The following is a 115,343-nucleotide window of genomic DNA, read 5'->3' as shown; positions in this document are numbered from 1 at the left end:
CAAGAAATTTTACTGCCGCTTATACCCCTGACGTATTTCACCCTCATTATGGCAACGTCCTAACAGTCAAGGACTCGCAGCTTACTTGCCGAAGATGCCCTTGAGCAAGTCAATTGCACCGGGCGCCTGCTTGGTGTCCTCCGCCTCCTGCTTGGCGGCATCCTTCATCATCTTGCCCATATCCATGCCCGGCATGCTGGTCGCAACCGATTTCAGCCGCACTTTCACCGCCCAGATCGGCTGCCACGGTGCTTTCACATCCTTGGGCCGAGGTGGGTGGACGAGGTTCAATTCCTCGCCGAAGGCAATCATCCGCAGCATACCAGCCTCACCCATGGCCTCCTTGGGCACACTGCATGCAGTGGTGGCCGGTTTTAGCAACACCTTGTCCTTCAACCAGCGCTGCACAGCCGCATTGGGCTGGTAGTCCAGCAGACCGAATCCCATGTCCGCCTGCTCGCTTGAGGTCCAGACCACCATCTCATCCTCGCCCCGCATGCTCATGCTGGCCAGAAACCACGCCTGCGCCTGCGCCATGGGCTGCCAACTCAAGTCCCAGGCGTTGCCTTGGTCTTGCTGCTTTAAGACGATGGCCGGCATCAAATCGTGAGCAGCACCCAGCGTAAAGCGGAATCCTTCCGGCACGCCATCGCCACTGAAACCATGCTCCCCCACCAGCGATGCACCCTCGGGTATCAGCCGGTTGTCCGGCTTGCTGGGCCAGATCGGCCTGCCCGGCGTGCTATGGGCACCACGCGTGGTCGCTCGCCGGCTCTGGAAGAACTTTGCCAGCTCGGCCGGGTTCGCTTTGGCCATATCCAGTACCCTGGGCTGGCCCTTGCGTACCTCGGTGCCACACCCCCAATACAGCAAAATCTTGCCCTTGGGCTTGTGATACTCAGGTTGTTCGGTCACTTCGTCCGGCGTGTCCAAAGGCACCGGCTTGCCTTCCACCGGGCTGAGCAGCTTGAGCACAGGCGCCAGCCGGCTGCCGTCCGGCACCTGCTGCGTGGCCTCGCGCATGTCGGGCTTGCTACGGCTGTAGAGGGTCACATCCATCCAACGCCCTGCCGGCCCCGTCTGGGTATTGCCAAACACGTTACCGCCCTTGCCACCGCCAAACAGTGAGCCCAGCATGCCACCACCGCCCGGCATGCCGGGCATACCGCCGCTATAGGTAGCCAGATCCATCCAGGCTTGCGCCTGTGGTGCCGGGCTGGCCGCCCATGCTGGCATTGCTGCTAGTCCTAGTAGCATCGAAATGGGGAGCAAGGCATGCTTCATGGTGTTGTTTCTCCAGGCAGGCAATGCTTGATCATAGGTAGAATCCTGCGCACTTGCCTGTACAGGTCAGGCAAGCCATCATGCCGCGATAATATTCATTGAGCCACCCCATGCCCAGCCTAAGCCAAGTTACCCTGCCCCTGACACTGACCCTCATGCTTGCTGCCTGTGGTGGCGGTGGCGACAGCGGCGGCGGCGGCACCAATCCCGAGCCAGTCGACCCGGTACCGGTCTACCCCGCCCCGCCAGCTGCAGCCAACTGGTGGAAGCCCGCCCGGGGCGTCAGCTTCCAGATTCAGTTCGATGGCACGATCGATACCAACGTCAATGCCGAGGTCTACGATCTGGACTTATACGATACGGACGCCGCCACCATCGCAAACTTGAAGGCCAAAGGCCGACGCTTGCTGTGTTACATCAACGTGGGTGCCTGGGAAAACTGGCGCAGCGACAAGGATGCCTTCCCGGCCGCCGTGCTGGGTAAGAACTATGCGGGCTGGGCCGGCGAAAAGTGGCTGGACATACGCCAGTACGCCACCCTGGCCCCCATCATGCGCGCCCGCATGGATCTCTGCAAAAGCAAGGGCTTTGACGGCATAGACCCCGACAACCTGGACAACTACCTGCAGGACACTGGCTTCCCCATCACCCAGACCGACCAGTTGGCCTATAACCGCTGGATTGCCCGCGAAGCCCATGCCCGTGGCCTGGCCGTGGGCCAGAAGAATGTGCAGGCGCTTACCCCCCAGTTGCAAGGCTATTACGATTTCGCCATTGTCGAACAATGCGTCAAGCAGGGCTGGTGCCGCGATATGAATGCCTACCTGCAGAGCAATCGACCGGTGTTTGCACTGGAGTATGTCGAAGAAGGCCAAACCCCCGAAAAGGTCTGCCCCACGGCCCAATCGCTGGGCCTGACGGCCGTCATCAAGCGGCTGGAGCTGGGCGCGTTCCGCCAAGGCTGTTAAGCGCCGTTACGCTAAATATCGAGTCAGCTCTACCGGTGTCAATGTAGAACAGCCCCCGTTTCACGGGGGCTGTTCTCATTCATCTTTGACAGCGTAAACCCAACGATCTCATGCTGCAGCGCTCACCAGCAAATGGCACCTACTCACCATCGTGGCGAGCCAGGTCTTCTTCCATATCCGCCAGCAGGATATTCAAGGCCTCGCTGGACATGCCTATCTCGGTAATGGACAGCCCCAGCGAAATCAGCAGGCAGATCAGGCTGATACCGAACACGGTATGGGCGGCCGTTGCCAGGCCGAAGAAAATCAGGAACATGCACAGCACGCAAAGGAAAAGGCTACCCACCCCCACTACCTGCATGCGCCGTATCAGGGTTACCCGCTTACGCAGGTTGGCAATCTGCCGCACGATCTTGGGATCAGGCGCGGTCTTGTAATCCTCGTAGAGCTTGCGTATGACGCTGGAGATGCCGAGAAAGCGGTTGGTGTACGCCAGCAGCAGCAAGGATATGGCAGGGAACAGCAGGGCAGGAACACTGATTTCCATGCAGGACGGCCTTCGCAATACGATTTGGGTGAGGTAGACAACACAGCTTGTCCCGCCCAGGCGGCAGGACAGCCCATCAACTGCAGATTCAGCTCTTTTTGTTCAGCGCCCGCAAGTCCACCAGTATGGTCTTGGCGTAGTCCTTGGTATCCACATCCTTATAGCGCTTGACGATGCGCCCATCCGGATCAATCAAAAAGCTATGCCGCTTGGCAAACTTCATCACCCCAAGGTTCACCAGTGCACCGTACTTCTGCGCCGTCTTGCCGTCTGGGTCGGCCAGCAAGGTAAACGGCAGCTCATGCTTGCGACCAAACTCCCTGATCGCTGCCACGTCATCCGTGCTCACGCCCACCACCTCGGCGCCCAACGCCCGCAACAGCACGATATCATCGCGGAAGCTGCAGGCCTCCTCGGTGCAACCGGGGGTATCGGCCTTGGGGTAAAAGTACAGCACCAGCCACTTGCCCTTGAATTCGTCACTGCTGCGCAGCTTGCCCGTCTGGTCGGTCAAGGCAAATGCCGGCATGCCGTCGCCGGGGCTGACATCGGCGTGGGCCAGCATGCCCATTGCCAGTAGCAACAAGGCCAAAAACGTCCTGATCTTCATCATCTTCTTCAATCCTGCCAAAACAACCCAACTTGGATGCCCGGCAGAGTAGCAGGTTCCCCTGCCTGCGGCAGCATCTGCAGAACCGGGTGGCAAAAGTACTGTCCTAGCCTTACTCAGTGGATAATACCGCTGTACCGTTCCACTTCCTGGCCTTGCTACCCCATGCCGATCAAATCCATGATTGCCTTGATGCTAAGCCTGTTTGCCAACCTGGCCAGCGCCACAGGCAACCACGCTCGTGTCATGCCCACCCCTGCTGCGACTGGCCCCTATCCTGTTGCCTGCAGCAATCTTGCGCTGGATACAGCCGCCATCGCCCAGTCCGGCGTCGGCCTCGATCAGCTCTGGGATGGTGCCATTGTCAACGGCCAGATGCGCTACCTCACCGAGGTGCTGGCCCAGCCACAGGCGGCCATCAGCTTTAATCTGGCGGTTCCTGGCGACTACAGCCTGTATCCCCGCTTTGCCAATACTGCCCTGCCCCTGGTCTCGCTGGTGTGCTATCCCACCACCGCCAACAATCCCCGGCCGGATTACCTGCTGCCTGATGGCAGGGCCATACCGCATATGGATGGCGCGGGTGAGCTGCCGCTGTTTCCCGACAACAACCGCTACCCCCTGATCATGTACTCCCACGGCATGGGCGGCAGTCCGCTCAATGAGCATGCCCTGGGCAGCATTACCCGCTTTGCCAGCCACGGCTATGTGGTCATCAACCCGTTCCACGGTGATACCCGTATCAAGCAGGTGGAAATCGAAGACCTCTCCGATCTGGGCGACTTGATCCTCAACTTCGACGAATACGTGGAGCTGCAGGCATTGCGGCCGCTCGCGATCAGCGCAGCCATTACCGATCTGCTTAACCGCCCTGGCTATCGCGACCGTATTCACCCCGACCAGATAGGCGGCTTTGGCGGCAGCCTGGGCGGCGAGGCACTGATGCTCAGCCTAGGTGCCGAGCTGACCCGCAATCTGAATCTGGATTCCCGCCCGGTTGCACAGGACGCCCGCATCAAGGCGATCGCCACCTTTGTCCCCTACGCCGGCCAGAGCTTCCTGCCGGCCTTCGGCCGTGGCCAAGAGAGCGCCAGCCGCATCACCCGTCCCGTCATGGCCATTGCCGGCACGGCCGATCTGGTAGCGCCCCTGTCCATGTCGCTCAAGGCGGTCGAGAAAATGCGCGGGAGCCGTTACTTCGTGCAATTGCGGGACGTGCCCCATCAATACCTGCCCGAGTATGCCAACGATATCTACGGCTGGACCATTCCCTTCTTCGATGCCTATCTCAAAGGCGACACCTCGGCACTGAGTCAGCTGGTACAAACGGCCAGTATCGCCAATGGCAAGACCGATACCCTGCTACTCGATGCCACCTTGCCACGCAGCGTGGCGCCAGGCCAGATACTGATTACCGAATACGTCAACAGCCGGACCGGCAACTACCTGACTGCCATCGATACTACCGAAATAGACCTGATGGCCGCCTATGCCGGTCAGGGCTGGGTTGCCAGCGGCCAGCGCTTCAAGGCCTGGCAGGCAGCACCGCAGGGGCTGAATAGCCAGGCCATCTGCCGCTTCTACCACGCCGGCCCGGTGGTACTGGGCGGGGGCGACAGCCTCTACTACTCACCCGACCAGGCGCTGTGCGAATGGGGCAAGACCCTGCCAGACTGGCTCTATATGGGCCACCCACTCTACCTGGCCCTGCCCGGACCGGACGGTAGCTGCCCCAGCGGCACGCTGGCGATCAGCCGCAGCTACAACAATGCCCACCTTCGTGGGGGCGACCTCAACTATCGTTTCAGCAGCAGTAGCAGCGAGCTTGTCCGGCTGTCGGCGCAGGGTTGGCTGGAGGAAGCCACCGAACTGTGCGCACCACTTTAAGCCATGTCCCATACCCTGCATAAAACCGTCTGCACCTTTCATTGCGATGCCTACGGCCACGTCAACAATGCCCGCTATCTGGAATTTCTGGATGAAGCCCGCCAAAGCCTGACCGACCTGGCCTGGTTTGGCTCTCAGGGCATCATGGTGGTGGTCAGCCGCATCGATATCCGCTATGTCAGGCCTGCCAAGCTGGGCGATACACTGGCCATAGAGACGGAACTGATCGAGCTGGGCGAGCGACACGGCGTGCTGCAGCAGCTTATCAGCCGAGATGGCAAGACAGTGGCGATGGCAGATGTAACCGTCGCCTGCCTGTCGGCCAGCAGCCCACGCCCCCTGCAACTGGACGGTGAGCTACGAACCCGGTTCGAGGCGATGCGCAAGGGCTAGCAGGCCTGGCAATCGCACTGCCAGGCCCGCTGCTGCTAACGCTTAAGCCTTAAGAGCCTGTCAACCTTGCTGGCCCAGCAAGGCCAGCGTGGCCTTGGGGTTGATCAGGTTGACCCGCCCCTTGCGCTCTGCGCCTTTCAGTATCAGCGCCTTGGCCTCGGCTACCGTCAGCTCGGGCTTGATGGCAAACAGCTTGCCAGCCAGGTTGGCCACCTGCGGGGAGGCCATCGAAGTGCCCGAGAGCTTTATCTTCTCGCCACCCGGCATATAGCTATCCACCTCAAAGCCATTGGCGTGTACTACCACGGTCTTGCCAAAGCTGGAGAAGCCGGTCTCGGTGCCTGCCTGGTCCACAGCGCCCACGGTAATCAGATTGGGCAGCTCCAGCCCCGCCGGGATGTACTGGGCGAAATCCGCGCTGTTGTCCTCATTCCCCGCACCTGCCACAAACAGGATGTCCGGTGCGCCTTTCATGGCCGACTCCAGTGCCTGCTTCTCGATCTCGAACAGCTTGTTGGCCATCTGCTTGCGCTCATCCGGCGTCTTGCCCACGTTGTGGTAGGCCAGCGCACCTTCGTAGGCGCCAGGGCCATAACGCCAGCTCATATTGACCACCCGTGTCCCAGCCTTGCGGAAGCTGTCCACCGCCGCCTGATAGGCAGCCGCTGTACGCTTGGCGCGCTCCTCGGTAGGCAGTTGCGGCACGATGCTGTGGCTCCAGTGCATACCCACAGCGGTCACCCGTGCAAACGGGTTGCCCTCGACGGCAATACCCGCCACGTGCGTGCCATGCACCCACATGCCCAGCGCGCCCAGATCTTCCTGGAACTGCTTGACCTCGCCCTGCTGCAGTGTCCCTATGCGCTGCTTCAGCAGCTTGGCCTCGGGTGAGTCGATGGCGGCACGCATATCGAGCGAGCCCTTCATATACTGCTTGAGGCTGCCCATGCGAGACTCCGCCTCGCCCATGGGGCGCACCAGCGCGGGTACCAGTCTGACATCCTGGTCAAAAGCAATGCCACGCACGCTGGCCGCCTTGAACAGGTCCACATCGGTACCGCTGTCCCATATGCCCACTACCACCGGGCTAGCCTTGGCCTCGGCCGGCAAACTCACCAGGCGTGGCGACCAGAGGTCCTGCTTGACCACCTGATTCTTGTCCACCAGTTGCTGCAGTACCGCCACCATGTCGTCACGGAACACCAGGGTGTGGTCGAACATATTGCGCACCGACACAATGCCGGTCACCACACTGGCAGGCACATTCAGCTTGAGGTTGCTGGCGGCCGGGTCCAGGCTGTTCTTGATGCTGCCCATGACAACATTGCGCGACATCAACTCCAGGCTACCCTTGGCCCCCTTGAGGCTATCCCCCACCTCATCCCAGGGCATGCCGCCCCACTGGGCGGCCAGGCTGGCCTTGACGGCGGCTTTTTGCTTCTCGTCATTTCCGCCCTGCTGCCGCGCCAGCAGGATAGCTTCGCTGGAGACGCCAGACAGCAGCTTGTCTGCCGCCTTCTCCTGTTGCTCACGCACCTCGCGCAGCAAGGCAGCCGCCTGGGCATAGTTGCCACGATAGGTGGCTATCTGCGCACGGGCCGACAACATGCCGGTGCGGGTTGCACGGTCGCGGATATCGTATTGCGCCAGATCATCGGCCAAGTCCTTGTCCAGCGTGGCCAGCACCGCATCCATGTCACCCTTGGCGCCTTCAATCAGTTCACTGGGCAGTTTGGAAATCACATAGCTACGGCGGGGTAGCTCGTCTGCCTTGCTGATGACCTGCCTGGCCTGCTTGGCGACCGGCGCCGTGGCCGTGTCGGCCAGCACCAGCGGGGTAGTGGCCATCACGCCCATGGTGGTTGCAATCAAGGTGCACAATATCTTCTTCTGCATGGTCAGGTCTCCTGTTTGGGACCCTCAGTGTCTTGCCAAAACCCAGGCCGCACCAAGCCAATGCGACGAAGTACGACTTTCGTGTCCCGAGCTGCGAATCATGTCTGCGGCGACATACAGACAGGCAGCCTCGGTCCGGCGAAACATCCAGCCACCCGCTAAACTTCGACCATGCCAGAACTGACGCCGATATTGAGTCACCCTGTACTCGCCCCGCTACCCGCCTTCATCACCAGCCTGGCGCTGGGTTTGCTGATGGGGCTGGAGCGCGAGCGTAGCCTGGCCGCGCATGCCGGCCTGCGTACCTTTGCGCTCACCGCCATGCTGGGCACGCTGTGCGCTCTGCTAGCGCAGTTGCTGGGCAATAGCTGGCTGATCGCTGCCGGCCTGCTCTGCGTCGCCTTGGTCATCGTCAGTGCCTACCTGCTCAAGCCCACCAGCAATAACGACCCCGGCACCACTACGCAGATCGCGCTGGTACTGTGTTTCTGCCTGGGTGTGCTGTGCTGGCATGAGCAGCGTACCCTGGCCGTCATGCTGGGCATCACCGCCACGGTCTTGCTGCACTTCAAGGCCGAACTCTCCGGCCTGGCCCAGCGATTGAGCATGGACGATCTGCGCAGCATGTTGCAGTTCGCCGTGCTCAGCCTGGTGATACTACCGATCCTGCCCAATCAGGATTTCGGCCCCTATGCCGCGTTCAACCCCTACCAGACCTGGCTGATGGTGGTGCTGATCTCCGGTGTGGGGCTGGCCGGCTACCTGGCGCTACGCTGGTTTGGCGAACGCGCCGGCACCTTGATTGCCGGCATGCTGGGCGGCCTGGTATCCAGCACCGCCACCACGCTGGCCCACGCCCGCCAAGCCAGGCAGGACCCCAGTCACATGCAGTTCAACGCCACGGTAGTGGCACTGGCCAACCTCACCGTACTGGCACGGCTTTCCATCGTGGGTGCGGTGGCTGCACCGGCACTGGCAGGCGCACTGGCCACCATCATGGGCAGCGGACTGCTGCTGGGCCTGCTGGTCATCCTGCCGCAGCTGCGCAAGCGGGCCGACACCCACGCTGCGGCCGCCGCCAGCAACCCGACCGAGCTCAAGACAGCGCTGGCCTTTGCGCTGGTCTATAGCATCGTCCTGCTGGCCTCCAGCTGGCTCAGCCAGGTTGCCGGCAACAGCGGGCTTTATGTTGTCGCGCTGCTGTCAGGCGCGACCGATGTCGATGCCATTACCCTCTCCAGCCTGCGCATGTTCAACCAGCAACGGCTGCTCAGCGACGTCGCACTCACTGCCATCACCCTGGCCATACTGGCCAATACGCTGTTCAAGCTGGGCATGGCCTTCAGCATAGGCGGCGCTGCTTTCGGCAAGCGCCTGCTATGGCCCATGCTGGCTGCAGGTCTCGGCAGCATCGTTGCCCTATTGATATATACGGGCTGACTTGTTGCACTGTTTGGCGCATTCTTGCGGCAGCGCAACATTCCCTTCGTATCAAGCAGTCACACTAGGGCGTTCAACGGCTAGTTACCGTTCCGTGCCCTACGCCCGCCATCGCGGGAGGTGGACTTTTTCGACGATTACCCAGGACGTTTACGCATGAACACCCTGATCAATTTGCAAGGCAAGCGTGGCCTGGTGGTCGGCATAGCCAATCGCCAGAGCATAGCCTGGGCCTGTGCGCAGGCATTGCGCGAGGGGGGCGCCGAGCTGGGCGTTACCTGGCTCAACGACAAGGCCCGCCCCCATGTCGAGCCCCTGGCGCAGGAACTGGGCGCCAGCCTGTGCCTGCCACTGGACGTAGAAGACGACGCCCAACTGGCTGCTGTGTTCGAGGCCATAGCGCAGCAATGGGGCCAGTTGGATTTTCTGCTGCACTCCATCGCCTTCGCCCCCAAGGACGATCTGCACGGCCGGGTGGTGGACTGCTCGCGCGAAGGCTTTGCCCGGGCCATGGATGTGTCCTGCCATTCGCTGCTGCGCATGGCCCGCCTGGCCGAACCGCTGATGGTCAACGGTGGCAGCATCATTACCATGAGCTACCTGGGCGCGGAAGAAGTCATACCGCAATACGGCATGATGGGGCCGGTCAAGGCCGCGCTGGAAGCGGCCACCCGCTATCTCGCGGTGGAGCTGGGCGCCAGGGGCATACGGGTCAACGCCATTTCGCCGGGCCCGCTGTCCACTCGCGCCGCCTCGGGCATCGCCCACTTCGATCAACTGCTACAGGATGCCAACCAGCGCGCCCCTCTGCATCGGCCGGTGGGCATCGCCGATGTGGGGCCGCTATGTGCGTTTCTGGCCAGCGATGCCGGGCAGGCCATCACAGGTGGCACGCTCTATGTCGATGGCGGCCTGCATCTACTCAACTGAAGCCTTGATGGAAAGAACCACCCATGTCCAATCTCATGCCTGAAACCAGCGACGATCTGGGATTGATACGCAACCGGGTATTCGACGAAATCGCCATCGGCGACAGCGCCACCATAGAACGGACGCTGACCCGCGAAGATATCCAGCTTTTCGCCATCCTGTCCGGCGACGTCAACCCTCAGCATGTCGATCCTGAGTTTGCCGCCTCTACCCGCTTCCATGGCGTCATCGCGCATGGCATGTGGGGCGGCGCATTGATCTCGGCCGTGCTGGGCACCCGCCTGCCCGGCCCTGGCACCATCTACCTGGGGCAAACCCTCAGGTTTCGCGCACCGGTACGCATAGGCGACACACTGCGCATCACCGTGGAAGTCACCGCCCGCGAACCCGAGCACAAGCGGCTGACCCTGGCTTGCCGCTGCATCAACCAGACAGCCGTCACTGTCATCGAGGGCGAAGCCGATGTGATTGCGCCGACCGAACGTATCGTCCGCCCCCGCGCTACCCTGCCAGAGGTACGCCTCAATGTCGGGGCCGGTGCGACCCGGTTGCTGGAATTCGTCAAACCGCTCACCGCCATACGCATGGCTGTGGTGCACCCCTGCGATGAGATCAGCCTCAACGCTGCGCTCGATGCCCATGCGCTGGGCCTGATCGAGCCGGTGCTGATCGCCCCGCTGCATCGCCTGCAAGCCCTGGCCGACAAGCTGGGACGCAGCCTGGCTGGCATACAGATCGAAGAGGCCGCCCACAGCCATGCCGCCGCTGCCCACGCGGTTGACATGGCCGACAAGGGCCTGGTGGAAGCCATCATGAAGGGCAGCCTGCATACCGATGAATTCCTCGGTCCCATTGTTCGCAGCAGCCATCTGCGTACCAAGCGCCGTCTCACCCATTGCTTCCTGATGCAGACGCCGAGCTATCCCCGCCCTTTCATCCTGACCGACGCCGCCGTCAACATCGCCCCGACGCTGGAGGAAAAAGCCGACATCGTGCGCAACGCCATTGATCTGGCCCATGCCGTGGGTGTGGCAGAACCCCGCGTCGCCATTCTGGCCGCAGTGGAAACCATCAATGCCAAGATGCCCGCCACCCTGGACGCCGCTGCCCTGTGCAAGATGGCCGATAGAGGCCAGATCAGCGGCGGCCTGCTGGATGGCCCGCTGGCCTTCGACAATGCCGTCTCCATCGCGGCTGCCCGCATCAAGGGCATCGTCTCGCCCGTGGCAGGCCAGGCCGATGTGCTGGTCGTGCCCGATCTGGAAAGCGGCAACCTGCTGGCCAAGCAGCTCGAGTATCTGGGCGACGCCGAATCTGCCGGCATCGTGCTCGGCGCCCGTCTGCCCATCGTCCTGACCAGCCGGGCCGACTCCCTCGCCTCAAGGCTGGCCTCCTGTGCCTTGGCCGTCTTGCTGGCACACCGCTACCGGCTCAACCCACCATGAGCGCGCTGCTTGCCCTCAACGCCGGTTCATCCAGCATCAAGTTCGCCCTGTTTGATCTGGCAGACACACCGCTGGCCATGCCCCCATTGTGGCAAGGGCAGGTCAGCGGCCTGCATGGGCCGCAACCACGTTATCAGGATGGCCTGGCCGACCACCCCTTGCCGGTGGATCAGGCCTCCGCCATCCAGAGCGCCCTGCAGCATATCCTGGCACAACTGCCCCGCCACCTGGGCACACGTGCGCTGGCTGGCGTGGTGCACCGGGTCGTGCATGGTGGCGACCGCCATGTCGCCCCCACCCGGCTGGACCGCAGCACGCTGGCCGCCCTGCGCAGCCTGATACCGCTGGCGCCGCTGCACCAGCCCCATGCGCTAGAGGCCATCGAACACTGCCAGGGTATGCTGCCCGATACACCCCAGCTAGCCTGTTTCGATACTGCCTTCCACCATACCCTGCCCGAGGTGGAACAGTTGCTGCCACTACCGTCCGAGCTGCGCCTGCAGGGAATACGTCGCTATGGCTTCCACGGCCTCTCCTACCAATATCTGGCCCAGGTGCTGCCACAACGGCACGGTGATACCGCCCAGGGCCGGCTGCTTTGCGCCCATCTGGGCAGCGGCGCCAGCCTGTGTGCCATGCAGGCAGGGCAAAGCGTTGCCACCACCATGGGTTTCTCGGCGCTCGATGGCCTGATGATGGGCAGCCGCAGCGGCAGCATGGACCCAGGCGTGCTGCTGCACCTGCTGGATACCGCCCATTACAGCCCCGCCCAACTGGCCGATCTGCTGTATCGGCGCAGTGGCCTGCTGGGCATGTCCGGTCTTTCTGCCGATACCCGTGTACTGCTGCAACAGGAAGCCGACCACCCGGGCGCCAGGCAGGCGCTGGCGCTCTATGTCAGGCGTATCGTGCGGGAGTGTGGCGCGCTGGTCGCCGTAATGGGTGGGCTGGACATGCTGGCCTTTACCGCAGGGGTAGGCGAGCGTAGCGCAGAGATACGCCGTCGTATCTGTGAAGGCTTGGCCTGGCTGGGTATCAGCCTGGACGACAATGCCAACAAGGCGCACGCCCCGTTGATCTCCAGCCCCGACAGCCGTATCAAGGTCGTGGTTGAGCCTACCCAGGAGGAATGGATGGCCGCCACGGCTGCCCGGGCCTTGCTATAGATAAACGCCATGCGAGCGCATGGCGGATGCCTAGAGGAGTGGTTTCAGATAGGCATCCAGCTTGGCCTGATCCAGCCGCCCTGCATGGGCAGCTACCCGTTTGCCCTTGCTGTCGTAGATGGCCGTAAACGGTAAGGCGCCTACCTTGTTGCCCTCGGTACGCATCAGCTCCAGGGCGGCTTGCTCACCGACCAGCACCGGATAATTGATACCGAATTCCTTGACGAACTTCTGCACATCCGCCGGGTTATCGATGGCCAAGCCGACAAAGCGTACCTTGTCGCCCAGCTTCTTCTGGGTCGCCACAAACTCAGGCATTTCCTCGCGGCAGGGCGCACACCAGGTTGCCCAGAAGTTCACCACCAGCGGCTTGCCACGCCATTGCGCAAAGGCTTGCGGCTTGCCTTGCAGATCATTGAAGCCAGACTGCCATAGCCCGGCAGCGCCAGGCTGGGCCGGCAGTGTGGCCGCATTGGCTTCGGCAATCAGGCTCTGCTGCTGGCCTTGGCGCATCCAGGCCGTGCCCAGGCCCAGCACCAGGGCGGCTCCACCTACCAGGGTATACAGCGCAATCTTCTTCATCAGTTCAGCTTCGCGATACGTTGCAAGAAGGCGTCCGCCGCTTCAAAGCCTATCAGGCGCTGCCCTATCTCTTCGCCCTTGGCGCCAAAGAATATCGTGCCAGGTGGGCCAAACAGGCCAAAGCGCTTGAGCAGGGCCTTATGGTCGTCGGTATTGGCCGTCACATCGGCTTTGAGCAACACCATGCCAGCAAGTTTCTGCTGCACCTGGGTATCGCTGAAAGTAAAGCGTTCCATCTCGCGGCAGCTCACGCACCAGTCGGCATAGAAATCCAGCATCACCGTCTTGCCTGCTGCTGCGGCAATCGCCGCATCCAGCTCGGCGCTGCTATTGACGTAGCGGAAAGGCAGCTTGGCCTCGGTTGCCGCCTGCGCCCCGCCCAAGCCCTTGAGCGGTTGCAGCGGATCGCGGTTGCCTGCCAGCAGGCCCACAATCTGTGCAGCCCCCACCAGGAGCAGCAGCACACCCGCCGCTTTGCCCAGGCGCTGCGCAGGTTTGGCATCGCGCGGCAGGCTATCCAGTGCCGACAAGGCCACGCCAGCGCCTATGGCCAATATGGCCCAGCCCAGCATATAGGCCCAGGCCGGCAGTACCGGGCTGGCTATCCACAGCGCCACGGCCAGCATCAGGGTGCCGAATACATTCTTGACCGCCGCCATCCAGGCACCGGCCTTGGGCAATACATGGCCGCCCAACACACCTACCAACAGCAAGGGCGTACCTACACCCATGGCCATCACATAGAAGGCCAGCATGCCATACAGCACATCGGCCCGCGCACCCACCACACCCAGGCCTGCTGCCAGCGGCGGCCCCATGCAGGCCCCCACGATCAGCGAGGACAATGCCCCCATCAGGAACACCGACACCACATGGCCGCCACCCAGACGGTTGGACGCATCGTTGACGCGCGACTGCAAGGCCGCCGGCAACTGCAGCGAGAACAGGCCATACATGGACAGGGCCAGCACCACGAACACCAGTGCCAGCGCGCCAATCACCCACATATTCTGCAGTGCCGCCACCAGGAAGGAGCCGGTCAGTGCCGCCACCGCCCCTACCGCCGCATACACCACCGCAATACCCTGCACATAGGCCATGGCCAACACAAAGCCGCGTAGCTTGCCCACGCTATGGCCCTGCCCCACGATCAGCGATGAGATGATGGGAATCAGCGGATACATGCAGACTGTAGCGGCCATGCCCAGGCCAGCCAGATAGAACGCCAGCAGCAGTGTCCAGCCATCCAGCCCGGCAAAAGGCCCGCTGACCGCCGCACTGGCAGCCGCTGGCGCCGCAGCCCCCAGCACCGCCGCCACGGCCTTGCTACCTGCAGCAGGCGCACCGCCACTCACCGCCCCCGCCAGCGACAGCTCGGTGGTTTCCGGCGGGTAGCACACCCCCACATCGGCACAGCCCTGCGACACCAGTTTGAGCTTGGCATCCGGCGGGAACGCCACCGGGCTGGTCAGCGGAATATCCAGCGCAAGCCGGTAGGTTTCCACCTCGCCAAAATAGTCATCCTGCTTCTTCTTGCCAGGCGGAATCTCCGCCTTGATCTCGCCAGAGGGCAGCAGGGTAAACTTCAGCTGATCGCGATACAGGTAATAGCCATCGGCAATCTCGAAGTGCAGATTCGCCGTTTTTTCACCTGTTTTTACCAGCGAGGGCTTGAAAGCCTCGTTCACCGGCAGCAAATCATTCGGGTCTACCTCGGCATTTGCCGCCACATTTACCCACAGCGCCAGGAACCCTGTCGCCAGCAAAGAGACGAAGCGATTCATGCCACCACCTCCGCCGCCACCCAGCCCAGATAGGCAGGCAAACCGGCGACAACCGGCAGTGCAATGATTTCAGGCGTATCGTAGGGGTGCAGTTCCTGCAGGGTCGCCTCCAGGGCTGGATAGGCTTCAGCGGTGGTCTTGATCAGCATCGGTATCTCAGTAGCCGTCTCCAGTCGCCCTTCCCAGCGGTAGAGGGAAGTAGCCGGAGCCAGCAGATTCACACAGGCGGCCAGTTGGCGCGCGATCAGCGCCTCGGCCAGTTGTTTTGCGCACCCCTCATCGGGGGCGTTGCACAGTACCACTAAGACAGAATATTTATCAGCCATGTTACTCAGACTTTTACCGTTTTTTGGACTCTTGCTACTGGGCCTACCTGTGCTGGAGCTCGTCAGCAGCATCTGGCTGGCCAGCCAGATAGGCTGGTGGCTAGCCTTCTGGCTGTTCGCCAGCGCCCTGATCGGCGTGGGCATACTCAAAAGCTGGCGCCTTACCACCGCCTGGGCCATGGTAGACGGGCTGCGTCAGGGCGAGCTGCCGCTGGGCCGTTTATTCTGGGTAGGCCGCACCCTGATCGCCGCCCTGCTGTTCATCTTCCCTGGGCCGGTCAGCGATGTGATCGGCTTGATACTGATACTACCTTGGCCCGGCATCCGCAGCGTACCCATGGGTACTGCGGCGTTCGGCCAGACGCCGTTCGAGCAGCCGGGCTACCGGCCAGACCACAGTGCCGACAGCAGCGTATTTGAAGGCGAATACAGCCGGGTAGACGAAGCCGCCCCCAAGCTGCCACGCCAGCCGCAAGATTAATCAACCCAACAACGGTAAGCCACATGCAGGTTGAAACCTACACCCCCGCCGATGTCATGACACCCATCGGGCCGTACAGCCACATTGCCAAGGCAGGCCCATTCATCCAGATATCGGGCACCGCCGGCATAGACCCCGCCACTGGCGACTTCGCCGGCCCCGATGCCTATTCCCAGGCCAAGCGTATCGTCGAATCCTTCGCCTATATGCTGGGCACGGTGGGGGCAGACCTGGGCCAGGTCATGCATATCAACGTGTTTCTCAAGCATACGGAAGACTTCAGCGAAATGAACCGCGCCTACGCCGAAGTCATGGGAGATCACCGCCCCGCCCGCACCGTCGTCATCGTGGCCGATCTGCCCAAGCCGGGCGCAAGGATGACCATGAACCTGATGGCAGTCAGTAAGGACAGCTAAACCGCAGGGGAGTTCACTCCAACCCCGCCAAGCCGGCTGACAAAAAAACTGGCGCGCTTTTACTGCATATCGGCGCGCCAGCGTTTCATCAAGACAACTGCCTACATCTCATGCCAGGGCAAACCGCTAGCGCGGCGCATTGCCGTGGCGGCCACCACTCTCTGCCGCCTTGTCCACGATATGCAGCCCTGTCTGGGTAAAGGCCTTGCTCAGGACCTCGTCCTTGACCTGATCGCCCAATGTCGCCAGCGTCACACCTATGGTGGCCAACACCGACGCCAGGTCGCGCTCGTTCGGCCGCGGCGGCGGCTCCTTCCAGAGCGACCACCACTTGGCCGGCAGGCGCAGTTCGGGCGGCTGGCCCTCAATGCGCATTTCCTCCGCCGTCGTCCGCAAAAAACCTGCCGGATCGCCACCTTGCGAGTAAATCACGGCGGCCGCGTCGGCCAGGCGCCGACTCAAATCCACCGCACTGAGCTGCGCATTCAGCAGCCAAGCCTCTTGCGGATCGCCGCCGCGGTAAAAGTCGATCTGCTGCACCTGACTACGCATCATCTCCGTAGGTGCAGCTTGCAGCGCGTGTTGTACCGCACCAATACGCAAGCCTTGCGGCCCGCCCCCCACGATCTCCCAGATTTGCGGCCGTAAGCGCGCAATAATCTTGATCAGCGCCAAACTCATCGTTGCCATGTCAATTCCTCCTGGCTGTACATGCCTAACAGATATCCGCGCGAGCCCAAAGATGTGGGCAACACGCCGTCGGGTCGAGATCCAACGGTCCCGATTTCTGCAAAGGAGGGTGTATTGCTGTGCTTATGGCGGAACGACATGGATAACTGAAGCGTTGCGCCAGCCCGAATCAGCGCCCAGGCAGCAAACCACTGCCACCCTGCCCTGCCCCTGACACACCCACCTTTTGTTATGCCGCTAAGCCTACTCGCGGGGTGGCACATTGACGTCACCCAACTGGGGGAGGCCTCCATACCGTCCAGCGCATTTCTGCGGCGACGCCTGCTGTGGGCTACGCTGATCAGCGGAAGCGATGCGGCGATAGCAGCACGACCCAAGCGGACACACTCGAAAACCGACGGGCTGTTGCATCACTTACCTGATCACCCACATACCCAGGAGGAAACCCATGAATCAGGCTGCCCCCAGCACCCAGGCCGACACGACTCAAACAAACGCCGCCAACCCCAATGGCTACATACCCATCGTCTTCACCTATGGCGGGCAGGCATTCACCAGCTACCAAGCCTTTCTCGACAGCTTCTACCTGACCCTGCCGGGCGGCAACGGCGTGCAACTTGGGGCCAACCAGTACTACGGCTACAGCAGCGATAGCAGCAACACGGTCAGCCTGGGCCAAAGCTACCCACTCAGCAGCGCCGCCAGCCCCATCACCGGATTGCTGCCCACCAATGCCGTGGGCAATACCGGCCTGGCACAGGCCTTCAGCAACTGGGCCACCACCCAGGCGGCCTCCAGTGGTCAGACTGCCTACGCCAATCTGTATCTGAGCCAATACACAGGTGGCCGCGTCTACCTCAGCAACGGCAACCTGCAGTTGAGTGCCAGCGGCGAGCCCACCCCCGCCGCCCCGACTGACCTCGCCTATGACATGGTCTACGACATCTTCGAACCCTATATCGGCGCGCAGGTCGGCAGCACCACCATCGCCGGCAATCTGGCCGATATCACCGATGTGGACTGGTTCAGCTTCCCCATCACGCTCAAAGTCTGGAGCTACGATTTTACCGGCACACCCGGTGCGCTCAGTTGCAGTGGCTCGGGTAGCAGCCTCAATGGCGGCAATGGCAGCGCCATCTGGCAAAGCTTGCTGATCCCCACCGGCGGCGATACACCGTCCAACCAGTATCCCAGCACCAGCTTCCCCGCCACGGACGGCAACACCTCGGCACGCCGCGTGGCAGCGCCCACCATGGCAGCCGCCGGCAGCTACTACAGCGACCCCACCCAAAACCCCTTCCCTTATTCGTTCCTCGATGGTTACCTGAGCTACCTGCAGCAAGCTCAGGGGAGCAACGCCAGCCTGTTCACGCTGAATGGCAGCTTCGCCGGGGTGGGCAGCAACCCCACCCAGGTGCAACTGCAGGCCCAGACTTTCTCGCTTGCCATCGACTTCAGTGCAGTACAAACGGCCAGCTATACCTACCCCAGTGGCAACATCACCCAGATCACCCCCACCAGCCAGCTGGTGCTGCGTGGCTACACCAGCCTGCTGGGCAGCGCCGCCAGCCCCTTCGAAATCACCCTGCCCTGGGCCGTGGTCAGCGACACCTATGCCCTACGCGCCAACCCCACCATCGCTCCGGCCAACGATGCCTTGGCGCAAGGCTGGCTCAGCCTGCAAGGCAGCACCCCCACCGCGCCCAGCTTTACCTACAGCCCCGTCAATGTCACCGCACAGGACAGCACTGGCGCAGCCCTGACACCCACCTCAGGGCAGGCGCAGATGCAGCTGATCTACAGCGTGAACAGCCAACCGCTCAGCGGCCAGTTCGACGATCTGTACCAAGGCGGTAGCGGCGACTGGCTCACCCTGACCGGCACCACCGGGCTCACCTGTACCGTCAGCGCCACCTACACCCAGCAAGCCAGCTGCGGCGCCGTGCTGACCATCACCACCAACAGCAGTGGCGGCCTGGATACCATCAAGATCAACGACGTGGGCACCTCCTCCCCCATGGCGCAAGGAACACAGTGGGTCATCCCCAGTGCCGCCACCGGGCTGGGCAACAATCAATCGTTTACCGTCACCCTGGCGGGCGCGCCCCTGCTGCGTAATGCCTTTATGCTGAGCAGCGCCACCTATACCACCCAGCCCGCCACCGTATTGCTCACCCCCGCCAGCGGCGACAGCTGCACCCTGCAGGTGAACAGCGCCGGCCTGATCACCAGCTTCCTGCCCAATACCGAGTGGACTACGCTATCGCAGCCCGCCGGCATCTACGGCGCCAATGCCGGCTATGTCATCTCCGGCTTGACCGGCGCAAACGCCGGCCTGAACGGCAATGTCCTATCGTTGCAGAACGATGTATTCGGCTGGGCCGTCGCCGATCTGCTGGCTGCGCTCAACGCCGGGCTGGTCGGCTCGCCCGCACCTTGGTCCAACGGCAAGACAGTAGGTAACTCGCCTGACGACTGGTTCATCGTCGGCAACAACCCCTACACCGAAGGCATATGGGGCGCCGCAGCCTGGGCAGGCCAGCAGTGGAACGGGCAAGCAGTCAGCAGTTTCTGGAACACCTGGGCCTGGGAGCTGTACAACGTGGCCGGCGGCACCAATGCCTACAATTTCGCCTTTACCGACCGCTTCGAATCCGGCGTACTGATCGGCTTCAACCCACCGCCCCCCAGCCCCAGCGGCCTACAGCCAGTGCTGCTGGAGGTCATCGTCAACGACTCCCCCGCCCTGGGCATCGTACAACTGCAGGCCAACCAGGCCTGGTACGACACCGGCGTGGATGTAGCCACAAATGGCAAAACCATTCAGTACCTGTCGGGAACCTGGACCGCAGACCCACAGACCAATGCGGGCCAGCAGTACGATGCCAACGGCTGCCCCGGCCTGACCGTCACCCAACCCGCCTACCCCCTCACAGGCGTCAATATGGGCGCCTTGGTCGCACGGGTAGGCAGCAACGGCGTGTTTCTGGTGGGTGACGGCCCGACCGCCACACCCACGGGGCAAAACGGACGGCTGTATCTCTGCATCAACGACGACCTGAACCACGTCTATGGTGCCGGCCTGGCCGACAACACCGGGAGCATCGTGGTACGGGTAAGCTGAACCCGATTGCCTTCACAACAGGCACAACAGGCACAACAGGCACGGCGGGCTAGCTTAGGCTAGCCTGCGCCAGCCGCCCGCTCACACCCTTTTCGCCCCGAACACAGTCATCCCCTACACCCAGCAAGGAAAGACCATCATGAAGGAAAAGAAAGCCAAACCCATGGCCATGGATATCGGTATCTCGGATGCAAATCGCAAAAAGATTGCCGCAGGTCTTTCCGGCCTGTTGGCCGACAGCTACACCTTGTACCTGATGACGCACAACTTCCACTGGAACGTGACAGGCCCCCAGTTCAACAGCCTGCACAATATGTTCATGGCGCAGTACACCGAACAATGGAACGCGCTGGACATCATCGCCGAGCGCATCCGCGCCCTCGGTTTTCCGGCACCGGGCACCTACAGGGAGTTCGTCAAACTCGCCTCGATCAAAGAAGTAGAAGGCGTGCCCAAGGCCACCGACATGATCCGCCATCTGGTATCCGCCCAGGAGGCGGCTGCCCGTACCGCCCGCAACCTGTTCGCCATCGTCAACGAGGCCAACGACCAGCCCACCGCCGACGTACTGACCCAGCGCCTCGACGTACACGAAAAAACCGCATGGATGCTACGCAGCCTGCTCGAAGAGTAAACCAGCCTGCAGCTAGACAACACGCGCTGCCGGCCACTCAGCGCCGGCAGCGCAGCCCGCGCCAAGCTGACCTATAGTACCCAGGCTGTCCACGGCCGTAGGCAACCCAGGCATACAGGCCTGCTATCTGTAGCATCAGCCGTGGTAGACAACAAACCAGAAAAAGAGACGGTAAACCACTGGAGGAAGATCAATGGGCGCGAGGAATCGTGGCATTGCCAGTACGGTACAAAGCGTGAATCAGGACCGTGTCACAACACGGGTGCAACTAGCCGACTTCAAGCGCAACAACAGCGGCATCGGCAGTGCCACTCAACAACTGGGCGCATTCGCAGCCAACCCGACCAATGTTGCCCATCGCACCTCAATGGTCAATCGCAGCGGCCAAAGGCTGACCTCGGTCACGCTCAACAGTACGCCCGAGGCAAGCGGCCTGGTCGATCGCGCAGCAACCTCCATGGCCCGCGAAGCCCAACTGGGCAAGAGCAAATCGCTCAACGCCGCCCAGCGCGCCTGGCTGGCCGACATCATGCAACCCACTTGGTCGCAACCCACCCACGGCGCCGCCGTAATGGGCCATTTACAAACCGCACGCCGGCTGGAGGAATCCAGCCGCGTGTTCGACACCATCGCCATGGCAGCCCAGAACAACTTCCCCGCCGACTTCAGCGTGGTCAGCAAGCGTGGGCGGGTACAGGGGCTGATGCAAAGCACCAACCTGGATTGGGCAGGCCGGCAGACCGAGAACACCGCCATCGGCTTTCTGGGCACCCATCCCAGAAACATCAGAAACCCCCAACGCACCCCCGGCGTAGGCACGGCCATGATAGGCCACGCCCGCGAACTCGCCCGCGTCAACAACTCCCGCGCCATCACCCTGGGCGCGGAAGGCGCCGAAGCACAGGGATTCTACCGGCATCAGGGCTTCCAGCATGAAGACGGCAGGGCTTTGCAGCCAGAGCACTTCAGCCATCGCACGCTGCCGCTGAAGTTGCCGTTGCGGTAGGGGTGCTCGGCTCTAGTTCTCAGGGCGATGGGATTGTCGACGCGAGAATTGGTACTCCCGCGAAATGCCAGGGTAGCCGTATCGGCCTAACTTGAACCAAACAGCCTCCATGAAAATCAGGGCGGTTCAGCTTTCGTAGACCCACCCGCGAGCTTCTCTGACGCCGGCTGCAGTGCTTCCTGCTGAAGTCCCGCGTGTTGCAATAGATGCATCTACGCAGCAAGCGTATCCGAAGCCAGGGTGAGGCATTCCGACTTCGGCAGCCAAAGCGTTTCAGGGATATCTTTCGGTTCAATCAAACGCGCCATCTTCGAATCTGCCCTTGTCTCGTCTTATTCATTGAACCATGCAAACACGGGGATTCGATATGTATCCATAAGATAGGTCTGAGTGGCTGCAAGCAACTCTAAATGCGAACGATCAGCCGCTCGTTTCGAGTAACCCGGCTGCACCAAAGTTATTGCATAGTCGGCTCGTAGCTGGCGCCATTTGTTGATCCAGGTCACAAGGAGCGCTAAGTTACCCCGTTCAAAGCGAGTCGCCTTTCCCGCCTTCAATCTATCGGCCTCGCGACGCTGCAAGTGCTTTAGCATCTCGCCGAGTTGCTCAGCCCATCGAATAGATTTCTGCGCTTGCCCACAGATTTCATATAAATCCGCGACACGCGCACCAGGGTGCGTCTCTGAAGAATATTTACAATGATAAAGGTGCACCTGCAAACGGTTGCCTGCCAGCTTCATAGCAACTACGTCCGCCACCTCACCTGCTCCGTCATCATCAAACACAAGATCCCAATCACCACTTTGCAGCAACTTCTCAATTACTCGTCGCTGAATCGACGCTGATTTCTTTTCAGGCCCTTGGGATTCCGACCGGATATCGACACCAACCCATCCCCCAGTCTCAATACGTTCCAGATCAAACACTGGCACATCCTCTCGGCTCGGCACGATGAACAGTGATGATCCAACCAACATATCGCCATCTGCCATGTAAACATGTGGCGGACTCTCTTGGAAAATTTCCAAAAGTGGTTGTTCTTTCTTTCCTCGCCTAACAGTCAATGCAGGACCTGATATTTGACTGAACTTTGCCACACCTTGATCGATAGTAAATAGGTATTTTGCGATGGTCTTATCGTCCCCCACTCGGAAACGAACTCCTCCCTCACAAGTGAAATCTTCCAGTTCAATTTCACAATCGTAGAAGGGGATGGGTATCTCACCCACCAAAATAACCAATCGCTCCTCTTTTTCAAAAAGCATATCCTCCGGCCAATCAATCGCCAATGGAATCTTATTTTTCGGGATCGTCTGCTGCGCCTCAGACTTTACTAGATTTCGCAGGATCTTTTCGGTCGTGATACGATCGTCAAGTAATTTCCCACCCAACCGATCACACCAGCGCATCCATTCAGCCGGATTGTTTGTTGTCGTCTGTGACCAGATTTTTCCTTTGATAGAACAACCAAGTGTGGCTCGCGATCTGGTGAAGTCATGTACCTCTCCATCTTCGTCAACATCCTCAATGTCCACAAAACCTTGGCCATACAAATTATTAAGTGTTTTTGTGCGGTTACCGGCATAAGCATTGAGCTGATCTGCAATGTCCACGCCCATAAACATCGAATAACGAATAGGTTTGCGTTGAGCCTCACTCAACCCCAAATTGGATAGCATAAGTCGATCAAACCCATCCAGTACCCTGAAGACAGCATCTCCACCAAGCCTAACGGCAGTATCATTAGCCAACTTATTGGCAAGCGGCAAATGAAGATCCTTCTTGCGTGAAGTATTGATGAACAGCAGACCCTGTTCTTCATTCCAGTACGCCATGACAAGGTTGAACTGGACGTTTTTTGGGAACTTCATACTGGTCCAAGGCAGAACTTCTTCATCACGTGTAACGAGTATCAGTAAGCGTTCATCCGGGTTGATACTTGGGCCATCAGCCACAATTGAATTAATACCAATTGCACTCTCAACATCGTCGGTACACCACTCGTCACATGTTGTCCGATAAACTATCGTACTCATCCTTGGTTGAAGATTTGCAACGTGAAATTTCTCAGGTGGAACGTCAAGGCCAGTGATAATATCTTCGCGACGTTTTGCATCAAAGGTTTTTTTGAATCCCACTACGTTGAGCAAATAGTTCCAGTCAGCATCTTCTGCATATAGCGCCTTCAGTCGCTCATTGACATCGTCCATTGCCACATTTGCGATTACAGTGGCATCCCCTAAATCGTTGCGAGATCGTGTAAATCTACCAACAAACTGCAGAGTAATAGCCTCGCTTTTATGCTTATCATGCAAAGCGGCTATTTTGAGCTCCGGCAAGTCAAAACCCTCTCCCAGCATATTGACGCACACAATTAAGCTGGACTCGCCTTCTCTCAACTTCCGTAAGGCCTCACGTCGTGCCAGTAGCCCCATCTCGCTATGTATCAACTGAGGGTTGAACTCACCTAGACTGGCCACATACTTCTGGTGCAAAGCTTTCGCGGCATCAATCGTCCCAACACGAGCCATCGCCAAGTGTGGTCGGCCACTCTCCCTGTCACGCCTCAAGCACTCCCCCACTCGCCAGATGATTTGATCATCTGCATCGGTACGGTCCAGCCCTATGACCGGAACATAGCTAATTTGCTTGAAGAGCCCATCCTGTTGCGCTTGCCTTAAAGGATAGGTGTATATATGTCGGCCATCTACCCGCTTACTATCGTTGCGATATGGGGTTGCGGTAAATTGCAAAATAATCCGCTTGCTGAAGCGTTGCTTGAACTCTCGCCACGTCGCCGCAGCGATATGGTGCGCCTCGTCCACGAATAAATGGGATGCCCAGTCGGCCAAAACATCTTGCATCTCAGCTGAAAACTCGGCCACTAAGCTCATAGTCGTGACCACCACATGGGCCGAATTTACAAGCCGCAGCAATCCATCCATTGATTTTGGAACATGCTTCAGAATTGCAACTGTGGGATGCAACGCCTTATCAGCAAGGCACTGTGCCTGCTTGAGCATCCCCAGCCCCAGAAACTTATCGGATACTTGAGTGCGCAGCGCATCTGATGGAACAATGACTAAGAGCCGAGGGATCTGCGCCATCACCATCAACGCGAGCATTGTCTCTGTCTTCCCGGTACCCGTTGGTAGCACTACCGTCACAGCAGTCCTACTAACACTCCAGTGCGCCAGTACCGCCCTCACAGCCCCCACCTGAGGCAAGCGCATGCCAGGGCGTACAAGTTGCACCCCCTCGTAACGCTCTAGGCGCAGGTCAAAGGCATCCTCCCATGACCGAAGAGTGCATTCAACGTCCGCGACTTGCTCCGGGGTTAGTCCTCTTGTGGACCGCGGCCGAGGCAATAACCATTTGCCCGCCCCCTGCGCAGCCACCTCAACGCTCGATACATCCCGAACCCTTAAAACACCCTCATATCCGTGATATGAGCTGGTATTAGCGTTCACGATAGCAAAAGAGCGAAAGCCATCACTCATCCCGCCGAAGCCCGGGATTTTCTGTAGAGGAGAAAATTTGGCTTTAACAACCTTCTTCGGGAACACAAGTCGTTTCACTATGTTCCCGTCAATTCTGTCGATCAAGTCAACTAGCTCAGGAACAGAAAACTCAGCTTCTTCCGCAAATAAGTCATTCATTGAACTCACGTGACCAGCCCCTCCAAAGACCGAACATAATGAGCGAGCAGCAATGGCTTGCAAGTGAACCTGACACGTTGCAACCGGGATTATTCTTTGATCTGTCGTTTATTTGCTGCCCGCCCCTCAATGAGGTTCTGCTTCCGTATACGTCGGAAGTGGAGCACCTCATCCCAGCTATAGATCAAACCGTGCTCATACTCACCGTAATGCCTCCACATCCGAGCGCAGATAAAGACGCACAGGAAAATTGTCGCCAACAGTAATAGAGCGGATTTCCCCTCTCCGCTCCAGGTTCGGCACATGGGATCGGTGCATGCCCAGCATCCGACTAGCGGTGGTCGCCGTCACGTACTTTGCCAACAAGCGCTCCAACTTCTCGACATCCTGCTTCGCTATCCTTTGCCAAAAGCTGTATTGCCGAACGGCGATAAAACCCGAACGCACCCATATGGCGGTCAGCATAGCCCCTACCGAACTGATCGCACAGGCATATACGTGCCTTAGTCGACGACATACACAGAGCAGCGTTATACGTCCGCCAGAGCAACTTTATACGTCCGAAAAGCAGCTTTATGTGTCCATCACCGACCTTTCAAATCAATCCCAGCTCAACGCCCCACCCGATTGATACTCGATCACGCGGGTTTCGAAGAAGTTCTTTTCCTTCTTCAGATCGATCATCTCGCTCATCCAGGGGAAGGGGTTGGTGGCGCCGGGGAACAGCGGTTCCAGGCCGATCTGCTGCATGCGGCGGTTGCAGATAAAGCGCAGGTAGTCCTTGAACATGGAGGCGTTCAGGCCCAGTACGCCACGAGGCATGGTGTCTTCGGCGTAGGCGTATTCCAGCTCCACGGCTTGCTGGAACAGCGCGGTCAGGCTTTGCTTGAAGGCGTCGGTCCAGAGGTGGGGGTTTTCGAGCTTGATGGTGTTGATCAGGTCGATGCCGAAGTTACAGTGCATCGATTCATCGCGCAGGATGTACTGGTACTGCTCGGCGGCGCCGGTCATCTTGTTCTGGCGACCCAGCGACAGGATCTGCACAAAGCCCACGTAGAAGAACATGCCTTCCATGATGCAGGCGAACACGATCAGCGACTTGAGCAGTTGCTGGTCGGCCTCGGGCGTGCCGGTCTTGAAGTTGGGGTTGGTCAGCGCGTCGATGAACGGGATCAGGAAGTCGTCCTTGTCGCGGATGGACTTGATCTCGTGGTAGGCGTTGAATATCTCGGCTTCATCCAGGCCCAGGCTTTCTACGATGTACTGGTAGGCGTGGGTGTGGATGGCTTCTTCGAATGCCTGGCGCAGCAGGAACTGGCGGCACTCGGGTGCGGTGATGTGGCGATAGGTGCCCAGCACGATGTTGTTGGCGGCCAGCGAATCGGCAGTCACAAAGAAGCCTAGGTTGCGCTTGACCACGCGGCGCTCGTCTTCGGTCAGGCCGTTGGGGTTCTTCCACAGCTCGATATCGCGCTGCATGTTGATTTCCTGCGGCATCCAGTGGTTGGCGCAGGTGGCCAGGTATTTCTCCCAGGCCCATTTGTACTTGAACGGGACGAGCTGATTGACGTCGGTACCCCCGTTGATGATGCGTTTGTCCACGGCGCTGACACGGCTGGTGGTATGCGCTTGCACGCTGGCCGTGTTGTAATCGGCTGCGGCCGGTGCGGCGGCGAACGCATATTGCGGCTGAGCCGGGGCTTGCGGGGCGGCCGGCTTGGCGGCGGGTTGTGCGGGGGTATCGTCCCAAGACAGCATGTCGTGTTCTCCCGATCTCTATCGTTGTTCAATCAATTTCAAATAAGACCGCTCCAGCGCAGGAACGATCCAGAATCTTTGCTACGGAGCGCCCTGCTCCCGTCGGCGTCGCCGAGCAGCGCAGACTGTCATGGGGCAGTCCGTGGCCGCCTGTCTGAGCCCGGCTGCAAGCCGGGCGAGTTGGGCCACGGCCACGACAGTCGAGCAACGCAGGGAGCCCGTTGCAGCCGGGTGACACCGTTGGGTCGCCTTTCTTTGCTTACTTTCTTTGGCGAAGCAAGGAAAGTAAGGCGGCTGTGGGACGCACTCCCGCTGAAAACACTCGCGGCGTAGCCACTAAATACTTCCTGTTAAGCAAACCAAACAATCAGCTGATTTGCTTAATAGGAAGGGCTCTACCGAACCCTTCTTCCTACCTTACTTCTTTGTCGGCTTGCGGATGGTCTCTACTACCGTGGTAGCAATTACAAGGGAGATAGACCAACCACCTGTGCTAGCGCACTAGTGGTGGCAGAGGAACTCCCACACCACCATGCCGTTCAGATCAAGCCCGTGATGCTCCAACATCACGGGCTTTCTCATTTCTGCGACTTCAAAACTACTTACTGACTACTACCACTTAGGCCAGGCGGCCCGCCAAGCCTTGAGCCGGCCCGGCGATTTCGGCATCTGCTGGGCGGCGCGGGCAGCTGCCAGCACCTCGCCCAGCGTCAGCTCGGCTTTCGCCGAGCCTGCCACTGCGTCACTGGCAAGCTTCGCACTACCGACTGCGTCGGCGGCGGCCTCGAGGCCGCCCGGGATTGTGGCCTCAAAGCTATCCCTTGCGCTCAGCCTGTCATTGACAGGCTTCGCACTCGGGATTGTCAATGCTGCAAAACTTTGCCGACTCAGCGGCGCCCTCCCCTGCGGCATAGCTGGCGGCAGCTGCCGGGGCTGCGGCGATCTGGCCACCGCCCACGGGCACGGCGTTCAGTTCGCCGCCACGGCCGGTGGATTTTTCGGCGCTGGATGCCGACAGCGTGCGCAGATAGTAAGTGGTTTTCAGGCCACGTACCCAGGCCAGGCGGTACAGGTCGTCCATCTTCTTGCCGCTGGCACCGGCCATGTAGATGTTCAGGCTTTGTGCCTGGTCTATCCACTTCTGGCGGCGCGAGGCGCATTCCACCAGCCATTGGGCTTCCACTTCAAAGGCGGTGGCGTAGATGTCCTTGAGGTCTTGCGGTACGCGGTCGATGCGGTACAGCGAGCCGTCGAAGTACTTGATGTCGCCTATCATCACGTCGTCCCACAGGCCGCGTTCCTTCAGGTCGTGCACCAGGTGTTCGTTGATCACCGTGAATTCGCCCGAGAGGTTGGATTTCACGAAGATGTTCTGGTAGTTCGGCTCGATCGAGGCCGATACGCCGACGATGTTGGCGATGGTCGCGGTCGGGGCGATGGCCAGGCAGTTGGAGTTGCGCATGCCGTAGGTGGCGATGCGGCCGCGCAGGGTGGCCCAGTCCAGGGTCTCGCTGCGATCCATTTCGACATAGCCGCCGCGTGCTTCGGCCAACATGTCGATGCTGTCTTGCGGCAGGATGCCCTTGGACCACAGGCTACCGGCGTAGCTGGGGTACTTGCCGCGCTCTTCGGCCAACTCGGTACTGGCGTAGTAGGCGTGGTAGGCCACTACTTCCATCGAGCGGTCGGCGAACTCGACAGCCGCGTCCGATGCGTAAGGTATGCGCAGAATGTGCAGGCAATCCTGGAAGCCCATGATGCCCATGCCCACGGGGCGGTGCTTGAGGTTGGAGTTACGTGCCTTCTTGACCGGGTAGAAGTTGATGTCGATCACGTTGTCCAGCATGCGCATAGCGGTGCGGACTGTGCGCTTCACCTTGTCGCCATCCAGGCTGAACTGGCCGTCGGCACCCTTCACCATGTGGTTGACCAGGTTCACCGAACCCAGGTTACACACGGCGATTTCGTTGTCGTTGGTGTTCAGCGTGATCTCGGTACACAGGTTGGACGAGTGCACCACACCCACGTGCTGCTGCGGGCTGCGGATATTGCAGGGGTCCTTGAAGGTGAACCAGGGGTGGCCGGTTTCAAACAGCATGGTCAGCATCTTGCGCCACAGCTGCAGGGCCGGGATCTTCTTGTACACGCGCATCTCGCCACGCTCGGCCTTGGCTTCGTAGCGGACGTAGGCTTCCTCAAAGGCCTTACCAAACAGTTCGTGCAGGTCGGGCACTTCGCTGGGGCTGAACAGCGACCATTCACCACCTTCAATCACGCGCTTCATGAACAGGTCCGGTATCCAGTTGGCGGTGTTCATGTCGTGGGTGCGGCGGCGGTCATCGCCAGTGTTCTTGCGCAGTTCGAGGAACTCCTCGATATCGGCGTGCCAGGTTTCCAGGTAGGCGCACACGGCGCCCTTGCGCTTGCCACCCTGGTTCACTGCCACGGCGGTGTCGTTCACTACCTTGAGGAAGGGAACAATACCTTGCGACTTGCCGTTGGTGCCCTTGATATGCGAGCCCAGGGCACGCACCGGGGTCCAGTCGTTGCCCAGACCGCCGGCAAACTTCGACAGGAGTGCGTTTTCCTTCAGGCCTTCATAGATACCATCGAGGTCATCGGCAATGGTGGTCAGGTAGCAGCTGGAGAGCTGCGAGCGCAGGGTGCCCGAGTTGAACAGGGTCGGGGTCGACGACATGAAGTCGAAGGTCGACAGCACATTGTAGAACTCGATGGCACGGGCTTCGCGGTCGATCTCGCGGATGGCCAAGCCCATGGCCACGCGCATGAAGAAGGCCTGCGGCAGCTCGATACGATGGCCGTGGATATGCAGGAAGTAACGATCGAACAGGGTTTGCAGGCCCAGGTAGTCAAACTGGTAGTCACGCTCGTACTTCATGGCGGCGCCCAGGCGCGCCAGGTCGAACTGGGCCAGTTCCGGGTCCAGCAGCTCGGCTTCAATACCCTGCTTGATGAACTTGGGGAAATACTCGGCGTAACGGGTCGCCATTTCCTCGTGGGTGACTTCTTCTTCCAGCACTTCACGGCGCAGGCTGTGCATCAGCAGGCGGGCGGTCACGCGGCTGTAGGCCGGTTCCTTCTCGATCAGCTGGCGGGCGGACAGCACGGCAGACTTGCGCACTTCCTCGGCCGGCACGCCGTCGTACAGGTTCTTCAGGGTCTCGGCGATGATGTGCTCGGGGTCGGTCACCGTCTCGTAGCCCGAACAGGCCGATTGCACGATGGCGCGCAGCTTGGCCACATCCAGCGGCTTGCTCACGCCTTCGTCATTGATATTGATGCCGGCCACCGGGGCATGCTCTGCCTCACCCTTGGCCAGGCGTTCCTGATGCCGGCGCTCGCGGTACAGCACATAGGCACGGGCCACATCGTGCTCGCCCGAGCGCATCAGTGCCAGTTCAACCTGGTCCTGGATATCTTCGATATGGATGGCGCCGCCTTCAGGCTTGCGGCGCATCAGGGCGTTCACCACCAGGTCGGTCACACGCTGCACCGTCTCGCGCACCGAGGCCGATTGCGCGGCAGCACCACCATGCACCGCCAGGAAGGCCTTGGTCACGGCAACCGAGATCTTCAGGGGTTCGAACGGCACGACAGCACCGTTACGACGTATGGTTTTGTACTCGGCAACCTGCTGAGCGGCAGTCGAACCCACGCTGTCGTTACCCTGTGGGTACGAGGCGCGTGTGGTGCTGGCGGTATCGGTGGTGGCGTACATGTGAGGACTTCCCCTTTTCTAGGTGTTGATTGCCTACGAGACCTTGGGCGCCATGCGCGCTCAGGCCCCGAGCTGGGTGGGATGTTCAGATGGTGCGTAGGCTGGCAGGAGGTGCCTGACCAGCCCGTCTACCCTGAACGCACACCCTAAAAGTACATTCCGGCAGGCCCGGAATGGGGTGTGCATAATTCTGTGTAGAAAATGTGGAAAACACTATATGTAGTGTTTTTTGACTGCTCTGACTACTAATTCTAGTGATGCGACCCGCAGCTAGCAACAGTTGTTTTTACCACCCCGTAGATACTGGGCCTAACGCAACATGCCAGCCGCAATCGGCATCAGCCCCACCGTTTTTGCAGGCCGGATGCCCCCAGGCAGGACTGTGGATAATTCTGGGGACAACTACGGCGCTGTGGCAAAACCGGGCAAGCCACCCCGCAGTCGCGGCATAAAAAAAGCGCCCTTAGCTTGCGCAAGGGCGCTCCTGATTCGGGGTAAAACGCAGTCAACCGGCGCCGAAAACCCGCTCGCGCAGCTTGTGCAGCTGGTCGCGCAGCTCGGCCGCCTTCTCGAACTCCAGGTTCTTGGCCGCTTCCATCATGGATTTCTCTATCTGCTTGAGCTGCTTGGCCAGCGTCTTTTCGTCCATATCCTCCAGCAGGATACGGCCCTGGCGCTCCAAGCGCTCGGCGCGGGCAGCATCTTCGTCATACACCCCGTCGATGATGTCCTTGATGCGCTTGACCACGCCTCGTGGAGTGATTCCGTTGGCTTCGTTGAACGCCACCTGCTTGGCCCGCCGCCGCTCGGTCTCGTCGATGGCGCGGCGCATGCTGTCGGTAATCCGGTCCCCATAGAGTATGGCGGTGCCGTTCAGGTTACGGGCGGCACGGCCTATGGTCTGTATCAACGAGCGTTCGCTGCGCAGAAAGCCTTCCTTGTCTGCGTCCAATATGGCGACCAGCGATACCTCGGGGATATCCAGGCCCTCGCGCAGCAGGTTGATGCCGATCAGCACATCAAACTCGCCCAGGCGCAGATCGCGCAATATCTCCACCCGTTCCACCGTGTCGATATCCGAATGCAGGTAGCGCACCTTGATATGGTGCTCGGTAAAGTAATCGGTCAGTTGCTCTGCCATGCGTTTGGTGAGCGTGGTCACCAGCACCCGCTCGCCTACATCGGTGCGCTTGCGTATCTCGCTCATCAGGTCGTCAACCTGGGTGGTGACCGGCCGCACATGGATAACCGGGTCTACCAAGCCGGTGGGTCGCACCAGTTGTTCTACCACCTTGCCCTGGTGCTCGGCTTCGTACTTGGCTGGCGTGGCCGAGACAAACACCGTCTGCGGCATCATGGTCTCGAATTCCTCGAACTTGAGCGGCCGGTTGTCCAGCGCGCTGGGCAGGCGGAAGCCGTAATCGACCAGGTTCTCCTTGCGCGACCTGTCGCCCTTGTACATGGCACCCACCTGGCCGATCAGCACATGCGATTCGTCCAGGAACATCAACGCGCCCTCGGGCAGGTAATCGATCAGCGTGGGCGGGGGAGAGCCAGCCGGCTTACCCGAGAAATGCCGCGAGTAGTTTTCAATGCCCTTGCAAAAGCCCATCTCCTGCAGCATTTCCAGGTCGAACTTGGTCCGCTGGTCCAGCCGCTGCGCCTCTACCAGCTTGTGCTCCTTGTGATAGAACTCCAGCCGGGTACGCAGCTCTTCCTTGATGGTCTCGATGGCGCGCAGCACCGTGGCGCGCGGGGTGACATAGTGGCTGGAAGGGAAAACGGTAAAACGCCCCACCCGTTGCTTGATATGGCCAGTCAGCGGGTCGAACAGCTGTATCTGCTCGATCTCGTCGTCGAACATGCCGATGCGCACCGCCAGATCGGCGTTTTCGGCGGGGAACACATCAATCACATCGCCCCGCACCCGGAAGGTACCGCGACCAAAGTCGATCTCATTGCGCTCGTACTGCATCTGCACCAGGCGGGTCACCAGTTCGGGCTGGGGCATCTTCTCGCCTTCCCGCACGTGCAGAATCATCTTGTGATAGTCGCTGGGGTCGCCAATACCGTAGATGGCCGATACGGTGGCCACGATGATGCAATCGGGCCGCTCCAGCATGGCCTTGGTGGCCGACAGGCGCATCTGCTCGATATGCTCGTTGATCTGCGAGTCCTTCTCGATAAACAGATCACGGCTGGGCACATAGGCCTCGGGCTGGTAGTAATCGTAATAAGAGACGAAATACTCCACCGCATTCTCGGGAAAGAACTCCCGGAACTCGGCATACAGCTGCGCCGCCAGGGTCTTGTTAGGTGCCATCACAATGGCCGGCCGGCCGGTACGGGCAATCACATTGGCCATGGTGTAGGTCTTACCCGACCCCGTCACCCCCAACAGCGTCTGAAAACGCAAACCGTCCTCCAGCCCCTCGACCAAGCCATCAATCGCAGAGGGCTGGTCGCCAGCAGGCGGAAAAGGCTGATGCAGGCGGTATGGGCTATCGGGAAAAGTAACGATCATGGTGGCCTTTTGCAGAACCTGATTGAGAACCTATTAGATTAGGGCGGGTAAAACACCGCCCAGACAAACATGGGGCAGCCTTTCCACCAACGCCAGCGATTGTAGCGCCACACAAGGCAAACCGGACGGAAGCAACAGAATCGGCTAAAGTATTTACACCATCCTTGTATCAGACTCGTCATGTCCGAACCCCAAGCCCCGAAGCCGGATTGGTCTTACGCAGAAGCGCTGCTCGACCGCTTTGGGGATGCAGTATTGGCATTCGACAAGGAACTGGTCTGCCGCTTTGCCAATACAGCGGCCGCCGAGATGCTGGGCCGGCAGATGCAGGACGTGCTGGAACAACACGCCATGCAGCTCTACCCCAGCGAGCATGCAGACAAGTTCAACAAGGCTCTGGAGGCCGCGCTGGGTGGCCAGGTCACCCGCAATCGCGGCTGGCGGGATATCCCGTCGCAAGGCCGCCGCTGCCTTGATTTCCGCTTCGAGCCCTGCCTCACCGCCGACGGCCATATCGCTGGTGCCATGCACAGCGCCCGCGACATCACCGAAATGGCCGAGGTGGAAGAACGCGCCCGGCTCTCGGTCATGATGTTCGAGCACACCACCGAAGGCCTGATGATACTCGGTGCAGACAAGCGCATCCGGCTGGTCAACCCGGCATTCAGCGACCTGACCGGCTTTAGCGCCAGCGATGTACTGAACGAGCAACCCGAACACCTCACTCCGTCCGGTCAGGACGAGTCCAACCCTTATCCCGATATCTGGCACGCGCTGGAATACGACAACGCCTGGCAGGGCGAGGTGATCTACCGCCGCCGCGACGGCCGGCTCATGCCCACCTGGCAGACCGTGGTGCGCGTGCGCGATGCTGCAGGCGAGGTAGAGCACTACCTGGCGATTTTCACTGACCTGACCGAACGCCAGCGTTTTGAGCAGCAGCTGGAACGGCTGGTCTATTACGACGTGCTCACCAGCCTGCCCAACCGCGCGCTGCTGTCCGACCGCATCGCCCAGGCCATGTCGCGGGCAGAGCGCATGGGCAGCCATATGGCCCTGCTGTTCATCGACCTGGATCGCTTCAAGGCCATCAACGACACCCTGGGCAATCACCAGGGCGACCAGTTGCTAAGAGCCGTGGCCCAGCGCCTGCGCGATGTCGCCAATATAGAGATGACAGTCTGCCGCTATGGTGCAGACCAGTTCCTCCTGCTTTACCCCGAGCTGGATACGCCCGACCAGGCCTCCACACTTTGTGGTCGCTTGTTGCTGGCCCTGGCGTCGCCACATCTGGTCGGCTCGCAAAGCCTGACCATCACCGGCAGCATAGGCGTGGCGGTCTACCCCGACGATGGCATCGAGCGCGAAACCCTGATCCAGCACGCCGAGACCGCCATGCAGGCCGCAAAGAAAGCGGGCCGCAACACCTTCCGCTTCTTTACCCAAGACATGAACCAGCGCAGCGCCGAATTCCTGCTGCTGGACAACCACCTGCGCCAGGCGCTGGTCAACCAGGAGTTCCTGCTCTACTACCAGCCGCAGATCGATATCAAGACCCGCGAAGTCATCGGCATGGAAGCCCTGATGCGCTGGCGCCACCCCGATCTGGGCCTGGTCCCGCCCAACCGCTTTATCCCCGCGGCTGAAGAAACCGGCCTGATCGTACCCATGGGCGAATGGGTACTGCACGAGGCCTGCCGCCAGAACAAGGCTTGGCAGCGGGCCGGGCTGCTGCACGCACCTGTTGCCGTCAACGTCTCTGCCCGACAGTTTGCCGAGCGGCTCGAAGACGTCACCACCAAGGCCCTGCAGGACGCCGGCCTGGCACCCGAATGGCTGGAGCTGGAGGTGACCGAAAGCACACTGATGGACGATGTCAACGAAGCCATCCTCACCCTGGGCGCGTTGAAGCGCATGGGTGTGCGGCTGTCCATCGACGACTTCGGCACCGGTTATTCCTCGCTCAACTACCTCAAGCGCTTCCCCCTCGACAAGCTCAAGGTCGACCGCTCTTTTGTTATCGACATACTGGACGACCCGGACGATGCCGCCATCGCGGGCGCCGTAGTCAGCCTGGCCAAGAACCTGCGGCTCAAGGTCATTGCCGAAGGCGTGGAAACCGCCGAGCAGCTGGATTTTCTGGAGCAACTAGGCTGCGACGAGATGCAGGGCTTTCTGGTCGCCCCGCCCATCCCTGCAGACAAGGTGCCGGAGTTTCTGGCGCAGTGGCGCAAGAAGCCTGTTTGATCCTGGGCAAACCAGCCAGCAAATAGCCCGGCATCAAGCCGGGCTAGGGGTGTCCATCAGCAAGAGCGTCTGTCGCTAGCCCTGCACCTGTACCCGCTTACCTTGCACATTGCGCTCGGCTGGCTTGCCCTGCACCCGTATCTCGCCCGGCCCATCAGATTGCGCCTCCAGCCGATTGCGCACATCCGCGCTGATATCGCCCGACCCCGTGCTCTGCAGCTTGGCATTCTGCGCCACCAAGCGACTCAAGCCCGCCTCTCCAGGGCCATCCACCTGCAGCAGCAGATCGCGGACGCTACCTACAGCCTGCAGGTCGCCCGACCCAGACATCTGCGCGTGAAAGCGCTCAGCCGCCACCGTGCCCAGCATCACATCTCCCGGGCCGTGCATCTCCAGCTCCACATCCTGCATGGATAGTGCGCCGGCATTCAAATCGCCGCTACCGGTGAGCGCGACCTTGATGTTGCCAGCCTGCCCCACCAGCCGTATATCGCCGGGGCCGCTGCCATCCACCTTGACCGCACCGCCACTGATGCCATCCACCGCCACACTGCCGCTGCCGTTGCTCTGCACCAGCAAACCGGCCACCTTGCCTCGCACCGATGCACTGCCTGGGCCATCCAGGCGCAGCTCCGCCGGGCCTTCCAGCCCAGCCAGCATCAGGTCGCCCGAGCCAGACACGGTCGCCTGCAGGCTGCTGGCCCGGCCCCGCAAGGTCACATCGCCGGGGCCGGATTGATCCAGTACCACGCGGCCAGCATCCAGCCTGTCCAGCACCAGATCGCCCGAGCCGCTGACGTTGCCGTGCAGCTCTGCCACCTTGCCCTCCAGCCGGGTATCCCCAGGGCCGGATGCCTCCAGCTCAAAGCGCTGCGCATCCAGGCCCTGCACCACCATATCGCCAGAGCCGCTGCTGTTGATGCGCGCCAGCGCCGGCAAAACCAGATTGACCTTCAACGGCCGCGTGGACGAGAAATTGCCGTTGGTACGTATCACCAGCGCGTCGCCCACCTGTTCAGTCACGATGAACTTGAGCAGATTCTCATCCCCCTCCAGTGTCATGCTGGCAGCGCTGCCGGCCACCACACGCACATTCACCTCTATCGGCCCGCGCAGCTCTATGCCTTGCACGGCAGCCAACTGACGGGTCTCGGTCACCAGCTTGCCATTGCCTTTCACACCGCCCCAGCCACCCACCGAGACATGCCACTTGCCACCACCCTCTGTGGCTTCATCGCCATTCACATGCACAGTACACGCCATCATGGGCAGGCACAGCATCAACCAGAGTCCGTTTTTCATCGCGCACCTCATCATTAAACATACTTATTGGTATGTTATATGAAAATTCCCGTTTAGCCAGCACCGCATTGCTCTCTGGGCATGGCGATGCGATGAATGCAACAGACAGCACCCGGCATAGCCCCGGCAACAAAAAAGCCAGCCCCTCAAGGGCTGGCTTTTTTGTTGAACCAGATACAGATTGCTGCCGTCTACTCGGCTGCCAGCCTGGCGTTCTCGCCGCTCAGTTGCTGCTTGGCCGGCTTGCCCCAGATCGTGATATCGCCCGAACCCATGGCATTGGCAATCACCGAAGCAACGGCATGGACACGCATATCACCCGAGCCCATCAAGTCCAGCTTGGCCTCCTGGCTTTGCAGCCCCTGCAAGTCCAATTCACCCGAACCCATCACATTGCCCTCCAGCATCTTGGCCAGCCCACTGGCCTCCACCCCGCCAGAACCCTTGATGGCCGCCTCGAACCTGTCCACCTCGATACGACCCAGCCTGGCCTCGCCCGAACCCAGCACGTCTATCTTCACGTCGGTAGGCAACAGCCCATCGCCAACCAGGTCGCCGGAGCCCACCATGCGCACCGTCAATTTGCCCAGCTTGCCGCTGAGGCTGGTCTCGCCCGAGCCGGTCGATTCCACCAGCAGGTCGCCGCCAGCCAGGCCACGCACCGTCACGTCACCCGAGCCTGTATTTTCCAGGCTCGCCAGGGCCGGGGTAACAATGCTCACCTTCAGCCCCTGCTCGGTCGAAAAAGCCCCTTCGGTCTTGATGATCAGCTTGTCACCCACCTGCTCGGTCACCACCAGCTTGACCAGATTCTCATCGCCCTCCACCACCATGCTGGGGGTATCACCAATACGGACGTCCACATCCATGCTGCCCGTGGACTGCACGGTTTTCACAACCGTGAGGGTGCGGCTCTCCTTGGTGACCACGCCATTACCCTTGACTCCGCCCATGCCGCCGATGGAGACGTGTACCTTGCGGATATCACCCGTCTTCTCATCGTTGTCGACATTGATGCTGCAAGCCGCCAGCGGCAAGCAAAGTACCAGTAACAAGCCGTATCTCATTGCCTATCTCCTCTCAGGTAAACATTCTTATTAGTATGTTATATCCATTACCCCAGAAATGCACGCCCTCCTGTCGGGTTGGCTCACTCTTCGCCCTTGTTATTGAGCGCTGCATCCACCACGGCGCGGGTCAGGTGCGGTGCAAAGCGCTCGATAAAGGAATAGGTATAGCCACGCAGGTAGGCATCGCGGCGTATGCCGATATGGGTGGTCGAAGGCTCGAACAGGTGCGAGGCATCGATGGCAAACAAGCCCACATCACGCTTCACGTCAAACGCCATGCTGGCCACGATGCCTATGCCCAAACCCAGGCCCACATAGGTCTTGATCACGTCGGTATCGATGGCAGTCAGCACCACATTGGGCGCCAGCCCGCACGATTCAAACGCACGATTGATCTTGGAGCGGCCGGTAAAGGCAAAGTCGTAGGTAATGATGGGGTACTTGGCCACATCCTCTATGCGCAACTGCCCTTTCAGATCCAGCAAGGGGTGGTTGTCCGGCACGATGATGCTGCGGTTCCAGCTGTAGCAATCGAGCATGGCCAGCTCGGGGAACTGGTCTATCCCCTCGGTCGCGATGGCGATATCGGCCGAGCCATCCATCACGAACTCGCAGATCTGGGTCGGGCTGCCCTGCTTGATCGAGAGCTTGACCCCAGGGTAGCGCTGCATGAAGTCATGTATGGTCGGCGGCAAGGCGTAACGTGCCTGGGTATGGGTGGTGGCCACCACCAGCCCCCCCTCCTGCTCGTTGACGAACTCCTCGGCCACCCGCTTCAGGTTCTTGGCCTCGCGCAGGATACGCTCGGATATCTTCAGTATCTCCTTGCCCGGCGCGGTTACATCCACCACCCGCTTGCCGTTGCGCACAAACACCTGCACCCCCAGCTCATCTTCCAGCAGGCGTATCTGCTTCGATATACCCGGCTGAGAGGTATGCAAGGCCTCGGCCGCGTCCGATACATTCAGGCCCTGCTTGGCCACTTCCACGAGATAACGCAGTTGCTGAAGCTTCATGTGCCACCCTGACTCTGCGCCTTGCCCAGCCTGGCTGCCGGGCAACGCTAAATTGAAATAACCGAGTTGTATAAAATCTTAACACATGAGTCTTTAATGATTATTAGGCTGTAGGGCTAGCATGGCAGGCTTTCCCCCAGACTGTCTGTATGGATCTCGCCTATATCATCGCTGGCCTTGCCGTGGGTTTTATCGTCGGCCTTACCGGCGTGGGTGGCGGCTCGCTGATGACGCCCGTACTGCTCTGGTTCGGCATCAACCCCGCCACCGCCGTCGGCACCGATCTGCTTTATGCCGCCTTCACCAAGTGCGGCGGCGTTATCGTGCACCAGCGCGCTGGCAATATAGACTGGAAGGTCAACGGCTGGCTCACCGCAGGCAGTGTCCCCGCTGCGTTGCTTACCGTTCTGGCGCTGCATGTCTGGCACCCCGATGTCACCACCCTCAATGCCCTGATCAAGCACGCCCTCGGCATTGCCCTGCTGCTCACTGCCCTCGCCATCGTGTTCAAGACACGCCTGCTGGCACTGACCCGTGGCAAACAAGCAACATCCTCCGACAGCAAGCCCTCGCTCCCCCTCAAGACAGTCATGGTCGGCGTGCTGCTGGGCGTGCTGGTGACCCTGACTTCCATCGGCGCAGGCGCCATCGGCACCATTGCGCTTTTCCTGCTGTTCCCGCTGATTCCCACCGCCCGCCTGGTCGGCACCGAAATCGCCCACGCCGTCCCGCTGACGCTGATCGCCGGCCTGGGTCACGCCGGCCTTGGCCACGTAGACTGGTTGCTGCTGGCCAACCTGCTTTGCGGCTCGCTGCCCGGCATCTGGGTGGGCAGCCACCTGACCGGCCGCGTGCCCGACGGCGCACTGCGCCCGGTACTGGCCCTGATGCTCGCCTTGGTCGGCCTCAAGCTGGTCTGGTAGATAACCCTCCCCATGAGCGCCCGTAGAGGCGCCCACATTGTCATGGATGCCCGAAACCATGGAAACCGTACTGAGCCCCGAACTCCAGGCCAAACTGGCCCACACCCTGACCCTGCTGCAACAGGTAGCACGTGAACATGCCCCTGCCGTCTTCGCTAACTCCCTTGGCGCGGAAGACATGGTGCTGACTGACCTGATCGCCCGGCACCAGCTGGACATCGGCATCTTCAGCCTGGACACCGGCCGCCTGCCAGCCGAAACCTACGAGCTGATGCAGCACACGGCCGAGGCCTATCCCGACACCCGCGTGCTGGTCTACTTCCCGCGCGCCGAGTCAGTCGAGCAATACGTCAATGAGCAAGGCATCAACGCCTTCTATCAATCCATCGAAGCGCGCAAGGCCTGCTGCCGTATCCGCAAGCTGGAACCCCTGGCACGCGCCCTGGCCGGCAAACAGGCCTGGGTCACCGGCCTGCGCCGCGAGCAATCGACCACCCGCACCGATATGGCGGAACAGGAGTGGGACGAGGCCAACGGCCTCACCAAGTTCAACCCGCTGCTGGAATGGACCGAAAAAGAAGTGTGGGCCTATATCAAGGCCTACCAGGTGCCTTACAACGCCCTGCACGACCGCCACTACCCCAGCATAGGCTGCGCCCCCTGCACCCGCGCCATCGCCGCCGGCGAAGACGTCCGCGCAGGCCGCTGGTGGTGGGAGAACCCCGAGAACAAGGAGTGCGGCCTGCACGCCAAAATCAGTGCGCTACCGACCCGGTAAAAAACTTGCGCGCAGGTGATTGCATAGGCCGGGTAGCTACGGCATAATGCGCGGCTTCGCGGAAAGGTGGATGAGTGGTTTAAGTCGCACGCCTGGAAAGCGTGTATAGGTTAATAGCCTATCGGGGGTTCGAATCCCCCCCTTTCCGCCATGAAATGCAAAGGCCCTGATCATTGATCAGGGCCTTTTCTATTTTCACTACGATACGCTGCAGATTCGGCCTCCTGCCCCAGTGGAGCTACACGCCAAATCTGCTCATCGCTGAAAACCTGGGCGGCTCACCTGCTTGATGGAATCCAAGCCCAGTGCGTACGACCTACCTGTGCTTACGCGGGTCATGCCCCAGGAAAACGCGTGCATGGAATGGGCGTTCGCCTGGATGCACTACACACAAGCGGCGCTATCGCGAGTGCAGCAGTCGCAAAAAGCGATCCTGGCGGAAATCTTCTGGATAGGTATCCAGAGTGTGTAAACGCACTTGAAAAACATACTCCCCTTCGATGGGCTTCCCCGCCAGCTCTTGCGGAATGAAGGACCAACCTTCCAGCGATGCCTTGGCAAAACGACGAACACTCTCCGGCATGCCTGGCAGCGCCTTGACCTCAATCAAACGGCATTTGCCATCGACACCAACCGTGCAGGCGGCCTCCACAGCACCTTCCCAACCACCCGTACGGCCAATGTCATCAGGATAGCTCGCTGCGTAGCGCTTGGTCGGTATTGGGCCCATCGAGAGTCCCGCCATTTTTACTTGTCCGCCGCCATCGGCATTGGGGGTGACAAGAAAATCAAGCCGAACACCACTTCGCAGCGTTGCCGGCATACCATCGGCCTCAGCAGGTGGCACCTTGGTCTTGGCTACCCGCGCCTTGACGTTGTCTGCAAACGCAAGGGGATATTTGTCCTCATCAACCAACGAATACTGAACGGGATGGCCATCAGTGCCGTAGAGAACATTGGCCCAAACCTCGACGTAGTAAGGTTCCTTGTTGGCGTAGCTGGGTACAGTTGCCAAAGCGATCAAAGCGCTGGCGATCATTCGGATATAGGACATGGCGTTGCTTGATAAATGGATGTAGAGGTACGACTAAGGAGTAAACCATGCGTGCTCGAAGCACGCGTGCCACTGGCAAGGCGTGAGTAAGCAGATGAATAAGGTGTACGTATATACAACGGCTTCCGGCCATCAAGCCGTAAGGCCAATCATACAATACCGACGCCTCGCCAAGCAGGACGAACCCCCTCAGGCGTCCATGGCATGCGCGGTGGGGCCGACCGGGATAAGCCCCAAGCTATCGAGCAACACCTCGCGCACAGCCAAAACCCCCAGCCGTGCCACACCTGCCACTACTCAATGCTGCAAGCCTATGCAGCCCGACACCAGCTGCTTGATGGCCGCCAGGTCCAGCACCTCGATCTGCTTGCCCTGCACCTTGATCCAGCCATCCTGCTGGAAGCGAGAAAAGGTACGGCTCACCGTCTCCAGCTTCATGCCCAGGTAGCTACCTATCTCTTCGCGGGTCATGCGCAGGACAAACTGGCGCGAGGAAAAGCCACGTGCCGCCATACGTTGCGACAGGTTCAGCAGAAACACCGCCAGGCGCTCTTCTGCCCGCATATTGCCCAGCAACAGCATGGCGCCCTGGTCGCGGATGATTTCGCGGCTCATCAGTTTATACAGGTGACGGTTAAGTGCCGGTATCTCCAGCGCTAGGTTCTCGAGACGGTGATAGGGCAGCTCGCAGACCTCGCAGTCTTCCAGCGCAATGGCGGTGCAGCCGTGCTGGTCCGTCCCAAAGGCATCCAGCCCCATCAGCTCGCCGGCCATATGAAAGCCTGTCACCTGCTCGCGGCCGTCCTCCGACACCACCACGGTCTTGAAGAAGCCCGTGCGTACTGCATACAGCGAGCGAAAGGCATCGCCCAGGCGGAACAGTGCCTCACCACGCCGCACTGGCATGCGCTGATTGATGGCATCGTCCAGCTGTACCATTTCCTCCTGCGCCAAGCCTAGCGGCAAGCACAGTTCCTGCAGACTGCAGGTCGAACACACGGCTTTAAGGGCATGGATGGGGATGATTTCGCGGGCAGCGGACATGATTGGTGCTTGATGAAGGTCAATACGATTAGTCTGCCTGCTACTTACAGTGTCAGCAACCAAGACCTACGCTGGCCCCCCATGACTGCCCCTGCCATACCCGAAACGACTGCATTGGAGAACGACCTGCCGCTGCTGCAGCGCCATGACGATGTGACGCGCTACGGCATCTATCCAACCGCCGATCGCTTCTCTGAAGATTTCGACGAAGACCGCTACCGCCATGCGTTGGCGACGCACGCGCTGGGTGGACTTCGTCCGCTGTCGCTGTATGTCCATCTGCCGTTCTGCGTATCGGCTTGTTACTACTGTGCCAGCCACAAGGTCATCACCGCGGACCACAATCAGGCCGATACCTATCTGGACTATCTTGAACGGGAAATCGCCCTGCAAGGCGCGGCCTATGGCGCGACGCCCAAGGTCACGCAGCTGTATCTGGGCGGCGGCACCCCAACCTTTCTGCAGGATGCCCAGCTAAGCCGCCTGCTGGCCGCCTTGCAACGGTATTTCCCGCTGGCTGCTGGCGCTGAATGCTCGGTCGAGATCGACCCCAGGCATATCGGGCCAGAAAGCCTGCAATTGCTTGCCAGCCATGGCTTCAGCCACCTCAGCATCAGCCTCCAGGATCTCTCCCCCGACGTGCAGCGCGCCGTGAATCGCATGCAACCCGCGCCCCTGACCGCCGCCGCCATCGCGCAAGGCCGCGCGCTGGGCTACCGCTCCATCCATATCGATCTACTCTATGGCTTGCCAAGGCAGACCCCGGCCAGCATGGCCGACACCCTGGCCCAAGTGCTAACGTGGCGGCCCGATCGCGTCTCGCTCAACCACTACAACCACCAGCCTGATCGCTTCAAGGCGCAGCGCCATATCGACGCTGCCACGTTGCCGACGGCAGACGACAGGCTGGCAATGCTGCAGCAGGCCATCACCCAGTTGCAGGGCGCGGGCTATGTCCATCTTGGCCTGGAGCAGTTTGCCCTGCCCCAAGACGAGCTCGCCATCGCCATGCGCCAGGGCCGGCTGCATAGAAACTTCCAGGGCTATACCAGCCAGGCAGAGTGCGATCTGATCGGGCTGGGTGTTTCGGCCATCGGCAAGGTCGGCGCCTGCTACGCCCAGAACCATAGGGTGCTGGAGGACTACTATGATGCGCTGGCGCACCACCACCTGCCCATCGCCCGCGGCATGACACTGGCTGCCGACGACCTGCTCCGCCGTAGCATCATCCAGTCGCTGCTATGCCAGTCCGAATTGGCCTTTGAGCCGCTGGAGACCCGTTGGCTGATCGACTTCCACCACTATTTCGCCTACGAGCTTGAACAATTGCAGCAACTCGCTAGCAATGGCTTGCTCAAACTCCATCGCCAAGGGCTTGAAATCACGCCCAAAGGCCGCTTGCTGACCCGTAGCATCGCCATGGTGTTTGATCGTCATCTGCGCGAGGCCCGCAACAGCGCCCGGTTTTCAAGCTTGATATAACCAGCACCGGCGGTACTCTATCGTCCCCCTGCGGAGGTCACCCATGTACAAACGCATTCTGGTACCCCTAGACGGCAGCCCCACTGCCACCAGCGGATTGGAAGAGGCCATCCGGCTTGCGCACGCCTTGCGTGCCAAATTGCATCTCTTCCATGTAGTCGATCTGCACCTGGTCTACATGGACTACAACGGCACCGCTGAATTGGCCGACTATGTCCATGCCCTGCGCGAAGCCGGCCAGGAGCTGCTGCACAAGGCACAGGCTCTGGCCGCCAGGCAGGATGTATCTGCCGAGGTGCATGCCGAGGAATGCCGTACCGCCGAAACCATCAACCTGATATTGCAGGAGGCTCGCCGCACCCATGCCGACCTGCTGGTTATCGGCACGCATGGGCTGCGGGGTTTCCAGCGGCTGGTCATGGGCAGCACGGCAGAAGGCGTGGCCAGGCTATCGCCTGTGCCGGTGCTGCTGGTTCGGGGTCCGGCTGCTTAAACCCTTTGGCACCCCAAACCGTTTTGCCATGCTCGCGCATAAATTACTAGACGACCGGTCTAATCGGGTTTAGACTGCGCACCATGTTGAATCGAGACTTTGACGATACCCGCGAACACCTGCTTGCTACCGGCGAGGGCATCATGCTGGGCAAGGGGTTTGCCGCCGTCGGCCTGGCCGAGATACTGGGGCAGGCGGGTGTACCCAAGGGCTCGTTCTATCACTACTTTGGCTCCAAGGAAGGCTACGGCGTCGCCTTGCTGTCGCGTTTCTTCAGCCGCTACCACGCTATTCTGGATGAAATCGTTGCTAACCCGCAGTTGAATGGCCGCGCCAAGCTGGATGCCTACTTCGCCGGCTGGTGCAGCGTATCCTGCGAGAACAGCGGCAACTCCCGTTGCCTGGTCGTCAAGCTGACCGGCGAGGTCAGCGACCTGTCCGACGATATGCGCAGGCAAATGCAACAAGGCATTGCCGGCATCATCGAGCGGGTGACCGCCTTTATCGTTATCGGCCGTGCCGATAAATCCCTGCCACCCGGCATGCCGGCAGAGACACTGGCCGCTGCCTTGTACCAGCTCTGGCTGGGCGCCGCGCTGGTCACCAAGGTCCAGCATGGCAGCGCCGCACTCGACGCCGCCCGTGCTGCCACCGAACGTATGCTCAGTACCTGATTCATTGCACTTCCGTAGCAAGCATCCGGCCCGCAAGGCCGGTTTATTTGGCGCAAATACTAGACGACCGGTCTACTCAAAAAAGGAAACGCATCATGGCAATCGACAAACTGCTTACCCCGCATATCGTTGGCAAGACCACCCTCCCCAACCGTGTCTGGATGGCCCCGCTGACACGCTCGCGTGCCGCCCAGCCAGGCGATCTGCCGGCTGAACTGAATGCCATCTACTATAGCCAGCGCGCCAATGCCGGACTGATCGTGTCCGAGGCCACACAAATCTCGCAGCAGGGCCAAGGCTATGCCTGGACGCCCGGCATCTATACCGACGAGCAGGAAGCAGGCTGGGCACAGGTGGTCAACCGGGTGCATGCTGCCGGCGGCCATATCTCGCTGCAGCTCTGGCATGTGGGCCGCATCTCCCACCACCTGCTGCAGGCCGATGGTCAAGCCCCGGTCGCCCCTTCCGCCATCCAGGCCCAGGGAGCCAAGAGCTTTGTGGTGCTGCCCGATGGCACGCCCAGCAACGAACCCACCGACCTGCCCAGGGCGCTGGAGTTGGCTGAGCTGCCCGGCATTGTTGCCGCCTATGTGGCGGGCGCCCGCCGCGCAGTCCGCGCTGGCTTTGACTTTATCGAAATCCACAGCGCCAACGGCTACCTGCTGAACCAGTTCCTAGATGCCCGTGCCAATCAGCGTACCGATCAATACGGCGGCAGTATCGAAAATCGTGCCCGCTTTGTGCTGGAGGTCGTGGATGCCATCGTTGCCGCCATCGGCGCCGACAAGGTTGGCATACGCCTGTCGCCCAATGGCGTGTTTGGCGATATGTCGCCCATCGACGGCGAAGCCATGGCCATCTACCTGGCCCAGCAACTGCAGCAGCGGCAATTGGCCTACCTGCATATTGCCGAACCCGACTGGGCCGGCGGCGAGGCACTGACTGACACCTTCCGCCAGCAACTACGGGCAGCCTTCAAGGGTACGCTGGTGTTCTGCGGCAGCTATACCGCCGAACGTGCCGAGGCCCTGATACAAGCCGGCACCGCCGATGCCGTAGCCTTTGGCCGCCCCTATATCGCCAACCCGGATCTGGTCCGCCGCTTTACCCTAGGCGCCGAGCTGAATCAGCTGGACCCCGCCACCTTGTATGGCGGCGCCGAGCAAGGCTATACCGACTACCCGGCTCTGGCGGACTAGCATCAAGCCGGTTTGGCCCGCAGCACTCAGCCAGCCGGCCGAACAGCCCCTCTCCTACCGGCGAGGGGCTTTCTCTTGCTGGCGGCGGGCCCAAACAGCCGGCCGCATCACCCACCTACAGAAACATCCCGCCGGACGCCTCTATGCGTTGCCCATTGATCCAGCCGCAGTCATCAGACAGCAAGGCGGCCATCACACGGCCTATGTCATCGGGCATTCCCACCCGCCCCAACGCTGTCTGGCCGGCGATAAACCCATTCACCTCGCGGTTGTCACGCACCAGGCCGCCACCAAAATCCGTCTCGATGGCGCCCGGCGCCACCACATTCACGCTGATTCGGCGGGCACCCAGTTCCTTGGCCAGGTAGCGCGTCAGCACTTCCACGGCCCCCTTCATCGCCGCATAGGCGGCATAGCCTGGCAAGGCAAAGCGCGTCAGCCCGGTCGATACATTCAGGATACGGCCGCCGTCGGCCATCAGGGGTAGCAGCGCCTGCGTCAGAAAGAACACGCCCTTGAGCTGTATGTTCATCAGCTGGTCAAACTGCGCCTCGGTCGTCTCTGAAAAACCCGCATGGATACCGATACCCGCATTGTTGAGCAGGTAATCAAAATCCGCCCGGCCCCAGTGCTCGCCCAAGGCAGCGGCCAACTGCTGTGCAAACCCGGCGAAACTGCCACTGTCCGCCACATCCAACGGCAGAGCCACCGCCTGCCCACCCAGGCTACCAATCTCTGCCACCACCGCCTGTGCCTCGTCGGCCTGGCTGCGATAGGTCAGAATCACACCCACGCCCTTCGCCGCCAGCTTGAGTGCTGCATTTCGGCCCAGGCCACGGCTACCACCGGTTACCACTGCAATCTTCGTGCTCATTTGCTTCGCTCCTTCTAAGAGCCTGTTCAAAGGGTTGACTGACAGGCATGCAGCCATGCCTGTAGGGTGACTGCAGTCTATTGCCACCACTCAAACCCATAAACCAGCAATAAACGATTAGACTGATCGCAGAATACGAACAATCAAAGCAAGCCATGGATCAACTCCACGCCATGCAGGTCTACCTGCGGGTCGCCGAACTCGCCAGTTTCACCCAGGCGGCCGACAGCATGGGCCTGCCCAAGGCCAGCATCTCGTCCGCCGTACAACAGCTAGAAAGCCAGTTGGGCACCCGCTTGCTGCACCGCACTACCCGCAAGGTGCAGATGACCCAGGACGGCCAGGCCTATTACGAGCGCTGCCGCGATCTGCTGGCCGATATGGATGAGCTGCAAAGTATGTTCCACCTTGGCCAGGGAGGCCTTTCAGGCAGGCTCCGGGTCGACATGTCCAGCGGCATCGCCCGGCATATCGTGGTGCCGCGCCTGCCCGAATTCCTGCAAGCCCATCCACTGCTGGATCTCGAGCTCAGTAGCACTGATCGCCGGGTCGATCTGGTGCGCGAGGGATTCGACTGTGTCCTGCGGATAGGTACGCTGGTCGACTCCAGCCTCATCGCCCGCCCATTGGGACATCTGCGCCTGCTCAATTGCGTCAGCAGCAGCTATCTGGCCCGCCACGGCCAGCCGCAGCAGCTGCATGAGCTGGCCCAGCACCAGCTTATCCACTACCTCCCCACACTAGGTGCCAAGGCAACGGGCTTCGAGTACATCGATCCCGCCAGCGGAGAAAACCGCTTCCTACCCATGCCAGGCAAGATCTCGGTCAACAATGCCGATGCCTATCTGGCGGCCTGCCTGGCAGGCCTGGGCCTGATACAGATACCCGAAATCGGCATCCGCGATCACCTTGAGACTGGCAGCCTGGTCGAGGTCATGCCGCAATATCGGGCCTCTCCCATGCCTGTCTCCCTGCTCTACGCTCATCGCCGCCAGTTACCCAAGCGGGTACAAGCCTTCATGATCTGGCTGGCCGCAATCCTGCAGCCTTATCTCGATCAACCATCCCCACCTGCAGACGCCCTGCGCCGATAGAGCAGCATCGCCCATATCCACAAAGCCAGCTCCAGTGCGAATGACCAATGCAGCAGGAAGTTCAGCCACCAGGGCTGATACAGGGCCGGTACGGTGAATAGCGCATAGGGCCTATCCACCCAGGGTGCCAGCCACCAGATATCGCCCACGATGCTATCGAGCAGAATATGGAGCACGCCCCCTACGCAAAAGACGACGCAGAGTACGGCATACCGGCTGCCTCGCTGCAGCCACTGCCAGGCCAGGGCGACAAACAGCACAGCGAACCAGAACACCGGCCAATGCGAAAAATAGGTGTGATGGTGATGCTGCCTCCCGTCCACTAGGTGGAAGTAAAACATATCAAGATCCGGCGCCAGGGCAGCGATAATCCCGAATGCGAGCAAAGCCATGCGGCCCACACCGCTGGCGGTAAACCGCTTAGACAGGTAATGGGTAGCAATGTAGCCCGAGGGGCCGTGACCGATAATCATGAAAAACTAAAGATGGATAATAAGGTAACCAGCCTAACACCCCTATCGCCGCATCGCGATGGCACACCACTCCAGGCAGCAACCATGCATACCCACACCATTCAAGTATTTGACACCCTGCCCGCGGGCCCGACAGCGCAGGTCGACCAAGGGCTGGACCTGGCCAATATCGCCGCCGCCCCTTTGCAGGATGTACGTCCGCTTGCCTGCTTTGTGCAGTCGGCCGATCAGGCCACCCTGGGTGGCGCCGTGGGTCGGACATGGGGGCTATGCTGCGAGCTGCAGCAATTGTGGGTTGATCCGGCGCAGCGGCAACAGGGCATCGCCAGTGCCTTGCTGGCCTCATTCGAGGCCCAAGCCCGCCAGCGCGGTTGCCAACTGTGCTATCTGGAGACCTTCAGCTTCCAGGCACCCGACTTCTACCAGAAGCAGGGCTATCAGGTGCAGGCCGAGCTGGCGGGGTTTCCCGATGGCATCGTCAAGTATCTGATGAGCAAGGCGCTGCTTGCCCCTTAGCAACGAAGAGCCTGTTCACGATCCTTTCGCCACGGAGTGAAAAATCGTGAACAGGCTCTTAGAGCGGCTAACAAAACCCAGCGTAGCGGTTCTGGCTAGACGCGCGCCGCAGACAGTACGTGGGTACGGCAAGCTCGCACAACAACGCCAGAAGGGTTTTGTTAGCGGCTCTTAGCGGGCACGTTGCTGCTGTCGATAGTCCCAGGGCGCCTGCGCGCCCGCGCGACCCCACAAACCGCTACCCTGCTGCCGCGCCATCAACTGGGCAGCCTGGTATCGCCCATAAGCCAGCGCTGCCTGCTTGCCACGGGCGTACTGCTCGTAATGCCATGCGTGGCCGGCCTGCACCTGGGCCAAGCCGATATCCACCTCGCCCAGGCGGACCTCGGCAACGCTACGGCCATATTTGTCCTGCCCCTGTAGATCAAGCAACACCTGGCGGCCCAATACCTGCTTAGCCAGCATCAGGCCAGCCACCGTACCATCGGGCTGGGCAGACTCGGGTGCATCGACATAGGCCAGCCTGACCTTGAGCGTACTGCCATCCGCCAGCATGACTTCCAGGGTATCGCCATCTGCGACCTTGGTCACCCTGCCACTCAGGGCTTGACCATCAACAGAGCCAGGCGCTTGCTGATCTTGCCAGGCCATCCAGCAGGCGATGGTCAGCGCCGCCAATGCGGTGAGTCGGCCAACCCAGCTGCGGGTCGTGAGCAGCCTTAAAAGCAGGGGGGCCAGTCTCATGAGCGTATGGCCTTGGGGAATACGGCGCGTAGCAGCAACATGGGCCAGTCGCGCGCAGTCAGCTTGGGGCGATGGCGGAAAACGTCATAGCCGGCTTGTTCTATCTTCCTGAGTATGGCGTCGCCGCCCAGCGCCGTCAGCCGTATCTCCAGGCCCAGGCGGCCAGGCAGGGCCATACCTAGCGGCGAACCGCTGCGCAGCATGCGACGGGTACGGTCTACCTGAAAGGCCATCAGCGCACGCCAGTTGTCATCCACCCGGCCCTCGGCAATCTGGGCTTCACTGACGCCAAAACGGGCCAGCTCGTCCTGTGGCAGGTAGACCCGGTCTTTCTGCCAGTCTATGGCCACGTCCTGCCAGAAATTGATCAATTGCAGGGCCGCACAGATACCATCAGACCAGGCCAAGTTCTTGACGCTGGCACGGCCGGCCAGATGCAGCACGATGCGGCCCACCGGGTTGGCAGAGCGGCGGCAATACTGCATGACCTCGCCAAAGTCGGCGAAACGGGTCTTGACCACATCCTGGGCAAACGCATCCACCAGATCACGGAACAGTTGCAGCGGCACCTGGTGCGGATTGATGACCTGGTCGCGCAGGTCGCGGAACAGGGTGTGCTGGGGCTCTCTGCCGGCTTGCAGGCCATCCAGTTCGGCTAGGTAGCCATTCAGCAGCGTCAGGCGTTCTGCCGGGCTGAGATCGCCTTCATCGGCAAAGTCGTCTGCCGTGCGGGCGTAGCGATAGACGATGGCCACCGGCCTGCGCATTGCCTTGGGCAGCAGCAGGGAGGCGACCGGGAAATTCTCGTAATGATCTATGGCGTAGGTATCTGGCATGGCGCCGGATTATACGGCGCTGGCCCGCAAAGCTTGCGCTCGCCATGCATGGCAAGCCAAATTTTTCGCCCGCCAGACCTTAGGGCCTGTTAAGCGTAGGTATCGATCTTGCCGCGATGCTGGGAAATCTGCGCGGCAATCTGGTTTTTTTCCTGCAGGCGCTCGACGCCCTGCTGCGCGACTGCCATCTTCTTGCGGTCCAGCCGGTCTACCTGCTGCTGTACATCGTTCATGACCAGCCGCGTACTCTCCTGCAGCGTTTGGGAGAGGTTGGCGCTCATCCCGCGTACTTCGCTCAATCCTGCCATGGTATGGCTCCTGTCTATGTCATGTCGGCTGTGGGCTCGCCCTGCTGGAAGCAGGGCGGCGGTCCTCATTCCGGCTTCATGGCCTGCGGATGGGCGATACAGCTCTAGCCTCACTGTAGTGCTTGAACAGGGTGGGCAGCAAATGTCGCGGATATGCGGTTAGGGCAAGTGATGAACGCAGGTCCTGGATGACTTGCACCACCAACAGGCGCAAGGACTACTTCCGCGTCACCACCACACCGCTGGCTACGATCAACCCCATGGCCAGCCAGCTGGAAAGGTCATGGGCGTCCCCCCAGATCAGCATACCGAACAAGCTGGAGCACAGCACCGTGGCATAGGCCAGGCTGGCCACCACCAGCGTACGGCCACGGCTGTAGGCCCGGGTCATGGCCAATTGCGCCAGCGTGGCGCAAGCGCCCATGCCCAGCACGATCCAGATATTGCCCCAGGTCAGCGGGCTGAAGCGATCAAACAGCATCCAGCCACCTGCGGCGACGGTGGCGATCAGCGAGAAATAGAACACCGTACGCCATTCGGGCTCACCCGCCTCGCCCAGCATGCGTACATTCAAATAGGCAATGCCCGCCCCCAAACCCGAGCACAGGCCCAATACCCCGGCCAGCCACTGGTCTCGCTCGAACGTGGGCTGCAGCAGGATGACGGTACCGGCAAACCCCAGCAACAGACCACCGAACAGCTGCCAGGATGGCCGCTCGTGCAGCCACAGGGTGGTCAACAAGCCCAGGAACAGCGGTGAGGTGTAGTTGAGGGTGACCGCCGTGGCCAGCGGCAGGTGGGCAATGGCATAGAAATACAGCATCAGGGAAATGGTGCCGGCAATCGCGCGGGTGAATTGCTTGCCCAGCACCGGTGTTGCCAGCGAGCCACCACGTAGCAGCACCACGCCGCCCACCACTAGGAATCCCACGAAACAGCGGTAGAACACCAGCTCCGCCGTACTGAAGTGCGCCGCCCCCAGCTTGACGAACACACCCATGCAGGCGAACAGGACCGAGGCGACCAGCATCCAGAACGGTCCGGAGTGGAGTAAGGCGTGTGGCAATCGAGGCATGGCGCAGATTCTACCGGTGCCTACCCGGTTACAGCCGCTCGCAGGCAAATATATGGCCCGCCACAGGGCTCAAGCGGTGCCTGCAACCAAGCATATTCAGGTAATGGGGAGCGACGGGAAGGGCAAGGGTTGCCGCCAGGGATGGCGCGTGCCTGGTTCCCATGACCACCGTCACATGCCTAGGTCACGGCAGCGCTCAAACCTTCAGCAGCAGCGCGCCCGACAGCAGCTTCATCAGTTCGCCCTGGCGATGAGTGCCTGTCTTCCAGAACATGGATTTCAGCTGGGTACGGACAGTGGAAACCTGTACTTGCAGTCGCTCTGCCGATTCAGCAGGAGTCCACCCCTCCAGCAGCAAGGCCGCCAGCCGGCATTCAGCGGGCGACAGGCCATAGAGGGCCGCCAGCACATCCAGCGGCTGGGCATCGCTGGCGCTGGGGTCATGGGCCATCAGCAGCACCAGCGGGCGCTGTGAATCCGCCACCAGCGGCGAGCCCGCCGGCAGCGGGGCCACCAGCACGGTCAGACGGCCGCCGTCCTGCCGCTCCAGTGCCAGTGCGCCACTCTGCGCCGTGCGCGAGGTAGCCTGGGTCAGCAAGGACGTGAGGCGGGCATGTACGGCCGGCGCGTCAGCCAGCAGGCGGCCCTGGCGCACCGCCATCCCCGGCAAGCCACCTTCATCGGCTGCATGGTTGGCAAACAGTACCCTGCCATCCCCATCCAGCACCCATATGGGCGCCGCCAACCGGTCCAGCGCCTGCCGCGCCACAGCGGCCTGCATGCGCAGGCGCGAGAACTCGGTAGACAGCCGGCAAGCCAGCTCCAGATGTGGCGAGAGCCGGGTCAGCAGTTCGGTATCACTATCGCTGAATGGCTCGGCATCCGGGCCGCGCTGAAAACCGATCAGCGCCTCGACCCGGCCATCGTCAAAGGCGCGGGTGCCAATAAGCCGGCGCAAGCCATTGGGCAGCATATAGCGCTGGAAAAACTCATTCTTCGCCACAAACGCATCATCGAAATGCTGGTGCTCCGCCACCCACTCACCCACGGGCGTACGGTTGACGATCATCGTCCACGGGTCCATCGACACATAGCGGTCGGCATAGTTGGCCAGCGACTGTTCGCTGTGGCCAAAGCTATGCCACTGCCTGGGCTTGCTGGCGTGCTTGTCGCGCAGATAGAAGCCACCCGAGGTTGCGTCGATGGCCTCGCCTATACGGCGAAGCAGATGGTCCCATTTGGTGGGCTCAAGGACGACTGCATGTATGGAGGTAACCAGAAGATCGTATTGTCGGATTTTGAGTTCAGCCATGTTTCCGCTCCCTGGGCGGACAGGGCGTTTTAATTGTGAACCGCATTCTCTACAAGCCAACGCTCATATACAAGCATTTATGCGCGCTATCCACCATATGGATGATGACGGCGTTGCACGGCGGACCGTATATTGGACTTATCCGCCCGAGGAGGAGGAAATCTCGGGAGGGGGGGGAAAACCACTCCCGGCTCGTGTGCAAACGCGAGTCATGTAGCAAGTTTTGGTGGTTGATCGGGTAAAGTCAAAGAAAATCCGGCAAATACCGTCAAAACGCATAAAACAGCGGGCAATCTACGGGTTGCCCGCAATCCATAAGCAATCCCAGCCATAAGCAGTCCCAAGCGTCAAACAACACAGGCCAGCGATATGCTGGCCTGTTTGCTTGCATCACGCACCTACTGGCTTTGCTAGGTTGCCACACCGGCAGCGCGGTCTGCCTGGCGGGGCAGCGTGAAATAGAAGGTAGCCCCCTGGTTGAGCGCGCCCTTGGCCCAGACGCGGCCATTGTGGCGGTTGACGATGCGCTGCACGATGGCCAGGCCCACGCCATTCCCCTCGAACTCCTGCGGGCTGTGCAAGCGCTGGAAGGCGCCGAACAGCTTGTCGGCATACGCCATGTCAAAACCGGCGCCATTGTCAGAGACATAAAAGGCATTCTGGCCATCGATATGGGTGGCGCCGAACTTGATCTCGCCATTGAGCGTCTTGGCGGTGAACTTCCAGGCATTGGCCAGCAGGTTCTGCAGGGCCACGCGCACCAGCTTGGGGTCGGCATCGGTAATCAGGTTGGGCATGATATTGATCGACACCTCGCGGCTGGGTTCGGCCAGTTTCAGGTCCTGGGTAATCTCGGTCGCAATCTCCGACAGGTTCACCGGCTGGGTATTCACCTCGCTGCGCGTCAGCTTGGAAAGGTTGAGCAGGTCATCAATCAGATTGGACATATTCTGGGTGGCCCGCCGTATCCGGCCCAGATACTGCCTGCCGGCGTCATCAAGCTTGTCGGCATAGTCCTCCAGCAGCACCTGCGAGAAGCCATCCACGCTGCGCAACGGCGCCCGCAGGTCATGCGAGACCGAATACGAGAACGCCTCCAGTTCCTTGTTGGCAGCCGCCAGCGCCTTGGTGCGCTGCTCCACCAGCTCCTCCAGGTGGTTGCGGTAGTGGTTCAGCTCGATCTCGGTCGACTTACGCGCCGAGATATCGATCAGGTAGCCCTGCAAGTGGCGCTCGCCCGCTTCATCGGGAATCGCCGTCGCCACCAGCATCACCCACACCGACTTGCCATCCGAGCCCAGCATGCGGCACTCGAATTCGATGGTGTTGTCCTTGTCCTGAGTCTCGGTAAACAGCTTGTAGGCCAGGTGCCTGTCATCTTGGTGCAGATAGCTGGTGAGAAAGCCCTCGCTGTACCAGATGTGCAGCGGATACCCCAGCAGAGTCTCCGCCTGCGGACCGATATAGGTAAAGCGCCACTCGGCCGGATTGGCCTCCCACGGCACCACATTGGTCGATTCCACCAAGCGCCGATAGCGGTCTTCACTGGCGCGAAGAGCGTGCTCGATCTGCTTGCGCTGCAGAATGTCGGCTTCCAGCTCCTTGTTCTTGCTTTCCAGCTCACCAAACAGGCTATGCAGCGATTGCCGGGTAATTTCCAGGCTCTGCCCCAGCTTGCCTATCTCGTCCTGCCGCTTCCATTCAAACGGGGTCGAAAGATCACGCCGTGCCAGGCGTATGGATTCGGACATCAAGCGCTGCAGTGGGTTGAGCACGCGCTTTTGCAGTATGACCAGGATAAACGCCAGGCTGGCAATGAGCTGGATGGCAGCCGTAACGAAGTAATAACGCTGGTACTGGTGGATGGAGGCCAGCGCTGTACCGTCATCCATCTCGACCGTCACTTTGCCGATATCGTTGCCTTGCTTGGTGACATTCTGCGACAGCGTCTTGAGCTTGCCCTGGCGGCGCTCTGGGCTGTTTTTCTCCAGGAAGGTACCCAGGGTGGCGTCCTGCACGATGACCCGGACTATGCGCTCGTCACTCATCACCGATTCGAGTAGCGGCTTGCCGGTATCGGGGGACAGGTTCCAGAGCGGCTCCTGCATGCCCAGCACCAGAATCTCGGTGATACGGTTGTGATCCTCGCTCAGTCGCTTGATCAGGGAATCCTCCTGTCTTTGCAGGGTCAGATAGCTGATAAAGATGCCAGGCACCAGCAAGCCAGCCAGGATCGCAAGGACGACGGCTCGGCGTAGCGTTAGTGTCATGTATGAGGTCCCCGATATTCTTGTTGATTCATGCTGCACTTGCGGCCGATAGAGGGGCTGCCGCATATTAAAGCGAGTATGGCATTCATGTTAGCTGTGCCTGGCGATCGGCAACAAGGCCTATCTGGCCGAACAAGCCGACATTGCCACGCCCTCCGCCCGGAAGACATGGCAAACTTGCCGACATAGTCTGCAAGCGCCGCCGCTACTTAGTTATTATTAGGCCCGCTACAGTGGCGATGCAAACGCCATCGCTTGCCCTGCCTGATATTGGCGCCAAGGAGAAACGGTTGAAAGTCATCATTCTGGGGGCCGGCATCACCGGTGTCAGTTCCGCCTGGTTCTTGCGCGAGGCCGGCTTTGACGTCACGGTCATCGACAGGCAGCCCGAAGCTGCCCTGGAGACCAGCTTTGCCAACGGCGGCCAGATATCGGTATCGCAGTCCGAACCCTGGGCCAACCCCGATGCCCCCCTAAAGGTGCTGAAATGGCTGTGGCGTGATGATTCACCGCTGCTTTTCCGCCCTAGGCTGGACCCCCGCCAATGGGCCTGGGGCCTGCAGTTCCTGCGCGAATGCCTGCCCAGCCGCAATGAGCGCAACATCATCCAGATGGTCAACCTGGGACTCTACAGCCGCGAGACACTGCGCGAGCTGCGCGCCAGCACCGGTATCGAATACGACCAACTGAGCCGCGGCATACTGCAGATATTCTTTGATCAGCAGACCTACGATGCGGCTGCCGAGTCGTCGGCACTGATGCGCCAATACAACTGCCACCGCGATGCCATCACGGCCGAGCGCGCCGTCGAACTGGAACCGGCCCTAGCCGGGCTAGGTAGCCGGCTGGTGGGCGCCATCTATGCCGAAGACGACGAATCAGGCGACGCCCGCCTGTTTACCCAGCGCCTGTCGCAACTGGCTGCCGCCAGGGGGGTCGAGTTCCGCTTCAACACCTGCATACGGGCACTGGAAAGCAGCGGTGGCGAAGTCAGCGGAGTGCGTGTTTGCGATAGCGATGGCCAGCAGGACACCCTGCGTGCCGATTACTACTTGGTCTGCCTGGGCAGCTACAGCCCCCTGCTGACCGCCCCTTTGGGCGTGTATCTGCCGGTGTACCCCACCAAGGGCTACTCGGCCACCGTGTCGCTGGAAGATTACGAGGGCGCCCCCACCGTCAGCATCACCGATGACGCCATGAAGATGGTCTATACCCGCCTGGGCGACCGCATACGCATAGCCGGCACCGCCGAGCTCAATGGCTACAACACCGAACTCAACGAGGTGCGCTGCGAGGCGCTGACCAGGCGTTACTTCTCCTTGTTCCCCAATTCGGCCGACCCCAACTCGGTGCAGTACTGGACGGGCTTGCGCCCATCCACCCCCTCCAACGTCCCCATCATCGGCCGCTCATCGGTGCGCAATCTTTTCCTCAACACCGGCCATGGCACCCTGGGCTGGACCGAAGGTCCTGGCTCGGGCCGGGCCATAGCTGAAATCATGGCAGGCAAGCGACCGGAGCTGGACTTCGGCTTTGTGGGCCTACAAGCCTGACGCGCCGCTCGGCGGCAGCCAGACCCAAGCCGGCGCTGACGTCCTAGACTGATAAGAAATACGTGTCTGAGGAGCTGTCGATGAAGTCCGCCTTGCTTGGACTGATCGTTACGTTGCTTGCCTGGCCGGTGCAGGCCATGGAGGTATTGCTCAATGCCTACCACCTCAAGCCACCTTACATCGTTGATGCTGATCGCGGCGTCGGCCTGTATTACGACCTGGCCCGCTATCTGAATGAACGCATCAGCGCCCATCAGTTCAAGACGGTCTACCTGCCACGGCGGCGACTGGAGAGCGACCTTGAGCTTGGCCGGCTCAAGGGCCTGGTACTGGGCGTGCATCCCATCTGGTTCAAGGACGAAACCCGTACCCGCTACCTTTGGTCACCCGCGTTCATGCAGGACGAGGACGTCGTCGTCTCCCGCACCGACAAGACCATCAACTATGATGGCCCGGACAGCCTCGTAGGCAAGCGCGTCGGGTTGCCCACTGGCTATTACTACTATGGGGTCGATGAGCTGGTCCGCTCCGGCCGCATCATCCGCGAAGATGCCTTCAGCGAGGGGGCCAATCTCGGCAAGCTGGCCCTGGGGCGTATCGATGCCGCCATCGTCAGCCGGCCTACGCTGGAGTACTACCTGCGCCACCAGCCGGAATGGACCGGGCGTTTCTTTGTGGCCAGCAAACCGCATGATCGCTTCGAGCGCTATATCCTGGTACCCAAGGAATACGCCGAGGTGCTGCCCGATCTCACTGCCGTACTCAGCACCATGGAGCGTGACCCGGTCTGGCGGGCGCAGCAGGAAGTGTATCGCTAGCGGCCCTGCGTACCAGGGGTCTGTTCACGATCTTTTTGCCCCGGGGTGAAAAAATCGTGAACAGGCTCTAACGGGTGGCAACGGCCATGACTGCCAGCACATGGCATGTGCTACCAGTCATGACAAACAGGTGCCAGATAAAATGCCCGAAGCGCACATGGGCATCCAGGGCGAAAAACAGCACGCCCACCGTATAGGCCATCCCGCCCGCTACCAGCCAAGCAAGGCTATCGGGCGTCAAATGCGCCGCCAGCGACCAGGCTGCGATCAACACCAGCCAGCCCATCAGCAGGTACAGGCCGGTGGAATACAGTGGTCGCCTCAGCAGGCCCATGGCCCGCAGTACCAAGCCGCCTACTGCCAACAACCAGACACCGCCAAACAGCAGCCAGCCCCACAGCCCTACTGCCGCACCCAGAGCAAACGGGGTATAGCTGCCTGCAATGAACAAGGGGATGGCACCGTGATCAAGCTGCAGCAAACGCTCGCGCCAACGGCACTCCGACACCGCGTGGTAGAGCATGGAGGTGAGATAGACCAGCACCATGGTGATCGAAAAAATGACGGTGCCAACGACCAGTGCACCATTGCCCTGGCGCATGCTGGCGACGATCAGCATGGGTGCAGCGACCATCGCAGCGATCAGGCCAATACCATGGCTCAGGCTGTTGGCAATCTCTTCTGGCTGGGTCTGCGTACGATGCGACATGTTCCTGGCGTGCTCGCGTGCCTTTGGAAAAAACGGCCCACTGGAGATGACGTTATCCAGTGCGTGGGCCATTAGTATGATTGGGGGAGCAGACAAACTCTTCGGGTATTGAGCGCCACGAGCCAATCCCTGCTGGCGTTGTTGCATCAGCCTGCCATACCCAGATACGGGCTTCTCATTGCATGCCCAGCCGAAACGCATCGCTGCTTTTTGCTAGTGGCCCTGGGCCCTGTCTTACCAAGTTTCAAGACTGCATTCTAGCGGGCCTATATGACCGTTTTATTTGCCACGCAGCGGAGCCATTAACCTGCACGGATTCTTGTGAGACCGCTGCGGCTTTTGCGCCACCTCTCTACGCGGTATGAAGCGCCACAGTTGGAATGGTGTCGGTATTTGTTATGACTTGGCGCTGCGGCAGGTAATGAAGCAGTAAATCGGTTTCTTTCTTGACCACAGAGTAACATTCACAACTCAGCGTTTCGAGCATGGGCCGGTCAAGCACCTTGATCAATCCACGCGAATAGGTAATGGCACCGAGCTGTTGCAGCTTCAACGCAGCCTGGGTGACGCTTTCTCGGCGAACACCTAGCATATTGCCAATAAACTCCTGCGTCATGGTCAAGCGATTGTGTGACAGTCTATCCATGGAAAGCAGCAGCCAGCGGCAGAGTTGTTGGTCGATGGAATGGTGACGATTGCACACTGCCGTCTGGGAGATTTGCGTGATTAGCGCCTGTGTATAGCGCAGCATCAGCAGTAGCAACTGACCATGGCGATTGAACTCCTCCTTCACCCGCTGTCTGGGTAGACGATAGGCGTAGCCTGCACTCTGCACCAATGACCTACTCGGTGTGCTCTCCCCGCCCATAAACAACGTAATACCTAGCAAGCCTTCGTTGCCAACAACAAGTATCGCGGTTGATGCGCCATTTTCCATCACATATTGCAGCGAAATAATAGCATCCGTCGGAAAGTAAACGTGACGCATGGGACGCCCTGATTCATACAAGACTGCACGCAATGGCAGGGGCACCAATTCCAGATAAGGGAACAAACGCTCTTGAACCTCTGGCGGCAAAGCGGCAAGGAGGTGATTCTGCTGGGGCCGGTGCTTGATCAACATTTCGGTACTCTCGGAACCATATTATGGGAGATCAAAAACTCAAAACCACTTGAGCCCACTATTTTTGGTGCACGCACACAAGCAATGACAAAATCCGAAGTTGCCAAGGCTCATCTTGCGCCAAATAAGCCAATCAATATGTTCGCCATCGAACATACAGATGATTTTTTAGGACTGTGCTGAATAGAAGCGAGTGCCTACCCAAAGCATACGCCGTGTCATTACCTGGATTTGAGGTACTGAGCGCGGCAACACCGTAGTGCGATCAAAGGGAGGCTTCTCAAGGCTCCCTGCAAGGAATAAGACGAAGGGGTTGGCACAGCAAGGTGCCAACCCCTTCGTCACTTGTATCGCATTGCGCATGCAAATCCCGCCTCTGGTATCGAGCCCATGTTGCGTCGATATCAGGCTTCCGAGCCCGGCCTAGCCAACGCCGCTACGCCGGACTTGGGGATTTGGCATAGCTCTGCCAGCTTGGCCTCAGGCTCCCAGCCAAGCGCGCCGCTCAGCCAGCTTGGCCTTGTCCTCTTCGCTCGCCTTCAAGCCCACGGTCGTGGCTGGTGCGCTATCGAGCTTGAGCTTGAACTTGAGCAGCTCATCGCGGCGGAAAGCCAGTACCTCCAGCTTGTCGCCCGGCTTGGCCGTGGCCAGTACAGCGTCCAGATTGGCCTGGTTGGCCTTGAGCCCGTCTATTGCCACCAGCACATCATTGGCCGACAAACCGGCATTCATGGCCGGGCCATCGGTAAACAGATGGGTCAGCTTCACCAGGCCGGCATCGGTGCCGGTACGCGCACCCAGCCACACGCCGGTTGGCTTGGCCTTGTCCAGCCAGCCACCCTTGTCGCCGGCACCCACCTGGGCACGCGCCTGCCATAGCACCCCCACCTGGGCCAGCGCCGTCTCCAGCGGCAGCTCCTCGGTGCTGCGCAGCAACAGGTCGAACAGCGGCCTGAGCTTGAGGCCCGTTACTTCCTCTGCCACGGCCTCCCAGCCCTCTTCTGGCACACCCACCGGCTTGCCCTGATAGAAATCGCGGCCATAGCGTTGCCACAGGGCCAGCATCACATCGTCCAGCGATTGCTTGCCTGCAGTTTCCTTGCGGATATGAAGATCGAGGCACATGCCTGCCAGCGCACCCTTGGTGTAGTAGCTCACCATGCTGTTGGGGGCGTTCTCATCGGGGCGATAGTATTTGATCCAGGTATCGAAGCTGGAATCCTCCAGCGTCTGCACCTGCCGGCCAGGCGAGCGCAACACGCCAGTGATGGTATGGGACAGCAGCTCGAGATAGCTATCCACCTCGATCAGGCCGGTACGCACCAGTGTCAGGTCGTCGTAATAGCTGGTCAGCCCCTCGAACGCCCACAGCAGGCGGGAATATGCCTCGCCATCAGCCGGGTAAGGCGCATAGGCCGCCGGTTTGATGCGCTTGACGTTCCAGGTATGGAAATACTCATGGCTGATCAAGCCCAGGTACTGACGGTAGCTGCTCTTCATGCCGGTCTCACCCGGCTGCGGCAGGCTGTCGCGGCTGCACATCAGCGCCGTGGAGGCACGGTGCTCCAGGCCACCATAGCCGTCCCCCGAGACAAAGCTCATGAACACATAGCGATCAAAGGGCGCCGGCTCGCCAAACAGCTTGATCTGGTACTCGCAGATGGCCTTGACGTCGCGCGCCAAGCGCTTGGAATCGATCTTGGGCAAACGGCCCGACAGCACGAAATCATGCGGCACGCCACAGGCTTTGAACTGGATCAGGGTGAAGTCGCCCAGCTCAACCGGGTGATCGATCAGCTCGTCGTAATTGGCCGCCGTATAGCTGCCAAAGGCAAAGGGCTTGGCCTTGAGGGGCTTGAGCGAGGTGGCCACCCGCCATTCACGGTAGTCCTTGCCTGCTGGCGCCACCAGGTCCACGACCACGGGTGCATCAAGCTGACCCTCCACCCCGAGGCACAGGCTGGTGCCATTGAAAAAGGCACGGGTCTGGTCCAGGTAGGCAGTACGCACCGACAGGTCAAATCCATACACGGTGTAGCGTACCGTCAACGGTGCACGGGTAGGGGCTACCTGCCAGCTGCGCTTGTCCAGCTTGGCCATGGGCAAGGCGCCGTGTTCATCAAACGCCTCGATACTGACAATATTCTTGGCAAATTCACGCACCAGATAGGAGCCCGGTATCCAGACCGGCAATCCCAGCCGCTGACCAGCAGGCTCTGGTTTGTCTATGGTGAGCGTGATTTCAAACAGATGGGCTTCGGGCGAGACGGGTACGATACGGTAGTGAATAGCGGGCTTCATGGCGGCCTGTTTTTGACTGCGGGGGAAAGGCCGGAAGTTTACGCCCTTGTTCGGCAAAGCAAAATCGGCAGATGACAGCAGGGTGACGATACAACGCCGGCACGCGCCGCAAGTTCAGCCCTCTCCGTTAATTTGTAACTATTTTTGTTTACTTAATGGCGTACGCGTTGCACACTGAAGCCCTGCCCCCATACCGGCCTCCGCCATGAAACACACCCTGCTGATCACTGCGGCCTGCCTGCTGGCCCTGCTTTCCACCATAGGCGCCGCCCTGCCCTACCCCATCCTGCCACCCTTGTTCGCGGCTGGCAGTGTCAATGAGTTCAATCACTTCATGGGGCTGCCACCCAAGCTGCTGTTCAGCTTGGCGCTGGCCATCAATCCGCTGGGGCTGCTGATCGGCTCCACCTTGCTGGGCCCCCTGTCCGACCGCTATGGACGCCGCCCGGTACTGATCACCACCGCCCTGGGCGCCGCCTTGGGCCATGCCCTCACGGCAGTGGCACTGGTGCTGGAGTCTTACCCGCTGTTCATGCTGGCACGCTTTGCCACCGGCCTGCTGGAAGGCAATGGCTCGGTCGCCCGGGCCCTGCTGGCCGACAAGCTGGAGGGTGACCTGCGGGTGCGCGCCTTCTCCTGGTTGAACGGTGCCTTTTACCTCGGCTGGCTGGCCGGGCCATTGCTGGCCGCCGCGACCCTTGGTTGGGGCGTGACGGCCCCCTTCTGGGTGGCCGCCATCGCATTGCTGCTCACCGCCCTGCTGGTAGCGCTGGCCCTGCCGCGTGAATCCGCCAGTAAGGCCACCACCTCGTGGTGGCAGGTGGCTCGCCATCAACATGCACTCAATCTGTTGCGCCACGCCGAGCTACGCACCCTGTTTGCCATACAGCTGGCCTATACCTGCGGCGTCACTGCTTTCTACGAGTTCTATCCGCTCTGGCTGGTGGAGTTCGCCCGCTACGACGCCCGCGGCATAGCCTGGGCCACTGCGGCGCTATGCGGGCTGATGACGGCCACCTCCCTGCTGGCCGGCCGCCCCAGCAATACACCGCCCCTGCAACGCGCCAGCCTCTATGCCTATGGCACTGCCGCCACGGTCGCCTTTGTCGCCCTGGCCGATGTCCGTTTCGGCCTAGCTGCCATCGTGCTGTTTGCCATCCCCAACGCCTATTACAACGCCATCGTGCCCGCCTGGTGTGCCGACCGCTTTGGCCACCATGGCCAGGGAGCCGTCATGGGCCTGCTGGCCACCACCTTCTGCTTGGCTAATATACTCATGGCCATGGCAGGTGCTGTGCTGACGCTGATCGATACCCGATTGATCCTGTTGCTGGGTGCCGCCTCCACCACCTGGGCAGCCTGGCGTATCACCCACTGGCGCTTAGCATCCTCACAAGATGCCGCAGTCCAGACCGTGCATTCATGAATACCGCCGATCAAATCCTCTTCCTGCTCAAGACCCGCGGGCCGCAAACTGCCCAGCAACTGGCGGCCATGCTGGATCTCACCTCCATGGGCGCCCGCCGCCACCTGGAAGGCTGGCAGGAGAAAGGCCTGCTCAGCAGCGAGGACCGCGCCGACAAGGTAGGCCGGCCAGCCCGCTACTGGCTACTGACCGAGGCCGGCCACGCCCGCTTCCCGGACCGCCACGCCGACCTGACCTTACAACTGCTGGAGCAGGTGCGCAGCCTGTTCGGCGAGGCCGGGCTGGACAAGCTGATCAGCGCCCGCGAAAACAGTAGCGAGGCTCTTTACCGCGAGCGGCTGGCCAGCAGCCCAACACTGGACGACAAGGTAGCCCACCTGGCCCAGGCCCGCGACGAGGAAGGCTATATGGCCGAAGTCCAGCCTGCCGCCGATGGCAGCCTGCTGCTGATAGAGAACCATTGCCCCATCTGCGCCGCGGCACGCGTATGCCAGGGGTTTTGCCGTTCCGAGCTGGAGGTGTTCCAGCGGGTGCTGGGTCCGGATTGCACGGTGGAGCGTGCCGAACACGCCCTGGCGGGTGCCCGCCGCTGTGTCTACCTGATCAAGCCTGTGTGAGTATCTGCCCATGCCCATTGCACGCTTTATTTCATCCGATGGGCCTTACCTTGAGGCCTTGATCGAAGTGGATGGGTAGGTGCTGTGCGTCATCGGCGCATACCTCGCCTTCACCATACAGCGCCTGACAGCGCGCCCAGGCTAAGCTGCCGCGACAACATGTCGCAGGCCGCGCCACCCCAAGTTCCCTAGAATCCGGCCGATTCAAACAGGGAGCGCAGCATGCAGTACACACCACTGGCCGCAGCCTTGCTGGCAGCCGTATCTGCCCAGGCCTTTGCAGATCATCGCGACAAGGAAGCGCCGGTTAAAGAGCTGGGCACCATCACGGTATCTGGCCAGCGGGTCAGCTCCCTGCCACGCCATATCCCCACCACCGTGGAGGGCATCAGCGGCAAGCAGGTGGAGGAAACCATCAACGCCATCGACAGCGAAGACGCGCTCAAATACCTGCCCAGCCTGAATGTGCGCAAGCGCTTTATCGGTGACTACGATCATGCCGTGCTTGCCAGCCGTGCCTCCGGCACCGGCAACAGCGCCCGCTCGCTGGTCTACGCCGACGGCATCCTGCTCTCCAACCTGTTGGGCAACGGCGCCAGCTTTACCCCACGCTGGGGCCTGGTAACGCCCGAGGAGATTGCGCGGGTGGACGTGCTCTACGGCCCATTCTCTGCCGCCTACTCCGGCAACGCCGTCGGCGCGGTGGTCGATTACGTTACCCGCATGCCCAGGCAGTTCGAAGCCCATGTCAAACTAAGTGGATTTCGCCAGGGCTACCAGCAGTACGGCACCGATGATCACTACAGTGGCAATCAGGCCAGCGCCTCGCTGGGCAACCGCAACGGCAACTGGTCCTGGTGGTTCAACGTCAACCAGCTCGATAGCGATGGCCAGCCCATTGCCTTCGTCAATAAACTGGCCAGCAGTGGCACGGCCATCAGCAACGGCGTTGCCGTGACCGGCGCCATAGCCGACAAGAATCCGAAGAACCAGGACTGGTGGATACTGGGTGCAAGCAATCAGGTACACACCGTGCAGCGCCACGCCAAGGCCAAGCTGGCCTACGATTTCACGCCCGGCCTGCGGGCCAGCTACACCCTGGGCTGGTGGCAGAACCATGCCGAGCGCCACTCGGACAGCTATCTGCGCGATACGCAGGGCAGGCCCGTCTATAGCGGTAATATCGTCCTCGGCGGTCGGCAGTACAGCCTGCAGGCCACCGACTTTGGCACCAGCCGTGGCGCGCTTACCCATCTGATGCATGGCCTGTCGCTCAAGCAGCATGGTCAAGGACAGTTCGACTGGGAAATCGCCGGCAGCCTCTACGACTACCATCGCGATCAGGTACGCAGCCCCACCACGCCTTTGCCCCTTGCGCTGACGGGGGGCAATGGCCAGCTTACCGACATGGCCGGTACAGGCTGGCGTACGCTGTCGCTCAAAGGCATATGGCACCCCGGTGGCCCACAGGGCGAGCATCAGATCGATCTAGGCGTGCAAGCCGACACCTATCAATTGCGTACACGGGTGGGTGGCACCCGCCATTGGCAACACGGCGGTGCTGAAACAACCCTTTCCGCCTTCAGCGGCAATACCCGCCTGCAAAGCCTGTACCTGCAGGATACCTGGCGCTTTGCTCCAGACTGGCGCACCACCCTGGGTGGCCGCTTCGAACGCTGGCAGGCCTGGGGTGGCGAAATTGCCAATGCCACCAGCCGGCTCCGCTTTGCCGAGCGCAGCGAACAGCACTTCTCGCCCAAGGCCGCGCTCGCCTACCGGGCCAATGCGGATTGGCAGCTCAAGGCCTCGCTGGGCCGTTCGGTGCGCATGCCCACGGTGGCCGAGCTCTACCAGGGCACCATCTCAGCCGGTGTCATTGTCAACAACGACCCCAAGCTCAAACCCGAACGCGCCTGGACCAGCGAATTGACGGCAGAGCGGCGGCTGGATGGGGGTAGCCTGCGCAGCACCCTGTTCCTTGAAGACAGCCGCGACGCGCTGTACTCGCAGACCGATGTCACCGTCACACCCAACGTCACCAATATCCAGAATGTGGATGCCATACGTACCACGGGCCTGGAAATGGCCTTGCAATTGCAGGATGTGGGCTTGCATGGCCTGGATCTCAGCAGCAGCCTGACCTACGCCCATTCCATCATCACCCGCAATGCACGCTTCCCCGCCAGCGTGGGCCGCTGGCAGCCCCGGGTGCCACAATGGCGGGCCAACCTGCTGGCCAGCTATCATCTGAGTGCCGCGCTCAGCACCAGCGTGGGCCTGCGCTACAGCGGCAAGCAATACGGTACGCTGGATAATTCCGACCCAAATGGCGACACCTATACCAGCGTCAGCCGCTTTCTGGTGGCCGACATCCGGGCTCGTTACCGCTTCAGCAAGCAATGGTCCGCTGCCGTAGGCGTAGACAACCTCAACAACACCCGCTACTGGGCCTTCCACCCCTATACCCAGCGCACGGTCTTTGCCGAACTGCGTTTCGATAACTGAGCGAACCCCACTTGCCCTCCCACGCCTTGCCCACTCTGCCGTCGTTGCAAGCCCGCCGCCGCAGCCTGCTCTGGCGCATCCATTTCTGGGCTGCGCTGATCGCCTCGCCATTTGCCTTGCTGGCTGCGCTGACAGGCTTGCTATACGTATTCACGCCGCAAATCGAATCACAGCTTTACAGCCCACTGCGGGAGGTACAGGCCAGCGGCAGCCGGCAAAGCCTGGACAGCTTGATAGACCGTGCCACCCGGCACGCCCCCTCCGGCATGGTGCTCCATAGCGTACGCCCGCCCTTCTTGCCGACCGACAGCGCACAAATGGTGTTCAGCGCAGATCCGGGCCTGGCTGGCGAGCACGCACGGCATGGGCATGCGGCAACGGCGGATCGGGGTCGGCTCATCATTTTTGTAGACCCCTACACTGCTCAGATACTGGGCAGTCTGTGGGAGGACGAGCAGTTCAGCTCATGGGCGCAAAGCCTGCACGCCAGCCTGCTGCAAGGTGAAGGTTGGCGCTGGTTGATCGAACTGGCTGCCAGCTGGCTCATGATCATGCTGCTGACAGGCATTTACCTAGCATGGCCCGATAGCTTGCCATCGCTACTGCCGCGCAAGGGATTGCAGGGACGGCGCTGGTGGCGCCAATGGCATGCCTTGCTGGGTCTGGTGCTCAGCCTGATCAGTCTGGTGATACTCACCACCGGGCTCACCTGGAGCAAGTATGCAGGCGAGCAGATACGCAGCCTACGCGATATGACGGGCCAAGCGCCGCCCAGAGCGCCCAAGCAGCTGCAATCGCAGGCGCCCGATGGTGCGACACCCCTAGGCTGGCAAGCCATCTGGGATCACAGCCGGCAACAGGCACCACAGATCGCCATGCAGCTCACCCCACCCAAGCAGGCTCTAGGTGTCTGGCGCGCCAACAGCATCAACACGGCAGAGCCGCTCAAGCGCTTTGAGCTGCTGTTGGATCGATATACCGGCCAAGGTCTGTATTACGCAGGCTGGGAACAGCAAACCGCATTCAGCAAGGCAACGGCTATAGGCATACCATTTCACCGGGGCGATTTCGGTTGGTGGAACCAGGGCTTGCTGCTGTTGTTTGGCCTGGGCGTCGTGTTTTCCCTTGTCTCCGGCTGGGTGATGTACTTCCAGCGTCGCCGTCACGGCGCCAGCGTGCTGCCCAGGCTGCTGCCCGGCAGTTGGCGAGCCTTGCCGATAGCTGCCTGGCCCTTGCTACCCATCCTGATGCTGGGCATGCCCGTACTGGCAGCGTCATCCTGTGTCATTGCGCTGATGGAAGGCTGGCTGCATTACCGTGAGCGCGCTGCTATCCGTCAATAAGAGCCTGTTCACGATCTTTTCGCCGGGGTGAAAAATCGTGAACAGGCTCTTAAACCTGCACGGACGACACTTGCTTCATGCAGCGCAACACAAACATCGAGCGGCTATGGCGTATGCCTGAGATGCGGTACAGCTTCTCGCGCAGAAAGCGCTCATAGCCAGCCGTGCCGTCGACCGCCACCTTGACCAGGTAGTCGTATTCGCCCGAGACCAGATAGGCCTCCAGCACTTCGGGCAGCAGCGCCAGCTCCTCGCCGAAGCGGGCCAGTGCATCATCCTCGTGCCTGTCCAGCGTCACTTCCAGCAGTACCGTATCGGCCAAACCCATCTTCTGCTGATCTATCAAGGCCACATAGCCCTGAATATAACCCTCGTTTTCCAGTTGCCGGGTACGGTTCCAGCACGCCGTGGTAGACAGGCCTACCTGTTCCGCCAGCTCGGCATTGCTGAGCCTGGCATTGCGCTGTAGCGCACGCAGTATCTTGCGGTCCTGGGCGTCCAGAGGCCGATGTTTGGCAGCCGTCATCTTGATTAAGAATCCTGTTCTATATTTGTGAAAATTTCAGGAATATTTATCAGAATAATACGGATAATTACACAAAGATAGAAAGCCTATTCACCACCGGCCTAGGTATATTTTCCCTCACGCTTTCGTGTCTGGGCGGTGATGCTGGCCACAAGCCAGGCAGAATAACCGCGCCACCACAATACGGCGGCCGGTACGCAATGCCGCGCTCCACAGGGTGCGGACAGGGGGCAAGCGGGGTGCGACTGGCACCTTCAATGCGTCCACCTGGCACGAGGCGAACCCTGTAAAAACCTGCTGTCGTTGAAAAACCGAACGGCAGCGGATTGCCGAGGGTGATTCAAACAGGAGAGAGCCTGCGGGTTCAGGCTACGCTGACGTCCAGCGCCAGGTTTGCCCTGGCGCCTGCTCATTCCGCCACCATCCATGACATGAGTTCATTGCAGGCACTACCAGCCTGCTTAGGTGACGGCAACCGCACCGCCCTAGAAATGAAACTCCAGCAGCAGTTGCGGCACCTTGGCCTCCGTACCATTCCCAGGCCGGTTGCCGAACTTGTTGCGCCAGTACTGGTAGCCCACACCTGTCCAGAGCTGGTTCTTTTTGCCATATAGTTTGCTGACATCCGCCAGCAGCGCAGACTCCAACAATGTTTCCGGCTCGGTCTGCACGCCAAAGCCATCCTTGCCCTTCTCGCCTATATAGTTGGCAAAGCCCTTGAACTTGAGCGGCACGCTGGTACTGATGGGGAAACTCCAGGCCGTGCTGACGCCCCAGGTAGCATCGAAATTCACTCGGCGCCCCACTATGCCGTTGTTATTGCGCTCCTTCATGAAGAGCAGCGACACATCCCAAAAGCCCGGCACATCGAAACGCAGCTTGGGGCCGGTCACAAACAGCTTTTTGCGTGGCGCAAACCGGGTGTCCTTGGTATTGAGGTCTATCCCTGTCATCCAGCCTACATCGCGTACCGGGCCAAACTTCACCGGCTGCCCACGTATGGCCGAGAAACTCAAGGTATTGCGATAGGCCAGATACGCTTCACGGGCGCCGCCACCATTGCGGGCGGGATCGTCGGCTTCGGAGAACAGCAGGTCCAGGTTTACGAAATTATCGCCATAGGCAAAGCCACCCACATACTGAAGCTGCACGATGCGCTTGCTTATATCCTTGGTATTGCCGGGCTCGGCATAATCGGTACCGTAGCGCATGCCGATAAAGGGGTCGGACCAGTTGGCCGCCGCCACCGTCCCACAAACCAGGGCCAGGCAGCCCACCCTTGCCGCGCTGCTTAGATAGATGTGTCGCATGGCCTGCTCCTGTGTCTAGGCTTGAATACCCACTATAGGTGACGCTGGCAAAGCTACCGCACCGCAGCGCCATCCCCCTCTCCACGCCCAGCCTGGATTAGCCCCCGATAGCCAAGACACCTCATTGCCGCGAACGTCAGCTTTCCAGCACAGCCCACCCCGGCTACACTCGGCAGTCCCTTCTGCACCGCAACATTTTTATTCGGCCGCCCATGGAACATCTCGATCTCGCCCCCAGCACTGCCACCGCCGGTACGGTACGCCTGCCAGGCTCCAAGAGCATTTCCAACCGCACTCTCTTGCTGGCTGCGCTCAGCGAGGGCAGCACCGAGGTGCGCGGCCTGCTCGACTCGGACGATACCCGCCGCATGCTGGAGGCACTGACCAGCCTGGGCGTGCACTGGACGCAAACCGGCGAGCGCGCCTATCGGGTGGAAGGCGTGGGGGGCAAGTTTCCCAACCAACAGGCCGATCTGTTCCTGGGCAATGCTGGCACAGCCTTCCGTCCGCTGACTGCCGCGCTGGCGCTGATGCAGGGCCACTACCAGCTGAGCGGCGTACCACGCATGCACGAGCGCCCCATAGGCGATCTGGTGGACGCGCTGCGCGAGCTGGGCGCGCAAATCGACTACCTGGGTACGGAAGGCTACCCGCCGCTGGCCATCAAGCCCTGGCAGAATCAGCACAATGAGCGCCCTGGCCTGCGTACTCGCGTGCGCGGGGATGTGTCCAGCCAGTTCCTCACAGCCCTGCTGATGGCCCTACCATTGAGCGGCGAAGATGCCTTGATCGAAGTCACCGGCGAGCTGATTTCCAAGCCTTATATCGAGATCACCCTCAACCTGATGCGCCGCTTTGGCCTGCATGTGGAACGCCGTGGCTGGAGCGAATTCCACCTGCCTGCCGGACAGTCCTACCACTCGCCCGGCTTGATCCATGTCGAGGGTGACGCCAGCTCTGCCTCCTACTTTCTGGCCGCTGGCGCCCTGGGTGGTGGCCCGGTGCGGGTGGAAGGCGTGGGTGCAGACTCCATCCAGGGTGACGTCAAGTTTGCCGATACCCTGGCACAGATGGGCGCGCTGATTGCGCTGGGCGAGGACTGGATAGAATCCAGCGGCCCTGTCGCCGCCCGTGGCGGCAAGCTGCGCGCCATCGACGCCGATCTCAACCATATCCCCGATGCGGCCATGACCATTGCCGTGCTGGCATTGTTTGCCGATGGCACCACCACCATACGCAATGTCGCCAGCTGGCGCGTGAAGGAAACCGATCGGCTCAGCGCCATGGCGACCGAACTGCGCAAGGTGGGCGCCACGGTGGAAGAAGGCGCCGATTACCTGCGCATCACCCCACCGGCCGTGCTCACACCCCATGCCGTCATTGATACTTACGACGACCACCGCATGGCCATGTGCTTCTCGCTGGTGGCCGTGGGCGGCACACCCATACGCATCAACGACCCGCGCTGCGTGGGCAAGACCTTCCCCGAATACTTCGACGTGCTCGCTACCGTATCCCGATGATTTGGTCGGCCTACCGCCAGCCGGTACAATAGCGCCCAATGCAGGCTGCCTATCCTCTCTCCTCCGGGAGAGGGCTGTGTGAGGGGATGCCGCCTGCCACCCAGACTGTTTTCCCTAATTACCCATGTCGCGCCGCCTGCCCTCTCCCGGCAGGCTTGGTCGCCGGCCTGGATGGCACAACTGATATGTCTCTGCTTCCCCTACTGAATCAACGCTTTGCTGCTGCCCTTGCGGCGGTAGGCGCACCCGACGGCCAGGCATTGGTGCAATTGGCTGGCCGCCCCGAGTTTGGCGACTACCAGATGAATGGCGTGATGGGTGCCGCCAAGGCACTCAAGCTCAATCCGCGGGAGCTGGCCCAGAAGGTCATAGACAGTGTGGATCTGGCCGGTATCGCCGCCAGCCTCGAGATAGCAGGGCCTGGCTTCATCAATATCAAGCTCGATGACGGCTTCCTGGCCCAGCGGATCGAAACCGCCCTGACCGACCCCAAGCTGGGCGTCGATGCCCTGCCTCGCCAACGGGTGATGGTGGAGTACTCTTCGGTCAACCTGGCCAAGGAGATGCACGTTGGTCACCTGCGTGGCGGCATCATTGGCGACGCGCTTGCCCGCATCAATGATTTCGTCGGCCAGGATGTGATACGGCAAAACCATGTGGGCGACTGGGGCACCCAGTTCGGCATGCTAGTCGCCTTCATGGTGGAATCGCGCAAGGCGGGCGAGGCGGAATACGCGCTCAAGGATCTCGATACGTTCTACAAGGCATCCAAGAAGCGCTTTGACGAAGACCCTGCTTTTGCTGACCTGGCCCGTGACTATGTGGTCAAGCTGCAAGGTGGCGATGCCGAGGTGCTAGCGCTGTGGCGGCAGTTCGTCGAGCTGTCGCTGGCACACTGCAACGATATCTACCAAAAGCTGGGCCTGCTGCTCAACGATGGCGATGTCCGTGGTGAAAGCTTCTACAACAATGACCTGCCGGTGCTGGTGGACGAACTGCGGCAGCAGGGCCTGCTGACTGAAGACCAGGGCGCCCAGGTGGTGTTCCTGGACGAGTTCAAGAACAAGGAAGGCGATCCGGCAGCCTATATCGTGCAGAAGCAAGGTGGCGGCTACCTTTACGCCACCACCGACCTGGGCGCCATCCGTTTCCGTGCCCGCGAGCTCAAGCTCGATCGCTGCCTCTATGTGGTGGACGCACGCCAGGCCCTGCATTTCCAGCAGTTGTTCACAGTGGCGCGCAAGGCCGGCTTCGCGCCTGCCAGCCTGCAACTGGAACATGTGGCACACGGCACCATCATGGGTAAGGACGGCAAGCCGTTCAAGACCAAATCTGGCGACTCCATCAAGCTGGGGGAATTGCTGGATGAAGCCATTGAACGCGCCTACCAACTGGTCAGCGAAAAGCGCCCAGAGCTCGACGAGTCCGCCCGTCGTGAAATCGCCAAAGCGGTTGGCATTGGTGCGCTCAAGTATGCCGATTTGTCGAAGAACCGTACCACCGACTACATCTTCGACTGGGACACCATGCTGTCCTTCGAAGGCAACTCAGCACCTTACCTATTGTTTGCCTACACCCGCGTCCGCAGTATCTTCCGGAAGGTGGGAGAGTGGGACAGCAAGTCTACCGTTGCATTGACTGAGCCTGCCGAGCACGCTCTCGCCCTGGAACTGTCGCGCTTCGCCGATGTGGTGCATCAAGTGGCGCACGACAGCCAGCCGCATTTCCTCTGCGCCTACCTGTACAACGTGGCCACCGCCTTCTCGCGTTTCTATGAGGCCTGTCCAGTAATACAGGACGGCCAGACCAATGCCTCCCGCCTCAAGGTCTGCGACCTGACCGCCAAGGTACTGGCACAAGGCCTGGGCTTGCTGGGTATTGCCGTGCTGGAAGCCATGTAAGTCGCACCCGGCCGACCCGGCCGTACCTAATAGCGCACTACCCGCGCACGATAAAAAACCGCCAGCTATGGCGGTTTTTTGCGGCATGCTGCATCGGGTTGGGAAGCCTATCGGGATGCCAGCCACCTCAGAACCCCGGCAAGCGACTCGGTATTGAGGTGTAAGCAACGCCCCGCAGGCCCCATCATGCGGTAGGCGCACTCTGCAGCGTTGCCGGCTGTTCGCTGGTGTCGGTCAGTATCTGTATGGTCACCCGCCGATTGCGCGAGCGTCCGGCAGCGTTCTCATTGGGTTCCACCGGGCGGTTCTCGCCAAAGCCCAGCGCCACCAGCCGCGATGCTGCGACGCCACTGGCCTCGAACAGGCGCACCACCGTGCCGGCGCGTGCTGCGGACAGCTCCCAGTTGGAGGGAAACTGCGGCGAGGCAATGGGGACGTTATCGGTATGGCCTTCGATCTGGATCAGGTTCTTGCCCTGTGCCAGTTTCTGCGCAATGGTCCGTAACGAACCACTGGCCGTGGTCTCCAGCGTGGCCGAGCCCACCGGAAACAGCAGGTTGGCGTTCACATCGATGGCTACCCCGCGCTTGTTCTCGCTGATGCGTATCTGGCCGTCATCAATCATGGGGGCCAGCGCCTCCTTCAGCTCGGACTGTATTTCCTTCATGGCCGCCGCCTTCTCGGCCTGTTCCTGCAGCAGCTTCTGCGCCTCGCGCCGCTCCTTGAATGGCAGGGCGATCACATTCTGGTTGTTGCCATTGGGATCGCTTTTCAGCAGCGCATTGCTGGAGGTATCAGGCTTGCTGAAGGCCACGGTCAGCGAATCGGACAAGACCTTGTACTTGCCCTCGTTGACCTGCGAGATGGCGTACATCACCACAAAGAAGGCAAACAACAGGGTAATGAAGTCGGCGTACGACACCAGCCAGCGCTCGTGGTTGTCGTGGTCCTCGTGCTTACGCTTGCGCGCCATTGTTTTCATCCCTGGAGACAGCAACGGCCCAAACTACCGGGCCGTGCCTTGAACCGATCAACCTTACACCGGATAGATATCGGCCAGTCTTACTTTAGCTTGAGTTCCATAAAGCTGCCCAGTTGGGCGCCAGCAGAAGCGCCGATGGAACGGGCAAAGCGTTGTGCCCAATCCTCGCGCGGGGTGAAGTCGACGATCTCCTCGGCCTTGACCACGTCACGCGCCACGCTTTCGGCATTGCCGTAACCATCGGCCAGGCCCAGGGCCACGCTCTTCTCGCCACTCCACACCAGGCCGGAGAACATGTCAGGCGTCTCTTTCAGGCGCTTGCCACGGCCGGTACGCACCACGTCGATGAACTGCTGGTGGATTTCGCCCAGCATCTGCTTGGCGTATTCGGTTTGGGTAGCCGATTGCGGCGAGAAGGGGTCCAGGAAACCCTTGTTATCACCCGCCGTCAGCAGCCGACGCTCCACACCCAGCTTCTCCATGGCACCGGTAAAGCCAAAGCCATCCATCAGCACGCCGATCGAGCCCACCAGGCTGGCCTTATCGACATAGATCTTGTCGCCGGCCACCGCCACATAGTAACCACCCGAGGCGCAGATATCGTCCACCACCACATACAGCGGTGTATTGGGGTGCAGCTTGCGCTGGCGCTTGATCTCATCGTTGATCTGGCCTGCCTGCACCGGGCTGCCGCCGGGGCTGTTGATACGCAGTATCACGCCCTTGGTATTCTTGTCCTTGAAGGCATTGCGCAAGCCCTCGTTGATGGTGTCAGCGTTGGCGCCCTCACCCGCTGCGATCACGCCGGTCAGGTCAACCAGCGCGGTATGCGGGCCGGTAGTAGTGCCTTCAGGGGCTTCGCCATGGCGCCAGGTCACGATGATGGCCAGCACCAGGAACAACCAGGCAAAGCCGGCAAACTTGAAGAAGATGCTCCAGTTACGGCTCTTGCGCTGTTCCTTCAGCGTCGTCATGACCAGGCGCTCCAGCACCTGACGTTCCCAGTTCGGGTTTTCTTGCTCGCTCATAGTTTCCTCTGTTACCAATCACACCAGACAGCGCTTGCCATCCGGCCAGTCAATCATCTTGGGATAGCGGCTCAGCGCCAGCCATCCTGTTCAGGCCGGGCATCCGGCAGAAAGAATACCTCACCACCCTCTTCCACCAGCACCAGCTTGGTCAGCCGCGCACCCTTGCACGGCCCCCCCAGGCATAGCCCGGTATCGGGCCTATAGTATGCGCCGTGGGTAGCACAGATCAAATACGAACGGCTCAGGTCAAAGAAGTCGCCTTCATTGAAATCCAGCTCTACCGGTATGTGGGCGCAGGCGTTCAGGTAGCCCTGTACCTTGCCATGCCAGCGCACCACGAACCCCGGTGCCGGCACGCCGGCCCACTCGGCCTGAAAGCGCTTACCCAAGCCACTGTCGGGCAGTTCTTCGCTGGCGCAGATACGCCACTTGCGCCCAGCATAATCAGCCATGCTCACGCAACCACCCATCCAGTTCAGCAAAGGTATCGAACAGGCCCAGCGGCTGCAACGCAGCCAGATCGGCCTTGGGGTGCGCACCATAGGCCACGCCCAGTGCAGGCGTGCCGGCGTTCAGCGCCATCTGCAGGTCGTGCGTGGTGTCGCCTATCATCACGCTGCGCTGGGGCGCGACACCCAGTAATTCAGTGATCTCCTCCAGCATCTGCGGATGCGGCTTGGAATGGCACTCGTCGGCACAGCGGGTGGTCTCGAAAAACGCCCCCATACCGGTCTGTTCCAATACCCGATCAAGGCCACGGCGCGATTTACCGGTGGCCACGGCCATCTGGTAGCCCGCCGAGCGGTAGTGAGCCAAGGCCTCGGCCACGCCATCGAACAAGGCAATCTCGCCGTCGCGGGCCAGGTAGTGGGTCTTGTATGCATCCACGATCTGCGCCACCTGTGCTGCCGTGGCTTCGGGGGCCAGGAAGCGCATGGCTTCATTCAGGCCATATCCAATCACGTAGCTGGCTTGCTGCCGGCTGGGTACGGCCAAGCCGACGTCGGCAAACGCCAGTTGGATGGAACGGGTAATCAGTGCGGTGGAATCGGCCAGGGTGCCGTCCCAATCGAATATCAGGAGATCAAAGCGGTCGGCCATCAAAGCGATTCCAGGCTGTTCATATAGGTTTGCAGTTCCAAGGGCAGCGGCGCCTCCAGCTTGAGCGGCTCGCCACTGATGGGATGGTTCAGCGTCAACCGCCAGGCATGCAGGAACATGCGCTTGAGCCCTTGCCGCGGCAGCGCCTTGTTCAGTGCAAAATCGCCGTACTTGTCATCGCCCAGGATAGGAAAGCCCGATTGCGCACAGTGCACCCGTATCTGATGGGTACGGCCGGTTTTCAGTTCGCACTCCAGCAAGGTGGCACCGGCAAAGGCGGCCTTGCGGTTGAATACCGTGTGGGAGTCCTGGCCATCGGGGGTCACGTTCACCCGGCGCTCACCGTCTGCCGTGACATATTTCTGCAGCTTGAAACGCACATGCCGCCTTGCGTCGGGGAACACCCCCTTCACCAGTGCCAGATAGCGTTTGTCCATACCGCGGTCATTACGCAACATCTCGTGCATGGCCACCAGCGCAGCCCGCTTCTTGGCCACCAGCAATATGCCGGAGGTCTCGCGGTCCAGCCTGTGCACCAGCTCCAGGAACTTGGCTTGGGGCCGCAAGGCACGCAATTGCTCGATCACCCCAAAGCTCACGCCGCTGCCGCCATGCACCGCCACGCCGGCCGGCTTGTCTATCACCAGCAGCGCCTCGTCCTCATACAGTATGGGCAGTGCCGGCCCACGGGCCGCAGCTGCCTGGCTAGGCTTGGCGCTGGGTTCCGCCAGGCGGATGGGCGGTATGCGTATCTGGTCGCCTTCCACCGTGCGATAGGTGACGTCGGCCCGCCCCTTGTTCACCCGCACCTCTCCCGAGCGCACGATCCGGTAGATCAGCGACTTCGGCGCACCCTTAAGGTGCTTCATCAAATAGTTATCCAAACGTTGGCCGGCTTCTTCGCTGCCGACCACGAGGTACGAAACTTTGCTAGGGGTGTCCATCTGACATATACTCTGGCGGTCTTGCCATCCGCTTAGGCCGGCCTTGCCGGAACCACCGGCGGCAGACCGTCTGTTCTACCGCACCGGGCCAAAATGGCCGCTGCGGTCTTCAAAGGAACGGATTATCTCACGCGCGACCGGCTCGCGCGGCCTTTCCCGCTCTTTCCCCTACGTCTTTTTCTCTCTTGCCGTGCCGGCTACCCGCCAGGCACCACGTGCGCAAGGCAGACGTGAGCGCTTAGGTGCGCCAAACCAGGGAAACTCGGACAAGGCCAATGCCGGTGCGGTTAACGTCGTTCACCGCAAAGCAACGACGGCACAAAGTGACAAAACGCACGACCGGACATCAGCAGGCTGATGCCCCCATAAACCAGGGCTATCAGTCGGCAATACTAGGACACACCCGTGCGCGGCAACGACCTCTCGGCCGCGACGATAGTATGGAACCTTGGGGACCTACGCCTTGCTAAACCATTTGCAACGCCTCTCTGCCTGAGTCTTCCCTCGACGGCCAACCGCCGTCGGTGTGTTCGCCCCTGCCTGTCCGGCGGCGGGAGAACGAAACATGAAACGCATGCTGTTCAATGCGACACAAGCTGAAGAGCTTCGTGTCGCCATCGTCGACGGCCAGAAGCTGATTGATCTGGATATCGAAACCGTCGGCAAGGAACAACGCAAAAGCAATATCTACAAGGCCGTCATCACCCGCATCGAGCCCTCGCTCGAAGCCTGCTTTGTCGATTACGGCACCGACCGCCACGGTTTCCTCCCCTTCAAGGAAGTTGCCCGCTCCTATTTCAAGGAAGGCGCCGACGGCCGTTCGCGCATCCAGGACGCGCTCAAAGAAGGCATGGAGCTGATCGTCCAGGTTGAAAAGGACGAACGCGGCAACAAGGGCGCTGCCCTCACCACTTTTATCTCGTTGGCCGGCCGCTATCTGGTGCTGATGCCCAACAATCCTCGCGGCGGTGGCGTATCGCGCCGTATCGAGGGCGAAGAGCGCCAAGAACTGCGCGCCACCATGGACCAGCTCGACGTGCCCAGCGGCATGTCCATCATCGCCCGTACTGCCGGCATAGGCCGTACCGCCGAAGAGCTGCAGTGGGACTTGAACTACCTGCTCAAGCTGTGGAAAGCCATCGATTCAGCCGCCACCCCCAGCTTCGAGCTGCAGGCCGCCGATCCAGAGCGCCCTGGCAAGACCATTACCAAGTACGTCCCCACCCCTACCTCGCCCGAGGGCAAGCACCTCAAGCGCGACAATCCCGCTCCCTTCCTGATCTATGAAGAAGGCAGCCTGGTGATCCGCGCCATTCGCGACTACTACCAGCCTGACATCGGCGAAATCCTGATCGACACCGAATTCGTGTTCAATCAGGCACAGCAGTTCATGAGCCATGTGATGCCTGGCTTCGTGAACCGCGTGAAGATGTACAAGGACGACGTTCCGCTGTTCTCGCGCTTCCAGATTGAGCACCAGATCGAAACCGCGTTCTCGCGCGAAGTGGCCCTGCCCTCCGGCGGTGCCATCGTGATCGACCATACCGAAGCCCTGGTATCGGTGGACGTGAACTCGGCCCGCGCCACCAAGGGCGGCGATATCGAAGAGACTGCCACCCGCACCAACCTGGAGGCCGCCGACGAAATCGCCCGCCAGTTGCGACTGCGTGACCTGGGCGGCCTGATCGTGGTCGACTTCATCGACATGGAAAAGGCTGGCAACCAGCGCGAGGTGGAAAACCGCCTGCGCGATGCCCTGCGCCATGACCGTGCCCGCGTGCAGACCGGCAAGATCTCGCGCTTCGGCCTGATGGAACTGAGCCGCCAGCGCCTGCAGCCCAGCCTGGGCGAAACCGCCCACCAGCCCTGCCCGCGTTGCCATGGCACCGGCTTTATCCGTGGTATCGAATCCTCGGCCCTGCACATCCTGCGCATCATTCAGGAAGAGGCCATGAAGGAGAACACCGGCGCCATCCACGCCCAGGTGCCTGTCGATGTCGCCACCTTCCTGCTGAACGAAAAGCGTGCGGACATCTTCTCCATCGAGTCGCGCCTCAAGGTTGGCGTGGTGTTGATCCCCAACATCCACCTGGAAACCCCCAACTACACCGTTACCCGTCTGCGCCACGACGACCTCAACCATATCGAGGAAGTCCTGCCGTCGTACAAGATGATGGAATCGCCTGCCGAGGAAGAACACAGCCACGGCAAGGGCAAGAACGACGAGCCCGCCAAGCCGCGCCAGGAAGCCGCCGTCAAGGCCATCACCCCGTCGCAGCCGGCCCCTATTGCTGTCGAGAAGCCCGCACCGGTCGAGGCCAAGCCGTCTTTCTTCGAACGCATAGTCCGTTTCTTCAAGGGCCCCGAAGTCGAAGAAGTGAAGCAGCCCGTACCCGCCAACAAGGGCGGCCGTGACCGTGGCAACCGCCGTGGCGAAGGCCGCCGTGGCGAGCGCAGCGAGCAGCAACGCAGCGAACAGCCGCGCAACAACGACGGTCGTCGTGGCAACAACAGCGAAGAACGCCGTGGCAGCAGCAAGCCCCGTATCGAGGAAGACGAGCAGCCACGCCAGCCGCGTCGCGAACGTGGCGAGCGCAATGAAGGCCGCAACCAGGGCGAAGGCCGTGGCGAACGCGAAAACCGCAACGAACGGCAACAAGGCGAGGGCCGCGAGCAACGCGAGCCGCGTCAGCCGCGTGAACAGCGCGAACCGCGTGAAGGAAGCGAAGCCCGTGCAGAGCGCGAGCCGCGCGAAGCCCGCGAACCGCGTCAGCCACGCGAGCCCCGCCAGCCACGCGAGCAGCGTGAGCCGCGCGAAGCGAATGAGGCCCGCGCCGAGCGCGAACCACGTGAGCCGCGCGAACCGCGTCAACCACGCCCGCAAGCCGAACCCAAGCCACAACAGGCCGAGGGCGAGGAGCCAAGCCAGCAGGAATTGCTGCCGGTAGACGGCCAGCAACCTGAAGGCGCTGAAGGTAGCGAAGGCCGTGGCCGTCGTCGTCGTGGCCGTCGTGGTGGCCGTGGCGAACGCGGTGGTGATAGCAACCAGAACCAGGGCGAAGGCAGCGAGAACGGCAGCGATGAAGCAGCCGACACGGTAGCCGCAGAAACCAGCCAGAACGAAGTGGCTGCACCTGTAGTCACCCAAGAGGCCGCACCCGCACCGGTTGAAGCCGCACCTGCCGCAGCAACCACCGCCGCACCTGCACAAGGCGCCTGGTGGGAAAGCAAGGGCGAAGCCGCTACCCAGCCTGCCGAAGCCAAGGCCACCCCTGCACCGGCAGTAGCCGTCGCAGAGGCCGCAGCAGTGGAAGCAGCGCCAGCAGTTGCCGCCGTGGAAGCAGCACCGGCAGTGGCCGCGCCCGCCGCCGAAGTTGCAGCCGCCGCCTTAGCGCCAGTGGCAGAGCCCGCAGCAGTGGAAGCCATAGCGGCACCCGCGCCTGCCGTTGAAGCGGTTGTAGAAGCCGCTGTGGTTGAAGCGCCCAAGCCTGTTGTCCCCCAGCTGCCGGAAATCGGCCGGCCCGAGGACGTCGGCCTGGTGCAGGTAGCCACCAAGGCCTTCGAGCCCCTGCCGGAACTGCCGCAGATTGCAGCGCCAACACGCCGCCGCCGTAGCGAAGTGAAGCCGACGCAGTCCACCGCACCGGTGCAGGAAGAACTGGTCATGGTCGAAACCAAGGCCGTGGAAACCAAGCCCGAGTAAGGCTGTTTCCCTGCACTCAGTAGCAACAACAAGGGCGCCAATGGCGCCCTTGTTGTTTTGCGTCACGATAAAACCAACCGACCTAGGTCAAGCAGCCTGCGCCACCCAGGTCCGGAACTGCAGCACCGTCACCCAGCAGCCGACAGGGCATCAGGCGTATCGGCGCCCGGCACTGCCAGCTAACGACTCAAGTACAGCCAATCAGTCTTTGCACTCAAAGCCGTAGTCGTCCTTGTAGCGCTTGACCTGATCGGCCGGCATGGACTTGAACATGACACAAACGGTATAGCTGCCCACCTGCTTGCCATCCTTTACGTAGCCCCAATCGCTGATCTGCGCTCGGTTGAAAGAGTAGGACTTACCTGCCTCTACCGTCTCCACGACTTCAGGATCGTTGGCCACGACACCCACAAAACCTGTCTTTTCCCTTTTGAACGGTGTCACCCAGATATGCTCTGCGCCGTTCTTGTCTTCAAACCGGACTTTCAATTTGTAACCCAATGTGCCACTGGGCTTGCTCTCCGCCACCTGCAGGAAGGTATCCAGCGTCGCCTGGGCTTTAGCCATGGCGGCATTCATCGCCTTATCCTGATCATTGACGTAGACCACCTGGTCGCCGATCTTTTCATCGCCCGCCTGGCAAAAGCCAGCCGCCAGCACGCATACTGCAGCAAACAATGCAGATTTCATTTCGTCCTCTCTGATTCGTTTATTGAATATCCCGCCTGGCTCCGGCATATCACGCCCCATCATCAGGGCAAGCAAAACAAAGGCGCTATTCAGCGCCTTTGTTTTCAATCATGCAGCAAGCCTAGTCCACCCAGGCATCAAAGCTGAAGTATTTGTCGTTGACCTTCTTCCACTGGCCATTCTGTCGTATGGTCACTATGGCCTTGTCAAACATCACGCGCAGCGCCTCATCCTGTTTACGCACTGCAATGCCAGGCCCTATACCAAAATACTTGGTGTTGTTTTTGTCGTTGATGGCCGGGCCAGCAAAGGCCCAATCCTCGTTGCCGGTTTTACCCAGAAAATCCGTGGCGGCAATCAGTGCATCCATGGCAGCGGCATCCAGCCTGTCCATCGCCATATCTTCCATCAGCATGGCATGGGTCTTGTAGCGGGTGATCTTGGCACCCTTTGCCGCCAGTTCGCCCAAGGCATAACGCTCTTCGGCTGAGTTGATGGCCACACCCATGCGCTTCCCTTTCAGGTCAGCGGGTAGTTTCTTGATCTTGCTATCCGCCCGGACCAAGATGCGCGACGGCACCTGATAGTAGGTCTTGGTGAATGCAGCAAACTGCTTTCTCTCATCGGTGATATACATCGAAGAGACAATGGCATCGTATTTGTCCTTGTTCAGATTTACCAGGAAGGCATTCCAGTCCGCCTCCTCCACGAACTCGCACTTCACCTGCATTGCCGTGCACAGTTCATTGGCAATATCTATATCAAAACCGGTCAGCACACCTTCCGGTGTCTTGAAGGTAAAAGGCTTGAATGCCGGCTCAACGCCAATACGGACGGTTTTCCATTCCTTGGCCGGCGGCACGGTTTCGCTGACTTTCCCTGCATCGGCTGCCATATTGCTGGCATAGGCAAAACTCGAGGCTGCGAGGGCGATGACGAAAAATGAGCGTATGTTCATTCTGACTCCAGTACAGTTGCATAGACACTAGGGTGCTTCCATAAACCTCGGTTTCTGGGCGAGGCTGGGCACCGCCAAAGCATATCGACACCACATAGGCTGGATAGATGGAGCGATATCCCCTGGACAGCGCCGCTTCATAGCGAGCTTGCTGGCGCCACCAGACACCTTGGCACGCTAGCCTACTCTTTACAGGCAGGTTAGCCGTGAAGCATCCGGAAGTACCCACCAAGCTGCGCATCCTCTCGTGCAGTACGCCACGGCAACACAATGCGATCGACAAGGTGGTTTCCTGGCGAGGATGGCACAAAGGCCCATGGCCAAGCCCAATCCAAAGACAGGAACCCGGCCATCAGCAGGCTTGCGATAGTTTCATATTCTGCGCCCTCTCGTCCAGCCAAGGCCATTTAGAGCCGCTAACGAAACCCTTCTGGCGTTGTTGTGCGAGCTTGCCGTACCCACGTACTGTCCGCTGCGCGCGCCTGCTGCGCATGCCAGCGCTCGCACGCATAGCCAGAACCGCTACGCTGGGTTTTGTTAGCCGCTCTTAGCAAAATATTAGTACTCTCTTAATTACATCTTCGGATCACACAGGCCCGCCCAGTGTGACGATGCGCTCACGCCAGCCACCCTGTGGCCCCTGCACTTGGGACAAACGGAGCCCATACCCGCGTCACCCAACGTGCTGCCCACCGTTCGGCCAAGATCAACACACCGAGAGACATCGCCATGTTCAAACCCTGTATCACCGCATTGCTCTGCGCCGCCACCCTGCCTGCAATGGCCTGGAACAGCAACTTCAGCAACGTGAGCTTCGAGAATGCAGCAGGCCTCACCATTCCAGCCAAGCTGTTCGTGCCCGCAGGCTGGGTCGCAGGCGGCAATCAGCGCTACCCCGCCGTCGTCATGCTGCATGGCTGCTCGGGGGTCTATAGCTACAGCCTGCCCAATGCCAACAACAGCAATGTCCAGACCCTGTATCGCGAGTGGGCAGACCGCTTGGTAGCACAGAACATGGTGGTGCTGGTCGTTGACAGCTTCAGCCCGCGCAAGCCTGCAGGCCAGAATCAGAGCGAATGCAGCAATGGCGCTGGCGTCGGCATCTCGGAAGTCACCGACCGGCCGCTGGACGTCTATGCCGCCCGCAGCTATCTCGATAGCCGCAGCGACTTGGTTTCCGCAGGCCGCATGGCATTGCTGGGTTGGTCACATGGCGGCAGCACCGTCATGACCACGCTGGCCGACACCGAGCCCGATGGCACCACTAGCAAGCCTGCAGCACAACGTGGCTTCCGGGGTGGCGTAGCCTTCTATCCCGGCTGCGGCCTGAACAGCGCCTATAACGGCATCACCAACAGCAAATGGCGGCCTTATGCAAGTGTGCACATCCTGGCTGCCAGCACCGACAAGCTCTACTACGACGCCAGCAAAGCCACCCAGGCACTCAAGTATCCCTGCACCACCCGCCAGGATCGTGCTGCCCAGCAGGGGGCCAGCAGTCTTACTGGCAACGAAGTGCAGATGACGGTCTACCAGGGTGCAGCCCACAGCTTTGACGGCTCGGATGATGCCTGCGTCAACATTGCCAGCACACCGGATGCCTGCGCCAAAGAACAGGCCGATACAGCAGCGCTGAACCGCTTGCAGCAATACCTGAACTGAGAGCCTGTCATGGAATCAAGTCATCAATAGCTACCATTGACCGAGCAGGCGCCAGGGTAACCCTGGCGCTGAACGGCAGCGCAGCCTGAACCGGCGGGCTCTCCCCTGATTGAATCCACACCCCCCGCCCGCGCCGCCGCGCGGGAGCCTCGCTGACGCTCGTCATCTAGAAGGCCACGACTCACCCCGCCAGCAAGGAGCGCGCGGCCTCATAGCGGGTGGCAAAGTACTTGGTCTTCATGCTCTCTATCCGCACCCTACCTTTGGTGCTGGGTGCGTGGATGAACTTGTCATCGCCGATATAGATGCCCACATGCGAGAAGGAGCGGTTCATGGTGTTGAAGAACACCAGATCACCGGCCTGCAGCTCCTCCCGCTTGATGGGCCGTCCCTTGCGAGCGATATCGGCTGCGCTGCCGCGCACTTCCATGCCCACTGCATTACGGAAGATAAAACTTACCATGCCCGAGCAATCCAGCCCCGCTTCCGGGTTCTTGCCGCCAAACACATAGCCCACATCAATCAGCCCCAGGGCATACATCACAATCTCACGCCCTGCCGCGCTCACCTCAATATGGCTGGGCGCCACTACCGGGCGAGCCGCTGGCGGCTTGCTGGCAACCTTGCCGGCGGGCTTGTCCGGCGCACTGGCACATGCGGCCAGCAACAAAGGCAGCAAGGCTACCCCCAGCAGCCGGAGACGCGGCTCAGCTATTATCTTCATGGTAGCTCCTCCAACCACGCGGCCAGGGCCGCTGCAGCCAGTTGCCAGCCGGCATCCAGCATCAGCATATGACCTAGGCCTTGCAACATATGGGCACGCACACCCAAAGCCCGGGCTGCGCTGTAGATCAGATGGCAGGGCATCAGCTTGTCATCATGACTGCCCAGAACCAGCGCTGGCGGCATGCCGCGCGGCGGGCGCTGGTCAAACTGGGGTAGATTCATGTCTATCAGGGCGCGATCCGATTCATGCTGGAAGCGCGCCGCGTAAGTCTGCAACTCAGCCTCCACGATATGGGCCGAGAACAATAGCTCCCGCAGCTTGTCGAGCCGGGGCGGTACGCCCCCGTTCTGCAGCAGATTCAGCTCCCACAGCAGCAGGGGATGCTGCCAGAACAAATGCAGTGCCGACCCCATCAAGCCCTCGGGTGGCACCGTAGCGAGCAGCGCCAGGCCAGGCAGCACCTGCTCCCGCGCCACCATCTGGGCCAGGTAGCCACCCATGGAATGCCCCACCAGCACCGGCCGACGGCCGGTCTGCATCTCGATCAACCTGATGGCTTGGGCCACATCCTCGGCGTACTCATGCACCGATGTGGCCGCCAGCCCGCCGCGCCCCTCGCTCAAGCCATGGCCACGCAGGCTGACGGCAAAGCTGTGATAGCCGCGTTGGGCAAAATAAGCCAGGTAATGCACCTGCCAGCACCAGGCGCCGGCATAGGCGCCATGGATAAATAGCAAGGGCGGTTGCCCACTTGCCAGCAGCGCCTTAGATTCGATTATTTCCAGCTTTATATCAGTCACTTGGACACTGTTCTTATGAATTTCCCTGAGCATTGCCGGCCACCTTACGCCAATCCCCTGCCGCTTACAACCAAGCCCGCAGTTATTGACTTTTCGTTCAGCAATGAAGTAAATTACTCAAAAGTCACTAACTCACCTCCCAGCTTGGCGCATCGCCCCGTAACGGCCTCACCCGCCCAGGAGCCCCATATGAACACCCCCCTACCACGCTGGCAGCGCCGCAAGGATGCCCGTCCGGCCGAGATCATCCAGGCCGCCCTGACCCTGTTCTCCGACAAGGGCTTTGCCGCCACCCGGCTGGATGATGTCGCCAAGCTGGCGGGCGTCACCAAGGGCACGGTCTATCTGTACTTCGAGAACAAGGAAGAGCTGTTCAAGGCGGTAGTACGCGAAACCGTCGTCCCCGCGCTGGAGTTCGCCGAGACGCTGGTAGAGGAGCATCAGGGCGCCTGGTCCGACCTGTTGTGGCAGCTGCTTTCCAGTTGGGCGGAGCGGATGGAGCACGCCACCTCCTCCGGCATCTCCCGGCTGATGATTGCCGAGGCCACCAATTTCCCCGAGCTGGCCCGTTTCTATGTGGATGAAGTCGTGGTGCGTAGCCGCCGGCTGTTTGCCGACGTGATCAACCGTGGCATACAGAGCGGCGAGTTCCGTGAAGTCGATCCCATGATGGCCGCCCGGGCGGTCACCGCCCCGCTGGTGATGATCAAGGTCTGGAAGCAGAGCTTCGCGCTGTGCGATACCGAACCGGTCGACCTCAAGGCCTTTGCCCGCTTCCATTTTGATCTACTGGTACAGGGCCTGCGGCATCGATAGTTCTCAGCATCCCGGCTGACACCCCCACCTCTCCCTGACACCAGCCCAAGCTGGTGCAAGCCTCAAGAGCCACGCATGAACGACACCGCAAACCCATCTCAGAAACAGACCAAGGCCAGGCTGGTACTGGCGCTCGCCATCGCCGCCATCGCAGGCTGGGTGGTCTATCACTGGTGGCATGGCCGCACGTATGTCGAGACCGACAATGCTCAGGTAGAGGGACATATCGTGCCCATCGCCGCACGCCTGTCCGGCTATGTCCAGGCGGTGAAGGTGGCCGATAACCAGCCCGTCAGCGCCAGCAGCGTTTTGGTCAAAATAGATGACCGCGACTACGGCGCCCGCTTGGCACAGGCCGAGGCCGACCTGAAGATCGCCATGGCTGCCGCCGGCAGCAAGGGTAGTACCGGTCAGGCCGAGGCCCAGATAGGCTATGCCCAGGCCAGCGCGGCCGCAGCGCAATCGACCATTGCCCTGGCAGCGGCCAATGCCGAGCGGGCGCACAATGATCTGGAACGGACCCGCTCATTGGCTGCCAAGGGTATGGCATCCAGCGCCCAGCTGGATGCTGCCCTGGCAGCCCAACGCTCGGCCGAATCTCAGCTGAGGACCGCACGCGATACGGCCAGCGCCGCCAGCCAGCAGGTAGGCGTGGCTGGTGCCGGCCTGAAATCCGCCCAGGCCAAGGTCGATTCTGTTCGGGCTCAGCGTGATCTGGCAGCCATCCAGTTCAAGGATACCGAGGTACTGGCCCCCATCACCGGTGTGGTCAGCAAGAAGTCAGTCGAAGTCGGCCAATTGGTGCAGGCAGGCCAGACGCTGATGTATGTGGTACCACTCAGCGATATCTGGGTCACGGCCAATCTCAAGGAAACCGAGGTTGGCAATGTGCGGGCCGGCCAGGCTGTCACTGTCGAGGTAGACGCCTACCCCGGCAAGGCCTTTAGCGGCAAGGTGGAGTCCTTCAGCTCGGCCACCGGCGCCAAGTTCTCGCTATTGCCGCCTGATAACGCCAGCGGTAACTTCACCAAGGTGGTGCAGCGGGTGCCCGTCAAGATCAGGCTGGCCGCTTTTGACCACAATGCCACCCCATTGCGCCCGGGCATGAGCGTCATGGCCAGCATACGCATACGCTGAACCCAGGCAGAAACACCATGCGCCTCGCCCTGATCTCCGACATCCACGGCAATCTCCCCGCCCTACAAGCGGTGCTGGCCGATATTGCCCGACGTGGCATCACGCAGATCGCCAATCTGGGCGATAGCTTGAGCGGGCCGCTATGGCCTGAAGAAACTGCGGTATTGCTGCGGCAGCAAAGCTGGCCGCAACTGGCAGGCAATCATGAGCGGCAATTGCTGACCCAGCACCTGTCCAGCATGGCCGCCAGTGATCGCCACGCCCGCCAACAGATCAGCCCTGCCACCTTGCAGTGGCTGGCCAGCCTGCTGCCCACCCACCGGATGGGCGAGGTGCTGCTCTGCCATGGCACCCCCACCAGCGACCTGGCCTATTGCATGGAAACCGTGACCCCCACAGGCTGCCACATGGCCACGCCCACCGAGCTGGCTGCACGCCTGGGCCAGGAGACAGCGCGCCTGATCGCCTGCGGCCACACCCATCTCCCCCGTACCCTGTGCGCCCCCGATGGCAGGCGGGTAGTCAACCCTGGCAGTGTCGGCCTGCCGGCCTACGATGACGATCACCCGCACTTTCATCTGGTAGAGAACGGCAGCCCCGATGCCCGCTACGCGATCGTCGAACGCCTGGGGCACGGCTGGCAGGTCGATCTGCTTACACTGCCATATGACTTTGAATCCGCCGCCGCACAAGCAGCCCGCAATGGCCGGCCTGACTGGGCACACGCCCTGCGCACCGGCTACGCCCTCGTATCCCCTACCTAGAGACCAATCCATGTTCGGCACCCACGACCTCTGGCTGTTCATCCTGTCCGGCCTGATGCTCAATATCGCGCCGGGCCCGGATTCCCTCTACATCGCCAGCCGCGCCGCCGGCCAGGGCTTCAGTGCCGGTTCTGCCGCCGCGCTGGGCATAGGCCTGGGCACCTTTGTCCATATCTTCGCTACGGCCTTGGGTTTGTCGGCCATCCTGGCGACCTCTGCCACGGCCTTCACCATCGTCAAGCTGATCGGCGCCGCCTACCTGATCTGGGTTGGCATCAGCATGCTGCGCAGCAAGGCCATCACGCCGGGTGAGCTGGCCAAGCTGCAGGCCGCGCCCCTGTCCAGCATATTCTGGCAAGGCTTCTGGACCAACGTACTGAACCCCAAGGTAGCCCTGTTCTTTCTGGCCTTCGTACCACAGTTCATTGATGCCGCCGCACCCAGCAAGGCACTGGCCTTCATCTTCCTGGGGGCGATATTCAACTTCAACGGCATGCTCTGGTGCCACACCCTGGCCTATACCGCCGCCAAGGTCAGCAGCCTGATCCAGCCTGGCAAGGGCATTACCCAGTGGCTTAACCGCAGCATGGGGGTCTTGTTCCTGTTCCTCGGCATCAAGCTCGCCTTCTCCCGGCAAGCCTGATTCATCTACTCGCCAGCCGCCCCAGCCAAGGTCACAGCATGAAGCCTTTCTTCCCCAGCCTGCTACGCAGCAACCATCCGGATGCCATCCATCGCAACCGCTTCATCATCGCGATCACGGTAACGCTGGCCTGCGTGCTGGAATTGCTGGACACCAGCATCGTCAATGTTGCTGTACCCCATATGATGGGCACCCTGGGTGCCACGCTCGATGAAATCACCTGGGTCTCGATAGGCTATGTGGTCGCCAACGTCATCATCCTGCCCATCTCGGGTTTTCTGGCCAACCAGATAGGCCGCCGCAACTACCTGGCACTGTCCATCATCATCTTCACCGTCGCCTCCTGGGCCTGCGGCAATGCCACCTCACTGGGCGAGCTGGTGTTCTGGCGCATCGTCCAGGGTCTGGGCGGCGGCGGTCTGATCGCTACGGCACAGGCCACGCTGTACGAAGTCTTTCCGGCCGAGGAGATGGCGACGGCCATGGCCATCTTCGGCATAGGCATCATGTTCGGCCCCTCGCTTGGCCCGACCGTAGGTGGCTGGATTACCGACACCTGGTCCTGGCCCTGGATCTTCTATATCAACCTACCCCTCGGTGCCATCGCCCTCTTCCTGGTGCTGGCCTTCGTGCCGGACTCCGCCCATCGCCGGCAGATCAGCAGCGTGGACTACCTGGGCCTGCTACTGTTGGCCGTCGGCATAGGCAGCCTGCAGTTGATGCTGGAGCGCGGTGAAAAGCTGGAGTGGTTTGAATCCACCGAGATACTCGCCTACGCTGTCACCAGCTTCGTGTCGCTGTTCGCCTTCGTCATCCGCCAGCTGGAGATCTCCCATCCCATCGTCAACCTGCGCATCATGAAGGACCTGCAGTTCTCGGCCGGCCTGCTGTTCACCTTCTTTCTGGGTGCAGCTTTGTTCTCCACCGTATTCCTGTTCCCGGTCTATGCCCAGACCCTGATCGGTTTCGACGCCTTCCAGACCGGCATGATCATCCTGCCCTCTGCCCTGGCGGCCGCTTTTGCCATGCCCATCGCCGCCAAGCTGATCTCCCGCGGTGTGCCGGCCCATGCGCTGATCATCGCGGGAGCCGCCCTGTTCATGTACGCCATGTGGGGTCACCACCTGTTCACCACCGAGTCGGGCGCGGCCGATTTCTTCTGGCCTTTGCTGCTACGTGGCTTTGGCTTGGGTCTGGTGTTCATGCCGCTCAACAACCTCAGCCTGGCCCGTATCCTGCCTACCGAAATTCCCAACGCTACCGGCCTCTACAATCTGGTACGGCAGTTGGGGGGCAGCGTAGGCATTGCGCTGTCGGCCACCCTGCTGGTCAAGTTCGAGGACATCAAACGCTCGGCGCTGGTCGAGCACCTGACCCATGACAACGCCGCCATGGCCGAAAGGCTGGAGGCCTATACCCGGCTGTTCCAGCAAAAGGGTGATGCCATCGCCAGCGCCACCCAAAAGGCCTATGCCCTGATCAATCTGCAGGTCAACCAGCAGGCCATGCTGCTGGCTTTCAGCGAGCTGTTCCTGTGGTTTGGCGCCATCATCATCCTGCTGCTGCCGCTCTTGTTCTGGATGCGCACGCCACCGCGCATGGCGCAGGCCACCGATGTGGCGCACTAACCCAGTGACAACACCGGGCGCAAACCTGAAACCGCGATAAAATAGCCCCATGCGCCCTATCTCCACCGACCTCGACCAGGCCCTGGCACTGCTGCAAGCAGGCGAGCTGGTCGGCATTCCCACCGAAACCGTCTATGGCCTGGCAGCCGATGCCAGCCGCCCCGACGCGGTAGCCAAGATCTTCGCCATGAAAGGCCGGCCGGCTGACCATCCGGTGATTGTCCATATCGCTGGCCGCCAGCAACTGGCCGACTGGGCGCAGGATATCCCCGATGCTGCCTGGAAACTGGCCGATGCCTTCTGGCCGGGCTCGCTGACCTTGATATTGCGCCGCAAGCCCCATGTACCCGACGCCGTCACTGGCGGGCAGGATACGGTCGGCCTGCGTGCCCCCGCCCACCCACTCACCCATGCCCTGCTGGAGCGCTTCGGCGGTGGACTGGCCGCCCCGTCTGCCAACCAGTTCGGCCATGTCAGCCCCACGACAGCCGGACATGTTTACAACGAATTCGGCGATGCGCTGGGCCTTATCCTTGATGGTGGCCCCTGCACAGTAGGCGTTGAATCCACCATCGTCGGCCTGACTGATGCCCACCCCACCCTGCTGCGCCCAGGTGGCATCCCGGCCGAAGCCATTGAAGCCGTATTGGGCGTTAAACTGATACACCACGAGAAACCGACCACCGCCAAGCTGCGGGTATCAGGCCTGCTCGATTCCCACTACGCCCCCCGCACCCCTTTGCTGGTGGGCCCCCTGGCCGCTCTGGAGGCCGAGGCCTACCAGCGCTTTGAAGCAGGCCAGCGGGTAGCCCTGCTGCACCATTCGCAAATGCTGCAGGCAGTCTGCGGCGCAGAATGCCATGCCATGCCCCTGAACGCCGAATCCTATGCCCGCGCACTCTATGCCACCCTGCGTGAGCACGATGGCGACCGCTTCGACGTCTTGCTGCTGGAACAGCCCCCGCAGACAGCGGCGTGGCTGGCCGTGAATGACCGCGTCAAGCGGGCGGCCAGCGGCTGGCTAGCCTGAGCCAGGGCGATCTCGTTCGTCTTGGCTCAATATCTGTCTGGCGCTACCGTGCTATGCCGCTCAATGCTTCGGCCAGGGCCCTGACCATGGTGGGCAGGGTCTCCCATTGGCGCAGGCAGAGCTTCAGCTCCCGCTCCGCCCAGTCATCACTCAGCGCGACCAAGGCCAAGCCCATGGCATCCCGGTAGCCCTGGCCGGTGGCTTCCGGTACGACGGCTACACCGGCCCCGCCCGCCACCAGCCTGGCGATGGCGGCAAAGCTCGGCGCCCTGGCCCGCATATGCAGATCCAGGCCCGACAGCCTGGCCAGCTTTTCCACAAAACCCTGCATGGAGCTGCCATCCGGCAAGCCCACCAGGTCATGGCTGGCCAGTTCACGAAAACTGATACTGGCCCTGTCGGCCAATGGATGCCTGGGCGACGCCAGCACGGCCAGCCGGTACCGGCCTATAGGCAAGGCCAACAGGCCGGGGGGCTCATAGTCGCCATCAATTACACCGAGGTCTGCCTCGCCCGCCGCCACCGCAGCAATCACTTCGCGGCTGGGGCGCTCCACCAGCGTCACATCAACATAGCCATGCTCAGCCAGGAAACGCCCCAGGGCGCCCGGCAGTATCGTGCTGTTGGCGGTGGTATTAGCGTAGAGCCGCAAGGCCACGCGCTGCTCACCGCTCAAGCCGTCCATCGCCAGTTGGGCGTCCTGTGCCGAACGCAGCAATCGGCGGGCATGTTCCAGCAGCACCTCGCCGGCCGACGTCAACCTCACCCCAGTAGCGTGCCGCACAAACAGGCTCAGCCCCAGCCTGTGCTCAAGCTGCCTTAACCGGGCACTGGCGGCTGACAGCGCCAGCGGCAGACTGGCCGCCCCCTTGGAGAGCGACCCCGCCGCAGCCACGGCAGCAAACAAGCGCAGATCGTTCAGATCAAAGCGTAGAGGTTTCGTCATTGGCGAAGGACCATGGTGTAAAAACGCATTCTCGCGCTTGCTGCTGCGGTTCACAATGCGCCGTATCAACCCACTCCTGGAGCAGCCATGATACAGCGCGCCCTGTCAGCCTTCGCCATATCAGAACACCGGCACTGGTGGCAGGACGGTCGTACCCTGGCGTTGCTGTCTGCCGCAGGTTTCTCGCTCAAGGCCATTTTCGTCAAACTGGCCTATGCCGCCGGGCCGGTCGACGCCGTCAGCCTGCTGGCGCTACGCATGGGCCTGGCCTTGCCGGCCTTTCTCTGGCTTGCTTATTCCGCCCAGGGCGACCCCCTGGGTAAACGCGACTGGCTGGGTCTGGCCGGCCTGGGCTTGGTGGGCTACTACCTCTCCAGCCTGTTTGACTTCCTGGGCCTGCAAACCATCTCGGCCGGACTGGAAAGGCTCATTCTGTTCACCTACCCCAGCCTGGTGCTGCTGATGGAAGCGGCCTGGCATCGCCGCCCCATCAGCGGACGCATCTGGGCCGCCATGGGCTTATGCTACCTCGGGCTGCTGGCGGCCTTCTGGCACGACCTGGTCCACACGACCGCCAGCACTGCCGTACTGATAGGCGGCGGCTGGGTTTTCCTGTCTGCCATCACCTTTTCGCTCTATTACCTGGGCACCGGCCGCTATGTAAAACGCATCGGCTCCACCCGGCTGGCCGGTTACTCCGGCGCCATGGCATGCGGCTTTGTTCTGGGGCACTTCCTGCTGGCCCGTCCGCTGGATGCCCTGGCCGGCCTGCCCCAAGGCGTCTGGGGCTGGGCGCTGGCCATGGCGCTGGTCTCCACCGTACTCCCCATCTGGCTGGCTGCCCGTGCCGTGGAACGGCTGGGCGCCAGCCGGGCAGCCGCCATGGGCACGGTAGGGCCTGTGCTGACCATCGCCTTCGGCTGGCTGATACTGGGCGAGCCCTTTTCACTGTTGCAGGTAGTGGGCCTCTGCCTGGTACTGGCCGGAATTACCTGGATAAGCAAGGCAAAAGCCGCGTAACTCGCTACAATCCGGGCGTTCCTGGCCATCAGCCAGCGTGAGACCGATCAAGTGACGCCCGACCAATATTGCGAAGACAAAGCCGCCCAGAGTGGCTCCAGTTTCTACTACAGCTTCCGCTTCCTGCCGCTGGAAACCCGCCGCGCCATTACGGCGCTGTACGCCTTCTGCCGCGAGGTGGACGATGTGGTGGATGAAACCCATGACGAGAACGTGGCCCGCACGACGCTCAACTGGTGGCGCAGCGAAGTGGCCAACCTGTATGCCAACAACCCACAGCACCCGGTGACCCGGGCCCTGCAGCCGCATGTCGCTCGCCTGCAACTGCCACAACAGCAATTGCTGCAGATCATAGACGGCATGGAGATGGACCTGACCCAGGCCCGCTACAACAGCTTTGCCGACCTGCAGCAGTACTGCTACCTGGTCGCCTCGGTGGTCGGTCTGTTATCCGCCCGCATTTTTGGCGTCAGCGATGACAAGACCTATGTCTACGCCGAAAAACTGGGCCTGGCCTTCCAGCTCACCAATATCATCCGCGATGTGGGCGAGGATGCCCGCCGTGGCCGTATCTACCTGCCGGTCGAAGAACTGCAGCGCTTCAACGTACCGGCTGCAGACATACTCAGCTACCGCGAATCCGACAACTTCAAGCAATTGATGGATTTCCAGATTCAACGTGCGCAGACCTATTACGACGAAGCCCTGGCCGCCCTACCAGCGCCAGACCGCAAGAAGCAGCGCGCGGGCCTCGTGATGGCGGCCATTTATCGCGCCACGCTGGAAGAAATCGTACTCGACGGCCCTGCCAAGGTGCTCAATCAGCGGCTCAGCCTCACGCCCATACGCAAGCTCTGGCTGGCCTGGAAAACCTGGTGGTTTGCGTGAGCGGCAGCCACCTAGGCCTAGCGCCTGTGCGGTACCCCTACACCGCGTCGCAGTCCGGCAGGCTTGCTGCCTTGCCGGACAAAGAACAAGGCGCGGGGTGAGTAGACATTGAACGGGCTCTTACAACTCACCCAGGCGGCGGCACTGCTGCCGCACCTGCCCGACAACGCCATGGCGGCATTTGCGCGTTACATTGTGGAGTGCGATCCCGGCTCCACCGCCATGCTGGCCGATGACGGCAGCGCCTGGGTCTTGGGCGGCCCTTGGGCCGGCCGGCCTGAAGTCCCCTCGTATTGGGCCTACGCCCAGGATCAGGCCGCCCTGGATGCCGCCCTGCACTGGCTGGATCAGCACGCGCCTGTTGCCGATGTCGCCCTGTGCAATCTGCCCGCCGACGAACTGGCCATAGCCAGCGGCTGGCAAATCGGCTGGGACACTCACCTGTGCCTGGACGGTCCCGGCCCCGGTCCCACAGCCAGCGCTATCCCCATAGTCAACTTCGAACAGGCACGCCAGCAGGGCACCCCCATGCACCCGGAACTGGCTGCCCAAGGCTATGCCGACTATCCTGCACTGATGCGTGACTTCGGCAGGCTGGATCGCTTTTTTGGTGCCATCCATGAGGGCCAACTGGTTGCCATGGCCGAATGCAATCTTGCCGCTGGCAGCCATATCAGCATCCAGGCCGTCAGCACGGCCTCCACACTGCGTAACCGGGGCCTAGGCAAGGCCGTTGTTGGCCATGCGGCCAACTGGATACATGCCCAGGGCAAGCAGGCCCACTATCTGGCCAGCACCGACAATCACGCGTCCATTGCACTTGCGCGTGCTTGCGGGTTCAATCAGGCCATGACGCTACCCTACCTGTATCGCCCAACCCAGACACCCAGCCCAAGCTGATGGACAAACTGCCCTTCTCGCCCTGGTATCTGTTGTTTGCCGCGCTGGTCATCATCGCCATCCTGATCGCAGGCTGGGTAGAGATGCGCCATGCAGACCGCAAGGCAATACGTCGGCGCAAGATGCGGCAAGCGCTGGAAACCTTTCGCATCGCGCGCAATTACCAGCGCACCGATGGCACGCCCGAACTGTTTCTCTACAGCGCCGATAACTCCAAGCGCCTCCTGGAACTGAACAACCAGATCGCCAAATACGGCCAGGGCTCGGCCAGCTGGCTGTATTTCATGCCAGAGCGGCGCCTGTTCTTCATCCTGGAGCTGGTGGCCATCGAGCCCGAGGGCGATCTCCACTTCATCCAGACCATACACCCCATCAAGCCGGATCGCGCCCGCCAGGTGCTGGCACGCTATCCCGAGCTGTATCGCGACATATTCCGTGAAGAAATCTGACCCCATTGCCATCATCGGCGGCGGCTACGCCGGCATGGCAGCCGCCATGGAACTGGCTGCCCATGGCCAGCCGCTTGAAGTGTTCGAGGCAGGCCCGGTGCTGGGTGGCCGCGCCCGCCGGGTAGAGATAGACGGTGTGGCACTGGATAACGGCCAGCACATGGCTATAGGCGCCTATGCCGAGCTATTGCGCCTGATGCAGCTGGCCGGGGTGGGGGAAGCCGAGGGTTTCGTTCGCACGCCCCTGGAGCTGGATGTACAGCAGGGTAGCCAGCGGGTATTCCGCCTGGCCTGCCCTCGGCTACCCGCACCACTGCATACCCTGGCCGGCCTGCTATGGGCCGATGGCCTCAGCTGGGGCGAGCGCACCAGCGCCATACGCGCCATGGCCGGTGCGCAGTTGCGTGGCTTCCAGCTGGCGCAGGACACCACGGTCGCAGACTGGCTGGCCAACCATGGGCAGTCCGCCCACCTGGTACGTTGCCTGTGGGAGCCGCTTACCCTGGCCGCCCTCAACACCCCTATCGCCACCGCCAGTGCCCAGGTGCTGCTCAACGTGCTGCGCGACAGCCTGGCCGGCAAGCGCGCGGCCAGTGACTTCCTGCTGCCCGCGACCGATCTGTCGGCACTCTTTCCCGAGGCCGCAGGGCGCTATCTGGCTGAGCGCAATTGCACTGTGCATACCGGCACCATGATCAGGCAGGTGGGGCGCAGCGCCCAGGGCTGGCAGTTGGATCGCAGCGATAGGTGCTACAGCCAGTTGATACTGGCGCTGCCGCCACATAGGCTGGCCATGCTGGCAGAACACCTGCCCGCCCTCGCACCTGCCTGCGCCCTGCTGGACGCATGGACCTGGCAACCGATCTACACCGTCTACCTGCGCTACCCGGCAGGTACTCGGCTGCCCAAGGCCATGCAAGGCATGGTGGGCAGCAGCACCCAATGGCTGTTCGACCGAGGCCGCCTGTGTGGCCAGGACGGCCTCCTGGCGGCCGTGATCAGTGCCGAAGGCCCGCACGAAGCCTGGTCGCAGGCGCAGCTGGCCGCCACCGTGACGACGGAAATCGCACAGGCCCACCCCCAGCTACCTGCACCGTTGTGGCATAGGGTGATCGCAGAGAAACGCGCCACCTTTGCCTGCGTTGCCGGGCTACAGCGGCCGGGAAATGCCACGGCCGACCCTGCGCTGTGGCTGGCCGGCGACTATACGGCAGGCGACTACCCCGCCACCCTGGAGGGCGCAGTGCGCAGCGGCGTGGCGGCCGCCCACGCCTGCCTGGCGGCGCAGCCGCCCATCGGATAAGCCCCTACGGCAAGCGGGACGATCCACCACAACCGGCAGTCCGACATATAGTGGTATCACCATCACCCGCAAGAGGCTGCCATGTCTCGGCCGCTCATGCTTTGCCTGGTAGCCTTGTCGCTGCCCGCCTGCCTAGCCGACAGCCTGCCGCTCAAGCTGTTCACCGAGGATTTGCCGCCTTACAACTTCCCCCTGCCTGACGGCAGGGTGGGCGGCAGTTCGACGGAGAAGGTCGAAATCCTGCTGACGCGTAGCAATCTGGCCTACAAGATAGAACTGACCCCTTGGGCTCGCGCTTTCGAATCCGCCCGCAGCCAGCCCGGCCATTGCGTCTACTCCACCGCCCGCACTCCCGAGCGCGAAGCCAGCTTTGTCTGGATAGGCCCATTGGCGCACAACGATTGGATGCTGTTCGGCCGTACCGACAAACCACAGGCGCCCCGCAGCCTGGAAAGCGCCATAGGCGCCCGCATAGGCGGCTACCATGGCTCCGCCAGTGCGCTGTACATGATCAAGCAGGGCTACAACGTGGTGATGTCGGCCAACCACGATATCTCCATCAAGAATCTGATGGCGGGCCGACTGGACTACTGGCTGGCCAGCGGAGAAAGCGGCAACGCCCTGATCGCACGCCAGAATCTCACCGGCAAGATCAAGCCCATGATTCCGGTACGCAGTTTCGAGCTGTACCTCGCCTGCCATCCGGGCACCGATGCTGCCGTGTTGCATAAGCTGCAGCAGGGCTTTCAGTTGCTCCAGAGCGACGGCACCCTGGCAGCCATCAATCGCAAATACAGCGACTAGCCTCGCCGCCAAGAAAAAACCGCCACATTGTGGCGGTCTGTCGACACCCTGGCGTAGTCGCCAGCGACCCAACGGGCTTAGTTCTTGATATAGCGCTCGAACACAAAGCCGAAGTCCTTGACCACATACTTCTGCTGGGCCGCACTGAGCCAGGAGAACGCCGCCTGATTCAGTTCCTTGAAGGCCTCCACCACCGGCGTACCACCGCTCTGGCCGCGTCCCAGCGTCACCGATGCCAGCTCCAGGCTGGACTTGGCATAAGCCAGGGCAATCTCGTTCTCGTGCATCAGTTCCGCAATACGCAGCAGCGCCTTGTACAGGTCCTTCACCTCTTCGATATGCTTTTTGTGCACATCGATGGAGAAGGCCTTGTTGCCCAGCTGGAATTTCACTTCCACGTCCATGTCTATGGTTCCGGCGGTTTCCAGCAGCACCTCGGACACCGGATAGGAACTATAGCTGTAGCGATGCAGCATGCGCTTCTTGCTCATGGCGCTGGAGCCATCGAGGTGTATCAGCGCCTTGTTGGTAAAGCAGTACTCGTCCACCTTGGATTTGATCAGGAAGAAGATCTTTTCCTGATCCTCGTGCATTACGTAGTCATCGGCATCGACCTTGTCGTAATCCTCCGGCTTGATCACTGCACCGATATCGCTCAATCCCAATGCATCTGCTGCCAGCTTGCCAAACATGGTTGCTCCTTCCCTTGTGGTTAAGCACCGGGCCTTGTACACCCTCCCGGTTGCCCAAAAAAAACGGCTCAACGCTCGAACAATTCCTCGGCCGTGGCTACCGCCGTGCCCAGCTTGCCCACTACGATGCCGGCCGCCAGGTTGGACCACTGCATGGCCCGTGGCAGGCTCTCACCCGCCGCCAGCATGGCCGCCAGGGTAGCGATCACCGTATCACCCGCACCCGATACATCGAACACTTCCTGCGCCAGCGTCTGCTCATGGGTCACACCAGCAGGCTCGAACAGGCTCATGCCTTCTTCCGAGCGCGTCACCAGCAAGGCGTCCAGCCGCAACTGGGTGCGCAATTGCTGTGCCTTCTCCACCAACTCCGCCTCGCTCCCCCAGCGTCCGGTCACCTCGCGCAGTTCGCTACGATTCGGCGTCAGCAAGGTCGCGCCGGCATAGCGACTGTAGTCGTCGCCCTTCGGGTCAACCAACACCGGCTTGCCGGCAGCCCTGGCGGCTTCGATCATGGTCGCTACATGGGTCAGCCCACCCTTGCCGTAGTCTGACAGTATCACCACATCATGCTGCGCCAGTACAGCCCGGAAGTCATCCAGCTTGGCGGCCAATATCTCGTGACTGGGGCTGTACTCAAAGTCCAGCCGTATCAGTTGTTGCTGCCTGGCCACCACACGCAGCTTCACCGTGGTGGTGATGCTGGCATCACGATGCAGGCTGGTAGCCACACCATGCTCATTCAGCAGCCTTTGCAGCGCGCTGCCTGCCTCGTCATCCCCTACGACCGACAGCAGGGTGGCCTGCCCACCGATAGCCGCTATATTGCGCGCCACGTTGGCGGCACCACCGGCACGCTCCTCGATGCGGCTGATCTTGGCTACCGGCACCGGTGCCTCGGGCGATATGCGCTCCACATCGCCGAACCAGTAGCGGTCCAGCATCACATCCCCCACCACCAGCACGCGCGATGCCGCCAGCGCGCGCCTCAAGTCTTCATGCTTCATTCGAGGCCTTTCAACGCCCTATTGCGTCGTAGACAAATCCCAGCTCACGCAGGTAAGCCGGGTCATAGAGATTACGCCCGTCGATGATCAGCGGCCGCTTCAGCGCACGCTTGATGGCATCAAAATCCGGGCTGCGAAATTCCTTCCATTCGGTAGCGATCAGGAGTGCATCTGCGCCCTCAAGCGCCGCCATGGGGCTAGCTGCATAGTGTATGCGCTCGCCCAGGAGTTTGCGCGCCGCCTTGCTGGCCGTGGGATCATAAGCCGACACCCGCGCCCCTCTATCCAACAGCCCGTCTATCACCGTCAGGCTGGGTGCCTCACGCATATCGTCGGTATCCGGCTTGAACGCCAGCCCCCACAAGGCGATGCAGCGGCCACGCAGGCTGGCCCCCAGGCGCTGCACCAGCTTGATCACCAGCTTGTGCTTTTGCGCATCATTGGCCGCCTCCACGGCCTCCAGTACACGCAGCTGCACACCATGGGCCTCCGCCGTACGCCGCAGCGCTCGCACATCCTTGGGAAAGCATGATCCGCCATAGCCTACGCCCGGGTAAAGGAACTGATAGCCTATGCGCGGATCGGCCCCTATGCCCCGCCGTACCTGCTCGATATCGGCCTGCAGGGCTTCCGCCAGATTGGCCATCTCGTTCATGAAGGAAATGCGCGTCGCCAGCATGGCATTGGCAGCATACTTGGTCAGCTCCGCCGAGCGCACGTCCATCAGCACCAGCCGCTCGTGGCTGCGCTGAAAAGGCTGGTAGAGCGCTCTTAACCACTGGGTGGCGCGCTCATCATCGCTGCCCACCACAATACGGTCAGGCCGCATGAAATCCTCTACCGCCGCTCCCTCCTTCAGAAACTCCGGGTTGGACACCACGGCATAGGGCAATTGCACCCCCCGCTCCGCCAATTCTTCTGCAATCGCCTCGCCCACCTTGTCGGCCGTCCCTACCGGCACGGTGGATTTGTCCACGATGATCTTGTAGTCCGTCATGCGCCGGCCTATCTGGCGCGCAGCGGCCACCACATGCTGCAGGTCTGCCGCACCGTTTTCACCCGGTGGCGTACCCACCGCAATCATCTGCAAGGTGGCATAAGCCACGGCCTCATCCACATCGGTGGTGAAGCGTAGCCGCCCGGCCTGTTGGTTGCGGCTGACCAGCGCCTCCAAGCCCGGCTCATGTATGGGCATGATACCGGCCCGCAGATCCGCCACCTTGCTGGCATCCACATCCAGACACAGCACCTCGTTACCCACTTCAGCCAGACAAGCCCCGGTCACCAAGCCCACATAACCCGTACCGACTATGGTCAGCTTCATGCGTTTGCGCTCCGCTAATGCGGGGCCCATGCCCCTCAGATAGCGGCGAGACTAGCGTGTATGGATTGCAGTGTTGCGACAGGGTCGGCGCTTTGGGTAATTGGGCGGCCTATCACCAGATAGTCGGCACCGGCCTCCAAGGCTGCCTCGGGTGTCATCACCCGACTCTGGTCCCCGGCAGCACTGCCCAAAGGGCGGATACCGGGCGTCACCAGCTTGAAATCGTTACCGCATAGCTTCTTCAACACAAAGGCTTCCTGGGCCGAGCAGACCACCCCGTCCAGGTCACATTCCAGCGCCAGGCGCGCCAGCAGGGGCACCTGCACGGCGGGTTCGGGCATACCCATCTCCGCCAGGTCCGCACCATCCATGCTGGTCAGCACCGTCACCGCAATCAGCAACGGGCGATTGGGCTCGCCATCGAGCGCATCACGGGCGGCAAGCATCATCTTGCGGCCGCCGGAGGCATGCACGTTCACCATCCAGACGCCCAGCCTGGCAGCCACCTTGACGGCCTGGGCGACGGTATTGGGGATATCGTGGAATTTCAGGTCCAGGAAAACCTCATAGCCGCGGCCCACCAGCTGTTCCACCAGCGCAGGGCCGGCGGCGGTAAACAGCTCCTTGCCCACCTTGAGCCGGCAGAGCGCAGGATTCACCTTGTCGGCAAAGGCCAGCGCGGCAGCGGCATCATGGAAATCCAGGGCAACAATGATCTTGGGATCGTGAACGGTCATGGCGGGTTCTCAATGGTAAAGGGATGGCACGATCAGGAACGGGTCTGGCCACGGGCCGGCAGGAAGCGCTCCCAGTCATTGCAGGCAGGACAGCGCCAGAAATACTGGCGCGCCTTGAAGCCGCAGGAGGCACAGTGGTACATGCTGAGTCCACGCGTCGACTCCTGGGTCAGCCGCAGCATGGTATCGAGTTCGGCCTGCCGCTCTGGCGGCGCAGCCTTGGCCTGGGCCTCCAGCAGCTTGAGCAAGCCCGTCATATTGGGATTGCGTCGCAATTCCTCGCGCAGCCATTCATAGGCGGCCGGCTCCGATTCCTGGGCGGCAATGCGCTCCACAACCACATCGAGCATATCCAGCTCGGGGTAGGTGGAGAGAAAGCCCTTGAGCAAGGCGGTGCCCTCTTCGGGCTTGGCCAGCTTGTCATAGGCATCCAGCAATTTGCGTGCGGCAAAGGGAAGGAAGCGATGATCCTGCGACTCTATCTTGAGCCAGGCATCGATGGCAGCTTCATACTGCCCCTCATTGGCTGCCAGCTCGCCCAGCAACAGATTGGCCCGCACACACTTGCGATGCTCAGCCAGTGCCTGCTGCAGAAACTGCCTGGCCTCCTGCGGCTGTGATCGTGTCATGGCCGCCGTGGCCAGTTCGCAATAGAACTCGGCGATTTCGTGCTGGTAGGTATGGCTGGTATCGCGCAACTGTTGCGCGGTCTCAATCGCCTTGTGCCACTCTTTCTCCTGCTGGTAGATATCCAGCAGGTGGCGCCGGGCTGCACGGGCAAACTCAGTGTCATCGAGCTTGCCAAACAGTTCCTCCGCCCGGTCGAACAGGCCAGCCTTCATGAAATCCAGCGCCAGCTCAAAGGTGGCAGACTGCTTGTCGAAGAGCTTGAGTTCAGGCCGAGCCAGCAGCTTCTGGTGCATCCGTATGGCGCGCTCGATTTCACCTTTCTTGCGAAATAGATGGCCCAGAGCAAACTGCAGCTCTATGGTCTCGCTATGGTTGCGTGCCAGATCAACAAACACATCGACGGCCTTGTCGGTGCGCTCGTTCAGCAAATGGTTGAGGCCCTCGAAGTATTGCCGGGGTAGCAGTTTTGAATCGGACAGAATATGCCGTATGTCAACGCGTGCAGCCAACCAGCCCAGGCCGAAACACAACGGGAAAAGTATCAGCCACCAGGCTTCGAATTCCACAGGTAATTCCTTGTTATTGTTTTGCTCAGATCACCGCATCCAGCGGCACCGACGGCTCTACCCGGTCTACCGGCTCCATCACTGCGGGTACGCCGCTCTCTTTGTGCTGCTTCAGCTGCTGTAGTTCACGCTTGAGCCGCGCCACCTGCAGCAACATGGCCAGCACACCTGCCAGGGCACCCAGCACAAAGGCGCCAAACAGCACCAGCGCCAGCGGCGCTTGCCACTGCATGTCCAGCAGGCCATGCAAGGTCACCATGGCCATATTCTTGATGGCAAAGGCAAACAGGAACAAAAACAGGGCAATCTTGATGAACCAAGCGAGATAGCGCACGGGCAGCTCCACGGAATAGACCCTCATTTTAGCCGAGGTCGCCAGGGAAGCGGGCATGCCATCTGTTTTACTTGGTTCCGCGCCTGTTATGGACCCGCGTCATGGCGGGTTGGCGACGCTGGCACAAACACCAGCAAGACCCTGGCGCAGAACGTCAGCACAGCCAGAATCAGCGGGCTCCACCTACTTTCCCCACCCTAGCAGGCGTGTGCATGCGCTTCCTCTTTTCCAAGGCTTCAGTGCCTAGCCAGCTCTCGGCCAGGCCTGGGCCTGCACAAAAGAAAAACGCGACGCCTTGCGACGTCGCGTTTTCTTACTGGATGCAAGTCCGATGGAACAACCAGGCTTTATGCCTCCTGGCCGTCCACTCGCTCGCGCAGCTCTTTACCGGCCTTGAAGTGGGGCACGTACTTCTCCGGCACCGCGACTTTCGTCCCGGATTTCGGATTGCGCCCCACACGTGGCGGCCGGTAGTTCAGGTCAAAGCTGCCGAACCCCCTAATTTCGATACGTTGACCACTGGCCAGACTGCTGGCCATGGCATCAAGTATCGTCTTCACGGCCAGTTCGGCGTCCTTCGCCACGAGCTGCGGGTAACGCTCCGCCAGCTTGGCGATCAGCTCGGACTTGGTCATGGGGCTACCGGACGACATCGCCGATTACTCTTGGTTGCCCGAGAGCTTGGCCTTCAGCAGTGCACCCAGGCTGGTCGTGCCAGCATTGCCAGCCGATTCACCGGCCAGCTTGGTCATGGCGCTGGAGTCATCCGACTGATCCTTGGCCTTGATCGACAGGTTGATCGAGCGGTTCTTGCGATCAACGTTGATGATCATGGCTTCGACTTCGTCGCCTTCCTTCAGCACGGTACCGATGTTCTCAACGCGGTCGCGCGAGACTTCGGTTGCACGCAGGTAGCCTTCAACTTCTTCGGACAGGGCAACAACGGCACCCTTGGCGTCCAGCGACTTGACGATACCCTTGACGATAGCGCCCTTGTCGTTGGTCGACACGAAGTTGTTGAACGGATCACCTTCCATTTGCTTGATGCCCATGGAGATGCGCTCGCGCTCGACGTCGATGGACAGCACGATGGCTTCCACTTCGTCGCCCTTCTTGTAGTTGCGAACAGCTTCTTCGCCTGGCAGGTTCCAGGACAGGTCGGACAGGTGAACCAGGCCATCGATGCCGCCTGGCAGACCAATGAACACACCAAAGTCGGTAATCGACTTGATGGCGCCCTTGATCTTGTCGCCCTTCTTGTAGGAAGCCTGGAAATCGTCCCAGGGGTTGGCCATGCACTGCTTCATGCCCAGGCTGATACGACGACGGTCTTCGTCGATCTCCAGAATCATCACTTCAACTTCATCGCCCAGTTGGACGACCTTGGTCGGGTGGATGTTCTTGTTGGTCCAGTCCATTTCGGACACGTGGACCAGACCTTCGATACCTTGTTCGATTTCAACGAAGGCGCCGTAGTCGGTGATGTTGGTAACCTTACCGAACAGGCGGGTGCTCTGCGGGTAGCGGCGAGCCAGGCCCACCCACGGATCTTCGCCGAGCTGCTTGAGGCCCAGGGAAACGCGGTTCTTCTCTTGGTCGAACTTGAGCACCTTGGCGGTAACTTCGTCACCGACGGTGAGCACTTCGCTCGGGTGCTTGACACGGCGCCAGGCCAGATCGGTGATGTGCAGCAGGCCATCGATACCGCCCAGGTCCACGAATGCACCGTAGTCGGTGATGTTCTTGACGATACCCTTGACGGTAGCGCCTTCGGACAGGGTGGACAGCAGCTTTTCGCGCTCTTCGCCCATGGTCTCTTCCAGCACGGCACGGCGCGACACAACCACGTTGTTGCGCTTGCGGTCCAGCTTGATAACCTTGAACTCGATGTCCTTGCCTTCGAAAGGCGTGGTGTCCTTGATCGGACGGATGTCGACCAGCGAACCCGGCAGGAAGGCGCGGATGCCGTTGATCATGACGGTCAGACCGCCCTTGACCTTGCCCGAGATCAGACCGGTCTTGATGACGCCTTGCTCCAGCGCTTCTTCCAGGTCTATCCAGGCGGCCAGGCGCTTGGCCTTGTCGCGCGACAGCTTGGTCTCGCCGAAACCGTTTTCAACGCTGTCGATGGCAACTTGCACGAAGTCGCCAACCTTGACGTCAACCACGCCTTGGTCGTTCTTGAATTCATTGATGTCGATCAGCGACTCGGACTTCAGGCCGGCGTTGACGATCACCACCTTGTCTTCGACGGCAACCACTTCAGCAGTGATTACTTCGCCGGTGCGCATCTCTTGGCGCGCCAGGCTTTCCTCGAAGAGGGCGGCAAAACTTTCCATGGAAGAAACTTCGGTAGTCATTTCAGATTTATCCAGATAGCCCACGTGTACTGCCTGTGGGGTCAAGTTGTGAAACGCCGGACCTGCCTTGCGCAAGTACCGGCACCTTTGCTGCCGCAGCGACCTGGTATCGCTACGACAGTTTGCCCGCTTATTCGGGCGAAACCGCCTGCCACCAATCAAGCACAGCCTTGACGGCCTGCTCTATGGATAATTGCGTCGTATCCAGCAAATGCGCATCAGGCAATTGCTGCAACGGCGCTACGCTGCGGGCGCGATCGCGCGCATCCCGCTGCTCTATGTCCTGCAAAATCTGCAAGATGTTAACCGATTCCCCTTTTGCAATCAACTGCTTATAGCGCCGACTGGCGCGTTCTTCTGCACTGGCGGTCAAAAACACCTTCAATGTGGCCTCGGGGAACACCGCTGAACCCATATCCCGTCCATCGGCGACCAGGCCTGGCGCACGGGCAAAGTCACGTTGCCGCTGCAGCAAGGCCGCCCGTACCGAGGGCAATACCGCCACCTTGGAGGCCGCCTCACCCACGGCCTCGGCGCGTATCAACTCCGTGGCATCCTCGCCATCCAGCAAGATCATGCCCTCCAGAAAACTCACATCCAGTGCCGCAGCGACCGCGGTTACCTGCTGGGCATCATCCAGTTGCAGGCCTCGCTGCAATACCGCCAGGGCGGTGAGCCTATAAAGCGCACCACTGTCCAGGTAGTGCCAACCCAATGCCGCCGCCACGCGCGCGGCAACCGTACCCTTGCCCGAAGCAGATGGGCCATCGATGGCAATGACAGGGATAAGGTGCATGTCGTGTCTTCCGGATTGATTGGACTGCGTTGCTGGGCGCGCTACCTAGCGCGGTGGCGGATTTTCTATGGGCAGGCCCGGCTTGTCGAGCCTATAGAGGCTGCTAACGAGTTTTAACCCGGGGCGAAAAAATCGTGAACAGGCGCTTACTGCTGCACTTCAGTCACATAGGGTAAAAATATATTCATCATGGCATCCAGCTTTCACCACTGACTTATCCACAAGCACCTATTCTTGTTATGACAGGCAAGAAACCAAGGGCTACCACGGCCTACTGGCTGGCTAATATTCCAATGTCATGAAACCAGCAGCATCAATGCTATGCGGGCATATCAGCAGGTTCGAATAGTCTTGTTGTGCGCAGCAGGCAAGCCTGTTCCAATGCGTGCCTGAATCAACATTGCATACTAGGGCAAGAAGGGTTGGGGCATGAGCAAGATACTGGTCACTGGCGGCGCAGGCTTCATCGGCTCACACACGGTTGAGAACCTGCTCTTGCAGGGCCATGCAGTACGTGTACTGGACGATCTCAGTACCGGCCGGCCCAACAACCTGCCAGACCACCCCCAGCTGGAACTGTTGATAGGCGATATCCGCAACCCCCAGGCAGTCATGCATGCCATGCAGGGCGTTGATCGCGTCCTGCACCTGGCAGCGCAAGTCTCGGTGCAAGCCTCGGTGGATGCACCGCCTACCTCGGCCGAACGTAATCTCACTGGCTTCATCAATGTGCTGGATGCCGCACGCCAGGCTGGCGTCCAGCGCTTTGTCTATGCCTCCTCGGCGGCTGTCTATGGTCAACCCATAACGCTACCGCTCAGCGAGCACTCGGCGGTCCACCCCGCCTCGCCCTATGGCCTCGAAAAACTGGTCAATGACCAGTATGCCAAGCTCTACGCCGAACTCTACGGCATGTCCTGCCTGGGCTTGCGCTACTTCAATGTGTTTGGCCCGCGCCAGGACGCGCGCTCACCCTACGCAGGCGTGCTGTCCAAGTTCAAGGAGCGGATCGAGCAGCAAGCCACCCTGCTGGTCTTTGGCGATGGCCAGCAAACCCGCGACTTCATCTATGTCGGCGATGTAGCCGAGGCCAACCGGCGTGCCCTGTTCGCCGATCAGACCGGGGTATTGAATGTTGCCACAGGCCAAAGCCGTACCCTCAATCAGGTCATTGCCAGCTTCGGGCAGGTGATCGGCAAGCAGCTCGATGTCAGCCATCAACCCGCACGTACAGGCGACATTGTTCACTCCGCCGCGCAAAACAGCGCCTTGCTGGCTGCGCTTGGGCACATTGACTTCGTCACCCTGGAACAAGGCCTGGCCAAGCTGCTGGCCGGCTAAGCGACCTATGCTGCAGAAATTCTGCCGTACCCTGATCGCTGCGCTGTTGGCCTGCCTGGCCACCGCCAGTGGCAAGCCTGCTGTCGCTTTCTTCTATGGCGCTCAGCCCCCCTTGAATGAGCTGCGCGCCTTCGACTGGGTGGTGCTGGAGCCCGACCACTTCAAGGCCGCGCCGGCAGTCAGCGCCGAAACCGACTGGTTCGCCTATGTCAGCGTCGGCGAAGTGGAGGCGCGCCGCAGCTATGCCGGCAAGATCCCCCCGGCCTGGCTTCCCAGCAGCAACCCCGCCTGGGGTGGCAAGATCATTGACCAGAGCCAGCCTGAATGGCCGGCCTTCTTTGTCGAGCAGATCATCACCCCCCTGTGGCAGCAGGGTTGGCGGCACTTCTTTCTCGACACACTGGATTCCTGGCAACTGCTGGCCAGCACCCCGGCGGAGCAGGCTGCCCAGCAGGCCGGCCTGATACGCGCGCTCAAGGGCCTGAAAGCCAGGTATCCACAAGCCAAGCTGCTGTTCAATCGCGGTTTCGAGGTACTGCCGGAAGTGCACGGGCTTGCAGCTGGCGTGGCATTTGAATCGTTGGAAGCCCGCTGGCAGCCAAGCAATCGCCAATACAGCGAGGTGCCGGAAGCCGACCGCGCCTGGTTGCTGCAACAGATCAAGCCCATACAGGAGCAATGGAAGCTGCCCGTCATTGCCATCGACTACGTACCCGCAGGCGATAGGCAACAGGCCCGCGAAGTGGCTGCCCGCATCCGCGCACGCGGGCTTATTCCCTGGGTAGCCACGCCTGAACTCGACATACTGGGTGTAGGCCAGGTTGAAGTGCAGCCACGGCGTGTGCTGGTGCTGTATGACAGCGCCCAGTACGGCAACCTGATGGAATCCGACCACGTTCGTTTTCTCGCCACCCCGCTCAACTATCTGGGACTGGTGCCCGAATATGTGGATGTGCAGCAGCCCCTGCCCAGCATCGCCCTGGCAGGACGCTATGCCGGCATAGTCAGCTGGCTGAATGGCGACTTGCCCAGCCGTGCCGGTGATCTCAAGCGCCTGTTTGATCGCGCCCGCAACGAAGGGGTGCCGCTGGCCATCCTATCGCGGTTTGGCTTTAACGATCCGGGCTGGATGGCGCAGCGTGGCATCAGCGTGCGCGATGGCAATGCCACGGAGGCCGTGCGGATCACCAGACAACATGCAGCCGTCGGCTTTGAGCACAAGCCCTACCCCCAGCGCGACAACTTCGAGCCCATGAAGCTGAACGAGGGCGAGGCCTGGCTTAGCCTGGCCAGTGGCGATCTACAGCAGGACCCAGTAGGCATCACGCCCTGGGGTGGCTATGCACTTGGGCCCTATGTCGTGGAACTGGCGCCGGGCGATGAAACCGACACCTATTGGGTGATACAGCCGCTGGAATTCCTGAAGGCCGCCTTGCAACTGCCGGCCATGCCCATCGCCGATACCACCACCGAGAATGGCCGGCGGCTATGGCTGACCCATATCGATGGCGATGGCTTTCCCAGCCTGGCCGAGATACCGGGCTCGCCCACCGCCGCCGAAGTCATGCGGCGTGACTTCATTGAGCGTTATCGGGTACCCCACACCGTGTCGGTCATCGAAGGCGAGACCTCCCCCAATGGACTGTGGAGCAGTATGGCCAAGTCGCTGGAAACGACTTCGCGTGCCATTTTTGCGCTACCCCATGTGGAAGTCGCTAGCCATACTTATAGCCACCCCTTCTTCTGGCAGGCACTGACCGGCAAGCGCAAGGTGGAAGGCAGCCTGTACGGCATGAACCTGCAGCTGAAGGACTACAAATTCAGCGTGGACCGCGAGATTTCCGGCTCGGCCGCCTATATCAACAGCCGTCTGGCGCCGCCTGGCAAGCAGGTCAAGGTCTTGCTGTGGAGTGGTGACTGCGATCCTGATGGCGAGACCGTTGCCGCGACTTACAAGGCTGGCCTGCGCAATATGAATGCAGGCGATACCACCATCACACGCGCCCACCCGTCCTGGACCCGTATCTCGTCGCTAGGGCTGGATAAGGGTGGCGGTAATTTCCAGATTTTCGCGCCCAACCAGAACGAGAACATCTACACCAACGATTGGAAAGGCCCTTATTGGGGTTTCCGTCGGGTGATAGAAACCTTTGAATTGACCGACAAGCCCTATCGCTTCAAGCCTATCAATATCTACTACCACACCTACTCTGCCAGCCGTAAGGCCAGCATAGAAGCCCTGCACCAGGTCTATCGCTATGCCCTGAGCCAGGAAACCCTGCCGCTCTACGCATCGGCCTATATAGACCGCGTCATCGGCTTCAATCAGGTTGTGGTAGCCAAGACCGACAGCGGCTGGCGCATACGCAACCAAGGGGCGCTGCGTACTGTACGGCTGCCCGAGAGCGCCGTACCCGATTTCGCCGCCAGCCAGGGCATCGCCGGCTGGCGCCCGCAGCCGCAGGGCCGTTACCTGCACCTGAGCGGCCAACAGTCTGCCGATATCGTGGTCGCAGCCGAAGCCGCCAAACGCCCCTACTTGATCGAAGCCAATGCCCACCTTGCCGCCTGGCAGCCGCGCGCCGATGGCGTACGCTTCAAGCTGGATGGCGGCGTGCCCCTGCAATGGAGCCTTGCCCATGACACGAACTGCACCCTGAGCCAGGCAGGCCGCCCTATCAAGCCTCTAAGCCGCACTGCCGCTGGCACCCAATACAAACTGGCCGAACAGGTTGCCGATCTTGATCTTGCCTGCAGTCCCTAAGGTACTCCCCGCCAACAATCTCACCCGGAGCGTCCTGTGAAAAAAGCAGGCGCCCCGGCCGGGCTATTGGATGAGCGCAAACAGCTGCCACGGCAGCGGCTGTTTCCGCCTTCCACGGTGCTGGCCCTGGCAGCCGGTGCCACAGCAGCACTGGCGCTGATCTTCCCCAAGGGACGAGAGCTATCCGAGATCGCGGCGCAAGCCCGTACCGACGCCCTCTCCCTGCAATACCTGCGCAACCTGGTACGCGCCAGCCCTCGTGACATCGAGCTGCAGTTGGTCCTGGCAGAGCAGGAGATGGTGCTCGGCAACTTCAGTGTGGCGCGCAGCATTGCGGAGAGCCTGCGTGAGCGTCATGAAGCGGAATGGCAGCAGCGCATTGACCTGCTGCTGCTCAAGGTGGCCCAGCGCGACCGGGCACTGGGACGGCATACCGCCTCGCACTACCGCGCGCTGGAACGCGAAATCCAGATACTGGTCATCCGCCTGATTGAGCACGGCCCCATAGACCGCCAGTTGCTGGAGGTACTCAAGCCTGAACTGATGCGCCCACTCACCGGTGGTAGCTTGCTGGACAAATTGCAGCAACACCTTGCCCGGCAAAATCAGCTGCGTGGCGACGAACTCGAAGAGTTCGCCGCGCTCTCGCTCAGCCAGGGCAGCTACCGCGCGGCCTCTGGCTTCCGTATGCTGGCGCTCAAGCGTAGCGGCTCTCAGACCGAACGCCGTCGCCTGTTCCTGGCGGCCGTGCGCGATCTGCAAAGCGGTGGGCTGTATGACCGTGCGGGCGAGTTGCTGGCAGAGCCGCCGACCAACCTGGGCGAGCAAGGCAGCTACTGGGCCGAACTGGCCAAGGTCAGTCTGGCCGTCGGCAAGCCTGCCCTGGCTGAGCGGTATATGAAGCGTGCGCTGAAGATGGCGATGCAGGAATACCTGCAACAGTACCGGGGCTCGCTAGCCGGGCTAGGCGAGCCCGCCTACCCTGGCAGCTTCATGCTGGTCGCCAATACCGCCACCACCGAGCCCTTGTTTCCCCCGCTCAATGGCAAGCCGCCGGCCCTCCCCTACGATGAAGACCTGTACCGGCTCGGCTACGATGTCTTCCTGGCTAATCGTAACGTCAACGATGCCTATTTGCTGGCCCAGGCCGCCGTCCGCGCCCGGCCCGAGGACATGGCCTGGCGCCGTCGGCTGGCGCAGGTGGCCCGTTGGGTCAGCCGGCCGGACGAAGCCCTGGAGCACTGGCTGGCTGCGGCCAGGCTGGGCGATGCCGCCGCCTGGGCGCAAGTGGAGGAACTGACCCCCTTGACCCAGGACGAAGACCTGCGTGTCGCCGCCCTGCAGGCCATGATCAAGGGTGGTCGCGGTACTGAGCTGAGGCTGGAGGAGCTGATCAACTCCTACGATGCCCAGGGTAAACCGGAATCGGCCATTGCCTTTCTCGACCAGCTCTATCGTGAAAAGCGCGAGGCGCGTTTCCTGCTCAGATTAGCCGACTTCCAGCAGCACATTGGCGACCGTCCTGCCGAGGCCGCTACCCTTCAGCGCCTGGCGGCCGATCAAGGCATGACACCAGCGCTGGCCTTGCGTCTGGCCAAGACCCAGATTGCCTTGCGCCAGATGGAACAGGCGTTTGCCACCCTCCGCGATAGCGACAAGCAAGGCGCCAGCGATGCCTATTGGCAGCTGTTTGCCGAAATGGCCAACCTGCTGCAGAAGGAAGACGACGCCCGCGCTGCCTACAAGCGACTTATCGCCGCAGAAAAACCCAGCCAACGCGATCTGGCTGCCTACTACTACCTTACCTGGCGGCAAGATCCAGCCGAGGCCGCACGGGCGGCGGAGCTGGCCTGGCTGCACTACAGCGATGCCCAGTTGTTCATGGCCCTGCTCAATCTGGAAGCCGCCGCGCTACGCTGGCAGGCCCTGGCCCAGCGACTGGACACCATGACGCCGGCTCAGCGCCAGCTGTTCAGCCAGAACGCCCAGTTCTACGCCTTGTCAGCCCAGGTCAGGCTGCAAAACGGCCAGCCCGAGCGCGCCTTGCTCAATAGCAAGATCGCTCTGAGCCTTGCCCCTGGCGACAATGACATCCGTAGCGGCCTGATCTGGCTATTGCTGGACATGCGCCAGTACGACGAACTGCAGGGCTACGCCCATGCCTGGCGCAATGAGGCCATGCGAGGCGGCGCCATGGCGCAGGCGGTGGGGAGCGCCTTCCTGCAACTGGGCCAACCCAGGATTGCCCGCGCCATCTTCCGGGCAGAGCTGCAGCGCATGCGTCGCAACCGCACTGAACCCAGCCGCAACTGGTTGGAAACCTATGCCGATGCCCAGGAGCAATCCGGCTATCCCCAACTTTCCCGCGCCATCCATCGCTACCTGTGGCAGCAACTGCTGCAAGAGGCGCGCAAGCACCCTAATCGCTTTGTCCAGGTGCCGCAGAACCTGATCGACGCCGCACGCCTAGCGCTGAGCGAAACCACCGGCGATCGCCAGACGCCCTTCCTGCAACTGCTGCTGGCCGCCCCCAGTAACCAGCAGGGTGATACCCTGGCGCGTGCTGAAATTCTGGCCAGCTGGCTCAACAGCCGCGACCAGCCGCTGTCAGCACGTTACTTCCTGCTGCGCCGCAAGGCACAAAAGCTGGCCACACCCGATTACCTGCGTCTAAATACCGCGCTGGCCAACGAAGACACCGCCGAGCTCGCACGCCTACTGGGCCGTGGTGGCGTACCGGGCGGCGAAGGTGGTGCAGGAGCCGCCATGCCCATCTACGATCGCATCTACGGCGCCCGCATGCTGAATGATCACGGCCGTGAGCTGGGCTGGGCTGCCGAGGGCCTGCGCTACCGTGACCGCGACCCCATCCTGCACCAGTTGTTGACCGAGGCCTACTTCCCCGATGCCCATCAGGTGGCTGGCGGCATAGAAGCCAGCGAACGGGGTGTACTGCATACCGTGTCCTGGATAGGCAAGACGCAGTTGGCGCTCAACCGCCACCACAGCCTTACCACCCTGAGCGAAGACCGCAAGCAGCAAGTGCAGGACGGTACGCTGATCAATATACCGCCGCATGATCGCAGCGCTAGCCTGGGTTGGCGCTATCAAGGTGAAAAACTGGATCTCGCCATCGAAGCCGGTCGACGCTATGGCTTCGATACCTTCTATACCGGCAAGCTGGAGACCGGCTGGCAGGTCGATGGCCATCTGGGCCTGCGTGCCGGGGCGCACTATGGCCAAGCCACCAGTGATGCCGCCACCCTGATCGTGGCGGGAAAGCGTGATGGCGGCAGCCTGGGGCTGGACTGGAAGATAGGCCGGCGCGAATACCTGCGGCTGGATTACGGCGATTGGCGCTACCGCGCCCAGCGGGGCGAGTACTTCGGCTCCGGCAAGGTGCTGGAAGCCGAGCTGGGCCATCGCTTCAGGCTGGATGAGCCCGACATCAACCTGCGGCTCACCGCCAGCCGTGGGCGCTACAAGGCAGACGGCGAAGTTCCCCTGCGCTACCTCTACCTGCTGCCAGGCGCGGTGACCGATTTCAGCGAGACCGGCGATCCCCGCCCCTATCTAGCCTCCTTCATGCCGCAATCCAGCACCCAGTATGGCCTAGCCTTCGGCTACAACGAGACTGGCCGCGAGCCCTATCGGCAGGCGTGGGCGCCCCATGCCACCCTGGCCTTATCCCACAACACGGTCTCGGGCAGCGGCTACGATGTGCGTATAGGCATGGGCGGCAGCCTGTTCGGCGCCCTGCCGGGCGGGGTAGACAGGCTGCGGCTAGAGTTGGTGCAAGCCAGCGGCACCCGTAGCCAACCCAATGAGCAAACCCGCAGTGTGGTGGTCAGCTGGCAATACTGGTTCGACAAACTGCCCCGCTGAGACAATAGATCAAGCGACCCAACAGCCTACAAGCGATGAGGAAACAAACATGAAACGCACCGTGCAAACCCTGCTCACCCTGGCAGCCACCGTATGGCTGGGTGCTTGCGCCACGCTGGACAGCAGCCGGGCGCCGCAATGGCAGCCCGATGCCAAATGGGCGCTGTTGCCCATGGCCAACCACAGCGATACGCCCCAAGCCGGCTTGGCAGCCGAATCCATCGTGTTCGCCTTGATGCAGGCACAGGGCCTG

Annotated in this window: 97 protein-coding genes and 1 tRNA gene (1 of these 98 cut by a window edge); 48 read left to right on the top strand and 50 right to left on the bottom strand. The window is 61.1% G+C overall.

Translation table 11 applies throughout. From position 1 onward, the window contains the following. Positions 1 to 81: 81 nt before the first annotated feature. A complete protein-coding gene (locus QWZ03_RS09490) occupies positions 82 to 1,236 on the bottom strand; it encodes a hypothetical protein (protein ID WP_290332479.1) in 1,155 nt (384 codons plus the stop codon). A 158-nt stretch (positions 1,237 to 1,394) separates the two neighbouring features. Between QWZ03_RS09490 and QWZ03_RS09485 the strand changes: the two genes are divergently transcribed. Continuing rightward, positions 1,395 to 2,252 (top strand): endo alpha-1,4 polygalactosaminidase, encoded by an 858-nt coding sequence (locus QWZ03_RS09485; protein ID WP_290332478.1) that lies wholly within the window; start codon positions 1,395 to 1,397, stop codon positions 2,250 to 2,252. Positions 2,253 to 2,391: 139 nt separating this feature from the next. Here the strand turns inward: QWZ03_RS09485 and QWZ03_RS09480 are convergent, their stop codons facing one another. Then, positions 2,392 to 2,799: a DUF2721 domain-containing protein gene (locus tag QWZ03_RS09480; RefSeq protein WP_290332477.1), complete on the bottom strand. Its 408-nt coding sequence runs from the start codon at positions 2,797 to 2,799 to the stop codon at positions 2,392 to 2,394. An 88-nt stretch (positions 2,800 to 2,887) separates the two neighbouring features. After that, on the bottom strand, positions 2,888 to 3,412 hold the full coding sequence (locus QWZ03_RS09475; RefSeq protein ID WP_290332476.1) for a peroxiredoxin: 525 nt from the start codon (positions 3,410 to 3,412) through the stop codon (positions 2,888 to 2,890). A 162-nt stretch (positions 3,413 to 3,574) separates the two neighbouring features. Here QWZ03_RS09475 and QWZ03_RS09470 point away from each other — a divergent pair, with 162 nt between their 5' ends. Both QWZ03_RS09470 and QWZ03_RS09465 read left to right on the top strand, forming a co-directional pair. Beyond that, on the top strand, positions 3,575 to 5,296 hold the full coding sequence (locus QWZ03_RS09470; RefSeq protein ID WP_290332475.1) for an alpha/beta hydrolase family protein: 1,722 nt from the start codon (positions 3,575 to 3,577) through the stop codon (positions 5,294 to 5,296). Positions 5,297 to 5,299: 3 nt separating this feature from the next. Then, complete coding sequence (locus QWZ03_RS09465) at positions 5,300 to 5,689, top strand: acyl-CoA thioesterase (protein WP_290332474.1); 390 nt, start codon at positions 5,300 to 5,302, stop codon at positions 5,687 to 5,689. A 60-nt stretch (positions 5,690 to 5,749) separates the two neighbouring features. Here QWZ03_RS09465 and QWZ03_RS09460 read toward each other — a convergent pair whose 3' ends face one another. Beyond that, complete coding sequence (locus QWZ03_RS09460) at positions 5,750 to 7,585, bottom strand: S8 family serine peptidase (protein ID WP_290332473.1); 1,836 nt, start codon at positions 7,583 to 7,585, stop codon at positions 5,750 to 5,752. 171 nt (positions 7,586 to 7,756) lie between these two features. On the opposite strand from QWZ03_RS09460, the gene QWZ03_RS09455 reads away from it, so the two are divergent. The 4 genes from QWZ03_RS09455 (at position 7,757) to QWZ03_RS09440 (ending at position 12,566) form a co-directional block, all read left to right on the top strand. After that, positions 7,757 to 9,025 carry an MgtC/SapB family protein gene (locus tag QWZ03_RS09455; protein ID WP_290332472.1) on the top strand — a complete coding sequence of 423 codons (1,269 nt, stop codon included), beginning with the start codon at positions 7,757 to 7,759 and terminating at the stop codon, positions 9,023 to 9,025. 156 nt (positions 9,026 to 9,181) lie between these two features. Next, on the top strand, positions 9,182 to 9,955 hold the full coding sequence (gene fabI, locus QWZ03_RS09450) for an enoyl-ACP reductase FabI (RefSeq protein WP_290332471.1): 774 nt from the start codon (positions 9,182 to 9,184) through the stop codon (positions 9,953 to 9,955). A gap of 23 nt (positions 9,956 to 9,978) precedes the next feature. Continuing rightward, the gene (locus QWZ03_RS09445) at positions 9,979 to 11,400 is read left to right on the top strand and encodes a bifunctional enoyl-CoA hydratase/phosphate acetyltransferase (RefSeq protein ID WP_290332470.1); all 1,422 of its coding nucleotides are present in this window, start codon (positions 9,979 to 9,981) and stop codon (positions 11,398 to 11,400) included. After that, positions 11,397 to 12,566, top strand: a complete 1,170-nt coding sequence (locus tag QWZ03_RS09440) for an acetate/propionate family kinase (RefSeq protein ID WP_290332469.1) — start codon at positions 11,397 to 11,399, stop codon at positions 12,564 to 12,566. The genes QWZ03_RS09445 and QWZ03_RS09440 overlap by 4 nt, the downstream gene beginning before the upstream one ends. A 30-nt stretch (positions 12,567 to 12,596) precedes the next feature. Here QWZ03_RS09440 and QWZ03_RS09435 read toward each other — a convergent pair whose 3' ends face one another. From QWZ03_RS09435 to cutA, 3 genes are read right to left on the bottom strand one after another with little or no spacing between them, the layout of a single operon-like run. Then, the gene (locus QWZ03_RS09435) at positions 12,597 to 13,148 is read right to left on the bottom strand and encodes a TlpA family protein disulfide reductase (protein WP_290332468.1); all 552 of its coding nucleotides are present in this window, start codon (positions 13,146 to 13,148) and stop codon (positions 12,597 to 12,599) included. Beyond that, positions 13,148 to 14,932: a protein-disulfide reductase DsbD gene (dsbD, locus tag QWZ03_RS09430; RefSeq protein ID WP_290332467.1), complete on the bottom strand. Its 1,785-nt coding sequence runs from the start codon at positions 14,930 to 14,932 to the stop codon at positions 13,148 to 13,150. Before dsbD ends, QWZ03_RS09435 begins: the two co-directional genes overlap by 1 nt. Next, entirely contained in the window at positions 14,929 to 15,258 is a 330-nt protein-coding gene (cutA, locus tag QWZ03_RS09425; RefSeq protein ID WP_290332466.1) for a divalent-cation tolerance protein CutA, read from the bottom strand. The genes dsbD and cutA overlap by 4 nt, the downstream gene beginning before the upstream one ends. On the opposite strand from cutA, the gene QWZ03_RS09420 reads away from it, so the two are divergent. Together QWZ03_RS09420 and QWZ03_RS09415 are read left to right on the top strand one after the other, a co-directional pair. Beyond that, positions 15,257 to 15,739, top strand: coding sequence for an FxsA family protein (locus tag QWZ03_RS09420; RefSeq protein WP_290332464.1), 483 nt, complete (start codon positions 15,257 to 15,259; stop codon positions 15,737 to 15,739). The two genes, cutA and QWZ03_RS09420, sit on opposite strands and share 2 nt — an antisense overlap. 23 nt (positions 15,740 to 15,762) lie before the next feature. Continuing rightward, the gene (locus QWZ03_RS09415; RefSeq protein ID WP_284196745.1) at positions 15,763 to 16,155 is read left to right on the top strand and encodes a RidA family protein; all 393 of its coding nucleotides are present in this window, start codon (positions 15,763 to 15,765) and stop codon (positions 16,153 to 16,155) included. A 126-nt stretch (positions 16,156 to 16,281) separates the two neighbouring features. Here QWZ03_RS09415 and QWZ03_RS09410 read toward each other — a convergent pair whose 3' ends face one another. Further along, positions 16,282 to 16,845 (bottom strand): hypothetical protein, encoded by a 564-nt coding sequence (locus QWZ03_RS09410; protein ID WP_290332463.1) that lies wholly within the window; start codon positions 16,843 to 16,845, stop codon positions 16,282 to 16,284. A gap of 448 nt (positions 16,846 to 17,293) precedes the next feature. On the opposite strand from QWZ03_RS09410, the gene QWZ03_RS09405 reads away from it, so the two are divergent. From QWZ03_RS09405 to QWZ03_RS09395, 3 genes are all read left to right on the top strand, one after another. Further along, positions 17,294 to 19,969, top strand: a complete 2,676-nt coding sequence (locus tag QWZ03_RS09405; protein WP_290332462.1) for a beta-1,3-glucanase family protein — start codon at positions 17,294 to 17,296, stop codon at positions 19,967 to 19,969. Between the two features lie 169 nt (positions 19,970 to 20,138). After that, positions 20,139 to 20,603, top strand: a complete 465-nt coding sequence (locus QWZ03_RS09400; RefSeq protein WP_308447552.1) for a Dps family protein — start codon at positions 20,139 to 20,141, stop codon at positions 20,601 to 20,603. A gap of 193 nt (positions 20,604 to 20,796) precedes the next feature. Next, on the top strand, positions 20,797 to 21,609 hold the full coding sequence (locus QWZ03_RS09395; RefSeq protein ID WP_290332459.1) for a GNAT family N-acetyltransferase: 813 nt from the start codon (positions 20,797 to 20,799) through the stop codon (positions 21,607 to 21,609). 332 nt (positions 21,610 to 21,941) lie between these two features. On the opposite strand, the gene QWZ03_RS09390 is transcribed toward QWZ03_RS09395, so the two are convergent. From QWZ03_RS09390 to uvrB, 5 genes are all read right to left on the bottom strand, one after another. Beyond that, positions 21,942 to 25,268, bottom strand: coding sequence for a DEAD/DEAH box helicase (locus tag QWZ03_RS09390; RefSeq protein WP_290332458.1), 3,327 nt, complete (start codon positions 25,266 to 25,268; stop codon positions 21,942 to 21,944). 201 nt (positions 25,269 to 25,469) lie between these two features. Beyond that, positions 25,470 to 25,733, bottom strand: a complete 264-nt coding sequence (locus QWZ03_RS09385; protein ID WP_290332457.1) for a hypothetical protein — start codon at positions 25,731 to 25,733, stop codon at positions 25,470 to 25,472. Between the two features lie 135 nt (positions 25,734 to 25,868). After that, positions 25,869 to 27,026: a ribonucleotide-diphosphate reductase subunit beta gene (locus QWZ03_RS09380; RefSeq protein ID WP_284196776.1), complete on the bottom strand. Its 1,158-nt coding sequence runs from the start codon at positions 27,024 to 27,026 to the stop codon at positions 25,869 to 25,871. Positions 27,027 to 27,861: 835 nt separating this feature from the next. Beyond that, complete coding sequence (locus QWZ03_RS09375; protein ID WP_290332456.1) at positions 27,862 to 30,765, bottom strand: ribonucleoside-diphosphate reductase subunit alpha; 2,904 nt, start codon at positions 30,763 to 30,765, stop codon at positions 27,862 to 27,864. 505 nt (positions 30,766 to 31,270) lie between these two features. Further along, positions 31,271 to 33,289 carry an excinuclease ABC subunit UvrB gene (gene uvrB / locus QWZ03_RS09370; protein ID WP_290332455.1) on the bottom strand — a complete coding sequence of 673 codons (2,019 nt, stop codon included), beginning with the start codon at positions 33,287 to 33,289 and terminating at the stop codon, positions 31,271 to 31,273. Between the two features lie 180 nt (positions 33,290 to 33,469). Here uvrB and QWZ03_RS09365 point away from each other — a divergent pair, with 180 nt between their 5' ends. Then, complete coding sequence (locus QWZ03_RS09365) at positions 33,470 to 35,536, top strand: putative bifunctional diguanylate cyclase/phosphodiesterase (protein ID WP_290332454.1); 2,067 nt, start codon at positions 33,470 to 33,472, stop codon at positions 35,534 to 35,536. A 75-nt stretch (positions 35,537 to 35,611) separates the two neighbouring features. On the opposite strand, the gene QWZ03_RS09360 is transcribed toward QWZ03_RS09365, so the two are convergent. The 3 genes from QWZ03_RS09360 to cysB form a co-directional block, all read right to left on the bottom strand. Continuing rightward, positions 35,612 to 36,838 (bottom strand): head GIN domain-containing protein, encoded by a 1,227-nt coding sequence (locus tag QWZ03_RS09360; RefSeq protein WP_290332453.1) that lies wholly within the window; start codon positions 36,836 to 36,838, stop codon positions 35,612 to 35,614. Between the two features lie 191 nt (positions 36,839 to 37,029). After that, complete coding sequence (locus QWZ03_RS09355; RefSeq protein ID WP_290332452.1) at positions 37,030 to 37,905, bottom strand: head GIN domain-containing protein; 876 nt, start codon at positions 37,903 to 37,905, stop codon at positions 37,030 to 37,032. An 83-nt stretch (positions 37,906 to 37,988) separates the two neighbouring features. After that, complete coding sequence (cysB, locus tag QWZ03_RS09350; RefSeq protein WP_290332451.1) at positions 37,989 to 38,924, bottom strand: HTH-type transcriptional regulator CysB; 936 nt, start codon at positions 38,922 to 38,924, stop codon at positions 37,989 to 37,991. 149 nt (positions 38,925 to 39,073) lie between these two features. Between cysB and QWZ03_RS09345 the strand changes: the two genes are divergently transcribed. From QWZ03_RS09345 to QWZ03_RS09335, 3 genes are all read left to right on the top strand, one after another. Then, positions 39,074 to 39,847, top strand: coding sequence for a sulfite exporter TauE/SafE family protein (locus QWZ03_RS09345; RefSeq protein ID WP_290332450.1), 774 nt, complete (start codon positions 39,074 to 39,076; stop codon positions 39,845 to 39,847). A 58-nt stretch (positions 39,848 to 39,905) separates the two neighbouring features. Next, positions 39,906 to 40,625: a phosphoadenylyl-sulfate reductase gene (locus QWZ03_RS09340; RefSeq protein ID WP_290332449.1), complete on the top strand. Its 720-nt coding sequence runs from the start codon at positions 39,906 to 39,908 to the stop codon at positions 40,623 to 40,625. 60 nt (positions 40,626 to 40,685) lie between these two features. Further along, positions 40,686 to 40,776 (top strand) — tRNA-Ser (locus tag QWZ03_RS09335). A 249-nt stretch (positions 40,777 to 41,025) separates the two neighbouring features. Here the strand turns inward: QWZ03_RS09335 and QWZ03_RS09330 are convergent. Together QWZ03_RS09330 and fnr are read right to left on the bottom strand one after the other, a co-directional pair. Further along, a complete protein-coding gene (locus QWZ03_RS09330; protein WP_290332448.1) occupies positions 41,026 to 41,679 on the bottom strand; it encodes a hypothetical protein in 654 nt (217 codons plus the stop codon). Between the two features lie 297 nt (positions 41,680 to 41,976). Then, positions 41,977 to 42,723 (bottom strand): fumarate/nitrate reduction transcriptional regulator Fnr, encoded by a 747-nt coding sequence (gene fnr, locus QWZ03_RS09325; RefSeq protein ID WP_290332446.1) that lies wholly within the window; start codon positions 42,721 to 42,723, stop codon positions 41,977 to 41,979. Between the two features lie 81 nt (positions 42,724 to 42,804). On the opposite strand from fnr, the gene hemN reads away from it, so the two are divergent. From hemN to QWZ03_RS09305, 4 genes are all read left to right on the top strand, one after another. Then, the gene (gene hemN, locus QWZ03_RS09320; protein WP_290332445.1) at positions 42,805 to 44,205 is read left to right on the top strand and encodes an oxygen-independent coproporphyrinogen III oxidase; all 1,401 of its coding nucleotides are present in this window, start codon (positions 42,805 to 42,807) and stop codon (positions 44,203 to 44,205) included. Between the two features lie 43 nt (positions 44,206 to 44,248). Continuing rightward, positions 44,249 to 44,698: a universal stress protein gene (locus tag QWZ03_RS09315; protein ID WP_290332443.1), complete on the top strand. Its 450-nt coding sequence runs from the start codon at positions 44,249 to 44,251 to the stop codon at positions 44,696 to 44,698. Between the two features lie 83 nt (positions 44,699 to 44,781). Beyond that, positions 44,782 to 45,372, top strand: a complete 591-nt coding sequence (locus QWZ03_RS09310) for a TetR/AcrR family transcriptional regulator (RefSeq protein WP_290332441.1) — start codon at positions 44,782 to 44,784, stop codon at positions 45,370 to 45,372. A gap of 95 nt (positions 45,373 to 45,467) precedes the next feature. Continuing rightward, positions 45,468 to 46,571, top strand: coding sequence for an alkene reductase (locus QWZ03_RS09305; RefSeq protein ID WP_290332440.1), 1,104 nt, complete (start codon positions 45,468 to 45,470; stop codon positions 46,569 to 46,571). A gap of 115 nt (positions 46,572 to 46,686) precedes the next feature. Here the strand turns inward: QWZ03_RS09305 and QWZ03_RS09300 are convergent, their stop codons facing one another. After that, positions 46,687 to 47,445: an SDR family NAD(P)-dependent oxidoreductase gene (locus QWZ03_RS09300; RefSeq protein ID WP_290332439.1), complete on the bottom strand. Its 759-nt coding sequence runs from the start codon at positions 47,443 to 47,445 to the stop codon at positions 46,687 to 46,689. Positions 47,446 to 47,600: 155 nt separating this feature from the next. On the opposite strand from QWZ03_RS09300, the gene QWZ03_RS09295 reads away from it, so the two are divergent. Then, a complete protein-coding gene (locus tag QWZ03_RS09295) occupies positions 47,601 to 48,539 on the top strand; it encodes a LysR family transcriptional regulator (RefSeq protein WP_290332438.1) in 939 nt (312 codons plus the stop codon). On the opposite strand, the gene QWZ03_RS09290 is transcribed toward QWZ03_RS09295, so the two are convergent. Further along, positions 48,503 to 49,012 (bottom strand): metal-dependent hydrolase, encoded by a 510-nt coding sequence (locus tag QWZ03_RS09290; protein ID WP_290332437.1) that lies wholly within the window; start codon positions 49,010 to 49,012, stop codon positions 48,503 to 48,505. The genes QWZ03_RS09295 and QWZ03_RS09290 overlap by 37 nt on opposite strands. Positions 49,013 to 49,096: 84 nt before the next feature. Between QWZ03_RS09290 and QWZ03_RS09285 the strand changes: the two genes are divergently transcribed. Further along, positions 49,097 to 49,528, top strand: a complete 432-nt coding sequence (locus tag QWZ03_RS09285) for a GNAT family N-acetyltransferase (protein WP_290332436.1) — start codon at positions 49,097 to 49,099, stop codon at positions 49,526 to 49,528. 171 nt (positions 49,529 to 49,699) lie between these two features. On the opposite strand, the gene QWZ03_RS09280 is transcribed toward QWZ03_RS09285, so the two are convergent. From QWZ03_RS09280 to QWZ03_RS09255, 6 genes are all read right to left on the bottom strand, one after another. Further along, positions 49,700 to 50,272: a thermonuclease family protein gene (locus tag QWZ03_RS09280; protein WP_290332435.1), complete on the bottom strand. Its 573-nt coding sequence runs from the start codon at positions 50,270 to 50,272 to the stop codon at positions 49,700 to 49,702. Next, positions 50,269 to 51,108: a squalene synthase HpnC gene (gene hpnC, locus QWZ03_RS09275; RefSeq protein WP_290332434.1), complete on the bottom strand. Its 840-nt coding sequence runs from the start codon at positions 51,106 to 51,108 to the stop codon at positions 50,269 to 50,271. The genes QWZ03_RS09280 and hpnC overlap by 4 nt, the downstream gene beginning before the upstream one ends. An 89-nt stretch (positions 51,109 to 51,197) precedes the next feature. Then, the gene (locus QWZ03_RS09270) at positions 51,198 to 51,416 is read right to left on the bottom strand and encodes a hypothetical protein (protein WP_284196809.1); all 219 of its coding nucleotides are present in this window, start codon (positions 51,414 to 51,416) and stop codon (positions 51,198 to 51,200) included. A 217-nt stretch (positions 51,417 to 51,633) separates the two neighbouring features. Beyond that, entirely contained in the window at positions 51,634 to 52,491 is an 858-nt protein-coding gene (locus tag QWZ03_RS09265; protein ID WP_290332433.1) for a DMT family transporter, read from the bottom strand. A gap of 196 nt (positions 52,492 to 52,687) precedes the next feature. Beyond that, entirely contained in the window at positions 52,688 to 53,803 is a 1,116-nt protein-coding gene (locus QWZ03_RS09260) for a helix-turn-helix transcriptional regulator (protein ID WP_290332432.1), read from the bottom strand. A gap of 410 nt (positions 53,804 to 54,213) precedes the next feature. After that, positions 54,214 to 56,073 (bottom strand): ATP-binding protein, encoded by a 1,860-nt coding sequence (locus tag QWZ03_RS09255; RefSeq protein WP_290332431.1) that lies wholly within the window; start codon positions 56,071 to 56,073, stop codon positions 54,214 to 54,216. A gap of 290 nt (positions 56,074 to 56,363) precedes the next feature. Here QWZ03_RS09255 and QWZ03_RS09250 point away from each other — a divergent pair, with 290 nt between their 5' ends. Continuing rightward, positions 56,364 to 57,626, top strand: a complete 1,263-nt coding sequence (locus QWZ03_RS09250; RefSeq protein WP_290332430.1) for a D-amino acid dehydrogenase — start codon at positions 56,364 to 56,366, stop codon at positions 57,624 to 57,626. An 80-nt stretch (positions 57,627 to 57,706) separates the two neighbouring features. Next, positions 57,707 to 58,444, top strand: coding sequence for a substrate-binding periplasmic protein (locus tag QWZ03_RS09245; protein WP_290332428.1), 738 nt, complete (start codon positions 57,707 to 57,709; stop codon positions 58,442 to 58,444). A 67-nt stretch (positions 58,445 to 58,511) separates the two neighbouring features. On the opposite strand, the gene trhA is transcribed toward QWZ03_RS09245, so the two are convergent. The 3 genes from trhA to QWZ03_RS09230 all read right to left on the bottom strand — a co-directional run bounded on the left by trhA (position 58,512) and on the right by QWZ03_RS09230 (position 62,577). Next, on the bottom strand, positions 58,512 to 59,153 hold the full coding sequence (gene trhA / locus QWZ03_RS09240; RefSeq protein WP_290332426.1) for a PAQR family membrane homeostasis protein TrhA: 642 nt from the start codon (positions 59,151 to 59,153) through the stop codon (positions 58,512 to 58,514). A 352-nt stretch (positions 59,154 to 59,505) separates the two neighbouring features. Beyond that, complete coding sequence (locus QWZ03_RS09235) at positions 59,506 to 60,276, bottom strand: Crp/Fnr family transcriptional regulator (protein ID WP_290332425.1); 771 nt, start codon at positions 60,274 to 60,276, stop codon at positions 59,506 to 59,508. A 480-nt stretch (positions 60,277 to 60,756) separates the two neighbouring features. Then, positions 60,757 to 62,577, bottom strand: coding sequence for a M61 family metallopeptidase (locus tag QWZ03_RS09230; RefSeq protein ID WP_290332424.1), 1,821 nt, complete (start codon positions 62,575 to 62,577; stop codon positions 60,757 to 60,759). 205 nt (positions 62,578 to 62,782) lie between these two features. On the opposite strand from QWZ03_RS09230, the gene QWZ03_RS09225 reads away from it, so the two are divergent. The 4 genes from QWZ03_RS09225 to QWZ03_RS09210 all read left to right on the top strand — a co-directional run bounded on the left by QWZ03_RS09225 (position 62,783) and on the right by QWZ03_RS09210 (position 68,468). Continuing rightward, complete coding sequence (locus QWZ03_RS09225) at positions 62,783 to 64,003, top strand: MFS transporter (protein ID WP_290332423.1); 1,221 nt, start codon at positions 62,783 to 62,785, stop codon at positions 64,001 to 64,003. Beyond that, positions 64,000 to 64,620 (top strand): helix-turn-helix transcriptional regulator, encoded by a 621-nt coding sequence (locus QWZ03_RS09220; protein ID WP_290332422.1) that lies wholly within the window; start codon positions 64,000 to 64,002, stop codon positions 64,618 to 64,620. The genes QWZ03_RS09225 and QWZ03_RS09220 overlap by 4 nt, the downstream gene beginning before the upstream one ends. A 222-nt stretch (positions 64,621 to 64,842) precedes the next feature. After that, positions 64,843 to 67,125 carry a TonB-dependent receptor gene (locus QWZ03_RS09215; RefSeq protein WP_290332421.1) on the top strand — a complete coding sequence of 761 codons (2,283 nt, stop codon included), beginning with the start codon at positions 64,843 to 64,845 and terminating at the stop codon, positions 67,123 to 67,125. A gap of 11 nt (positions 67,126 to 67,136) precedes the next feature. Beyond that, on the top strand, positions 67,137 to 68,468 hold the full coding sequence (locus QWZ03_RS09210) for a PepSY-associated TM helix domain-containing protein (protein ID WP_290332420.1): 1,332 nt from the start codon (positions 67,137 to 67,139) through the stop codon (positions 68,466 to 68,468). Positions 68,469 to 68,517: 49 nt separating this feature from the next. Here the strand turns inward: QWZ03_RS09210 and QWZ03_RS09205 are convergent, their stop codons facing one another. Continuing rightward, a complete protein-coding gene (locus tag QWZ03_RS09205; RefSeq protein ID WP_284196821.1) occupies positions 68,518 to 68,994 on the bottom strand; it encodes an Lrp/AsnC family transcriptional regulator in 477 nt (158 codons plus the stop codon). A gap of 485 nt (positions 68,995 to 69,479) precedes the next feature. Next, positions 69,480 to 70,304 carry an outer envelope protein gene (locus QWZ03_RS09200; RefSeq protein WP_290332419.1) on the bottom strand — a complete coding sequence of 275 codons (825 nt, stop codon included), beginning with the start codon at positions 70,302 to 70,304 and terminating at the stop codon, positions 69,480 to 69,482. 212 nt (positions 70,305 to 70,516) lie between these two features. On the opposite strand from QWZ03_RS09200, the gene aroA reads away from it, so the two are divergent. After that, positions 70,517 to 71,827, top strand: a complete 1,311-nt coding sequence (gene aroA / locus QWZ03_RS09195; RefSeq protein ID WP_290332418.1) for a 3-phosphoshikimate 1-carboxyvinyltransferase — start codon at positions 70,517 to 70,519, stop codon at positions 71,825 to 71,827. Between the two features lie 185 nt (positions 71,828 to 72,012). Beyond that, the gene (gene argS / locus QWZ03_RS09190) at positions 72,013 to 73,728 is read left to right on the top strand and encodes an arginine--tRNA ligase (RefSeq protein ID WP_290332417.1); all 1,716 of its coding nucleotides are present in this window, start codon (positions 72,013 to 72,015) and stop codon (positions 73,726 to 73,728) included. Positions 73,729 to 73,912: 184 nt separating this feature from the next. On the opposite strand, the gene motD is transcribed toward argS, so the two are convergent. From motD to QWZ03_RS09165, 5 genes are all read right to left on the bottom strand, one after another. Continuing rightward, positions 73,913 to 74,701 (bottom strand): flagellar motor protein MotD, encoded by a 789-nt coding sequence (gene motD / locus QWZ03_RS09185; protein WP_284196825.1) that lies wholly within the window; start codon positions 74,699 to 74,701, stop codon positions 73,913 to 73,915. Between the two features lie 89 nt (positions 74,702 to 74,790). Then, positions 74,791 to 75,738 carry a S49 family peptidase gene (locus QWZ03_RS09180; protein ID WP_284196826.1) on the bottom strand — a complete coding sequence of 316 codons (948 nt, stop codon included), beginning with the start codon at positions 75,736 to 75,738 and terminating at the stop codon, positions 74,791 to 74,793. Positions 75,739 to 75,809: 71 nt separating this feature from the next. After that, entirely contained in the window at positions 75,810 to 76,193 is a 384-nt protein-coding gene (locus QWZ03_RS09175; protein ID WP_290332415.1) for a Rieske (2Fe-2S) protein, read from the bottom strand. Then, positions 76,186 to 76,842: an HAD-IA family hydrolase gene (locus QWZ03_RS09170; protein WP_308447536.1), complete on the bottom strand. Its 657-nt coding sequence runs from the start codon at positions 76,840 to 76,842 to the stop codon at positions 76,186 to 76,188. Before QWZ03_RS09170 ends, QWZ03_RS09175 begins: the two co-directional genes overlap by 8 nt. Further along, positions 76,842 to 77,786, bottom strand: a complete 945-nt coding sequence (locus QWZ03_RS09165; RefSeq protein ID WP_290332413.1) for an RluA family pseudouridine synthase — start codon at positions 77,784 to 77,786, stop codon at positions 76,842 to 76,844. Before QWZ03_RS09165 ends, QWZ03_RS09170 begins: the two co-directional genes overlap by 1 nt. A gap of 565 nt (positions 77,787 to 78,351) precedes the next feature. Between QWZ03_RS09165 and QWZ03_RS09160 the strand changes: the two genes are divergently transcribed. Then, the gene (locus QWZ03_RS09160) at positions 78,352 to 81,489 is read left to right on the top strand and encodes a ribonuclease E/G (protein ID WP_290332412.1); all 3,138 of its coding nucleotides are present in this window, start codon (positions 78,352 to 78,354) and stop codon (positions 81,487 to 81,489) included. Positions 81,490 to 81,690: 201 nt separating this feature from the next. Here QWZ03_RS09160 and QWZ03_RS09155 read toward each other — a convergent pair whose 3' ends face one another. Together QWZ03_RS09155 and QWZ03_RS09150 are read right to left on the bottom strand one after the other, a co-directional pair. After that, positions 81,691 to 82,287: a YegJ family protein gene (locus tag QWZ03_RS09155; RefSeq protein ID WP_290332411.1), complete on the bottom strand. Its 597-nt coding sequence runs from the start codon at positions 82,285 to 82,287 to the stop codon at positions 81,691 to 81,693. A gap of 13 nt (positions 82,288 to 82,300) precedes the next feature. After that, positions 82,301 to 83,137: a transporter substrate-binding domain-containing protein gene (locus QWZ03_RS09150; protein ID WP_290332410.1), complete on the bottom strand. Its 837-nt coding sequence runs from the start codon at positions 83,135 to 83,137 to the stop codon at positions 82,301 to 82,303. A 729-nt stretch (positions 83,138 to 83,866) separates the two neighbouring features. On the opposite strand from QWZ03_RS09150, the gene QWZ03_RS09145 reads away from it, so the two are divergent. Continuing rightward, complete coding sequence (locus tag QWZ03_RS09145; protein ID WP_290332409.1) at positions 83,867 to 84,799, top strand: dienelactone hydrolase family protein; 933 nt, start codon at positions 83,867 to 83,869, stop codon at positions 84,797 to 84,799. A 181-nt stretch (positions 84,800 to 84,980) separates the two neighbouring features. On the opposite strand, the gene QWZ03_RS09140 is transcribed toward QWZ03_RS09145, so the two are convergent. Beyond that, positions 84,981 to 85,523 (bottom strand): C40 family peptidase, encoded by a 543-nt coding sequence (locus QWZ03_RS09140; RefSeq protein ID WP_290332408.1) that lies wholly within the window; start codon positions 85,521 to 85,523, stop codon positions 84,981 to 84,983. Beyond that, entirely contained in the window at positions 85,520 to 86,326 is an 807-nt protein-coding gene (locus QWZ03_RS09135) for an alpha/beta hydrolase (RefSeq protein WP_290332407.1), read from the bottom strand. The genes QWZ03_RS09140 and QWZ03_RS09135 overlap by 4 nt, the downstream gene beginning before the upstream one ends. 189 nt (positions 86,327 to 86,515) lie before the next feature. Here QWZ03_RS09135 and QWZ03_RS09130 point away from each other — a divergent pair, with 189 nt between their 5' ends. The 6 genes from QWZ03_RS09130 (at position 86,516) to QWZ03_RS09105 (ending at position 92,344) form a co-directional block, all read left to right on the top strand. Then, positions 86,516 to 87,142 carry a TetR/AcrR family transcriptional regulator gene (locus tag QWZ03_RS09130; protein ID WP_290332406.1) on the top strand — a complete coding sequence of 209 codons (627 nt, stop codon included), beginning with the start codon at positions 86,516 to 86,518 and terminating at the stop codon, positions 87,140 to 87,142. A gap of 75 nt (positions 87,143 to 87,217) precedes the next feature. Next, complete coding sequence (locus QWZ03_RS09125) at positions 87,218 to 88,279, top strand: HlyD family secretion protein (RefSeq protein ID WP_290332405.1); 1,062 nt, start codon at positions 87,218 to 87,220, stop codon at positions 88,277 to 88,279. A 17-nt stretch (positions 88,280 to 88,296) separates the two neighbouring features. Continuing rightward, positions 88,297 to 89,043 (top strand): metallophosphoesterase family protein, encoded by a 747-nt coding sequence (locus tag QWZ03_RS09120; protein ID WP_290332404.1) that lies wholly within the window; start codon positions 88,297 to 88,299, stop codon positions 89,041 to 89,043. A 10-nt stretch (positions 89,044 to 89,053) separates the two neighbouring features. Next, positions 89,054 to 89,686: a LysE family translocator gene (locus QWZ03_RS09115; RefSeq protein ID WP_290332402.1), complete on the top strand. Its 633-nt coding sequence runs from the start codon at positions 89,054 to 89,056 to the stop codon at positions 89,684 to 89,686. A gap of 38 nt (positions 89,687 to 89,724) precedes the next feature. Next, entirely contained in the window at positions 89,725 to 91,314 is a 1,590-nt protein-coding gene (locus tag QWZ03_RS09110) for a DHA2 family efflux MFS transporter permease subunit (protein WP_290332401.1), read from the top strand. A 49-nt stretch (positions 91,315 to 91,363) separates the two neighbouring features. Continuing rightward, entirely contained in the window at positions 91,364 to 92,344 is a 981-nt protein-coding gene (locus QWZ03_RS09105; RefSeq protein ID WP_290332400.1) for an L-threonylcarbamoyladenylate synthase, read from the top strand. Between the two features lie 43 nt (positions 92,345 to 92,387). Here the strand turns inward: QWZ03_RS09105 and QWZ03_RS09100 are convergent, their stop codons facing one another. Then, positions 92,388 to 93,290: a LysR family transcriptional regulator gene (locus QWZ03_RS09100; RefSeq protein ID WP_290332399.1), complete on the bottom strand. Its 903-nt coding sequence runs from the start codon at positions 93,288 to 93,290 to the stop codon at positions 92,388 to 92,390. A gap of 87 nt (positions 93,291 to 93,377) precedes the next feature. Between QWZ03_RS09100 and QWZ03_RS09095 the strand changes: the two genes are divergently transcribed. The 6 genes from QWZ03_RS09095 to QWZ03_RS09070 all read left to right on the top strand — a co-directional run bounded on the left by QWZ03_RS09095 (position 93,378) and on the right by QWZ03_RS09070 (position 98,654). Continuing rightward, positions 93,378 to 94,310 carry a DMT family transporter gene (locus QWZ03_RS09095; protein WP_290332398.1) on the top strand — a complete coding sequence of 311 codons (933 nt, stop codon included), beginning with the start codon at positions 93,378 to 93,380 and terminating at the stop codon, positions 94,308 to 94,310. Positions 94,311 to 94,361: 51 nt separating this feature from the next. Then, positions 94,362 to 95,198, top strand: coding sequence for a presqualene diphosphate synthase HpnD (hpnD, locus tag QWZ03_RS09090; RefSeq protein ID WP_290332397.1), 837 nt, complete (start codon positions 94,362 to 94,364; stop codon positions 95,196 to 95,198). 108 nt (positions 95,199 to 95,306) lie between these two features. Further along, a complete protein-coding gene (locus tag QWZ03_RS09085) occupies positions 95,307 to 96,098 on the top strand; it encodes a GNAT family N-acetyltransferase (protein WP_290332396.1) in 792 nt (263 codons plus the stop codon). Continuing rightward, positions 96,098 to 96,547, top strand: a complete 450-nt coding sequence (locus QWZ03_RS09080; protein WP_290332395.1) for a hypothetical protein — start codon at positions 96,098 to 96,100, stop codon at positions 96,545 to 96,547. Before QWZ03_RS09085 ends, QWZ03_RS09080 begins: the two co-directional genes overlap by 1 nt. After that, entirely contained in the window at positions 96,534 to 97,850 is a 1,317-nt protein-coding gene (gene hpnE, locus QWZ03_RS09075; protein ID WP_290332394.1) for a hydroxysqualene dehydroxylase HpnE, read from the top strand. The genes QWZ03_RS09080 and hpnE overlap by 14 nt, the downstream gene beginning before the upstream one ends. 81 nt (positions 97,851 to 97,931) lie before the next feature. Continuing rightward, on the top strand, positions 97,932 to 98,654 hold the full coding sequence (locus QWZ03_RS09070; RefSeq protein WP_290332393.1) for a substrate-binding periplasmic protein: 723 nt from the start codon (positions 97,932 to 97,934) through the stop codon (positions 98,652 to 98,654). A gap of 77 nt (positions 98,655 to 98,731) precedes the next feature. Here the strand turns inward: QWZ03_RS09070 and QWZ03_RS09065 are convergent, their stop codons facing one another. From QWZ03_RS09065 to cmk, 9 genes are all read right to left on the bottom strand, one after another. Beyond that, entirely contained in the window at positions 98,732 to 99,346 is a 615-nt protein-coding gene (locus tag QWZ03_RS09065) for a PH domain-containing protein (RefSeq protein WP_284196849.1), read from the bottom strand. 68 nt (positions 99,347 to 99,414) lie between these two features. Then, the gene (gene rfaE1 / locus QWZ03_RS09060) at positions 99,415 to 100,353 is read right to left on the bottom strand and encodes a D-glycero-beta-D-manno-heptose-7-phosphate kinase (protein ID WP_284196850.1); all 939 of its coding nucleotides are present in this window, start codon (positions 100,351 to 100,353) and stop codon (positions 99,415 to 99,417) included. A 10-nt stretch (positions 100,354 to 100,363) separates the two neighbouring features. After that, on the bottom strand, positions 100,364 to 101,677 hold the full coding sequence (locus tag QWZ03_RS09055) for a UDP-glucose dehydrogenase family protein (RefSeq protein WP_290332392.1): 1,314 nt from the start codon (positions 101,675 to 101,677) through the stop codon (positions 100,364 to 100,366). A 35-nt stretch (positions 101,678 to 101,712) separates the two neighbouring features. After that, entirely contained in the window at positions 101,713 to 102,414 is a 702-nt protein-coding gene (gene pyrF, locus QWZ03_RS09050; RefSeq protein WP_290332391.1) for an orotidine-5'-phosphate decarboxylase, read from the bottom strand. Positions 102,415 to 102,446: 32 nt separating this feature from the next. After that, positions 102,447 to 103,610 carry a lipopolysaccharide assembly protein LapB gene (lapB, locus tag QWZ03_RS09045; protein ID WP_290332390.1) on the bottom strand — a complete coding sequence of 388 codons (1,164 nt, stop codon included), beginning with the start codon at positions 103,608 to 103,610 and terminating at the stop codon, positions 102,447 to 102,449. Positions 103,611 to 103,635: 25 nt separating this feature from the next. Next, positions 103,636 to 103,944 (bottom strand): LapA family protein, encoded by a 309-nt coding sequence (locus QWZ03_RS09040; protein ID WP_290332389.1) that lies wholly within the window; start codon positions 103,942 to 103,944, stop codon positions 103,636 to 103,638. 347 nt (positions 103,945 to 104,291) lie between these two features. After that, positions 104,292 to 104,579 (bottom strand): integration host factor subunit beta, encoded by a 288-nt coding sequence (locus QWZ03_RS09035; protein WP_284196855.1) that lies wholly within the window; start codon positions 104,577 to 104,579, stop codon positions 104,292 to 104,294. A gap of 24 nt (positions 104,580 to 104,603) precedes the next feature. After that, entirely contained in the window at positions 104,604 to 106,304 is a 1,701-nt protein-coding gene (rpsA, locus tag QWZ03_RS09030) for a 30S ribosomal protein S1 (protein ID WP_284196856.1), read from the bottom strand. 130 nt (positions 106,305 to 106,434) lie between these two features. After that, complete coding sequence (gene cmk / locus QWZ03_RS09025; RefSeq protein WP_290332388.1) at positions 106,435 to 107,100, bottom strand: (d)CMP kinase; 666 nt, start codon at positions 107,098 to 107,100, stop codon at positions 106,435 to 106,437. 429 nt (positions 107,101 to 107,529) lie between these two features. Here cmk and QWZ03_RS09020 point away from each other — a divergent pair, with 429 nt between their 5' ends. The 4 genes in view from QWZ03_RS09020 to QWZ03_RS09005 are tightly spaced (at most 49 nt apart) and all read left to right on the top strand, a layout consistent with a single transcriptional unit that may run on beyond the window. Beyond that, on the top strand, positions 107,530 to 108,441 hold the full coding sequence (locus QWZ03_RS09020) for an NAD-dependent epimerase/dehydratase family protein (RefSeq protein ID WP_290332387.1): 912 nt from the start codon (positions 107,530 to 107,532) through the stop codon (positions 108,439 to 108,441). 7 nt (positions 108,442 to 108,448) lie between these two features. Continuing rightward, positions 108,449 to 111,205, top strand: coding sequence for a bifunctional glycoside hydrolase/polysaccharide deacetylase family protein (locus tag QWZ03_RS09015; RefSeq protein WP_290332386.1), 2,757 nt, complete (start codon positions 108,449 to 108,451; stop codon positions 111,203 to 111,205). Positions 111,206 to 111,241: 36 nt separating this feature from the next. Further along, a complete protein-coding gene (locus tag QWZ03_RS09010) occupies positions 111,242 to 115,090 on the top strand; it encodes a tetratricopeptide repeat protein (protein WP_290332385.1) in 3,849 nt (1,282 codons plus the stop codon). 49 nt (positions 115,091 to 115,139) lie between these two features. Further along, positions 115,140 to 115,343: the 5' portion of a penicillin-binding protein activator LpoB gene (locus QWZ03_RS09005; RefSeq protein ID WP_284196861.1), read on the top strand. It continues 330 nt past the right edge of the window; 204 of the gene's 534 nt are visible here — the first part of the coding sequence; its start codon is at positions 115,140 to 115,142; its stop codon lies beyond the right edge, outside the window.

The sequence above is a fragment of the Chitinimonas viridis genome, from assembly GCF_030409555.1.
Taxonomy (GTDB): domain Bacteria; phylum Pseudomonadota; class Gammaproteobacteria; order Burkholderiales; family Chitinimonadaceae; genus Chitinimonas; species Chitinimonas viridis.
Note: the sequence above shows the minus strand (reverse complement) of the source record. Positions and strands in the feature narration are given on the sequence as shown.

Excerpts from the sequence above, each read along its gene's own strand:
- trhA (WP_290332426.1), bottom strand. The coding sequence starts at position 59,153 with ATGTCGCATCGTACGCAGACCCAGCCAGAAGAGATTGCCAACAGCCTG.
- QWZ03_RS09265 (WP_290332433.1), bottom strand. The coding sequence starts at position 52,491 with ATGCCTCGATTGCCACACGCCTTACTCCACTCCGGACCGTTCTGGATG.
- fnr (WP_290332446.1), bottom strand. The coding sequence starts at position 42,723 with ATGTCCGCTGCCCGCGAAATCATCCCCATCCATGCCCTTAAAGCCGTG.
- QWZ03_RS09375 (WP_290332456.1), bottom strand. The coding sequence starts at position 30,765 with ATGTACGCCACCACCGATACCGCCAGCACCACACGCGCCTCGTACCCA.
- QWZ03_RS09405 (WP_290332462.1), top strand. The coding sequence starts at position 17,294 with ATGAATCAGGCTGCCCCCAGCACCCAGGCCGACACGACTCAAACAAAC.
- QWZ03_RS09175 (WP_290332415.1), bottom strand. The coding sequence starts at position 76,193 with ATGGCTGATTATGCTGGGCGCAAGTGGCGTATCTGCGCCAGCGAAGAA.
- QWZ03_RS09235 (WP_290332425.1), bottom strand. The coding sequence starts at position 60,276 with ATGTTGATCAAGCACCGGCCCCAGCAGAATCACCTCCTTGCCGCTTTG.
- QWZ03_RS09205 (WP_284196821.1), bottom strand. The coding sequence starts at position 68,994 with ATGACGGCTGCCAAACATCGGCCTCTGGACGCCCAGGACCGCAAGATA.
- rpsA (WP_284196856.1), bottom strand. The coding sequence starts at position 106,304 with ATGACTACCGAAGTTTCTTCCATGGAAAGTTTTGCCGCCCTCTTCGAG.
- QWZ03_RS09435 (WP_290332468.1), bottom strand. The coding sequence starts at position 13,148 with ATGAAGAAGATTGCGCTGTATACCCTGGTAGGTGGAGCCGCCCTGGTG.
- QWZ03_RS09055 (WP_290332392.1), bottom strand. The coding sequence starts at position 101,677 with ATGAAGCTGACCATAGTCGGTACGGGTTATGTGGGCTTGGTGACCGGG.
- rfaE1 (WP_284196850.1), bottom strand. The coding sequence starts at position 100,353 with ATGAAGCATGAAGACTTGAGGCGCGCGCTGGCGGCATCGCGCGTGCTG.
- QWZ03_RS09100 (WP_290332399.1), bottom strand. The coding sequence starts at position 93,290 with ATGACGAAACCTCTACGCTTTGATCTGAACGATCTGCGCTTGTTTGCT.
- QWZ03_RS09150 (WP_290332410.1), bottom strand. The coding sequence starts at position 83,137 with ATGAACATACGCTCATTTTTCGTCATCGCCCTCGCAGCCTCGAGTTTT.
- QWZ03_RS09395 (WP_290332459.1), top strand. The coding sequence starts at position 20,797 with ATGGGCGCGAGGAATCGTGGCATTGCCAGTACGGTACAAAGCGTGAAT.
- QWZ03_RS09255 (WP_290332431.1), bottom strand. The coding sequence starts at position 56,073 with ATGACACTAACGCTACGCCGAGCCGTCGTCCTTGCGATCCTGGCTGGC.
- dsbD (WP_290332467.1), bottom strand. The coding sequence starts at position 14,932 with ATGAATCGCTTCGTCTCTTTGCTGGCGACAGGGTTCCTGGCGCTGTGG.
- QWZ03_RS09480 (WP_290332477.1), bottom strand. The coding sequence starts at position 2,799 with ATGGAAATCAGTGTTCCTGCCCTGCTGTTCCCTGCCATATCCTTGCTG.
- QWZ03_RS09355 (WP_290332452.1), bottom strand. The coding sequence starts at position 37,905 with ATGAGATACGGCTTGTTACTGGTACTTTGCTTGCCGCTGGCGGCTTGC.
- QWZ03_RS09095 (WP_290332398.1), top strand. The coding sequence starts at position 93,378 with ATGATACAGCGCGCCCTGTCAGCCTTCGCCATATCAGAACACCGGCAC.
- cmk (WP_290332388.1), bottom strand. The coding sequence starts at position 107,100 with ATGCACCTTATCCCTGTCATTGCCATCGATGGCCCATCTGCTTCGGGC.
- uvrB (WP_290332455.1), bottom strand. The coding sequence starts at position 33,289 with ATGATCGTTACTTTTCCCGATAGCCCATACCGCCTGCATCAGCCTTTT.
- QWZ03_RS09420 (WP_290332464.1), top strand. The coding sequence starts at position 15,257 with ATGTTACTCAGACTTTTACCGTTTTTTGGACTCTTGCTACTGGGCCTA.
- QWZ03_RS09225 (WP_290332423.1), top strand. The coding sequence starts at position 62,783 with ATGAAACACACCCTGCTGATCACTGCGGCCTGCCTGCTGGCCCTGCTT.
- QWZ03_RS09465 (WP_290332474.1), top strand. The coding sequence starts at position 5,300 with ATGTCCCATACCCTGCATAAAACCGTCTGCACCTTTCATTGCGATGCC.
- QWZ03_RS09410 (WP_290332463.1), bottom strand. The coding sequence starts at position 16,845 with ATGGCAACGATGAGTTTGGCGCTGATCAAGATTATTGCGCGCTTACGG.
- pyrF (WP_290332391.1), bottom strand. The coding sequence starts at position 102,414 with ATGACCGTTCACGATCCCAAGATCATTGTTGCCCTGGATTTCCATGAT.
- QWZ03_RS09455 (WP_290332472.1), top strand. The coding sequence starts at position 7,757 with ATGCCAGAACTGACGCCGATATTGAGTCACCCTGTACTCGCCCCGCTA.
- QWZ03_RS09015 (WP_290332386.1), top strand. The coding sequence starts at position 108,449 with ATGCTGCAGAAATTCTGCCGTACCCTGATCGCTGCGCTGTTGGCCTGC.
- argS (WP_290332417.1), top strand. The coding sequence starts at position 72,013 with ATGTCTCTGCTTCCCCTACTGAATCAACGCTTTGCTGCTGCCCTTGCG.
- QWZ03_RS09170 (WP_308447536.1), bottom strand. The coding sequence starts at position 76,842 with ATGGCCGACCGCTTTGATCTCCTGATATTCGATTGGGACGGCACCCTG.
- QWZ03_RS09125 (WP_290332405.1), top strand. The coding sequence starts at position 87,218 with ATGAACGACACCGCAAACCCATCTCAGAAACAGACCAAGGCCAGGCTG.
- QWZ03_RS09220 (WP_290332422.1), top strand. The coding sequence starts at position 64,000 with ATGAATACCGCCGATCAAATCCTCTTCCTGCTCAAGACCCGCGGGCCG.
- QWZ03_RS09360 (WP_290332453.1), bottom strand. The coding sequence starts at position 36,838 with ATGAAAAACGGACTCTGGTTGATGCTGTGCCTGCCCATGATGGCGTGT.
- QWZ03_RS09295 (WP_290332438.1), top strand. The coding sequence starts at position 47,601 with ATGGATCAACTCCACGCCATGCAGGTCTACCTGCGGGTCGCCGAACTC.
- QWZ03_RS09340 (WP_290332449.1), top strand. The coding sequence starts at position 39,906 with ATGGAAACCGTACTGAGCCCCGAACTCCAGGCCAAACTGGCCCACACC.
- QWZ03_RS09160 (WP_290332412.1), top strand. The coding sequence starts at position 78,352 with ATGAAACGCATGCTGTTCAATGCGACACAAGCTGAAGAGCTTCGTGTC.
- hemN (WP_290332445.1), top strand. The coding sequence starts at position 42,805 with ATGACTGCCCCTGCCATACCCGAAACGACTGCATTGGAGAACGACCTG.
- QWZ03_RS09035 (WP_284196855.1), bottom strand. The coding sequence starts at position 104,579 with ATGACCAAGTCCGAGCTGATCGCCAAGCTGGCGGAGCGTTACCCGCAG.
- QWZ03_RS09285 (WP_290332436.1), top strand. The coding sequence starts at position 49,097 with ATGCATACCCACACCATTCAAGTATTTGACACCCTGCCCGCGGGCCCG.
- QWZ03_RS09270 (WP_284196809.1), bottom strand. The coding sequence starts at position 51,416 with ATGGCAGGATTGAGCGAAGTACGCGGGATGAGCGCCAACCTCTCCCAA.
- QWZ03_RS09445 (WP_290332470.1), top strand. The coding sequence starts at position 9,979 with ATGTCCAATCTCATGCCTGAAACCAGCGACGATCTGGGATTGATACGC.
- QWZ03_RS09485 (WP_290332478.1), top strand. The coding sequence starts at position 1,395 with ATGCCCAGCCTAAGCCAAGTTACCCTGCCCCTGACACTGACCCTCATG.
- QWZ03_RS09330 (WP_290332448.1), bottom strand. The coding sequence starts at position 41,679 with ATGTCCTATATCCGAATGATCGCCAGCGCTTTGATCGCTTTGGCAACT.
- QWZ03_RS09120 (WP_290332404.1), top strand. The coding sequence starts at position 88,297 with ATGCGCCTCGCCCTGATCTCCGACATCCACGGCAATCTCCCCGCCCTA.
- cysB (WP_290332451.1), bottom strand. The coding sequence starts at position 38,924 with ATGAAGCTTCAGCAACTGCGTTATCTCGTGGAAGTGGCCAAGCAGGGC.
- QWZ03_RS09305 (WP_290332440.1), top strand. The coding sequence starts at position 45,468 with ATGGCAATCGACAAACTGCTTACCCCGCATATCGTTGGCAAGACCACC.
- QWZ03_RS09475 (WP_290332476.1), bottom strand. The coding sequence starts at position 3,412 with ATGATGAAGATCAGGACGTTTTTGGCCTTGTTGCTACTGGCAATGGGC.
- QWZ03_RS09390 (WP_290332458.1), bottom strand. The coding sequence starts at position 25,268 with ATGAATGACTTATTTGCGGAAGAAGCTGAGTTTTCTGTTCCTGAGCTA.
- hpnC (WP_290332434.1), bottom strand. The coding sequence starts at position 51,108 with ATGCCAGATACCTACGCCATAGATCATTACGAGAATTTCCCGGTCGCC.
- QWZ03_RS09300 (WP_290332439.1), bottom strand. The coding sequence starts at position 47,445 with ATGAGCACGAAGATTGCAGTGGTAACCGGTGGTAGCCGTGGCCTGGGC.
- QWZ03_RS09315 (WP_290332443.1), top strand. The coding sequence starts at position 44,249 with ATGTACAAACGCATTCTGGTACCCCTAGACGGCAGCCCCACTGCCACC.
- QWZ03_RS09415 (WP_284196745.1), top strand. The coding sequence starts at position 15,763 with ATGCAGGTTGAAACCTACACCCCCGCCGATGTCATGACACCCATCGGG.
- QWZ03_RS09065 (WP_284196849.1), bottom strand. The coding sequence starts at position 99,346 with ATGTTTGGCAAGCTGGCAGCAGATGCATTGGGATTGAGCGATATCGGT.
- QWZ03_RS09145 (WP_290332409.1), top strand. The coding sequence starts at position 83,867 with ATGTTCAAACCCTGTATCACCGCATTGCTCTGCGCCGCCACCCTGCCT.
- QWZ03_RS09400 (WP_308447552.1), top strand. The coding sequence starts at position 20,139 with ATGGATATCGGTATCTCGGATGCAAATCGCAAAAAGATTGCCGCAGGT.
- QWZ03_RS09380 (WP_284196776.1), bottom strand. The coding sequence starts at position 27,026 with ATGCTGTCTTGGGACGATACCCCCGCACAACCCGCCGCCAAGCCGGCC.
- QWZ03_RS09200 (WP_290332419.1), bottom strand. The coding sequence starts at position 70,304 with ATGCGACACATCTATCTAAGCAGCGCGGCAAGGGTGGGCTGCCTGGCC.
- QWZ03_RS09230 (WP_290332424.1), bottom strand. The coding sequence starts at position 62,577 with ATGAAGCCCGCTATTCACTACCGTATCGTACCCGTCTCGCCCGAAGCC.
- QWZ03_RS09115 (WP_290332402.1), top strand. The coding sequence starts at position 89,054 with ATGTTCGGCACCCACGACCTCTGGCTGTTCATCCTGTCCGGCCTGATG.
- QWZ03_RS09260 (WP_290332432.1), bottom strand. The coding sequence starts at position 53,803 with ATGGCTGAACTCAAAATCCGACAATACGATCTTCTGGTTACCTCCATA.
- QWZ03_RS09280 (WP_290332435.1), bottom strand. The coding sequence starts at position 50,272 with ATGAGACTGGCCCCCCTGCTTTTAAGGCTGCTCACGACCCGCAGCTGG.
- QWZ03_RS09105 (WP_290332400.1), top strand. The coding sequence starts at position 91,364 with ATGCGCCCTATCTCCACCGACCTCGACCAGGCCCTGGCACTGCTGCAA.
- fabI (WP_290332471.1), top strand. The coding sequence starts at position 9,182 with ATGAACACCCTGATCAATTTGCAAGGCAAGCGTGGCCTGGTGGTCGGC.
- QWZ03_RS09070 (WP_290332393.1), top strand. The coding sequence starts at position 97,932 with ATGTCTCGGCCGCTCATGCTTTGCCTGGTAGCCTTGTCGCTGCCCGCC.
- QWZ03_RS09130 (WP_290332406.1), top strand. The coding sequence starts at position 86,516 with ATGAACACCCCCCTACCACGCTGGCAGCGCCGCAAGGATGCCCGTCCG.
- QWZ03_RS09310 (WP_290332441.1), top strand. The coding sequence starts at position 44,782 with ATGTTGAATCGAGACTTTGACGATACCCGCGAACACCTGCTTGCTACC.
- QWZ03_RS09470 (WP_290332475.1), top strand. The coding sequence starts at position 3,575 with ATGCCGATCAAATCCATGATTGCCTTGATGCTAAGCCTGTTTGCCAAC.
- QWZ03_RS09440 (WP_290332469.1), top strand. The coding sequence starts at position 11,397 with ATGAGCGCGCTGCTTGCCCTCAACGCCGGTTCATCCAGCATCAAGTTC.
- QWZ03_RS09020 (WP_290332387.1), top strand. The coding sequence starts at position 107,530 with ATGAGCAAGATACTGGTCACTGGCGGCGCAGGCTTCATCGGCTCACAC.
- QWZ03_RS09460 (WP_290332473.1), bottom strand. The coding sequence starts at position 7,585 with ATGCAGAAGAAGATATTGTGCACCTTGATTGCAACCACCATGGGCGTG.
- QWZ03_RS09245 (WP_290332428.1), top strand. The coding sequence starts at position 57,707 with ATGAAGTCCGCCTTGCTTGGACTGATCGTTACGTTGCTTGCCTGGCCG.
- QWZ03_RS09140 (WP_290332408.1), bottom strand. The coding sequence starts at position 85,523 with ATGAAGATAATAGCTGAGCCGCGTCTCCGGCTGCTGGGGGTAGCCTTG.
- QWZ03_RS09180 (WP_284196826.1), bottom strand. The coding sequence starts at position 75,738 with ATGAGCGAGCAAGAAAACCCGAACTGGGAACGTCAGGTGCTGGAGCGC.
- QWZ03_RS09345 (WP_290332450.1), top strand. The coding sequence starts at position 39,074 with ATGGATCTCGCCTATATCATCGCTGGCCTTGCCGTGGGTTTTATCGTC.
- QWZ03_RS09365 (WP_290332454.1), top strand. The coding sequence starts at position 33,470 with ATGTCCGAACCCCAAGCCCCGAAGCCGGATTGGTCTTACGCAGAAGCG.
- QWZ03_RS09215 (WP_290332421.1), top strand. The coding sequence starts at position 64,843 with ATGCAGTACACACCACTGGCCGCAGCCTTGCTGGCAGCCGTATCTGCC.
- QWZ03_RS09165 (WP_290332413.1), bottom strand. The coding sequence starts at position 77,786 with ATGGACACCCCTAGCAAAGTTTCGTACCTCGTGGTCGGCAGCGAAGAA.
- motD (WP_284196825.1), bottom strand. The coding sequence starts at position 74,701 with ATGGCGCGCAAGCGTAAGCACGAGGACCACGACAACCACGAGCGCTGG.
- QWZ03_RS09080 (WP_290332395.1), top strand. The coding sequence starts at position 96,098 with ATGGACAAACTGCCCTTCTCGCCCTGGTATCTGTTGTTTGCCGCGCTG.
- QWZ03_RS09490 (WP_290332479.1), bottom strand. The coding sequence starts at position 1,236 with ATGCCAGCATGGGCGGCCAGCCCGGCACCACAGGCGCAAGCCTGGATG.
- QWZ03_RS09385 (WP_290332457.1), bottom strand. The coding sequence starts at position 25,733 with ATGCTGACCGCCATATGGGTGCGTTCGGGTTTTATCGCCGTTCGGCAA.
- aroA (WP_290332418.1), top strand. The coding sequence starts at position 70,517 with ATGGAACATCTCGATCTCGCCCCCAGCACTGCCACCGCCGGTACGGTA.
- cutA (WP_290332466.1), bottom strand. The coding sequence starts at position 15,258 with ATGGCTGATAAATATTCTGTCTTAGTGGTACTGTGCAACGCCCCCGAT.
- QWZ03_RS09110 (WP_290332401.1), top strand. The coding sequence starts at position 89,725 with ATGAAGCCTTTCTTCCCCAGCCTGCTACGCAGCAACCATCCGGATGCC.
- QWZ03_RS09290 (WP_290332437.1), bottom strand. The coding sequence starts at position 49,012 with ATGATTATCGGTCACGGCCCCTCGGGCTACATTGCTACCCATTACCTG.